The sequence below is a fragment of the Ruegeria sp. BG9 genome, assembly GCF_056538305.1.
This window is the reverse complement of sequence record NZ_JBQFSY010000003.1, coordinates 281,795-396,365: the sequence shown is the minus strand read 5'-3', so window position 1 is coordinate 396,365 and position 114,571 is coordinate 281,795. Positions and strand designations below refer to the sequence as shown.

Genomic DNA, 114,571 nt, shown 5'->3' with positions numbered 1-114,571 from the left:
AGACGGCCCTCGACGAAGTGTTTGCCCCGCAAACTGCGCCCGAAGGCTATGCCGAGCATTTCGGCCCCGCCCTGACGATGCGCCGTGCCTCCATGCACGCCAACGCAAAACAACGGGTTCGGCTGCTGGAAGAGGTTGAGCGCCTGCAGCCCCGATACGGTGAAATCTCTGTGCCCACCGAGATCATTCACGGCACGGCAGACACGACGGTTAAGCTGGATTGGCACTCGACCCGCTTGATCGAACAAATCCCCGGTGCCGAGCTGATCGAGCTGCCGGGCATCGGCCATATGCCTCAGGTCGTTGCCGCCGATGAAGTTGCCGCCGCCATCGACCGCGCCGCACAACGGGCGGGTTTGCGTTAGGCCAGCACCTAATCCATAGTAAGATATGGATTTTATCGCGAGGTAGCTCATGGCCCGGTCAGAAAAAGGTGCAATCGAGAAGTATTACCGCAAGAAAGCGCCCGGCGACGTGCGCAAAATGATCGAAAAGGCAAACAAGGGCGACATCCTGAACCCGAGCTACCCTTACGCCGAAAAAATGAAGACCAAAGACTACGAGCAGCAGATCGAGGCGCTGCAAATCGAACTGGTTAAAATGCAATCCTGGGTCAAAGAAACCGGCCAACGGGTCGCGATCATCTTTGAAGGCAGAGATGCGGCGGGAAAAGGTGGCACCATCAAGCGGTTCCGCGAGAACCTGAACCCACGCGGGGCTCGGAATGTTGCGCTCAGCAAGCCCTCGGATTCCGAGCGCAGCCAATGGTATTTCCAACGCTATATCCAGCACCTGCCCTCGGCCGGTGAGATAGTGTTTTTCGACCGCAGCTGGTACAACCGAGGTGTCGTGGAGAACGTCTTTGGGTTCTGTAACCAGGAGGAGCGCGAACGGTTCTTCCGTCAGGTCTTGCCGCTCGAAACCGGGTTCGTGAACGACGGGATCAGCCTGTTCAAGTTCTGGCTGAACGTCGGCCGGGCTGAACAGCTGAACCGCTTTCTGGCGCGTGAAACGGACCCTCTCAAACAGTGGAAACTCAGCCCGATTGATATCGCCGGTTTGGAAAAATGGGATGAATATACTCAGTCGATCTCTGAAACTCTGACCCGATCACATTCGGAAAACTGCCCATGGACGATCGTGCGTTCAGACGACAAGAAACGCGCGCGCATCGCAGCGATCCGGACGGTGCTGCTGGCTTTGGATTATGATGAGAAGGATGAAAATGCCATCGGCGAGAATGACCCGAAAATCTGTGGTGGGCCGGATGTCTGGGAGTCCTGACGTAAATAAAGGACTGGGCAATAATTGATCGCTTGGGCGTTGGACCCTGGGCTAAAATTGGACTATCTCTTGGCACCCGAACACGTGAAAAACCAATAACCTGAGGCCGGAATGACGAAGCGCGGGTATCACCATGGAAACCTGAAGCAGGCCCTGATCGAGGCCGCGCTGTCGTTGATCGAAGAGAAAGGCCCCACTGGTTTCACCCTGTCCGAGGCCGCCAAGACCGCAGGGGTTACTCCTGCTGCCGTCTACCGGCACTATCACGGGCGTGAGGACCTGATTGCCGAAGCCGCCCGGCAAGGGTTCGAGATGTTCGCCGACCTGATGCAATATGCCTATGACGAGGGCCAGCCATCCGCTCTGGCCGCGTTTGAGGCCACCGGGCGCGCCTATCTGGCCTTTGCCCGCAAGCATCCCGGCCACTACATCGCCATGTTCGAAAGTGGGATTTCCCCGAACCGCACGCCCGAACTGTCTTTGGCGTCAAACCGGGCGAAGACAGTTCTAGAGAAGGCAGCTGCGGACCTGTCGCAACATATCCCACCGGAAAAGCGGCCTCCCGCGTCCATGTTCTCGGCCCATATCTGGGCGATGAGTCACGGTGTGGTCGAACTCTATGCGCGCAACGCAACCGGATCGACCTCGCCCTTTTCGCCCGAGGACCTTCTGGAAAGCGGGATTGGGATTTACCTGCGCGGGCTGGGTCTGGTGCCACAGGACGACTGACACTCAGAACAATCGGCTTCCTTGATTGGCACTGAGGCCCGATGAGACGTTGATCAGGTCCATCTCTCCCATCCCCTTGATCTCGACCCGCCCCAGATCCGAGACCTGAAACTCGTCGATCAACGCGTATTTCATCTCCTCTGGCGCGACGATATTCATCGGGTTTGCAAAGACCTGCAGGCGCGCGGCGATGTTCACGGCTGGGCCAAACACGTCATAGACATATTTCTGAATGCCCACGACCGACCCGACAGCAGGCCCCATACCTAGACCGATCCGGGCCTTCCATTTATGCGGATGGCTTTCGTTTCGACGTTCCAAATACCGCAAGAAGCGCACCGCGCAATGGGCGACAGCCGTGGCATGGTCGGGCGTCGCATCCGGCATGCCAGAGACGGCCAGATAGGCGTCCCCTATCGTTTTGATCCGCTCGCAACCGTATTGCTCGACGATCCGGTCGAAGGCCGTGAAGATATCATTCAACTCGCTCAACGTGACCGTCGGGTCGGTTTTGGCAGCAAAATCCGTGAACCCGACGAAATCCAACATCACCACCGAGACTTGATCGAACAACTGAGGGGTCACGACGCCAAAAGTCTTGAACTCTTCATACACCGCGCGGGGCATCACGTTCAGCAAGAGGCGTTCAACCCTCTCCTTCTCGCGCTCTAGTTCACGCGTGTTGCGCTCGACCATGGTAGAGTAGCTGTCGATCATGCTCTCAAGCTCGCGAATGCGCGTGATGTTCTGGCATTCCACGATCAGCACCTGTTCCGACAACCCACTGGCCAGTGAGACAGTGACTGCAAAGATCAGAGTCCGGCGCTTGGGTTTGATCTGAAGCTCGACCGAATACCGGAGGCCGGATTGCTTGACGTCTTCCAGCTCTCTCGCATCGAGGTCCGGCAGAATATCTAACAGAGACTGCTTTTTCTCGGGCTTGCCAAACCATTCGGCGAAGGGGCTGTTATGAAAGACGAATTTCAGATCCGACGCCCGCACAACGGCAACACCAACGCCGATGGCACGCAGCAGCTGTTCGTTGATGGCAAGGATGCTCATGCCGCGTCACGGCTGACGATGATCGAGCGTTTGCCTTCAATCGCGCCAAGGGCCGTTTTGATATCGCGCTCGGACATGCCATGCATCTCAAGCGCTTCGCCGAATAGCTCCGCCATGACATCAAAATGGTCATGAGAAATGCCAAGGTGGCGATGCACAGCCTCGATCCTATCGTCGCTGAACGCAGCAGGACCACCGACCAGGGAAGAGACGAACTTGGTCTGATGGTCAATCAGGCGCGGCATGTCGATATCTTCGAAGAAATGCCCGATTTCGTCGGACTCAAGCGCTATTTCGTAGAAACTCATCACCACACGGCTGATGGTTTTGAAGCCGCCGTATTTCTCGTAAAGCGTTTGTGACACCCCAACACCCAGTCAATAACTAGAAATAACGTCACAAGCTTATATCAAATTGGTATTTTTGTTAATGCTTTTGAAAACTTGAAGTCTGAGGCGTCGGTTTGCCTCTGCGCCGGTTAGACAGGCCTCAGACCCGAAGGTCTGTATCAACCGGAATGAACCCAACAAACCCACCTTGATCGAGTAGCTTTTTCTGCCCTCCAAACCGCCAGCCAAGCTTGCGTTTTGCCGCCAACAGCTCGCGACGAGCCCGGAACCAGAACGGGCCCTTGTCCAAGCCGGTATTGGTGGATTGATCACCTTCCCGCTCGCTGGTCTTGACCTGTTCAAGATCCTGCTGTTGCTTCGACCAGATCATCTGCACACCGACGGCCGGGAACACCTGATACATCCGCCAATCTGGCCGGGGGATCGATACAAAATCATCCAGATGGTCGGAATACTGCTGAGACCAGGCCAGCAGTTTGCGACACCCCTCCTGCGATAAGATATAGGCGGCAGCACTTGGGGCCATTTCCAGCAGAGGACGAACTGTGGCGCCGCCTATCTCCGTCTCGGCCCCAAAGCGCAGGCTGCGCGGCGAGTAGTCCATCTTTGCGAAATCGAACCTGTCCGCGTTCTCGATAAGGCTGTCGATCACCTGCCCAAGTCGGGACGCCATCTCGACATCATCCTCGAAAATCGCAGCGGCCTTTAGGTTTTGATCAACCACTTGCTTCCAGACCGCGCGATGGCTTTCAAAGCAGGCGATCTCGCTTTGCTTCAAACCCCAGCGAGAGCCGACACCAGGCACATACCCATTCCCCTCCAGAGCATCCGCCTGACGTGCATCAACTGCGCTGAAACGGATCGGGTCGCTCACGCCAGCTCTTGCGAACTGCGCCTCCATGAACGCGCGGCGTTCGGGAACGCGGTCAAGGTTTATGTAGAATACGGCCGTACTAAGCTGCTCATCCGCTTGCATCACGCGCTGTCCTTTCGCTGCCCTTTATTTGCCATGCGACCGGTCATAAGCTGAGACACTAGGCTGAACATGCGACTGCCGCACGGTCTCACCCGGATCAAAGACCTCGATCAGCAACGGATAACATGCGGCAGTGTCCGAGGAATGCTCAGAGGAACAGTCCCCACCCGGACAGGCTGAGAGGCCGACAATCAGGTCGATCTCGGCGTGGAATTCAAGGTAGTCACCCGGGCACACCGGGCTGGCCTTCATGAAATACTGGCCGGTATCACGCGTGAACCCGGTACACATGAAGACGTTCAGAACGTCATGCACATGGGTCTCCGCCTCGTGCAGAGACAGATCGCAATGCTGCGCTAAGGCCCGGGTCAGGTTCGAATGACAGCAATAGTGGTAGTCATCCCCGGACAGCAACCGGCCGGTATATGGGTCGCAGCGGGTACCGATCACGTCATGAACGGAGCCCCCAAAGGCGTCAAAGCCGTACCAGTCCAACGTATCGGCGGTGATCGTCGCCATCGGCCGCATATTTGGGAAGGTCGACCACATGCGGTCTCCGGTCGAAAGATGCGTACCGTGCAGGGCGCGGGTTTTACCGGAGTAGAACCGTTCGGTCAGATCGTGTTTGTTCCACAGGTTCAGATCGCCTACCTGCGCGCCTTCTACGGATGTGATGCGGAAAAAAGCACCGGCTGGCACGTCAATACAAGAGGCGTCTCGCGGCGCGGCGGTGACCTCGGCAGTTTTCACGGACGCACCTCGCAAGCGATTCAGCCCGTCCAGGTCGGGGCTGGGCAGAGTCTCTGGCGGATAGCAGATTACTGGGCGGATGGCCTTGCGGTCCTCAGCATCAGTTGGGGCCGGGAAATTTGGGGTTGAGAGTTTCACTTAGCACCTCCGCCAATTTGGGCTGCCTTGCACCTAACATCGCCAGACATAAAGCAAATACAAGACGGCGGCCAATGCTCAAATCGGTCCATTCTGAAGTAGCTAGCCCACCATGCGCGCACGCCGCCGCGCCATGGATTTGCGAAACGCCCAATCGCTGAACAGTGTCAGAGGCAACAGGACCCTCTCACCCAACCCGTCAATGACAACTAGTCTGCCACCACGCTCCTGCGCGCGCACGATGTTTCCGATCCCCATGTCACCGACGATGATGCGTCCTCGCTCCAGATCGTCTAGCAACTCCATCAAGTCGGCCCGCAGCTTCTCAGCTACTTCCGGGTCACCATTTGCAGCCATCATCTCGGCATGTAGGGACGGGGCGAGATCCCCATCCGGGCCGGTCATCTTTTCCACCACGATTGCAGGCCCCCGAGAGGTTGGCGCATAGCCCATGAACTTCGCCAGACGCTCGATCTCGGGGCAGCCACGGTGCAGCGCGGCAAGGTATTCGTTTGCCTCGCGGTTCCACTGCCGCAAATTGCCGTAACGCCATTCCGCATAGCGCGGGATGAGGTGGTTTCGCTTCGGCTCATCCACGCGGACTTTCAACAGTGCGCCATCCATTTCGGGATGCTGGAAAATCTCATAATTCTGGCTTGTACGCAGAGGCACCTGCCCGGTCACGTCAATCATGTTCGTCCGTCTGTCCTGTGCAGAAAATTCGCGTCGAACGGCACTATATGGCTGTCATGGAACTGATACAATGCAACCAGATCTCGCCACACAAAAAGCTCGTATCTAGGTGCGACATAAACTGATCAGGGGGATTGTGGCGGAGAGACAGGCAGCCATTCTATGATCCGGGGTGATCCACTGAATTCTTATAAGTTAAACTTAAAAAACAATAATTTTCGTACTTAGCATCCAAAGTGGTCTTGCGCGTTCCAATTAAATCCAGCATCAAATGGGGGATAAAATGATGGACTAAAGCACGAAATGAGCAGAGAAATGACTGCGGGCAAACCCCTAACGGCAACCTTTGTCAAAACATCACCAAGCCTGGAAAATACTTCGACAACAGCCGCTATGGCTTGTTTCTAAGAATAGACAAAGTGGGTCGCAAGTATTGGGTGCAGCGGATCGTGATCTCTGGCAAGCGGCGCGAGATTGGCCTTGGCAACTTCCCCCTCGTCACACTGTCAATGGCACGGGAACAAGCGGTCGAGAATAAACGCAGGGCGTATATGGGCGGTGATCCTCTGGCAGACAAACGCAAAGCCAAGTTGGACACGGACTTTGCCAGCGTTGTCGAAAAGTACCTTGAGGCCAAGCTCGCGGAGTTCCGAAGCGATAAGCACAAGAAGCAATGGCGCTCCACACTGGACACCTATGCGATACCAGTGATTGGACACCGGGCCATGGAAACCATCGACGTTACGGATATCGTTTCGGTTCTCAAACCGATATGGGAAGAGAAGACCGAAACCGCCAGCCGCTTGCGCGGACGCATTGAAAAGGTCTTGTCCTGGGCGACGGTGAACGAATTGCGCTTTGGCGACAACCCGGCGCGGTGGAAAGGCAACTTGTCTGAAGTCCTGCCCAAGCCAAGCAAGGTCACGACCGTGAAACACCACCCTGCGCTAGCGCAGAATGACACTGGACGTTGGTGGGCTGACCTTTCAAGCCGGGACGGTATGTCGATCAAGGCGCTGCAATTTGCGGCCCTCACCGCGTCCCGTTCAGGCGAGATACGCGGAATGACCTGGGACGAGGTGGATTTTGAGGCGTGTCACTGGACCATACCAGCTGCGCGTATGAAAGCGCGACGACAACATCGCGTGCCGCTTACTCACACCATGATTGCTTTGCTGCAAGAGCTTCCCCGGCTTGAGGGCTCGCCATATGTGTTTTTTGGAGCCAAGGGCGGCGTGCTTTCAGATATGGCGTTGTCTTCCGTCATGCGGAAAATGCACAAGGCTGACCTCGCGAAAGACGGACCTGGCTACTTTGATGCCAAAAGTGGATCACCTGCCGTACCGCATGGGCTACGCTCCACCTTCCGCGATTGGGCGGCAGAAGAGGGTTATGATCACCACATGGCGGAACTGGCACTTGCGCATAATGTAGACAGTATGGTTGTGCGCGCATACCGCAGAACGGATGCCCTGGAGCGCCGCCGCAAGATGATGGTTGCTTGGGAAAAATTCTTGAAAAAAGAATAGAGGAAAAACAATCTCTTAGGATTTACGTCCAAAAAAAGCGCAATTCTTATGAATTCCCGTACATAATCCCCCAAATCGACCCGCAGCCTGTTGTAATATATAGGTTTTAGCCTGCCATCGGGAGCCCGTTGGCAGGTGTTTTTTCCTGTGCTTATTCGGACTTACGCGGCGCTTACTGGCAGTTAGCGCTTCGTGTCGGCCCCGATGCGCCAACATCGGAACCGACGGAAAGTTAGGAATTAGAGCAATCCCTGCCTTTCTCGATACTGCCGACAACGGTTCGCGTCAAAAGAAATGGCGCGGCGCTCGAAGGGGCATATTGAAATGCACGACAAAATCTATCGCAGGCCAGACGTAGAATCTCTGGTGGGTCTTTCCCGGTCTACCATCTACGCCATGATCGCAGACGGGACGTTCCCCAAACCGATCAAGCTTGGAAAACGCGCCGTCGGCTGGCGGCAGTCGGATGTTCTGACCTGGCTGGAAAGCCGGGCAAGCGAGGCGGTGTAAGCAATGATTGATACACTGCAAGAAACGACTATCGAGCAAAAAACCAATCACCGGGAAACCTCAGACGTCTATCGTGGCGAGTTGTTCCGTCGTGGTCGCTATCGTGTGGCCGCCTGCCGGGACGGGCTACAATGGCTGTTTCAACGCCAAAGGTTCGAGTTTACGGCTGGTGGGGCGGCCTGGGACACATTGGGCTACTGCACAACCCGAAAAGCTCTTATTCGGCTCCACCAGGCGTACAAGGCGCCTCAGCATGAAAGACTGCAGGACCTTCCCAAACGCTTCAAGCGGGAGGTGGTGTAATGCAAGACGCAGAAACCATCACGCGCGCCTTGGGTGGACGCTGGTCCGGGCGCTCGGGTATTGCCCGCTGTCCCGCACATGACGACCGCTCACCCAGCTTGAGCATTGCAAACGGACATTCAGGTCAGCTTCTGCTGACCTGTCATGCCGGGTGCACCTTTGTTCATGTTCTGGACGCGCTCGAGGGTCTGGGTCTGGTTGACGGTAAAGAGACGGCATTGCAACCCAGCCCGGAGACTTTACTCAAACGGCAGGAAGAAGAGCGCCGTCACTCTCAGCGGCGCGCAGAGATCGCTCAATCCGTTTGGAAAGAGGCTCAACCAGTTTGTAGCACATTAGGCGAAACCTACCTGCGCAATCGTGGGATTACATGCCCACTACCTGCCAGCCTACGTTACTTGGATACTTGCTGGCACCCGGAAGCGAAACGGATACCCGCTCTTATAGGATATGTAGGCGGAACCGACACATTTGCCGTGCATCGGACGTACCTACGTATAGACGGTAGCGGCAAAACGGACCTCTCGCCCAGCAAGGCCATGCTGGGAGCAACCAAACGCGGCGCGGTTCAACTCTCAGAGGCGTCAGGGCGGCTTGTAGTTACAGAAGGCATTGAAACCGGACTGTCGTTGCTGTCCGGTCTGTTGGATGGCCCTGCAACAGTGTGGGCCGCGTTGAGCGCCAGCGGAATGAAGTCCTTGCGCCTGCCGGATCAGCCTGGAGACCTGGTGATTGCGCCCGATGGCGACGCCGTTGGCCGGGAAGCCGCGCAAGAGCTGGCACATCGCGCTTATGCCTTGGGCTGGCGCGTCTCATTGCTGCCCGCGCCGGACGGCTATGACTGGAATGACGTACTGACGGGAAAGGCAAAAGCGCAATGACGATTCATCCCAAAGAAGAGAGCTTTGCACCGGATTGGCCGGAACCGGCATCCCGGTTCCTGCGGGATGAACGCGCTGCAGCGCCCAAGCTGCCATTACAAGAAGTCTTTGGACCGAATTGGGCGCAATGGATAACGGTTGCGGCTGAGGCAAAGTCGTCACCACCGGATTACATCGTGGCCGCTCTGTTGGCAGTGGCAGGATCGTTAATTGGAAACACCCGCTGGGTCTCGCCCTGGGCAGGCTGGTCGGAGCCACCAATCCTATGGACGATGGCAATTGGCCTGCCGTCCAGCGGCAAGTCTCCCGGTTTGGATGCGGTGCTGACGCCGCTGCGTAAGGCAGAGCGGGAGCTCCGCAAGAGTGCCGAGGGCGAACTCGCTCAATGGCGTGAGGCGGCAGAGATTGCCAAGATTGCGGAAAGCACTTGGAAGGAAGCGACCAAGGCCGCGATCAAAGACGGGTCTACGCCACCGGAGCGTCCCGACGCGGCCAATCCTGGTCAGGAGCCGTTTTTGCCGCGTTTGTGCGTTGCTGACGGCACCGTCGAGCGGTTGGCCGTGATCCTGGAAAAGCAGGCGCGAGGCACTTTGGCTGCGCGGGATGAGTTGGCCGGGTGGCTGCAAGGCATGACGCGCTACTCCGGTGGTGGCTCTGACCGACCTTTCTGGCTCGAAGCCTACGGCGGTCGCGCCTATACGGTCGAACGTATGGGCCGTGATCCCGTATACATAGACCGACTTTCCATTGGCGTTGTGGGTGGTATCCAGCCTGACAAGTTGAACGGGTTGCTGATCAACTCCGATGATGATGGCCTTTTGGCAAGGTTTATGCCGATCTGGCCCGAACCGGTTCCGATTAATCGCCCGCAATCAATTCCTGACGATGCTTTTATTGAACGGGCGCTCACCAGGCTGTTGTCCCTACATATGGTAACAGACGAACTCGATGTGACACGGCCCTGGCTCATATCCTTTACGGAAGAGGCCCGCGACCGGCTCGACGCTATACGTAGTCATGTAAGGGATTTGGAGGCCAAAGCAGACGGGTTGTTGCTCTCATATTTAGGTAAGATCCCCGGCATGATCATTCGGCTTGCTCTAGTGCTGTCTTACCTGGACTGGGCAGCAGGGATCGAAGACGAAGCGCATCAGATCACGGCAGCGGACTTTGAGCGGGCAGCGTTGTTTGTCACATCATACGCTTTGCCAATGGCGCAGCGCGCCTACGCTAGCGCGTCGCTGTCAAAGACTGAACGGGCGGCACGGCGTTAGGTAGCCGTGATCCGGGAGCAAGGTTGGGAGCGCTTCACATCCCGCGAGGTCTTGCGCTTGGACCGATCTGGGCTGGCAACTGCTAGTGATCTAAATCCGACCCTCAAGGCATTGGAAGAAGGCGATATTATCCGGTTGGTCGAGCAACCATCAGGTGCAACCGGCGGGCGGCGCTCTCGTCTCTACATGGTCAATCCGGCGGTCCATCAAGATCCACCGTGACCGATCCAATGACAAAACCGACAAAACTGACAGAACTCCCACTTGGACGGGTTTTGTCGGTTGTGTCGGTTTTGTCAGGCCTTGTTCTTACAGGTGGGCGGGAAGCGGACTTTCGCTGCGTCCGCGATGGTTCCTTTGTGGAAGTGAAAAGCGGACGTTCAAAACGTCGACGCAACGCGCACTCCTTCTGCCCGGAATTCCGGGCGTGGTTTCGATGCCATGATGTCTCTCCTTTGCGGCAAAATACCAAGTCAAAGGAGCGGAACAATTCCGCGACAGGTCCACTAAGGGGTCAAAATTGCACGCCTGTTCACACATAGCTGGGCTTCTGCAGGATTGGTTGAAGAAGGTCGGCATCCAGCCGATACAAATCTACCCCGGGAGCCCTTGGGAGAACGGATACAACGAGAGATTCAACGGAACGCTAAGACGAGAAGTCCTGAATGCCGAGTGGTTCCACAGCACCAGGCAGGCTCAGGTCGCCATCAATGTGTGGCTCAGGCAATACAACCGGGTCAGACCTCATCACGCATTATACATGCGCCCACCAGTACCTGAAACCTTCTTAGAGAAAACCAAAATCACTGGTACTGAAACTGGGGGCTGGACAGTCGGGGTCAATCAATGCGGCCGCGGCGTGACCAATAGGCCAAATTATGATATCGGTTTGTATGGGAACTTTGTACAATGCGGATAATAAAGGCGACATTACAATGAGAATTCTGATTTCGTGTATGCTTTTTGTGGTCTCTACGTTTTCGGTGGCAAATGCGGAAGACTTGATGGCTCGGCTAACCTTGGATGTTGGGAATGAATCACAGCAAGAACTCCCACAGTCGAAGGGCGACATACAACTTGCCTATGAGTCGTCGCCATATACGTCTTCTGCAACCGAAGGGATCAAAAGTGACTCAGGCTGCAAGTGCACCGTTGGGAAGGTTGTGGACGCAGGAAATTGCCTGTGTTGCTTGTCCGATTTGAGCTACAATCCAGCTGTGGGCTGTTACAGCTGTTTCGAAGGCGGTTCCTTGGTATTCAAAAATGGTCGATACATCTGTTCTGACGAATGAGCTAACTTCGAGCAACTCGACTACTCGATCAGGCTGGGGTCTGTTTCGCTACAACGCCACAGGCTCTCAAAGCCGTTGAATTTGTGGCTTACGTTTTCGGCCCCTAAGTTGATCATGCCGCTAACGAAATTACTTGCGGACAAAGTTGAACTCGACCTTATTTTGGATGCATCACAATAGAGGGTAACTGACGACTTCTGCCAGATGCTACTACACTCTCTGGGCATCGCATTTTCGAGGGCGGGGAGTCTAGGAAGTAACGGCTGATATTGAATCCAAGCCTCAAATTTGACCACTGATCTTGACTTACCTTCCACTACCTCGTCCTCAACGTTCAAATCATCGGGAAATTCTACATACTCGCTTCCATCGATGACTGGGCCAAATTCTATGCTTATGTCTTCAAGGCTCACTGTAGAAATGTTGTCTCCATCACATTCTCCTTCAATTTTGAAGCTTGCCCGGGACATGAAATCCCCAGCTTCGACGGTATCTGGAGATTGTGAGAATTCGCTATCGATTGATTGGGCAAATGCCAACAGAAGGAACCTATTGGTGTTACCAACAAATCCCAAACGCTTATCGCTTTCAATTGAAACTGATAGAGAGCCAAGCGTAGAATCTGACAGAATTTGCTCGATGAACGTTGCTTGATGTAGGGTAGACTCAAAATCTGTTAGATGAGCCACACGATCTCGGCGAGCATTGAATATGAATTCATTATCCGGCCTGTACTGATAGACGTGCTTGTCCAAGGTGGGAACCCAAGTTTCGAACCCATGCGGCACCATCACAATCCTTGGATGCTCAACTTCAATGCCCAGCACTTCGGTTACAATTCGCACGTCATCGAGAAGCTGAAAGCCTTGGAGTTGCCGACTCGTTTCTACATACGTGGCCACGATAGCCCCGTTTGACTCCTGTTCCCATTTTCCGTCCCGCCTTTGCACAAAAAAGTCTTCTTCGTTTTCTGTAGAACGCAGTACGACTTCTTCGTAGTTTTCAAAGGTAAGCCGAACCTGCCGAGGATCGTGGTTGGTGTTCCCAGAGCCAAATATCCCATCAAATATCCCATTTGGTTTACTTAGGTTCCAACCGACTGAAAGTTCACACTCTCTTGAATGCAAGCTGACCGCTAGGATACCACCCTGAGGCGGTGAGATTGAACCGATCCAATCTTTCACACTTGAATTGAGCTGAGCGTTGCCTTCCTCATCGAGGCTCGGCTTTAGGCGAAGAGTGAATGATCTGGTGATGGGCTCAGTTATGTCGAACCTTAGAACCCCATTCGCCTCGGAAACGTCGGCTTTGTAGACCCCATTGGGAACAGACGACACCGAACCGTTCCGAAACTCGAGGCCGTTGGCCCGAAAAACTCCATTAACTGCCAACTCAATTTTTGGGCAGGCAGAATCCGGGGCGCTTCTCAAGATGGTCACATCTGGAAGTTCCTCTGCGTGCAACGCTTGTGCCAGTTGGCATGTAAAAAGTACCGCTAGGAGTTTGGTAGTGCGCCGAAGAAGAGACATAATTTTTCCCCATGTCGCAAAGCATGGATATTGAATGACGGAATTGGCCGAATGTTGTTCATCGCAGATACTATAGCTCCATTACATACAGATCGCGAACTTCTTCAGTGCCCGTGGCTTTGTTGCACAAATCGGGTGATGGGCGGAGTTCCCTTTTCCTTGACGGGTTCAGCCTGCGACTTCGGTAACAGGTATGCCAAGAGCAGTGTACCGGTTTAGAACCGCGACACGGACCTGGATTTCCGCGACCTGCCGGTCGAAGTCGCGTGCCATGAGGCTTTGCCCCAGTAACTTCACGCAATGCATTTTGGTTTCGACTCGGCTTCGACGGTGGTACCCGCTCCACCGTCGCCAGATGGCGCGACCGAGGTATCGCGATGCATTGACGGCCTCGTTGAGGGCTATGGCCCCGGCGCTGGTGGGGTTCCAAGGTTTGGCGTTCTTTCGCGGGGGAACGACTGCATGAGCATTCCGGGCGGCAATTGCGTCGTGGCATCTGCGTGTATCGTAGGCCCCGTCGGCGGTCACTGATCTGATGGCGTGATCGGCTGGGATTTGATCAAGCAACTCCGGCAACATGGGAGCATCGCCCGCGTTGCTCGTCGTGACCTCCACGGCCCGGACCTCCAGCGTTTTCTCGTCGATCCCTGTGTGTATCTTGCGCCAAATCCGACGCTTCGGGCCGCCATGCTTTCGGGCATTCCACTCGCCTTCACCCTCGGCCTTGATGTCTGTGCTATCGATCAGAAGGTTCAGTGGGCCGGTGCCGCCACGATAGGGGAGGCTCACGTTCAGGGCCTTCTGGCGGCGGCAAAGCGTGCTGTAGTCGAGCACATCTCAATCCAAGCCGACCAACCGCAACAAGCTTTGGACAAAACCGGTTGTCTGCCGGAGCGGCATCCCGAACAGTACCTTCAAAGTCAAACAGGCCTGAATCGCGGCATCGCTGAAACGCTGCTGCATTCCTCGCTTGCCGTTCAGCGGCGGCACCCAAACCATCTCGGGATCAAACCAGATCGACAGCGATCTGCGTTGCTTCAGGCTGTCATTGTAAGCCGACCAGTTCGTGGTCTTGTACTTCGTAGGGGTCCAGTTGCTCATCCCGCTCAGCTATCATGCAGGATTCGCAAGATGAATCCCCAAACGCATTTGTGCAACAAAGCCGTCACGCGCTCTGACGCAAAAGCGGGATAAAAAAATTGTTACCAATCAAAATTTCTCAAGTGAAGCTTGCCACATTAGGGGGGGGTGACTGGGGGATAAATCAGCCGAAACTCAAAGTTAATTATTGAAAACAGTAAGTTAAAACAAAATAGTGGCGGAGAGACAGGGATTCGAACCCTGGAGACGGTTTCCCGCCTACACACTTTCCAGGCGTGCGCCTTCGACCACTCGGCCACCTCTCCGTGAGCGCGATATGTGACGCAATGCAAAAGGATTTGCAAGGCCCCAATTCCGTGAATTCACACCCGTTTGCACATTAGTTTGCGGACCATTCCCAACGCGAGCAATGGTCAGACTTCGTCCCCTCCGTCGCCGTCCAGATCTCCCTCGGTCATGGCTGCGGGTTCGGTGCTGGGTGCTCGTTGCTCCGGGGCTGGCGAGGTTGGGTCTTGTGATTCAGTGCGCAGGGCTTCGGGGTTGCGAAGCCAAACGTCGCGTTGTGCGAATGGAATCTCGATCCCTTCTTCCACGAACCGGCGATTGATTTCGTGGTTCATGTCGGATTTGACCGACAGAACCCAATTCACGTCCCGCAGAATACCGCGGATTTCAAAGTCCAGCGAATCCGCGCCGAACCCCTGAAACACCACGCTGGGGGCTGGATTCGCCAAGACCATAGGATGAGAATTCGCGATCTCGCCCAGAATGGTCTCGACCTTGCGCGTGTCGGTCCCATAGGCCACGCCCACAGGCACGATCACCCGGCCAATCGTGTTGCCACGCGTATAGTTGGTGACCACGCCGCTGATCAGATCCGAGTTCGGAACAATGACATCCGTCCGGTCAAACGTTTCAATCCGCGTGGACCGGACCGAGATATCGCGGACATAGCCCATCATCCCGTTCACATCGATCCAATCCCCTTTCGAGATCGGCCGCTCAACCAGCAGGATGATCCCGGAAACGAAGTTCGAAACGATGGTCTGAAGACCAAAACCAATACCAACAGACAGTGCACCGGCTACAATCGCCAGCGATGAGAGATCAAAGCCAGCCACCGTGATTGCAACCAGCGAAGCGAGGAAAATTCCGACGTAGCCAGTGCCCGATACGATCGCATTTTGCCCGCCTGGATCAATACTTGTCTTGGGCAGCAGCGAATTGCGCAAGCCTCCCTGTAGCAGTCGTGTCAGGCCATATCCGATGGCAAACACGGCAACAAAAGTCAGGAAATTGGACGGAGAGATCGTAACCCCACCCAAGCTGAACCCTTGAAGGATCTGCGACCAGATCTCGCTCAGATCCGCTTCGCGCGCGCCCCAGAAAAGGGCTAGGATAGGGATCGAAACCAAGGCCAGGAAGAAACCCACCAGAACCGCGAACAGAGAATCGCGGGCGTTATCCCCCTGCCCCGTAAACCAGCCGTATAGCGAGCTGATAAAGCGCTGCACGATCACAAGAATGGCGATCAAGATCAGCGTATTGACTGCAGGAAACACAATCGCTTCGGCCGCGTTGGTGTAGCCCAACAAGGCCAGAACAGGCGCGCTGACACCAAGCAAAAGCACGATGCGCCGGACAACCTCGACAACCTGCGAAAATCCACTGGCACGTGGGATCTCGCCGCCCTCGGTCGCTGGATCTGATTGTCTGATCTGACGGATGCGCAGCAGAAGAAGTGAGGTGACGACAATGACCGGAAAGATCACAACAGCGCGGGTGGACTCCGCTATGTTCTCAATCCTCTCGAACAGGCCAACCATGTCGTGCAGGATCAGCATCACTGCAAGAATATCGACATAGATACGTATTTCGGTGATCTGCCCCGCCGAGAATCTTCGGAAATTCTGTGCCGCGGCCATCAGGTAGACCTGCCGTCCCACCCAGTCGAAAACAAGCACGATTGCCGCCCAATACGGCACCTGCTGCAGCAAAAGCGTGCCGCGCAGCCCAAGTACACCAGTCAGGTCAATCGCAGCCGTCAGAGCTACCACGCCAATCCAGGGAAGGATGATGCGCAACAAGGAAATCACAAAGGTCCACGCACCGGTTCCGCGCCCACCGAAACGACGCAGATAGTCGCCTCCGCGTTCAGACCAACGGCGTCCATAAACCAGTAAGATGACGGCCAGCGCGACCAAAGCCAGTATCGCAGGGGCCTGATTCTGTACACGTTCTTTAGTGACGTCCGAGGTCAGATTGGCCGACGTCTCGTTGAACAGTCCGAACAGAGCCTCGCGGATATCGGACCACGCGGCGGGCCATGTCGACAGGTTCAGCGGTGATGGACCACGTTCCAAAAACTGCTTTCTCTGACGTTCTCGCAGGATGCGGTCAATTTCGCTGATCAGACCGTTGGCGCGGCTAAAGGCCTCCTCGGAGATAATCCGCGGCACCCGCAAGGCGTTGAGCTGTTCGTCCAGATGCTCGCGAAGTTGCGCGATATCCTCCGGCTCCGTGACCCCTTCTTCAGGTTTGGGACCCAGCGCATTTACCTGACTTTCCAGCGTCTGGATGCGGTCTGCATTGGCGTTGCGAGCCGTATTGAACGTGTTGCGATAGCCGTCGATCTCAGTTCGCAACTGCTCCATCGCGGCGTCCGACGCCCTGTCGGCTTCAACGACGCTTTCGGCACGGTCCGCAGTGCTGAGCCAGCCCTTGTAGAACTCGCTCTGCCGATCAGTCAGTTGCGCCGAGGCCGCCCCCGCCAATCCGACAAAGATCAGCGCAGCGAGTGTCAGAAACAGGCGGACCTGTCGCAGCATCAGACGTCCTCGAATACGCCCGGTATCTTGCGCGGGGCGTCTGTCATCCAATCCGGTACCGGCAGTTCTTTTTCGCGCAGGAACTCGGGATTGAACAGTTTGGACTGATAGCGTGTGCCATAGTCACACAGGATGGTCACAATCGTATGCCCCGGCCCAAGGTCCTTGGCCAAACGCACCGCACCAGCCATGTTGATCGCGGTCGAACCGCCCATGACCAGACCTTCTTCGCGCAGCAGATCAAAGATGTAAGGCAAGGCCTCATTGTCGGTCGCCTGATAGGTGTAGTCCGGCTTAAACCCTTCAAGGTTCTTGGTGATCCGCACCTGTCCGATACCTTCAGCGATCGAACCGCCTTCCATCGCGATTTCGCCAGTTGTGTAATAGGAATACAGCCCCGCGCCCATCGGATCGACCAGGCCAATCTTCACGCCCTTGGGCTGCAGCGCATCGGCCACGCCCGCCAGTGTTCCGCCCGAGCCGACCGCGCAGACGAAACCATCGACCTTGCCGCCCGTCTGTTCCCAAATCTCGGGGCCGGTAGTTTCCACATGTGCCTGACGGTTGGCAACATTGTCGAACTGGTTAGCCCAGATCGCGCCATTGGGTTCAGTTTGCGCCAGTTCCTCGGCTAGACGTCGCGAGTAGTGAACGAAGTTGTTGGGGTTGCGATAAGGTGCTGCAGGCACCTGCACCAGCTGCGCGCCCGCCAGACGCAGCATGTCTTTTTTTTCTTCGGACTGGGTTTCTGGGATCACGATCACCGTTTTAAAGCCCATCGACGCGCCGACCAAAGCCAGGCCGATACCGGTATTGCCTGCGGTCCCTTCCACAATGGTGCCACCGGGCTTCAACTCACCCCGCGCAACTGCATCGCGGATGATGTAGAGAGCAGCACGGTCCTTGACCGACTGACCGGGGTTCATGAATTCCGCCTTGCCGAGGATCTCGCACCCGGTTTCTTCACTGATGCGCTTCAACCGGATCAGCGGCGTTTTTCCGACTGCGTCGGCAAGATCTCGTGCAATGCGCATGGCACCCTCATTTCATTACGTAACACTGCAGATTTACAGCCGCTATGCGCCAACCACAAGCGCGATAGTCAACCACGCAGGCGGTCCCTATGGCGCGCCAGCCAATGGGCCAGAGTCAGCAGCGGTAAGTCCTTGAATTCACCGCGATCCACCATGGCGATAAACGTCTCAAACTGTAGAACACGAGAGCGTATATCCTCACCTTCGGTGGCCAGCCCCGCGACTATTGCAGGATCTGTCAAATCGCCAAGCCCGACATAGAGATAGACGTACTCGGTCGACGACCCGCTGGAGGAATAACCTCCGCCTGCGCTGTGCAGAGCATCGAAAGCGATGCCGGCCTCCTCCATCCCTTCACGATGTGCGGCCTGCTCTGGCGTTTCGCCAGGGTCGATCATGCCTGCAACTGGCTCCCACATCCAAGGTTCGGGATCATCGATCAGATGGATTGGGGCGCGGAACTGCTCTACAAGCAACACGGTGTCTCGCACGGGATCATAGGGGAGAACGATTACCGCGCTGCCTTGCAACAACGCGCTTCTGTTCAGCGTCGGCCCCATGGCTCCATCGTATTGACGGTGTTGCAGGTCGATCTCTTCCATTGCGAAGTAGTTGACATATGCGCGGTGATGGCGATGCACGATCACGTCCTTGGACACATCGCGCGCATCGCCCGTTTGCCGCTGCCGCGCGAAGAGTTTTGCCCAGGCCCGAGTCTGAATCGCTGGCATGCTGCGCGCCATATCCGACGGCGCAACCCGCCCGAAATAGCCCATCTCTTCTTCGGCGGCGAGCGCGGTGACGTCACCGAGGCGTTCAACCCACGCGTCCAGAGACCACGGCCCATCCGGCATCCAGGCCGCAGGTTCGGGAAAAAACACCTGAGCCTGCGCTTGGGTTTCATCTTCAAGCGTCACTGTCAAAGGCCTCAGATCATAGTCGAACCCGCCCTCGTAATAAGCCAGTCGATCCAGATCCGCTTGCGTGAGGCCTTGCACGAACAATCCCAAGGCCTGCTCACCGCTTGAGGGTTGAATCATTGGGAAGTCCTGCCCCTGAACCGCAGAAACGATGTGGTCTAGCAAGGTGGCAGGCGTCAGCGACAGCTCTGAAGAAGAGCGCCCCAGAACGGCCTCCAACAGCGGCACATGCCGCAGGGTTCCATAGAAGAACAAATCGGACACGAGAGGACTGGCTTTCGTTAAGTGTTCACATTCAGCGCCAGCGACGGCTTGCTATTTCCGTCAGCAAACCGGTGGCAACGGCCCCAACACCCAAGGTGATCAGAATTTCTGGCGCGAGCAACTGCTCACCGAATTCGACACCAATCTTGAAGATTGCAATAAGCGCCTCGAAAGGGCCATCATAGCGGTGGCGCATGGCCAGCCGGAACATTTCATAAGTGCCCTGAACGAAAAGGCCCCAAAACACTAGTGAAGCCACGCCAGTCAGGCCGTTGTTAATCCCGGCCGTCCAGCCTCGGCCAGCGCGCTTGCCCATGATTTTCCAACCGCAGATCCAACCCAAGGCGATGTTGACCACGGTAAAATACCCGTAGTCCTTCCCCTCTTCTCCGTTTGCTATAACCATGCTGGACACGATGAACGCCAACACCACAAGACAAGCGGCGGCGACAAGGCGACTGGCGGTGGGCATGTATGAATTCCGTTCGTTAACTAGGCTTTGCTATGGTGATCTGTGTCACATCGCAATTGCCCGTGTCAAAGGCTGCGCCGCAGGCCGTCAAATAATAATTCCACATGCGGCGGAAACGCTCATCAAATCCCATCTCCGAGATCTGGTCCCACTTGTCGTTGAACGTATCAAACCAACGACGCAGCGTTAGGTCATAGCTCTTGCCGAACTCCTTCGAGCGCACGACATTCAGCCCCGCCTGATCAATCTGCTGTCGCAAGATCGTAGGCGATGGCAGCATTCCCCCCGGAAAGATGTATTTCTGAATGAAATCAACGCCGTTCTTGTAGTACTCCCAGCGATGATCGCCCACGGTTATGATCTGCAACGTGGCCTGCGCCCCCGGTTTCAACCGATCCCGCACAGTATCGAAATAGACCGGCCAGTATTTCTGACCCACGGCCTCAAACATCTCGATCGAGGCAATGCCGTCGTATTGCCCTTGTTCGTCGCGATAGTCTTGAAGTTTCAGATCAACCAGATCAGATATACCAGCCTTTTCAATACGTTGCTGCGCAAACCTCAACTGCTCTTGGCTGATAGTCAGACCCGTCACACGCAGGCCACGCTCCTTTGCGGCATATTCGGCGAAGCCCCCCCAGCCACAGCCGATCTCAAGCACGTGATCGCCGGGTTTGACGCCCATCTCATCGACCATGCTAGCGTATTTGGCGGTCTGCGCCTTCTCGAGGCTTTCCTGTCCTGTCTCGAAAATGGCGCTGGAATACGTCATCGTATCGTCCAGCCAGAGCGCGTAAAAATCGTTCCCCAGATCGTAGTGATACGAGATATTCTTCTTGGCCTGTCTACGGTTGTTCCGATGCAGCCAGAACCGCAGACGCTCATAGGCCTGCACGAGAAACTTGCCGGTGAACCCATCGTAGGCCGTCTCACTGCCCATATGGACCAAATCCATGAAGGCGCGCAAATCGGGCGTGCTCCAATGGCCTTCCAGATAAGCGTCGGAAAAGCCAAGCTCACCTTCCCGAATCAAGCGGGCAAACACGTCGTGATCGTGAATTTCGACCTCGGCAACGGGACCCGGCTTTGCGCCCTCAACACGGAATGTTCTGCCGTCGGACAAAGTTATGTCTAAGCGCCCAGCTTCCATTTTGCTCAGCATCTTGAACACCTGCGCGAAATACCTGGGCAGACCTTTTTGGCCTTCGGTCTTTGTCAAGATCATCCGCTCTCCCCTCTGCGGTGGTTGATGCAGGCTAGGACGCAATTGTGTTTGTGGCAAGTTTTCAGTTCCTTACTGGTTTTTTCGGCGTTCATACGCAGCCAGCGCGCGGGCGCGCCCTGTTGGCAAATCGACCACTGGTGGCGGGTAATCCGCCTTGGGGTTCAACTCCCAAGAACGGGGCGTTGCCTCAAAGTAAGACAAGGCCGTCTCAGAAGGAATTGGACTGCCTTCGGCGATCCATTGCTTTAGGTACGCGCCCTTGGGGTCGAATTTTTCCTGCTGAGTAACGGGATTGAAAATGCGGAAGAACGGAGACGCATCCGGGCCGGACCCCGCGACCCATTGCCAGCCCATCGCATTGCAGGCCGGGTCCCAGTCGATCAGGCAATCCTCGAACCACTTCATACCGATTTTCCAATGGGTCATCAGATGCTTGGTCAGGTAACTTGCTACAATCATCCGGGCACGATTGTGCATACGCCCAGTTACATACATCTGCCTCAGACCCGCATCCACAACCGGGATGCCGGTTCTGGCTTGCAGCCAAGCTTGCACCTCGGGCGCATCTCGGGCCTCGTTCCACGGAAAAGCGTCCCATTCGGGCTTCCAGTTGCCCGACACCAGCTGAGGCGTGTGGTACATCAGATGATAGGCGAACTCGCGCCAGACAAGCTGTCGCAGAAATGAACCCGTGCCCTGGGTCCCTTCGAAAGCCGCACGTTGCACGCGAAGCCAAGCGGTACGTGGGCCGATTTCACCCAATGAGAGGTATTCGGACAAGTTCGAGGTCCCGTCCAAATCCAGCCTGTCACGGTCGGCGCCGTAATTCGCGATCCGGTTCAGGAACACCTCCAGATGATCAAGCGCCGCTTGTTCGCCCGGTTGCACATAGGGTCTGACGACCGCCGCCCCTCGTTTCATTGCCGCGCCAAGGCGCCAAGTCGCCAAATCGTCCGAGGCGGGCCAGTGCGCGGGGGCGGTTAATCGCGTCGTAGAGGCCTCGGGCAGAGGGACGTCACGCCCCTGCACCGCGCGCCACATCGGGGTGAAAACGCGAAACGGTTGACCGGCCTTGGTAGCAACCGTCCAGGGTTCAAACAGAAGATGACCGGCAAAGGATTTGGCCTCGATCCCCTGCTCTTTCAATGCTGATTTGATCTTTGTATCCCGCGCGATTGAGGCCGGATCGTAAGCGCGCGACCAATACACTTCCGTCGCGCCGGTTTCAGAGATCAGCCGCTGCAACTGTGCCAACGCTTCGCCCTGTCGCAGGATCAGACGGCTGCCAATGTCGTTCAGCGCGCGTTCAAAGACCTCAAGCCCCAGCCCAAGCCGCCATTTCGGGGCCGCGCTAAGGGTTTGCACCAGATCATCGCACAGGAATACCGGCACCACAGGGCGACCTGTCGCAGCCGCAGTAGCAAGCGCCGGATGATCGCTTAGCCGAAGGTCACGTCTGAACCACAAAATGATCGGAGGTTGCCCGTCTTCCATATTCGCCCCGCCGTTTTCTTTCCACTACGGAGCATATCGAAAACTGGATCACAAAACCCGGTCAAGTGCATTCAATAACTGATCAATTTCCTGTTGGGACGTGTAGTGCGTAAAGCTAACCCGCAGCACGCCTTGATCCGGATCGACCCCCATCGCCTGCAAGGCGCGCACGGCATAGAAATCACCGCCGCCGGCCATGACGCCATGCGCCGCCAGCTCAGCTGCCACAGCAGCGGCCGGTCGACCCAAAGCCAAGGCAACGGTGGGCGCGCGCCGAGTGGCATCAGACGGGCCAAGCAGTCGAACTGCGTTTCGGTTTTTGACGGTATCAAGCACCGGTTGCAGCAGCGCCACCTCGTGATTGCGCATCAGGTCATGGGCGAAAGCGCCTTGCGCGGCGGAACCCTCAGTTGGGCCGCCATGATGAGTGCTGAGCAGCGAGATGTAATCCGCCATTCCCGCGCTGGCAGCGATTTGCGCATGGTCCGGCCCTGCCGGGGTGAACCGTTTGTACAGAGTATCGCCATTGAAATAATGCGCCTGATTGGGCAGCAACTCACCCAATGCGCGCCGAATGACCATGCAGCCCTGATGCGGGCCGTAGGTTTTGTAGGCCGAGAATAGATAGATATCCGGCCCCAGATCACCCACATTCGGAAACCCGTGCGGTGCATAGGACACGCCATCCACGCAAACGAAGGCACCCGCTGCATGGGCAATGGCCGTGATCTCGGTCACCGGGTTGATCTCACCCACCACGTTCGAGCAATGCGGGAAGCAGACCAGCCGAACTTTTTCATCCAGCAGGTTTTCCAGATCCTGCGGGTTTAGCGATCCCGTTTCGGGATCGATCTTCCACTCGCGCACTTCGATCCCGGCCTCGACAAGGCGTCTCCAGGGGCCGGAATTGGCCTCATGATCCTGATTGGTGACGATGATTGCTTCGCCAGGGCTCATCCATTGCCGGAAGGCCTGTGCCAGAACGTAGGTGTTCTGGGTGGTCGAGGGACCAAAACTCAGTTCGTCAGTATCAACCCCAAGAATCGCAGCCATCCGGGCGCGGGCTTCATCCATTTCGGCACCCGCAAGACGGCTGGCCTCGTAGGGTGCATAGGGCTGCACCTTGCGTTGCGTGTAAAACCGCGTCAGCCGGTCGATCACTGGCTGGCAAGTATACGACCCACCCGCGTTCTCGAAAAAGGCCTGCCCCTGAAGGCTGGGTTCGGCAAAGGCCGGAAACTGAGCCCGAACGAAATCAATATCCAACGCTGACATGGACAGACCTTTCGATGAGTGAAGAGAACGGTAATAGCTGAGTGCGCGTCTTAGCCTTCAACCTTGGTATAGGTCCCCTCACCGGCCAGAATGCCCCGGAAACCGCCCGGTTCATCCAGACCGAACACGATCAGCGGCAGGTTGTTGTCACGCGCCAGCGCAATGGCCGAAGCATCCATGACCCGCAGCCGTTTTGCCAGTACGTCGTCGTAAGAAACCGTGTCATACCGCTTGGCGTCGGCATGTTCTTTCGGGTCCTTGTCATACACCCCGTCCACGCCGTTTTTGCCCATGAAGATCGCCTGACAGGCCATCTCATTCGCGCGCAGTGTCGCGGCCGTATCAGTGGTAAAATACGGGTTGCCCGTACCAGCGGCAAAGATACAAACCCGTTTCTTTTCAAGGTGGCGCACGGCGCGGCGGCGGATATACGGCTCGCAGACCTCATCCATACGGATGGCCGAGATCACGCGGGTAAATACCCCGATCTCTTCCAACGCCGACTGCATCCCGAGCGCGTTCATCACGGTCGCCAGCATCCCCATATAGTCGGCCGTGGTCCGCTCCATCCCCTGGGCCGAGCCGCTGAGGCCGCGGAAGATATTGCCGCCCCCAATCACCATGCAAATCTCGACGCCCAGATCATGGACCGATTTCACCTCCTGCGCGATGCGCTGGACGGTCGGCGGGTGCAGGCCGAATCCCTGATCACCCATCAACGCCTCGCCGGAAATCTTCAGCATCACGCGATCATACTTGGGTTTTTGGGAGTTGGGGGACGAGGTCAGGCTCATATTGCGCTCCGGGCTGGCACGGGTTTATTTTCCGGCGCAAAATGAAGCAAAACGACCGCAGGTTCAATGCGGATACTGAGGGACCATGACCAATCACCCCACCGCATCGATTTGGGACCGGCTCCCCGAGATACCGGATGACAAGCCGGTTCTGATCGCTGGCCCGACAGCCTCGGGCAAGTCCGAGCTGGCGCTGCGCATTGCCGAAAGGTTCGGAGGGGTGATCGTCAACGCCGATGCAAGTCAGGTTTACGACTGCTGGCAGGTGATCTCGGCGCGCCCCTCGCCGGACGAGGAAGCCCGCGCGCCGCATCGTCTTTATGGTCATGTCGTGTATGATCAGGAGTATTCCACCGGCCACTGGCTGCGTGAGGTCACACCGCTGCTGACGGGCAGCCAGCGCCCGATTGTCGTCGGTGGAACCGGGCTGTATTTCACCGCTTTGACGGAAGGAATGGCCGAGATCCCGCCGACACCCCCGCATTTGCGTAAAGGTGGCGATCAGATGGATCTGGCCGAACTGATGGCCGGTGTAGATGCTGAAACCCTGGCCCGGCTAGACACCCAAAACCGCGCCCGCGTTCAGCGCGCGTGGGAGGTTCAGCAGGCAACCGGGCGCAGTCTGGCCTCCTGGCAGGACGACACCCCGCCGCCTGTGCTGGCCCTGCAGGACGCGGTGCCCATTGTCTTTGACGTCGACAAATCATGGCTGCTGGACCGCATCGCCCGTCGGTTCGATCACATGTTGGAGAGCGGTGCTTTGGACGAGGTTGCAGCCATGCGCGACCGCTATGATCCGTCGCTACCCGCCTGCAAGGCCATCGGGGTACCGGAACTCATGGCCTATCTTGATGGCTCAATCACATTGGAGCAAGCACGCGAACGGGCCACGATCTCAACCCGTCAGTTTGCCAAACGCCAGCGCACATGGTTCCGGGCGCGCATGAAGGCATGGAATCACCTCGATTTATCAAACTGATACGAAACGCGGTTGATTCCCCGTATCCAATCTGGCTGCCAATCGGAATGAACCTATATTTCTAGTACTTACGGCGCTTGGCTTCCATGAGTTGGCGTCGCGCCCCGCGTCGAGAATAGGTAAGAAACACGGGGCAAGTGACGCGCAACAACCGCCCAGACATGTCGTTTTTTTGCTCTTCATGCCGCATTCGAACATTGACGTCCTTCGGATTCTGTTGCCGAATACCGACATGGGGAATTCCAACGTTCAAAAAACCGAACCCTTCGACCTTCGCCTTGGCCTGAAAAACGCCGGCTAGGTTCGTTCATTCCATGCAAAAAAACAAATATGTCACAGGGAGAGACATTCATGACTAACCATACAACAAAGGGAACGTCGGTGCACTGGGCCGCAGAGATGCACGCCCAGGAATACCGCGACGGCAATCTGAGCCGCCGTGAGTTTATGGCCCGCGTCACCGCACTGGGCGTTGCCGCTCCGGTCGCCTACGGCATGATCGGTCTGCAATCACCAGCAGCGGCAGCTGAGCCGCAGCAAGGCGGCACTATCCGTTATCAGATGGAAGTCCGCGCCCTCAAAGACCCACGCACCTATGACTGGACGCAGATTGCGACCTTCACGGCGGGCTGGTTGGAGTATCTTGTCGAGTACAACAACGACGGTACGTTCAAGCCCATGTTGCTGGAAAGCTGGGAAGCCAATGACGACGCCACTGAATACACGCTGAACGTCCGCAAGGGCGTCAAGTGGAATAACGGTGACGACTTCACCGCCGAAGACGTGGCTCGCAACATCGAAGGCTGGTGCGATGCGTCGCTGGAAGGCAACTCGATGGCCTCGCGCATGGCGTCGCTGGTCGATGAGAGCACCCAGAAAGCCGCTGATGGCGCAATTACCGTGGTCGATTCGCACACCGTGAAACTGAAGTGCAACGCGCCGGACATCACCATCATCCCCGGCATGGCGGACTATCCGGGTGCCATCGTCCACAGCAGCTTTGACGCAAATGACATGCTGTCGAACCCGGTTGGCACAGGCTTCATGATCCCCGAAAGCCACGAGGTTGGCGTAAAGGGCGTTCTGGTCCGCAACGAGGGCTTCGACTGGTGGGGCTATGAAGCGGGCAAAGGCGGTTATATCGACCGTATCGAATTCATCGATTATGGCACCGACCCTGCCGCCTTCCTGGCCGCTTATGAGGCCGAAGAGATCGACATGAACTGGGAGTCGGTCGGTGAGTTCGTCGACATCTTCGACGGCATCGGTCTTGTTCGCTCGGAAATCCCGTCGGGCTTTACCATCGTCATCCGCCCGAACCAGCTGGCTGAAGATGCGGACGGCAACAAAATCTACGGCGACAAGCGAGTCCGTCAGGCCCTCGCAATGGCCGTGGACAACGAGGTTTGTCTTGAACTCGGCATGTCCGGTTACGGCATCCCTGCCGAGAACTGCCATGTGGGCCCGATGCACCCCGAGTTTGACTCGGCTGTGACCCGCATACCTTACGATCCGGCCGGCGCGAAAGCGCTGATGGACGAAGCAGGTATGGGTGATTTCGAGCACGAAGTGCAGTCCATCGACGATGACTGGCGCCGAAATACCACTGCGGCGGTTGTCGCTCAGCTGAACGACGCGGGCATCAAGGCCAAGCACACGGTTCTACCGGGCTCGACCTTCTGGAATGACTGGACCAAGTACCCGTATTCCTCGACCAACTGGAACCACCGCCCGCTGGGCACTCAGGTTCTGGCGCTGGCTTACAAGTCGGGCGTTGCGTGGAACGAATCCGGCTTTGCCAACGAAGAGTTCGATAATCTGCTGGCCGAGGCGAACTCGCTCGCTGATGTCGACATGCGCCGCGAGGTAATGGCGAAGCTGCAGGCGATCATGATCGACGAAGGTGTTGTCATTCAGCCTTACTGGCGGACTGCAATGCGCCACCATCGCGACAACATGGTCGGCGTCGAAAAGCACATCGCGGACCTGCCGCAGCTTTACAAGTTCGGCCTGACCTCCTGACCCAAAACACAAGGGCCGCGCCACACTGACGCGGCCCTTCGTCCTCAATACGGCGACCATAAGAATAGCAACGCGTGAGGCGGAATGCCGTCCACGCCAGCCGACCAACAGGGGCTAACATGGGACTTTTCATTTTAAGGCGTGTGGGGATTATGCTGCTGACAGCATTGTGCCTGACATTCCTGGTTTTTTTCCTCACCAATCTCTACCCGAACCTGGAAAAGCTAGCGAAAACGCAGGGCAATTTCCGGATGTCGGATGAGCAGGTCGAGAGCTTTTTAGAAAAAGGCGGATACCTTCAGTCGACGCCCATAAAATACGGTGAATGGCTGGGCGTTCTGCCCTCATACCGGCACACGAATGAGGACGGCACAGTTCAGGGCCGATGCATTCTACCGGGCAAAACCGCCGAAGAGTCTCCTAATTTCTGCGGAATCCTTCAGGGCTACTGGGGGTATTCGACAGTCTTCAAAGAAGAAGTCGGAACCGTCGTCGGCACCCGGCTCGCTTTGACCGGCCGGCTGATGTTCTGGGTGATGCTGCTGATGGTCCCCTCGGCCCTGATCCTTGGCATTCTGGCTGGGATGAAAGAAGGGTCGGCTACGGACCGGACCCTGTCTACCTTTGCTATTACAACCACCGCGACGCCGGAATACGTCTCGGGCGTGATCTTCATAGCGATCTTCACGTCATCCGCTGTGGGCCTAAAGTGGTTCAAGGGCACGGCGACGCAGGCGATGGAGAACCCGACGTTTGAGAACTTCTTCTTACCCGTGCTGACCATTGCGCTCTATGGGATGGGCTATATCGCCCGCATGACCCGCGCCTCGATGACCGAGGTGATGACGGCGCAATATATACGCACTGCGCGCCTGAAGGGTGTCTCGTTCCCGAATATCGTCATGAAACACGCGCTGCGGAACGCTCTGATCGCGCCGTTCACCGTCATCATGTTGCAGTTCCCATGGCTGCTGAATGGCGTGGTGATCGTCGAGACCCTGTTCAACTACAAGGGTTTTGGCTGGGCGCTGGTGCAGGCGGCGGGGAACAATGACATCCAGCTGTTGTTGGCGATCTCGGTCGTGTCGGTCTTTGTTGTGCTGGTGACACAGCTGATCTCGGATATCGGCTATGTTTACCTCAACCCGCGCATTCGCATTTCTTAAGGGAGGGTCAGATCATGGAACCACTTACCTGGACCGGCTCTATCGCCTTCCTCAACCCGCTACTCGCGCTGGCATTGGGGGTCATGGCCTTGTCCATCGTCGTCTGGATGCTGGCCAGCATTGTGCTGCCCGAAGATCAGATGACGGTGAACCCTGATGGTACGTTAACCTCACGCTCGGGCCTTCGGAACATGATACAGGCCGCGCTGCGCTATAGCTTCATGGCCAGCGTGGCGATCGCGGTCGCCTATGTCGTGCTGGGCATCCTGATGGGTACCAGCGCCGGGATCATTGGTGCGATTTCGCAGCAGTTTCTGCCCGTCTGGCTGTCGCTTATCATCCTCTATGCGATGTCGATCGCGTTCAAACGAAAGCTGGGCCTGTACGGCAAGCTCTTCGACAGCCCCATCGGCATGATCGGCTTTGGCCTTGTGATGTTCTGGGTTTTCACCGGCATCTTCGGCGCGCTTGATTTGATCGTGACGCACGACCCGCTTGCGCAGGTCTCGGGCATGAAGAACAAGGTGCCCGGTACGCCGCTGCCAAATCTGGAGGACGGCCAATACGCCTGGTACCTTCTGGGCGGAGACAATCTGGCCCGCGACGTATTCAGCCGTATGGTCAAGGGCGCGTGGATCGTGGTTCAGATCGCGCCGCTTGCCACGATGTTTGCCTTTATGGTCGGGATCACGCTGGGCCTGCCTGCTGGGTACTATGGTGGTCGCCTGGATACGCTGTTGTCGTTCCTGGCAAACCTGATCCTCGCCTTCCCTGTGATCCTGCTGTTCTACCTGTTGGTGACACCCGAGATCGTGGCGACCGGTGTGCCGAACTATATGGCAGCGATCCTGTTTGTCTTCCCGATCATCTTCCTCGGTGTCCTGCTGAATTCGCGCTACTACACGCGTCCGAATTTTCGAACACCTCTGCTGATCGGGGTTCTGGGCGTGGCGCTGTGGTTCTATCTGTCGCTGATTTCGACCGGAGGCTACATCATCAGCACCGACAGCTACCGCGTCTGGGGTCTGCCGACCTATCTGGACTTGTTCGACATTCCGGGCGGTATTCTGGTGGTGTTCGTTTCGGTGGTCTTCGTGAACTCTCCCACGGTGTTCCGTATCGTGCGTGGGTTGGCGCTGGATATCAAAACCCGCGACTATGTGGCGGCGGCCCAGACGCGTGGTGAGGGCCCGTGGTACATCATGCTGTGGGAAATCCTGCCCAACGCGCGTGGTCCGCTGATCGTCGATTTCTGTCTGCGGATTGGCTACACAACCATCCTTCTGGGGACCTTGGGTTTCTTCGGTTTGGGCCTACCGCCCGAAAGCCCGGACTGGGGTTCGACGATCAACGAAGGGCGCAAGCTGCTCTCGATCTATCTGCACCCAGCCCTTCCGCCTGCTTTGGCCCTGTTGTCACTGGTTCTGGGTTTGAACCTGCTGGCGGACGGTCTGCGCGAAGAAAGTCTGAAGGACTGATGTGATCAAGGCCGGGGGCTCTGCCCCCGGACCCCCGAGATATTTTTAGCCAGATGAAGGGGATCCCCCGGACTCTCGCGAGGAGTAACAAGATGAACAAACTGGCGGACTATGACGGGCCTATTCTGGAGATCGACAAGCTTTCGATTTCGTTTTTCACCCGACTGAGGGAAATTCCCGCCGTTATGGATTTCTCGGTCAGTGTGCAGCCAGGTGAGGCTGTAGGATTGGTTGGTGAATCCGGCTGCGGTAAGTCTACGGTGGCGCTGGGTGTCATGCAGGATCTGGGCAAGAACGGGCGCATCGTTGGCGGCTCGATCAAGTTCAAGGGGCGCGATCTCGGTGAGATGACTACCGAGGAATTGCGCGACATTCGCGGCAATGAGATCGCAATGATCTACCAGGAGCCGATGGCCTCGCTGAACCCGGCAATGAAGATCGGCAAACAGTTGATGGAAGTGCCGATGATCCATGAGGGCGTCGGTCAGGAAGAAGCTTATGCCCGTGCTTTGGAGGTTGTCACAGACGTCCGCCTGCCCGACCCTGAACGGATGCTGAACTCATTCCCGCACCAGCTATCAGGCGGTCAGCAGCAACGGATTGTCATCGCGATGGCGTTGATGTCGAAGCCTGCCCTGCTGATTTTGGACGAACCCACCACGGCTCTGGACGTGACCGTTGAGGCCGCTGTGGTCGAACTAGTCAAGGATCTGGGCAAGAAATACGGCACCTCGATGCTGTTTATCTCGCACAACCTTGGGCTGGTTCTGGAAACCTGCGACCGCTTGTGCGTGATGTATTCGGGCGAAGCTGTCGAGCGCGGCTCGATCCACGATGTATTCGATGAGATGCAGCACCCTTACACACAGGCGCTGTTCCGGTCTATTCCCCTGCCTGGTGCCGACAAGAACGCGCGTCCGCTGGTAGCCATTCCAGGGAACTTCCCTCTGCCGCATGAACGCCCGCCGGGATGTAACTTTGGCCCGCGTTGCGACTATTTCGAAGAAGGCCGTTGCGACGCCCAGAACATCCTGATGGAGGCTGTGCCGGGCAATGATCGCCACCATACGCGCTGCCTGAAGTTCCAAGAGATTGACTGGAACGCGCCGATCACCGTTGGCGAGCAAAAGGAAAAGGGCGAGATCGGGCGGACCGTTCTGAAGATGGACAACCTCAAGAAGTACTATGAGGTGGCGGCCAACGCCCTGTTCGGAGGCGGGACGACCAAAGTGGTCAAAGCCAACGAAACCCTGAGTTTTGAGGCGCACGAATCCGAGACCCTGGCCATCGTGGGCGAATCTGGTTGCGGTAAATCCACCTTCGCCAAGGTTCTGATGGGGCTTGAAACGGCAACTGACGGGCAAATCCTGCTGGACAACCGCAATATTGAGGCAGTACCAATTGAGGAACGCGACGCCAAGACCGTTGGCGAAGTGCAGATGGTGTTCCAGAACCCGTTTGACACTCTGAACCCCTCCATGACCGTCGGGCGACAGATCATTCGCGCGCTCGAAATCTTCGGAGTCGGCAATTCCGAGGCTGAGCGCAAGAAGCGCATGCTGGAACTGCTGGATCTGGTGAAACTGCCCCGCGCCTTCGCGGACCGGATGCCGCGACAGCTCTCAGGTGGTCAGAAACAGCGTGTTGGTATCGCGCGCGCCTTTGCGGGTGATGCACGGATCGTGGTGGCGGATGAGCCGGTCTCGGCCTTGGATGTATCCGTTCAGGCGGCCGTGACCGATCTGCTGATGGAGATCCAGCGCGAACACAAGACGACGCTGCTATTCATCAGCCATGATCTGTCGATCGTGCGCTATCTGAGCGACCGGGTGATGGTGATGTATCTCGGCCACGTGGTCGAACTGGGCACGACCGATCAGGTCTTCTCGCCCCCGTATCACCCTTACACCGAAGCGCTTCTGAGCGCGGTTCCGATTGCAGATACCTCGATCGAGAAGCAGCATATCGTGCTGGAGGGTGATATTCCGTCGGCCATGAACCCGCCACCGGGTTGCCCGTTCCAGACGCGTTGTCGTTGGAAATCCGAGGTGCCGGACGGGCGTTGTGAATCAGATGTCCCGCCTGTGAAAACTCTGGCCGACGGCCATCAGGTCAAATGTCACCTGGCCGAAGATGTTCTGGCCCGTATGGAGCCTGTGATAAAAATCGCCGCAGAATAGGCGCTTGTACGAACTTGAAAGGCCGGTCACAGACCGGCCTTTTTCGTTGAATACTACTGTCAAATTTAACTGTTGTGCGCCTTAACCGCCCCAGATCACCTTCACGTAATTCTGGGTTTCCGCGTAAGGCGGAATTCCGCCGTGTTTCTCAACGGCCTTGGGACCTGCATTGTAAGCCGCCAGCGCCAAAGGCCACGACTTGAACTTGCGGTATTGCCACGACAGATACCGCGCGCCGCCTTCCAAGTTCTGCTTGGGGTCATGGGGGTTTACACCCAAAAGCTGGGCCGTCTGCGGCATCAGCTGCGCCAGACCAAGGGCCCCTTTGTGAGACTTCGCTGCGGGGTTCCAGCCACTTTCCTGCTGCACCAGACGCAAAAACAACTCTTCCGGGATGTTGTGTTGGCGGGCGGCTTGGCGGGCAAGCTTCAGGTATTCTCCACGGTACTTCCCAGTATAACGCTTGTCGAAACGCCCTTGCGCCACTTTCGGCTTAAGCCGCTCAGACCCGCGATACTGCGTCGCCGCGCGTGAGTCCAACACCTTGGATTGTTTGAGGAAAATGTCTTTTCTATTCTTGGTAGACAGTGTCTGGGCCTGCACCGGGGCCGTGGTCAGCAGCAGACACACACCGACAAAACCTAAAACCAAAGACCGCATAAATGCCTATCCTGCCCGATCCGAAAACAAGCGGAGTATATGGTCCCGCCGCCTGAATTAAAAGCGTGCAGAACGGGGCAAGCAGATTCTTGTCCGACACTGTGTCATCAACGTGTTTTCACCCTGATGCAGGCCGTATAGGGTCTCTGGCATATTCAGCGCCAGATTCGGCGCATGCAGATCAATACAGAACGGGGAACTACATGGCGGGTTCAGTTAACAAGGTCATTCTGATCGGCAATCTTGGTGCCGACCCTGAGGTGCGGTCGTTCCAGAATGGCGGGAAAGTGTGCAACCTGCGCGTTGCAACATCCGAGACATGGAAAGATCGCAACACCGGTGAACGCCGGGACCGCACGCAATGGCATCAGGTCGCCATCTTTTCTGAACCGCTGGTTCGGGTGGCAGAACAATACCTGCGCAAAGGCAGCAAGGTTTACATCGAAGGCCAGCTTGAAACCCGCAAGTGGCAGGATCAGTCGGGCCAGGATCGATACACGACCGAAGTTGCCCTGCGTCCCTATCGCAGCGAACTGACGATGCTGGACAGCCGCGGCGAAGGCAGTGGCGGCGGCTATGGTGGCGGTCAGTCGGGCGGCTATAGCGGTGGTCAGGCCGGTGGCGGCTATGGCGATCCTTATGGCGCACCGTCCAGCTCTCCTGCCCCCGCATCCGGCGGAATCGACGACGACGAGATTCCGTTCTAAACGAAACGGAGACACAATATGGCATGGTCCTTCGCTCTCGGCCGACTTCTCGGGTCCGAACTGAGGGTCCATGTCACCTTTTTCCTGTTGTTGGCCTGGGTCGGATTTGCGGCCTATTCCAGCGGAGGTTGGCACGCCGCGATCGAGAACCTGATCTTCGTGCTGGCCCTGTTTGCCTGCGTCGTGGCGCATGAGTTCGGCCACGCCCTGATGGCGCGCCGCTTTGGCATCAAAACCCCTGACATCACCCTTCTGCCTATCGGCGGTCTGGCCCGGCTAGAGCGTATGCCGGAAAAACCGATGCAAGAGGTCTGGGTTGCCCTCGCCGGTCCGGCCGTGAACGTCGTGATCTGGTTGGGTCTGGTGGGGTTTGGCGCCGGAATGCCCTTTGAGACGATCAGCCAGATCGATTCCGCAAATATCGGGATGCTGGACCGTCTCGCCTATATCAATCTTCTGCTAGCCGCGTTCAACATGATCCCCGCCTTCCCTATGGATGGAGGTCGCGTTTTCCGGGCCCTCCTCTGCCTTCGTCTGGACCGCGTTACAGCCACGCGCGTCGCGGCGCTGAGCGGTCAGATGCTTGCCGTTGGGCTTGGGTTTTATGGACTCAGCTCGGGCAATCCGATCCTCGTCGTGATTGCGGTTTTTGTGTTCTTCGCGGCCAATGCGGAAAGTCAGGATGTGGCGCTTCGCTCGGCCACGCGGCATGTTTTGGCGCGCGACGCAATGATTACAGAATTCCACGCGCTATCGCCTCAGGACACATTGAATACAGCCGCACAGGCCGTGATCCATACAACGCAACATGAGTTTCCGGTTCTGGACGACAAAGGCCACCTGCAGGGCTTCGTAACCCGAGATCACTTGTTCAAGGCGCTGGCGGGCGATCACCCACGCTCTGACCCCGCCGTTTCGATCATGGAGCGTAACATCCCGCAGGTCGGCTTGACCGCCGGATTGGCAAAGGTTCTGGACGGGTTGCACAAAGGCGCGCCGGCGGTCGCCGTGATCAATCGCACCGGGCTTATGATCGGCTATATCACCCGTGAAAACATCGGTGAGTTGATGGTTATCCGAGGGCGCTGATCGCCTTCGTCAGACGGATGCCAACGCGTCTTCCAGCACCGACAGAACGGCCTCACGCGGGACATCCGAGGTGACAAAGGCCTGACCGATCCCTCGCGCCAAAATGAAACGCAACTGACCGTCGATCACCTTTTTGTCCTGCGCCATCAGGTCTACCAAGGCCTCGGCTCCGGGAAGATCACCTGGAATATCAGCCAGATCGGTTTTCATCCCCATAGCCTTCAGATGCGCCCGCACTCGGCTTGGGTCTTCCTGCGAACACAGGCCCAGTCGTGCCGACAATTCAAAGGCCAGCGCGCAGCCGATGGCAACGCCTTCGCCATGCAGCAGCCGGTCGGAATACCCCGTCGCGGCCTCCAACGCGTGGCAGAACGTGTGCCCGAGGTTCAAAAGCGCGCGATCGCCCTGCTCGGTCTCGTCGCGTGCGACAATGTCAGCTTTCATCTGAACCGAGCGTGTCACGGCACGCACCCGCGCGGCCATATCGCCTGAGGAGACCTTGGTCCCATTACCTTCAAGCCATTCGAAGAAATCGGCGTCGCCCAGCAGCCCGTATTTGACCACCTCTCCGTAGCCCGACAGGAAATCGCGCTGGGTCATGTTGCCCAGAACCGAGGTATCGGCCAGCACCAAGGAGGGTTGATGAAACGCTCCGATCAGGTTTTTGCCCTGCGGCGCGTTGATCCCGGTTTTGCCACCAACCGAGCTGTCGACCTGCGCCAGCAACGAGGTCGGGATCTGAACAAAACGCACGCCACGGCGCAGCACAGCGGCAGCGAAACCTGCGAGGTCCCCGATCACTCCTCCACCAAGGGCAATGACGATGTCCCGCCGCTCGACCTTTTCGGCCAGAAGCCATTCAACCGCGCGCTCAAAATGCGGCCAGCTTTTGGTCGCCTCACCCGCGGGCAAGGCGAGTGAGGACATCTCGATCCCCGCGGTCGCAAGCCCGTCGCGCAAGGCCTCAAGATGCAAAGCCGCGACGTTCTCGTCAGTCAGAACCGCCACTTTCGGACGGTGCAGCATAGGCGCGATCCGACCGCCAGCTTGCGCCAGCAGGTCCGGGCCAATCTCGACGTCATACGAGCGTTCGCCCAATTCCACATGTACGGTTTGATGCATCTAATTTCGTTCCAAAACATCGGGTCGCGCCAACAGGGCGTCGACCACGCGGTCCACCATATTGTCGATCGAGGTCTCACCATCCGAGGCCACCGTCAGATCGGCCTCGGCATAGACCGGCACGCGCGCCTCGTACAGCGCCTTCAACGTCGCATAAGGGTCATCAGTCCTCAGCAACGGGCGCGTATCCTTGTGCCGCACCCGGTTCCACAACACATCCAGATCCGCCCGCAACCAGACCGAGGCACCCCGTTCGGTGATCATGTCGCGGTTGCCCTCCGACAAAAACGCACCGCCACCCGTCGATAGAATACCTTTCTGCTCATCCAGCAAGCGACCGATAACCTGTGTTTCCTTGGCGCGAAAAAACGGCTCTCCGTCCCGCTGGAAAATCTCAGGGATGGTCATGTTGGCGGCTGATTCGATCTCGGCGTCGCTATCGAGGAAAGGAACACCCAGCCGCGCGGCCAATGCGCGCCCCACAGCGGTCTTTCCGGCCCCCATCATGCCCACAAGAACAACGGTTTTGTGTAGATCAAACCCGCCATGTGTCGTTGCAACGTGAGTGTTATGCTTAATTTCGCTCATTTAACCGTGAATGACGTGATCTTAAGAAAAATGCCAGTTATAACTTGGTCAAAACCAAAAATTGAGGCAGCGTGGCGCCATGGGCCGTCTGATCAAGTTCCTGATATATATTGTTTGCCTGGCCTTCATCGGGCTGGTGGCCTACGCTTATGTAGGTCCATATTTCGGCGCCGATTTCTCGGCCCCGCAAAGCGAAATCCGCGAACCGGTCACGTTGGATGTCGATTAAGCATGTGTTGGTCGCGCTGTCTTTGGCCGGAGCAGCGCAGGCGCAGCAGCCGCTGACCGCTATTGATTGGCTGAACGACCCGCCCGAGAACCTGCCGGGCACGGTTCTGCTGGAGCCTCCGGTCGCGCAGAACGGAGGCCAACCCGCGGTTGAGGTCACGCCACTGGACGCGCTGTCGCAACCGATCGGTCTGGTGTCGTCGAGTGTAACCGGGCTGCCCGTCGACCTCTGGCATGGCAGTGACCCCGAGCGGATTTCCGAACTGATTGCTCGCATCCCGGTCAAGCACAACCCGGCCATGCAGCGCCTGCTGTTCACCCTTCTGCTGTCCGAAGCCCGCGCGCCCGGCGGTGCGTCTGGGGAGGAGACGCTTTTGCTGGCGCGTCTGGACCGACTGATGCAGCTCGGTGCGGCGGACCCGGCGCAGTCGCTGGTGCAACTCGCCGGTCCAACGGACACGCAGGCCAGATTTGAACGCTGGTTTGATGCAACGCTTTTGACTGGAGACGAAGATCGCAGCTGCACGGCGCTGATTGCCCAGCCAAACCTGTCCAAAGACTATGCGGCCCAGATCTTCTGCAAGGCCCGCCGGGGGGATTGGCCCTCTGCCGCTTTGACGCTTGAGGCCGCCCATGCGCTAGAGCTATTGCCGCCTGAGGAACTGGACCTGCTCGACCGTTTCCTCAACCCCGACATTTTTGAGGACGCGCCTTACCTGCCGCAGCCCGAGAAACCGGATCCGCTGAGCTTCAGGTTGTTTGAGGCCATTGGGGAGCGTTTGCCCTCGGCCCCTCTGCCGCGGGCCTTCGCCAATGCCGACCTGCGCGATGTGGCAGGCTGGAAGGCGCAGATCGAAGCCGCTGAACGCCTGACCCGCATTGGCGCGCTGACTCCGAACCAGTTGCTTGGTCTTTACACCGAGCGTTCTCCGGCAGCATCAGGTGCCGTTTGGGATCGGGTGGCCGCTGTGCAGCAGTTCGAGACCGCCCTTGAAACCGGCAATGTCGAGGCGATCAGCAAGACCCTCCCCCTCGTCTGGAAACAGATGCGTAGCGTCGGGCTTGAAGTGCCCTTTGCCGATCTCTTCGCCGAACGCCTCTATGGGGTCGAATTGCAGGGGGCCGATGTGGAAGCCCTGCGCTGGCGTATCCTGATGCTCTCGGATTTCTATGAACGCGCCGCGATGCAAGCGCCGGACACAGCGGTTGAGACGCAGTTCTTGGCAGCTTTGGCGCAGGGTGATCCGGGCCGCGCTGTTTCGCCGTCGCCCTTGGCTGATGCGGTCGCGCAAGGGTTCGCCTGGGCCGCGCCGGTACCGTCGGATATCAAGGCCTTTTTAGACAATGGCCAACTCGGCGAGGCGATTTTGGAGGCGATGCAGCTGTTTGCCCACGGTGCCCGCGGCAATCTGGTGGACATGACTGCAGCCATCGCCGCCTTCCGCCGTGTCGGGCTAGAGGAAACCGCCCGCCGCGCAGCACTTAACTTGCTGATCCTGAACGAGCGCGGATAATGAGCGGCCCGGCATCAGATGAGCTGTGGATTTCGACCTTTCTGCAGGCGCAGGCCGCCGAATTGGGCGCGGCCACTAACACTCTCTTGGCCTATGGTCGCGACCTGAAGGATTTCGCCACGTGGCTAGAGCATCGAAAAACAAGTTTCGAGCAAGCGGATCGTGATAGGATCGAAGCCTATCTGATCGACTGCGATGCGCAGGGCCTGTCCCGCGCGACCCGCGCACGGCGGTTGTCGGCGATCAAACAACTCTACCGGTTTGCGTTCGAAGAAGGCTGGCGCGAGGCCAACCCGGCCATTCAGATCAAAGGCCCGGGGCGCAAGAAGCAACTGCCCAAAACGCTGGACGTCCCCGAGGTCGACCGTCTGCTCGAGGCCGCTCGCCAGACTGGGCGCAGCCCGGCCGACCGTATCCGCAACACCTGCCTGATGGAGCTTCTTTACGCGACCGGTATGCGGGTGACTGAGCTGGTCTCCCTGCCCGTCTCATCCGCGCGCGGCGATCCCCGTATGTTGCTGGTTCTGGGCAAGGGCGGCAAGGAACGCATGGTCCCCTTGTCTCCTCCGGCCCGCGATGCGCTGGCCGTTTGGCTTGAAGAGCGGGACAAGGCCGAGGATGCAAGTGTTGAAAAAGGCGGTTCCCGTTCGAAGTTCCTGTTCCCGTCGCGCGGCAAATCCGGGCACTTGACCCGGCACAGGTTCTTTTTGCTGGTCAAAGAGCTGGCGGTTCAGGGCGGTGTCTCGCCCGAAAAGGTCACGCCGCACACGCTGCGCCATGCCTTCGCCACCCATCTGTTGGCAAACGGGGCCGACCTGCGATCAATCCAGACCCTACTGGGTCACGCAGACATCGCGACGACCGAGATCTACACCCACGTGCTGGATGAACGGCTGTCAGAACTGGTGCTGGAACATCACCCGTTGGCGAAAGGCAAGGGTAGCAAGGGCTAACCCCTTGATTGCAAGGGCGCGCATCCCCATAACGGGTGCAGAAACACGAACAACCAAGGACCGATGGAACCCACATCCTCTCTGATCGACGGCGCATTCTGGTTTACCACTGGCGCTATCCTGCTTTTGCTTGTCCTTTCGGGCTTTTTCTCAGGCTCAGAAACAGCGCTGACCGCATCGTCCCGAGGGAAGCTGAGGGCACAGGCTGACAAAGGCTCTCGCGGGGCGCAAAAGGCGCTCGATATCACCGATGACAATGAGAGGCTGATCGGCTCGGTCCTTCTAGGCAACAACTTGGTGAACATCCTCGCGGCCTCGTTGGCGACGGCCCTGTTCACCCGACTGTTCGGTGAAAGCGGCGTGGCGCTGGCCACGCTGGTCATGACCCTACTGGTTCTGATCTTTGCCGAGGTCCTTCCCAAGACCTACGCCATCACCAATTCGGAAAAAGCCGCCTCTGCCGTGGCCCCGATCATCAGCGTTGTCGTCACCGTGTTCTCGCCCATTGTGGCCGCGGTGCGCCTGTTGGTCCGCGGTGTGCTGCGTATTTTCGGAGTCCAGATCGACCCCGACAGCAACATCCTCGCCGTGCGCGAGGAAATCGCAGGCGCGTTGCAGCTGGGCCATTCCGAAGGCGTGGTCGAGAAAGAAGACCGCGACCGCATTCTGGGCGCGCTTGATCTGGGGGATCGCGCGGTTGAAGAGATCATGCTCCACCGCTCGAACATCGAAATGATCGACGCCGATGCGGAGCCGGATGCCATTCTGGAACAATGCCTGCAAAGCCGTCACACCCGCCTGCCCGTCTTCCGTGACGAGCCCGAGAACATCATAGGCGTGGTTCACGCCAAAGACCTGTTCCGCGCGATGTACGCGCAAGTCGGCGGATCCGAAAGCAACTCGGACCGTTTGGCAGGGTTCGACATCACCAAAGTCGCCAACGATCCCTATTTCGTGCCGGAAACCACCACTCTGGACGACCAGATGCGAGAGTTCTTGCGCATTCGCAGCCACTTTGCCCTTGTGGTCGACGAATACGGATCGCTGCGCGGCCTGATTACGCTCGAGGATATTCTCGAAGAAATCGTTGGTGAAATCGCCGACGAGTTCGACATCGAGGAAGAGGTTCCAGTCACCCGAACCGAGGACGGGCAGTTTCTGGTCGAAGGGGCCATGACCATCCGCGACGTCAACCGTGCCCTAGACTGGTCCCTGCCGGATGAAGAGGCGAACACCGTCGCTGGTCTTGTGATACATGAGGCGCAGATGATCCCCGTGGTCGGTCAGGTGTTTTCCTTCCACGGGTTCCGGTTCGAGGTTACCGCGCGCGAGGGCAACCGGGTGACGGAGCTGAAGATCAGACCTCTCTAAGCGCGGGGCGACATGCACGACATTTTTTGTCGTTTTTACACTTGCGCCCCCGGAGCCTCCGGTCAGACTTCCAGAAAATCTGGGAGTCTTTCATGAAACTGCAAACCCGCGTGGCGGTCATTGGGGGCGGCGTTGTTGGCTGCTCGGTTCTGTATCACCTGACCAAACTGGGGTGGTCCGACGTGATGCTGTTGGAACGGTCCGAGCTGACTTCGGGCTCGACCTGGCACGCGGCGGGCGGGTTTCACACGCTGAACGGCGACACCAACATGGCGGCGCTGCAGGGCTACACGATCCGCCTCTATAAGGAACTGGAAGAGATCACCGGCATGTCCTGCGGCTTGCACCATGTGGGGGGCGTGACGCTGGCGGACAACCAGGATCGGTTCGACATGCTGTTGGCCGAGCGCGCCAAGCACCGTTTCATGGGTTTGGAAACCGAAATCGTCGGCCCCGATGAGATCAAGAAGATTGCGCCCATCACCAACACCGACGGCATCATCGGTGCACTCTATGATCCGCTGGATGGGCACTTGGACCCATCGGGCACCACCCATGCCTATGCCAAGGCGGCCCGAATGGGTGGAGCCACGATCGAGAACCATTGCATGGTGCGCGAAACCAACCAACGCGCGGATGGCACCTGGGATGTGGTCACCGACAAGGGCACGATCCACGCCGAACATATCGTCAACGCGGGTGGTCTCTGGGCGCGTGAGGTCGGTGCAATGGCGGGTGTCTATTTCCCGCTACATCCGATGGAACATCAATATCTGGTCACCGACTCGATCCCTCAGATCGAGGCCATCATCGACGCGGGCGGAGAGCATCCGCATGTGATGGACCCTGCTGGAGAGAGCTATCTGCGGCAGGAAGGACGCGGGTTGTGCATCGGGTTCTACGAACAACCCTGCAAGCCTTGGGCCGTCGACGGAACGCCATGGGAGTTCGGGCATGAACTGCTGCCCGACGATTATGACAAGATCACCGACAGTATCGAGTTCGCCTATCGCCGCTTCCCGGTTCTGGCCGAGGCCGGGGTGAAATCGGTGATCCATGGCCCGTTCACATTTGCGCCGGACGGGAACCCTCTGGTCGGGCCGGTGCCCGGGATGCGCAACTATTGGTCTGCTTGCGGTGTCATGGCCGGATTCAGCCAGGGCGGCGGCGTTGGCCTGACGCTGGCGCAATGGATGATCGAAGGCGAGCCGGAGCGCGACGTCTTCGCCATGGACGTGGCCCGGTTCGGCGACTGGATCAGCCCGGGCTATACCCGCCCGAAGGTCATTGAGAACTATCAGAAACGGTTCAGCGTCGCCTACCCGAACGAGGAACTGCCCGCCGCGCGCCCCAATCGCACCACGCCAATGTATGACATCTTCAGCGATCTGGGCGCGGTGTGGGGTCAGCAATATGGGCTGGAGGTGCCGAATTATTTCGCGCAAGGCGACGAGCCGAGTTATGAAACCCCCTCGTTCCGGCGCTCGGACGCGTTTGACGCCACGGGGCGCGAAGTCCGCGCTGTCCGCGAAGGCGTAGGAATCAACGAGGTCCACAATTTCGGTAAGTATCGCATATCGGGCCCGAATGCCCGCGCGTGGCTGGATCGGATCATGGCGGGGCGCATCCCTCAGCCGGGCCGCGTCTCCCTGACCCCGATGCTGTCGCCCAAAGGTAAGCTGATCGGTGATTTTACCGTGTCTTGCCTGAGTGAGACTGACTTCCGCCTGACTGCCTCATACGGCAGCCAAGCCTACCACATGCGTTGGTTCCAGCAGAACGCAGCCGAGGGCGTCTCAATCAGCAATATCAGCGACCAGCTGAATGGCTTCCAAATTGCAGGCCCTAAGGCAACCGAGGTTCTGGTCGCTTGCACGCGCGAAGATGTCTCGACCCTCCGGTTCCTCGACGTGCGCCCGATGACGATCGGCATGACGGATTGCCTCGTGCAGCGGGTCAGTTACACCGGCGATCTGGGCTATGAGATCTATTGCGATCCGATGGCGCAACGACAGCTCTGGTGGACTTTGTGGGAGGCCGGACAGCCCCATGGAATGGTGCCTTTCGGCATGCGCGCCATGATGTCCCTGCGTCTGGACAAGTTCTTTGGCTCGTGGATGCGAGAGTTCTCTCCTGACTACACAGCGGCAGAAACGGGACTGGACCGGTTCATCTCTTTCGCCAAGTATACAGATTTCATTGGCCGCGCAACGGCCGAGGCCGAGCGGCATAGTGGTACGGCTCGCAAACTGGTCGCCTTCGAGGTCGAGGCTGAAGATGCGGATGTGAACGCTTACGAGCCGATCTGGCTGGACGGAGAGGTCGTCGGTTTTTGCACCTCAGGCGGCTATTCCCATTATGCCCAAACCTCCGTCGCGATAGGGTTCCTTCCGACGGACCGTATCAAGGACGGGCTGGAGGTTCAGATCGAAATTCTCGGCCAGATGCGGACCGCACGGGTGATCTCGACCCCCCTGTTTGATCCTGAGGGAGACCGAATGAGGGGCTGACAACGCTACAACCGGACGGCATGTTGCCCCTATGACAGAAATACCCACCATACTGCTTGCGGCAGGACAATCGCAGCGCATGCGCGGTGCAGATAAGCTGCTACAGGCGGTCGACGGCATGCCCCTTTTGCGGCGATCTACCATGACGGGCTTGGAGGTCGGACCGGTGATCGTTGCGCTTCCTCCCCGCCCTCATGCGCGCTACGACGCGCTGGACGGTTTGGATGTGCAGAAGGTCCCAATTGCGGATGCGGCAGAAGGCATGAACGCCAGCCTACGCGGTGCGCTGGCCCAGGTGGATGACGCTGCGCCGGCTGTCATGGTTTTGCTAGCGGATTTACCTGAGCTAACCTCGAACGACCTAAGAGCTGTGAAGGACGCGAGACGCGCCAATCCCGATAATCTGATCTGGCGCGGGGCCACGTCGGCTGGCAAACCCGGTCATCCAGTGATTTTTGATCGCCAGCTTTTTCCAGAACTTCGGAAGCTGACCGGAGATAAAGGCGCCCAATCCGTCATTCGCGCGCACAAGGACAAGGCTCACCTCACACGTCTTCCCGGCGACAATGCCCTGTTAGACCTCGACACACCCGAGGCATGGGCGGACTGGCTCAGAAAGCGAGGGTCGTAAACGAACACGACCCGGTCGTTAAAGACCGGGTCGTGTGCCCAAAACAGGACTACCACTTTCAGCAATCAATAAAGCTAAACCAAATCACCTATACAGGTGGTTAGGCGTACAGCAGCTAAAACCTAAACAAGACCCCCTCGTTAACATGCCACCAGCGCTTTAAGACTGAGCAAGCCACGGGCACCCCCTAGTGCCTTTGGCTCCCCCTCACTTGGGCATGTTTATATTTGCTGATCCGATCCTTCGAAACAACGTAAAATTAGAAGAAACGGTTAACTAGGGACGTCTCAGTTTGGTTTTTGGGCAACATTCCGTCGCGTCAAGATCAACCTTAAGGGGATTTCCGTTGGCAGAAGCATTGAAAACGGTCCGATTAAACGTGGTCTTATTCAATAATAACCATGTAATTGCAAGAATATAGTTTACATCGCCAGAATATTTTTCGGCTACCTTCTACTTTAGGTAGAGTGACTAAAAACGCCGCCAAACGATCCGCCGTTTGTTCATGCTCAATATTCAATTCAACCAAATTCAAAGTTTGACAGCCAATTCAGCAACAATCCTCCGATTCGCAGTGCGTCAGCAGGCCTGAATCCGCGAATCCCAACAGCGCTCCGCCGACACAGAACAATTGCTTTGTGGCAAAATTAAGTTTTCTTAATTCATCAGTCAGGAAAGACACAGATTGAAGGTTCATTTGCTGTTTCAACGCGCGCCTCAATTCGCGCGACGTGAACAGGAGACAAAAAATGAGCATCCGTAAATCCTCAGTACTTTTTCCGCGCAAATCCAGCTGGGTTGGCGCCAGTGCCTTAGGCGCAGCCCTTCTGGCCACAACGGCCCTGCCCTCGATGGCTGATGAAGCGCTGGCCGATCTGGTCGAGACGGTCTCGCCTTCGGTCGTGACCATTATTGCCGAACAGGACGCGGTCGCGACGCCTGCTCGGGGTCAGGACTTTGATCTGGAAAACCATCCCTTTGGTGAGTTCTTCAAAAGGTTCGGCGCGCCCGAAGGCTTCGACATGCCGAAGCGCGGTCCGTCCCAGGGTTTGGGCTCCGGCTTTGTACTGGATGCCGAGGGCTACATCGTCACCAATCATCACGTGGTCGACAATGCCTCGACCATCACAGTCCGTCTGAGCGACGACCGCACTTATGACGCCGAGGTCGTCGGCACCGACCCGTTAACCGATATCGCCGTCCTGAAGATCGAGCCTGAGGCTGAGCTGCAAGCGGTGACTCTGGGTGACAGCGACGTGATCCGTGTCGGTGAAGACGTCGTGGCCATCGGCAATCCCTTCGGTCTGAGTTCCACCGTCACCACCGGCATCGTGTCCGCCAAAGGGCGCAATATTTCGCAAGGACCATACGCCGAATTCATCCAAACCGATGCCGCCATCAACAAAGGCAATTCGGGTGGCCCACTTTTCAACATGGAGGGCGAGGTTATCGGCGTGAATTCAGCCATTTACTCGCCAAGCGGCGGTTCGGTCGGGTTGGGTTTCGCCGTCACCTCCAACATCGTGGATCACATCACGGCTGATCTGCGCGATGACGGGGAAATCAGCCGCGGTTGGCTGGGTGTTTCGATCCAGAATGTCAGCCCCGAGTTGGCGGCCGCACTGGGCATCGACGCTTCAACCGGCGCACTGGTGTCCGATGTCGTGACCGACAGCCCGGCGGATGGTGTGTTGCAGCAAGGCGATGTGATCCTGAGCTTCAACAATGAGCCCGTGGACAACAGCAGCGACCTGCCGATCCTTGTGGGCACCACCAAAGTGGGCACTGACAGCGTTCTGACCGTCCTTCGGGATGGCACCGAGCAGCAGATGGAGCTGACCATCGGCCAACACCAGACTGCATCTGCTCAGAACGACGCGCCCGTCGAGGCCAAGGTCTCGGGTACATCGCTCGGTGTCACCGTTGCCCCTCTGACCGAGGCCGCACGTGCCGAAATGGGTGTTGGCGAAGGGATCGATGGGGTTGTCGTGACCGATCTGAAGCCCGACAGCCCTGCCGCGAAGGCCGGACTGCAGCGCGGCGATGTGATCGTCAAGCTGGGCAGTCAGGAGACCGCATCGCCGGATGCCCTCAAGGCGGCTTTGGACAGCGAGAAGACCGACCCTGCCCTCGTGCTGATCAACCGCGGTGGCAACCAGATCTTCGTGGCGGTTGAAATCGTCTGACCTCAGGCCCGCGCGCGCCACATGATGGGGAGATCTGGTGCGCGCCTCCTGGCGGATTGGTTTGTCCGCAATTCGCCGGGCGTGCCGGGTGCGCAAGGACGCACCCGGCTCGTGTTTTCCTAAGGCCATGTGCTTTGGCCAAAAATTGTGTTTAAATTCGAATAGAAAGGAGCCTCCATCATGAGCAGACGCCTGCTGATCGTCGAAGATGACGCAGATACACGGGACTTCATCGCGAAGGGTTTCAGCGAAGAAGGCTATGTGGTCGAGGTTGCCGCAGATGGCCGCGAAGGTCTGTATCACGCCACTGACGGAGGTTTTGACGCCATTGTTCTGGATCGGATGCTGCCCGGATTGGATGGCTTGTCCCTGATCAAATCCATGCGCGCTGCCGGGCTGAAAACGCCTGTCCTTATGCTGACTGCCATGAGCGCCGTTGATGAACGCGTCAAAGGTCTACGCTCCGGTGCGGATGATTATCTGGTCAAGCCGTTCTCGTTCCAGGAGCTTCATGCACGGATCGAGGCGCTGTTGCGCCGCCCGCAGGACGCCGAAGAAACACCAACCCTGACCTGCAAGGACCTTGAGATGGATTTGCTGACCCGCAAGGTCACACGCGACGGGCACGAGATCTCGTTGACCCCGCGAGAGTTCCAGATCCTAGAATTCTTCCTGCGCCGCAAGAACCGCGTTGTCTCGCGGACCATGCTGCTTGAGGGCGTTTGGGACTATCATTTTGACCCGAACACAAATGTCGTGGACGTCCACATCTCGAAACTGCGGCGTCAACTGGACGAAGGCGGAGATGTACCGCTGATTGAAACCGTCCGGGGCGCGGGTTACATGATGTCTGATGGATAACCTTCGGCTTTCGGTAAACAATTCCAGAACAAGACTTGTCGTCGCCAGCATGGTTCTCAGCACCATTCTGACGGCGACAGTGCTGGCTTTGGTCTATGTGACGGCCAATCGCAGCATCGAATCTGAGACACGTTCGGTCGTCTCGGCGGAACTGACCGGGCTTGCCGATGAATATGAGCGGCGTGGTCTCATTGGCCTTATCACCGCCATCGAACGCCGCCTGCCCAGTGCCTCGGAACGTGACGCGCTTTATCTTTTGACAGACCGGTTCGGCAACAAACTGGCGGGCAATCTCAAGCAATGGCCCGAGGACATCACGGCGGGCAGTGGCTGGGTCGATCTTGAGGTCCGCCGAGCCGACAATGACGAGCTGGTGCCCGTTTCTGCCGCCTCGATCCGCCTGCCGGGCGGCGAGCGTCTTATCGTCGGGCGTGACGCCGTTGCCCGTCAGCAATTTGACCGCGTCCTGCTGCGCTCGGTCGCGCTGGCACTTGCGATTGCCCTGCTTCTCAGCCTATTGACCGGATGGCTGTTTACCCGGCTGGTCTTTTCGCGCCTGTCCGACATCGCCAGCACGGCGGAGAACATTGTCTCGGGTGATCTGTCTCGCCGGATGCCTATACGCGGCACCGGTGATGAGTTCGATCAGGTCGCCGGGACCTTGAACACCATGCTCGACCGGATAGAAGAGCTGATCAGCAACCTGCGTACTACCTCGAACTCGATTGCGCATGACCTGCGATCCCCTCTTTCCCGGTTGAAACAAAGGGTCGAGGCGCTGTCTGACCCGGACAAGAGCGATCAGGACCGCGAGATCGACATCGCCCGGGCCACCACCGAGGTCGATCATGTCTTGCGCGTGCTGGGGCAACTGACCGAAATCTCACGCGCCGAGGCCGGGCTGGGGCGCGAACAGTTTGAGGATGTCGATCTGCACCAACTGGTTGCGGATGTCGTAGACCTTTATGAGCCGGTCGCGGCGGATCAGAATGTCCGACTTGAGGTGACAGGACAGGCCAACCCCATTCAGGGCCACCGCCCCCTTCTGTCGCAAGCTTTGTCCAACCTGTTGGACAACGCGTTGCGCTACGCGCCAGAGGATTCGACCATCACCGTATCCCTTGCAGAGGACACCACCTGCACCCGCGTCAGCGTGCGCGATGAGGGACCCGGCGTTCCGGAACAGGACCTACCTCGCCTGCAGCAGCCCTTCGTGACGCTCGACCCAGCGCGGACTGAGCGCAATGCCGGGCTGGGCCTTGCCTTGGTTGCTGCAATTTCACGGATGCATGGCGGCGCGTTCGAGGCTCGCAACTGCGATCCCGGCCTCGAAACTACGCTGAAACTGGCGCGCTAACTCGGGCGTCCGTTGATCGCCATGTTCTTGTTTTTATAGCGCTTATCCTCGGTCACATCCGCACCGAACCACGCAGGCGGCGTGTAGCCTTTCGCATCTTGCTCTGAGGTGAATTCGACCTCAACCAGACACAGCGGCGCCAGATCGCCTTCGAACACATCCAATTCAAACACATGCCCATCCGGCAGCGTGCCTGTGTATCGCACCTTCTCCACCCGCCGGCCTTCGGTCTCGGGCCAGAAGGTTTCGAACTGATCGGCTGAAATCTCAGCCTCCCGCTCGACCCGAACCAGACCACCCGCGCCTTTGAGGGTCAGGAAAAAGCTGTCATTCTTCTGCCGCAGGCGCATCTCCACCGAGTCCTCAGTGGCCGTAAGATACCCCTGCCGCACCACGGCCTTTTGGGTTCCTTCTAAATCAGGCAGTTCAGCGACCAGAAATTTGCGTTCGATTTCGATGCTCATTTGGATGCAACCACCCCGTTCTCCAATTCATCATAGAGTGCCTGGTAAGCAGCGCTGGCCGCACTGCGTGCAGCATAAGTGCTGACCGGAGCGCGATGCTGGCCCATTTTCTCGATGTCCGCGGTGAAGGGAATCGAGGTTTGCAGAAACCGTTTGCGGTATAGCCCGCGCATCTTCTCCATCGTGTCCTGATGCAGAATCTTGCGCCTCTGCACCATCGAGAAAAACGCCCTCAGCTTCTTTTTCCGCAACTTGTGCTCGTCGAAAAAGCTAACCAACTGATCGAATGTGCGTTCCGAAAGCGTCGTCGGGATTACCGGTACGACGATCTCATCAGCAGCGCGGAAGATATTCTCTGACAGGGTCGAGAAGTTCGGCGGGCAATCCAGAATGATCACGTCATAGTCGCTGCCTGCCGCGACCAGAGCCTTCTTTAAACGCGAGCGCTTGTTGCGCATCCGGGATAGGAACACGTCGAAGTCACGGAATGTCAGGTTGGCGGGCAACACATCCAAACCTTCGAAGTCACTGGCCCGGATGGCCTTGGTAAACCGTTCAACATCCTCAAAAAACCGCGCGTCTGTCAGTTTTTTCGACGGCTTGACCCGGAAGTAGAACCCCGAGGCCCCCTGCGGATCAAGATCGCATAAAAGCACCTGCTGACCCGCCTGCGCGTAGGCATAGGCAAGGTTCACCGAGGTCGCGGTCTTCCCGACCCCGCCCTTGTTGCTGTAGCAGGCAATGATCTTCATTCCTCACTCCTTTGTGTGGTGAAACAGGCTGCGGAAAAGATGCCGAACCTCCGGGCTGTCGAAATGCTGAAAGTTTGAAATCACGCGCGCACGCTCGGCCTTTTGGCGTTGGTCGAGAACAGCGATCAGGCCACCGGCGGCCAAACCAAGCTGCGCGTCCACGCGGCCTTGGGCGGTGCTTTGGTCGGCAACAAACGCCAGCAACGCCTCTTGCTGGACCGAGTAATCGTTGAACAGGCCCAGGTTATCTTGCAGCTTTTTCAGAGGTTTGAGGATCGTTTTGAAGTCCTTCGCATCGAACAGAGGCCCGAAGAACTCCATCAGATAGCGCAGTTTCTTGCAGTCGATCCGCAGGTCGTGGACGGTTTGATCCGGCGTCTCTTCACTGATGCTTCGGGCGAGTTTGCAGGTCTTGCGATAGCGTTTCCAGATCAGCGCGCAGGCATAGCTATAGGCACCTCGCTCCGCACTTGGGCCGGGCATCAGGGTTTCAGGGCTTGAGAATTTCTGCGCCAGATCGGACATCGCGGTTTCATAGGTCGCGCTGCGCAAATGCCGGGACAGACGGGACAGTTCCTTGGCACGCTCCTGTTCGAACCGGTCGAACATGGCCTGAACACCCGCATGAAGATTTTCCGGTACCAGACTGAGATACATATTTTTTTCCAGAAGATAGACATCCAGATCCCGCAAGCGCCCGGTTGGGGCCATCAGGTCCGAAAAGACCCTTTTCAACTCTGCCGTCTGCTGGTCTGAAAACACCCCTTTGAACAGGCTCACGACCGAGCGGATGCGCCGAAAGGACACTCGGTAGTCATGCAGAAATTCGGTATCAATATCCGCCACGATGCCAGCTTCATTCTGACGCGCGACGCTGAGATAGGTGCGGATCAGGTCGGTCGCGACCTCCAAGGACGGTTCTTGCGTGCCAAGCGCAATCTCCGGCTTGGCACGGTAACGCATCATGTCTGGAAACAGAGCGTCGAACAAGTCGTCAATACCGCCCGAAGACATCCTCTCAATACTGTCACAGGCCGCAGCAAAAGCGCGATCATAACCGCGCAGTTTTTGCAGCCAGACAAACGCTACCTGCCCGCGATCCGTGCGCAAGGTCAGGATATGCCCCCGAACCTGCGTCTTTTGCAGATCGTCGAGAATCGCAAGCGTGCCTTCCTCAACCTCGCCCGTGCCAATCGTCGTCAGGGCGCGCAAAGTAGGAAAGCCGCTCAGCGCCGCCTTCACCAGACCATCAGGCAGGTTCTGAACGAATTGCCCCTTGCCGTTGGCGTGCTGCTCTGAGACCTGCCCCTGCATGGAGACAAGCCGCAAGCTCCCTCTGCTCTCGAACAGGACCCGGCCCAAGCTGCGCAGCGACTGATCGTGGCAATCAAGCATAAGGGCAGGCGCGGCGCTGCCCATCTGGATATCGACAGTGTGACTAGGCAAAGCGCTCTCGAGCGCGGCCTGATCAAGCCCGCCGGGGAAGATGAAGAATCCGTTTATTCCCTGCGACACGTCTTCCCCCTGCCAGATCCTTCTACATATCGTCATGAGACCGTGAATTGCGCGCTGCATCAAGAACAAGATCAACCAAACCGGGGATTTGTGCGGGTGACAGGTTAAAAGCGTCCGGCTAAAACCAAGACATGTCTGATCCGGTCTCCTCCATCCGCAACCTCGGCCCCGCCTTCGAACAGGCCTGCACCCGCGCGGGCATCCATTCGGCGCAGGAGCTGCGGGAGCTGGGCGCCGATGCCGCCTATGCCAAGCTGTTGGCTGCAGGCACAAGGCCGCATTTCATCGGCTACTATGTGTTGGTGATGGGGCTGCAGGGCCGCCCTTGGAACGACTGCAAGGGCGAGGAGAAAAAGGCGTTAAGACAACGGTTTGACACGATCAAATCCGGCACCAAGGCGGCCCCGGAAAGCCAAATGGTCTCAGACCTGGATGCCATCGGAGTGCGGGTTGCAGCCCGCGATCTGAAGCAAATCTGAAACGAAAAAGGCCGCTCCAATCAGGAGCGGCCCAATCTGTTCACCAAGGTGACGGCTTAGCCGACCAGTTCGATGCCCGAGAAGAAGTAGGCAATCTCCACGGCGGCGGTTTCCGGAGCGTCCGAACCGTGGACCGAGTTTTCGCCAACCGATTCAGCGAACTCGGCGCGGATGGTGCCGGCGGCTGCGTCTGCGGGGTTGGTTGCGCCCATGACTTCACGGTTCTTTGCAATGGCGCCTTCGCCTTCCAGAACCTGAACAACGACCGGAGCCGACGACATGAATTCGCACAGTTCGTCATAGAACGGACGCTCGGCGTGGACTTCGTAGAACTTGCCAGCCTGCTCTTTGGTCATGTGGATGCGCTTTTGCGCAACGATGCGCAGGCCAGCTTCTTCGAACTTGGCGTTGATTTTGCCAGTCAGGTTGCGGCGGGTTGCATCGGGTTTGATGATCGAGAATGTGCGTTCCAGTGCCATGTCGGCCTCTCCTTACAATGTGGCGCCAGATGTGCGCCGAAATCCATCGCGCGCCGCCTAACATGGTCTGTGGCTCATGAAAAGTCTTATGATGCCTTGCCCCGTGCTTTGCGGTTCAGATTGTGTCAGGCAAAGGCTCTAGACGGTCGACACGGCGGACATAGAGCACCGCAAGCAGGCCGATGAAACTGCTGGCGCTCATCATGCCCAGAACCAGATACGGGCCGTTTTCGGCGTTGACGAATGCTCCGGTGATAGAGGTCAGCACGGCCCCAAGCGCGACGATCATCGCGCCGGAAAGACCTGCGGCGCTGCCTGCCAGTTTCGGGCGCACCGACATGACGCCAGCCGAAGCATTGGCGTTGGTCAACCCGTTGCCAAACCCCACGCAGATGGCAGAGCCGAAAAACACCCAGACCGAACCCATCTCGCCCAGAAACAAAAGCAACCCCAGCAAAGGGCCCGTCGAGGCCACAATTCGCCCAATTAGGATCATCGTGGTCAGCCGGGTCCTTGCAGCAATACGTCCGGTGATGAAATTGCCCACCATAAAGCCGCCGGTGATGATGCCAATGCCTAGGCCCAGCATCGCGGGGCTCAGATCGAACCACGCTGCAGCGACCAGCGGCGCGCCAGTGATAAAGCTGTAGAACCCCCCAATCGAAAACGCCGCGCAAAGGGCATAGCCCCAGAACCTGCGGGCGCGGAACAGGTGCGGGTATTCTCTCAGCTGTGCAGCGAAAGTTGAGGAGCGATTGATGTTGGTTTCGCCCATGTCGAACCAAAGCAAGGTCAATAGTCCCGCCCCCAACAGCGAATACAAAACGAAGCCTGCCCGCCAGCCAAAGAGCATATCAAGCGCCCCTCCCAGCATCGGCCCCAGCATCGGCGCGAGGGCCATCGCCATAGCGACATAGCCAAGTTTGCTGGCGGCCTCATTCGGTGGGTATTGATCCCGGATCGACGCGCTGGACAAGACCGAGCCGGCCACCACAGCGGCTTGCAACAGGCGGAAGCCAAGGAATAGCCAGATCGACTCGGCAAAGGCGCAACCGATTGAAGCGCAGACAAAGATCGTCATGCAGATCAGCAAGACCGGCCTGCGTCCGTAGCGATCCGACAGCGGCCCCATGATCAGCTGAAGTATGGCTGAAACCGCCAGATATCCCGCGACTGAAAGGTTCACGAGGCCATAGTCGACCGCGAAATCCTCGCTCATATGCGCCAGCGAAGGTAGGAACATATTCAGCGAAAGAACCGACAGCGCCGTAGCAAAGATCAGCGTGATCAAAGTTGGAGGCGTCTGGGCGGCGCGCATGGTCAAAACCGTTTCAAATTGGCAAACGAGAAAGCGCTAACACATCGCTGGTCAGTTGAACATGCTTAGCCGCTGGCGGCGGCATCACGGCTCTGCTAAGAGCGCGTCATGTTACGGATCGAAGACATCACCTACGCCGTTGAAGGCCGTCCCCTTTTTGACGGGGCCAGCGCGACCATCCCCGATGGCCACAAGGTTGGCCTTGTGGGCCGCAATGGCACCGGTAAGACCACCCTCTTCCGCCTGATCCGGGGGGAGCTTGCAGTGGAATCGGGCAATATCTCGATCCCGAAACGCGCCCGGATTGGTGGCGTGGCGCAAGAGGTACCCTCGTCCGATGTGTCGCTGATCAATACCGTTCTGGCCGCCGATACCGAACGCAGCGCGCTGATGGCCGAGGCGGAAAGCGCCGAAGACCCCTCTCGCATCGCCGATATCCAGACCCGCCTTGCCGACATCGACGCCTGGTCGGCCGAGGCGCGCGCGGCCTCGATCCTCAAGGGCCTGGGCTTTGATGACGACGACCAGCTTCGCCCCTGCTCGGATTTCTCGGGCGGTTGGCGGATGCGCGTCGCTCTGGCGGCGGTGCTGTTTTCGCAGCCCGATCTGCTGCTGCTGGACGAACCGACCAACTACCTCGACCTCGAAGGCGCGTTGTGGCTGGAGAGCTATTTGGCGAAATATCCGCACACGGTCATCATCATCAGCCACGACCGTGGGCTTTTGAACCGGGCTGTTGGCTCGATCCTGCATTTGGAGGATCGCAAGCTCACCTATTACGCGGTTCCTTATGACAAGTTCGCCGAGCGCCGTGCCGAACGTCTGGCACAAGCGGAGTCGGAGAACGCCAAGGCCAAAGCCCGCATCGCCCATCTGCAAAGCTTCGTGGATCGCTTCCGCTACAAGGCGTCCAAAGCTGTTCAGGCCCAATCCCGCCTGAAGATGATTGAACGCATCCAGCTGGTCTCTACCCCGCAAGAGGCCGCTTTGCGCGCGTTTTCCTTCCCCGAGCCCGAGGAACTGTCGCCGCCCATCATTCAGATCGAAGGTGGTGTAACCGGCTATGGCGAGGTCGAGGTTCTGCGTCGCCTGAACCTGCGCATTGATCAAGACGACCGGATCGCGCTGCTGGGTAAGAACGGTCAGGGAAAATCGACTCTGTCCAAGCTCTTGTCAGACCGTCTGCCCCTGATGGCCGGCAGAATGGCCCGCAGTAACAAGCTGCGGATCGGTTACTTCGCGCAGCATCAGGTGGATGAACTGTATGTGGATGAAACGCCTCTGGACCACCTGCGCCGACTGCGCCCGGATGAGGCGCCGGGCAAGTGGCGGTCGCGTCTGGCCGGGTTTGGCCTGAACGCCGATCAGGCCGAGACAAAGGTTGGGCGCTTGTCTGGTGGGCAAAAAGCCCGCCTTTCGCTGCTGCTCGCCACCATCGACGCGCCGCATATGCTGATCCTCGACGAGCCGACCAACCACCTTGACATCGAAAGCCGAGAGGCATTGGTCGAGGCGCTCACTGCCTATTCCGGTGCGGTTGTTCTCGTCAGCCACGACATGCACCTGCTGTCGCTGGTGGCGGATCGGTTGTGGCTGGTCTCGGACGGGACGGTCAAGCCGTTCGACGACGACCTCGAGGCCTATCGCGCGATGCTGTTGGCCCGGGACAAGCCAGTCAAAACAAAGCCGCAGGCTGCAAAGCCCAAGCGCCCGTCTCGTGAAGCGATGCTGGCCCTGCGCGCCGATCTGCGCAAATGCGAGGACCGGATCGAAAAGCTAACGAATATGCATGAGAAACTCTCGGCCAAGCTGGCGGATCCGGCGCTGTACGAGGATGACAGGATCAACGATCTTGAGACCTGGAACCGCAAATTCGCCGAGGTGTCCGAAGCCATGACAAAAGCCGAAGCCCTATGGGTGGCCGCAGCGGAACGCCTTGAGCAAGCTGAGAATGCCGCATGATGGACCTGGCCTTTTTCATTACAGCATTCACCACCTTGTTCGTGGTGATCGACCCGTTTGGCACCACGCCGATTTTCGTAGCGCTGACGCAGGACATGGATGCGAAGACTCGGCGCAAGACTGCCTTTCGTAGCTGCCTGACCGCCGTCTTCATCCTGATCGCCTTTGCCGCTTTTGGCGAGGCACTGCTGGGCTTTGTCGGGATCTCGATGGCCGCCTTTCGCGTTGCAGGCGGAGCTTTGCTGTTCCTCACCGCGCTGGACATGCTGTTCGACCGCCGCACCAAACGCCGCGAAGACCGGGCCGAGGAAGAGGAACATCCTGACCCGTCTGTCTTCCCTCTGGCCATTCCGCTGATCGCGGGGCCGGGTTCGATCGCGACGATCATCCTGCTAGCCGGTCAGCATCCCGGCGTGCTGGGCATTGTCGAGGCCTGCATCGTCATGCTTGCGGTGATGTCCGTTGTCCTGATCTTCTTTCTGGCTGGCGGGTTGATCGGCCGCATTCTAGGCAAGACCGGGCTGAACGTCCTGACCCGACTGCTGGGTATGTTGCTGGCGGCTTTGTCGGTTCAGTTCATTCTGGATGGCCTCAAGGCCTTTGGATTTGCGGCCTGACCCCCCATATACTGCTGTGTAGCGAGTAAGGATTTCGGCATGGACACCGACAATGTAATGCGTTTGGTCTACCTTAGTGTGCTGGGCACAGCCGTTGTGTTCTGGTTCCTGGCGCAGAACCGCCAATCGCTGAATAAAACCCTGCAGCAAGTCATGGCCTGGGTGTTCATCTTTGTCGGCGTCGTGGCCGTTGTTGGCCTGTGGGAAGATATCCGCACAACGGTCGGCCCTGCTCCGCAGATGACGGTGACAGGTGAGTCGATCGAGGTCCCCCGTTCGGCGGACGGGCATTACTATCTGCCGGTTCAGGTGAACGGAGAACCGATCACCTTTCTGGTCGATACCGGTGCTAGCCAGATTGTTCTCAGCGACAAAGACGCCAGACGCGCGGGGATCGACCCGAACCAGTTGAACTACTTTGGCCGCGCCCTGACCGCCAATGGAGAGGTTCGGACCGCTCCGGTGCGGCTGGACACGCTGACGGTGGGGCCAATCACCGACCAGAATGTCTCGGCCTGGATCAACGAAGGTGAGTTGCACAAGTCGCTTCTGGGCATGGACTACCTGCATCGTTTTTCGAATATCCAGTTCACCGATGGACGTATGATCCTGTCGCGCTAGGCATGTGTGACGCTTGAGAACAAAATGGGAACATGATATGAGTTACTCATGTCTGTTCAGCTTCTTGGTCAAAAGCCCGCGCGCGCCGCGCCGGGGGTAACTCTACAGGATAGAATCACCCTGCAACTGGGGCGCGTGCATGAAGGCTGCGGCCCCGCGCGGCGCAGCTTTGCCATGTGGCTGGCCGGTCAGATGCAAGGGCCGGTCCTATGGATTTCCCCTGCGTGGGAACCCGGCCAGTTGAACCCAGACGGGATGATGCCCTTTGCCGATCCCGCCCGGTTCATCTTTGTCCGCCCCACCCGCGCCGAGGACCTGCTGTGGTGCATGGAAGAAGCGCTGCGCAGCGGGGCCATCCCGCTGATCGTTGGGGATCTGCCCGGCGCGCCGGGGCTGACGCCCGTGCGCCGGATGCATCTGGCCGCCGAACAGGGCGGCACCATGGGGCGGGCCCCGCTAGGCCTGCTGCTGACGCCCGGTGATGGAGGTGCGCAAGGGATCGAGACTCGCTGGCACATGGCCGCCGCGCATCAGGGCGAGGCGCGCCGCTGGACCCTGACCCGCCGCCGCGCCCGTGCCTTGCCTCCGGCCCGTTGGACGGCCACGCAGATCAAACCGCGCGCCGGATTACAGCTTGAAAAGATCGCCGCCGTGGACTGAGCGCAGCAGATCACGCATTTTTTTGTTGGCCCAAGGGGTCGCGCGCCCTAGCGTCCGGTCATGAGAGATTTGACCCGACGTACCGTTCTTGCGGGGCTGGCGACCCTACCCTTCGCCCAAACGCTGCATGCAGCGCTCAGCCCCTATGCCCTGTCGGAAAGCGATACGAAGGTTGGTTTCAGCTTCGATCTGTCCGGCGTCGCGCAAAGCGGTACCATGCCGATCCGGACAGCGGATGTTCAGGTGGATACAACCCGCCTGCAGAACAGCCGGGTTCAGGTGGCATTGGACGTGAGCAAAGCCAAAACCCGCCTACCCTTTGCGCGCGCGCCCATGCTCAGTCCCAGTGTACTGGACGCCGAAAGCCATCCGACCATCACCTTCGTCTCAACCGAGATCGAGCTTGGGCAGGATGGACGCATCTCGGACGGGGCCCGTATCACCGGGGACCTGACAGTTCGGGGTGTGACGCGTCCGATCACTTTGGAAGCCAGCCTCTACCGGCCACAGGGAACAGCGGCGGGTGATCTGGATCGCCTGTCGATCAGCCTGAAGGGAGCGCTGAACCGGCACGACTTTGGAGCCTCGGGCTATCCTGATCTGGTGAATGACACCGTCACACTGGACATTCGCGCCGAAATCAGCCGCCTCTGACCAAAGGCGAAAGTTCAAAAACGACTCCTTGACGTCGAATAGCTGCGCGCATTGTTTGAAAGCCTCGCCAAGGTGGACCCATCATGCGCACGATCATTTCCTTTGCCGCCCTGTTCCTTTCGGTCATTCTGCTGCAATTGTCGACCGGCGGCGTTGGGCCGCTTGATGCCATTTCCGGCATCACGCTGAATTTCACGACCGAGCAAATCGGTCTGCTAGGCTCGGCGCATTTCATCGGTTTCTTTGTCGGCTGCTGGTGGGCTCCGCGTCTGATGGGCAGCGTCGGGCATTCCCGCGCCTTTGCGGTCTGCACCGCACTGGGCGCGATGGGCCTGATTGGCCATACACTGACCGAAAATCCCTATGTCTGGGCGTTCCTGAGGATCGCATCCGGCACCTGTGTCGCCGGGTGTTACACGGTGATCGAGGCATGGCTGAACGCGAAAGTCACGAATGAGACTCGCGGGCGCGCCATGGGCACCTATCGCATCGCCGATATGGGTGCATCGCTGTGCGCGCAGTTGATCATCGCGGTCCTGCCGCCTGCCTCCTACGTCTCGTACAATCTGCTAGCGATCCTGTGCTGCGCCTCCTTGCTGCCGCTGACCCTGACACGCGCCAGCCAACCCGCAACCCCCGACGCGCCGCGCCTGCGCCCCAAACTGGCCTGGCGCAGCTCTCCTTTGGCGGTTGCCGGAGTCATCGTTGCTGCGCTCAGCTCTGCCTCATTCCGTATGGTCGGCCCCGTCTACGGACAAGAGGTTGGGCTGGGCATAGATCAGATCGCCTTCTTCCTCGCCTCGTTTGTTCTGGGTGGCGCGATGGCGCAGTATCCGATGGGGTGGCTTGCGGACAAATACGACCGGCGCTGGGTATTGATCTGGCTGTCTGCCGCTGCGGTGCTGAGTTGTGGAATAACCATGATGGCCAGCAACACAGGAACGCTCGGGGTGATGCTGGCGGCATGGGTTTTCGGCTTCACCACCTTCCCGATCTTTTCGGTCTCCTCGGCTCATGCCAACGACTTTGCCACCACTGAACAACGGGTCGAGCTGTCTGCGGCACTGATGTTCTGGTACGCGCTGGGCGCGATTGCCTCGCCCTACATCTCCTCCACTCTGATCGAGAAATTCGGCCCGGGTGCGCTGTTTGCCTTTGTCGCTGTTGGTCATTTGGGTCTGATAGCCTTTGGTCTGGCCCGGATGCGTTCACGCCCCACCCCAGAGGAGCGGACGAACTATGTCTATGCCCCCAGAACGTCCTTCACGATTGGGCGCTTGTTAAAACGCTCGCGCGAGGAATAGAGAAAGGGCCGGGACACCCTTGGTGCTATTGTTCTACGGATTGGAGATCTGTTCTATCGGACAGTCCGACCAGCACGAAACGGTCAAGGAGTCTGTCCCGCAGAACAAGAACGTCCGTGCCTTGCTCAAGCGTGTCTCGGTCCTGCAACGGCTCTGCTTGTATGTAATGGGGATTGCCGAACCGATCCATGACGCGCACTTCTGCCGGTCGTCCGCGAGAGGCAGCGCCTTGCGTCACCACACCAATGCGCTGTGCCAGCACCCGTTCAGGCACCCAGTCCGTTTTCGCTTTCGGCATCAGACGGGTAAAGGTCGGGCCAAACCGGCGCGCAAACCACAGGCCAAAAACACCCGCCGGGATAGTCGCCAACCCAACAGGCAAGTCGGAGCCCAAAAGGTCCTCCACGATCAGTTGAACGCCAATCCCGACAACAGCAAAACCGACCAGCAGGACCACCAGCCAAATCATGATCGGCACATCGCCAATCCCCAGCTGCGTCAGTGTTCCTTTCACAGAGGCAGCAGGAACCTCGGCCTCGATCTCGGCCAGTTCCAACGCACCCAGATCAATGCCGGCTTCGCTATCGAGATCAAAGTCCGCAACAGTAGGACCAGGGGCTTTCGGGTCAGCTAGACCTTCACTGGCCAGAAGACTTCCATCAAAAAGCGCGGCGATGAGCTCGGCCCCCAACAGGCCAAACAGCAGCGCAAGCGCCATCGTAAAAGGCGTGAATGCGCTTTGGAGGAGAAAATCGAACATAAACAAACACCATGAAATCGCAGTTCATTTGCATGCAACAGGCGCAGAACGTCGTACAATAAGATCAAAAGGCCGGAAATCCATTGGCCACCTGAACGGTAGCGCCCTCCCGTGCCGGAATACAATCGACAATTTAGTCGCGGGGCTTTTTTTCCACCGCAACCATGGTTTTCGTGTCTTCCATGACAAACCCGGTCTTTTGCTGATCGGTTACATAAGGTAGACGGGCGCGCAGACAGTTACGTGGACACGCAAAATGGCTCGGATTCTCATCACCTCGGCGATCCCCTACATCAACGGGATCAAGCACCTCGGCAACCTGATCGGCTCGCAATTGCCTGCCGATCTGTACGCACGTTACCAGCGTGGCCGGGGGAACGAGGTCATGTTCCTCTGCGCCACTGACGAACACGGCACCCCGGCCGAACTGGCCGCGGCCAAGGCAGGCAAGCCCGTCGCGGAGTACTGCGCCGATATGTATTCGGTACAGGCCGATATCGCCAATCGCTTTGGCCTGAGCTTTGATCACTTTGGACGCTCGTCCAGCGAACAGAACCGCCACCTGACGCAGCACTTCGCAGGCAAGCTGGATGAGGCCGGTCTGATCCGTGAGGTCAGTGAAAAGCAGGTCTACTCGAACGCCGATGGCCGGTTCCTGCCGGATCGCTATATCGAAGGCACCTGCCCCAACTGCGGCTACGACCGTGCGCGCGGTGACCAGTGCGAGAACTGCACCAAGCAGTTGGACCCAACCGATCTGATCGAGCCGCGCAGCGCAATCAGCGGCTCGACCGACCTTGAAGTGCGTGAAACCAAACACCTGTATCTACGCCAATCGGCGATGAAGGATCAGCTCGATGCGTGGATCGACAGCAAGACGGACTGGCCGATCCTGACCACATCCATTGCAAAGAAATGGCTGCATGACGGAGACGGGTTGCAGGATCGCGGCATCACCCGCGATCTGGACTGGGGTGTTCCGGTCAAGAAAGGCGATCAGGACTGGCCGGGTATGGAGGGCAAAGTCTTCTATGTCTGGTTCGACGCACCGATCGAATACATCGCCTGCGCCAAGGAATGGGCCGACGCGAATGGCAAGACGGATGCGGATTGGGAACGCTGGTGGCGCACCGACAAAGGTGCGGACGACGTGCGTTACGTGCAGTTCATGGGCAAGGACAACGTCCCCTTCCACACGCTGTCTTTCCCAGCCACCATTCTGGGTTCAGGCGAGCCGTGGAAGATGGTCGATCACCTTAAGTCCTTCAACTACCTGAACTATGACGGCGGTCAGTTCTCGACCTCGCAGGGCCGCGGCGTGTTCATGGATCAGGCGCTGGCCATTCTGCCCGCCGATTACTGGCGCTGGTGGCTGCTGAGCCATGCGCCGGAAAGCAGCGACAGTGAGTTCACGTGGGAGAATTTCCAGCAATCGGTAAACAAAGACCTCGCCGACGTTTTGGGCAACTTCGTCAGCCGGATCACCAAATTCTGCCGCTCGAAATTCGGCGAAGCCGTGCCCGAAGGCGGGACATTCGGCGCGCGCGAACAGGAACTTATCGCCGACATCACCCGCCGCGTCCGCGCCTATGAAGGCCACATGGAGGCCATGGAAGTCCGCAAATCCGCGCAAGAGCTTCGGGCGATCTGGGTGGCCGGTAACGAATATCTGCAATCCGCAGCCCCGTGGTCGACCTTTAAGGAAGACCCCGAACAGGCGGCAGCACAGGTGCGCCTTGGCCTCAATCTGATCCGCCTCTATGCGGTTCTGAGCGCGCCCTTTATTCCCGACGCTTCAGCCAAGATGCTGAGTGCAATGAATACGCTGGATACAAGCTGGCCCGAAGATGTCGAGGCCGCGCTGAACGCCCTGCCCGCAGGTCATGCGTTCTCGGTACCTGATGTCCTGTTCGCCAAGATCGCCGACGAGGACCGTGAAGAGTGGCAGGAGAAATTTGCGGGTACGCGCGACTGACACAAGCTGCATGAAGTTCTGAAACGGGGGCCTCGACGGCCCCCTTTCTTTTGGGCCCTTCAAATAGCACGAACCCCGTAAACCGGTCTGGTTGCACGGGATTTTCGCAACCCACCAACCATCCCAACCTTTCAATCACCTTGAGATATGTTTGCAAAACGGCCATCCTGCCCTCAAGTTCTGCCGACTCGTCGCTTTTTAAGGCTGCGAATAGGCTCAGTTTTTTGAAATGTATGAGGCTTTTGACATGTCCGTCGCTCTGAAGCAGCCCCGCAACCGGTCTCGTGGTGCTGTCACCGCACTGTGCCGCCCTCTAGTCATTTTGTCATGCATCGGTTTTGGCTATCCGGCACTTGCGCAAGACGAAAGTGAAGCGCCCGCCGCAAAAGTGTCGATCGCCGCAGCCTACACCGAAGAGATCACCGACGAGGCAAGCTTTATCGGCCGTGCAGAAGCCATCAATAAGGTCGACATCGTCGCGCGCGTCAGCGGATTTCTTGATAGTCAGGAGGTCGAAGATGGCGCCCTGGTGACCGAGGGCGATCTGCTGTTCAAGATCGAACCGGACCTCTATGAGGCGACGCTTGAGGCGCGGAAAGCAGATCTTGACCGCGCCGAAGCCAATTTGGAGCTGGCCAAGGTCGATCTCGCGCGGAAAGAGGAACTCTTTAGACGCGACGCAACCCCAGAGTCAGAACGTGACATCGCGCGTGCCAACGAACTGGTCGCCGAGGCCGAGGTCAAAGCCGCAAACGCCGCTATTCAGCAAGCTGAGCTGGACCTCAGCTATACCGAGATCCACGCGCCCTTTACCGGTCGCCTAGGCCGGGTCACCACGAGTGTAGGCGATGTGGTTGGCCCCACGAACCCACCGCTGGTTAACTTGGTCAGCGAAGCGCCGATATATGTAAACTTTTCCTTGAATGAGAAACAGTTTACCTCGGTTCTTCAACAGGTTGGTGAAAGTGCTGCCTCTCTGGCGGAAAGCAACAAAAGCCCCAATGTGCATGTCATTCTGCCGAACGGAACCGAGCTGGATGAAACCGGTGAGATCGTCTTTGTCGACAACCGCATCGATCCGCTGACCGGCGCCATTACGGTGCGGGCCGAGTTTGACAATACAGATCGCCTGATCATCGACGGCGCGTTTGTCAATGTGCAGATCGAGGCACTGGAGCCGACCCTTCAGGTCCTGATCCCTCAGGCAGCATTGCAGCGTGACCAGCGCGGCGAGTTCGTACTGGTTGTCAATGACCAGCAGATGGTCGAACAGCGCTATATCACGACTGGCGACTCCGTGGGCACGGCCATCATCGTCTCGGAAGGTCTGCGCGAAGGTGAAAGCGTGATTGTCGAGGGCCTGCAACGCGTGCGCCCCGGCGTGGCGGTGGACGCGGTTGTCGCGTCCGAGCAGCCGGGAGAATAAGGCATGTTCTCAGCCCTGTTCATCAGCCGGCCCAAGCTGGCGCTTGTCATTTCTCTCGTCCTGACGATCATGGGCAGTATCGGTTATATGGTTCTGCCGGTCGCCCAGTTCCCGGACATTACACCTCCGGTGGTCAGCGTCTCGACCACCTATACCGGCGCCAATGCCGAGACCGTAGAAAACACCGTCGCCGCGCCAATCGAGGCGCAGGTCAATGGTGTGGACGACATGATCTATATGACGTCGACCTCTTCCGACAACGGCTCCTATTCGTTGAACGTTACCTTTGAGGTCGGCACTGACCCCGATATCGCCTCGGTCAACGTGCAGAACCGCGTTGCCCAGGCCATGTCATCACTTCCGTCCGAGGTAACCTCATCCGGCGTGGTGACGCAGAAGGCATCGACCAACATGCTGTTGCTGGTCACTCTGACCTCGCCCAATGGCACTTATGACAGCGTGTTTCTGTCCAACTATGCCTCGATCAACCTGAAAGACGCTCTGGCGCGGGTTCAAGGTGTGGGTAAAGCGGATGTTCTGACCAATCTGGAATACGCCATGCGGATCTGGATGGATCCCGACCAGATGGCTGCTCTGTCGATCACGCCCGGCGATGTGATCAATGCCATTCGCGAACAGAATATCGAAGTCTCCGCAGGCTCCATCGGTGCCCCTCCGGTGCCCGAGGGACAGACCTTTCAATACACGATCAAAACCAAAGGGCGCCTGACATCGGCAGAAGAATTTGGTGACATCGTAATTCGAACGGGTGACGCCGGTTCCATTGTGCGCGTACGTGACATTGGACGCGTTGAATTGGGTGCCGAATACTATGCGGCGTCAGGCTATTTCGATGCGGTGCCTGCGACCGTGATCGGCATTTACCAGGCTCCCGGCGCTAACGCGCTTGCTGTATCCGAGCGTGTGCAGGCCGAGCTTGACCGCCTGTCCCGGTCCTTCCCCACAGACGTGGAATACAGTGTTCCCTTCAACACCACCGACTTCGTTGAAGCTTCGCTGAACGATGTGGTCTCGACCCTGATCCTGACGTTCATTCTGGTGATCTCGGTCGTGTTCGTTTTCCTAGGCAGTTGGCGAGCGACGATCATTCCAGCGGTGGCGATCCCGGTCTCGTTGATCGGGACATTCGCCTTCCTACTGGCCTTCGGAATGTCACTGAACACGATTTCGCTTTTCGCCTTGGTTCTGGCCATCGGGATCGTGGTGGATGACGCCATCGTGGTTGTAGAAAACGTCGAGCGGATCATTGCGGATGAGGGGCTGCCCCCAGCCGAAGCGACCCGAAAAGCGATGGGCCAGATCACTGGCCCTGTTATCGCGACGACGCTAGTTCTGCTGGCCGTTTTCGTACCGGTAACCTTTATGCCTGGTATCTCGGGCAGGCTGTACTCGCAGTTTGCCGTGACCATTTCGACGGCGGTTGTGATCTCGTCCATCAACGCTCTGACGCTTTCGCCAGCCCTGTGTGGCCTGGTTCTTCGCGCACGCTCTGGCCCGCCAAAAGGGCTGCTGGCGCTGTTTGAAGGTCTGATCGGAACCGTCCGAAACGGCTATGTCGCCATCGTGCGTAAACTGCTGATCCTGCCGATTGTCGCGCTGGGTGTGATTGTCGCCTTGGGGATGGGAACCGGGACGATCATGTCCAACACCTCCAGCGGATTTATCCCGCTTGAGGACAATGGCTATCTGTTCGTGGATATCCAACTGCCCGATGCCGCCACGCTGGAGCGGACCGAGACGATCTCGGCCCGTGTGGACGAACAGATCCGCGAAATTCCGGGCGTTGCCAGCACCGTTCTGATCAATGGCTTCTCGCTGCTGAACGGCACCACGACCAACGGTGCGGCGATTTTCGTCAACCTCGAAAACTGGGCCGACCGGCAGGAAGAAGACCTGAGTGCCGACGCCATCCTCGCCAAGGTGCTTGCGATTGCGAACGGTGAATCCGCGGCTTCGATCGTGGCCTTCAACCCGCCGCCCATTCAGGGCCTCGGCATGTCGGCCGGTGTCGAGATGGAGGTGCAACAGACAGGTGGTGGCTCGCCTCAGGATCTGGCTTCGGCTGTTGGCTCATTCGTTTACGCGGCGAACCAGCGGCCCGAGATCGGCCAATCATACACGACCTTCCGCGCCAACGTTCCGCAGCTTTTTGTTGATCTGGATCGGGAAAAGGCCAAGACCCTGCAGGTCTCGGTCGCCGAGATTTTCCAGACGATGCAGGCGCAGCTGGGGTCCTACTACGTGAACGACTTCAACCTGTTCGGTCGTGTCTACCGCGTGATGATTCAGGCTGATGGCACCTATCGCGACAATGTCGAAGATATCTCGAACCTCTATGTCCGCTCGCAACAGGGTGAGATGGTTCCACTGGGCACATTGATTGACGTGGAAAACGTGTTGGGACCGGTCTTGCTGAAGCGGCACAACCTGTTCCGGTCGGCCACGGTGACGGCGGTGCCCGCTCCGGGCCTGTCCACCGGTGACGCGATCAATGTGATGACCGAGGAATCGGCCACTGCCCTGCCCCCCGGTTACGCCTTCGAATGGACCGGCACAGCACAGCAGCAGCTGGCCTCGGGCGGTCTGGTCATCGTGATCCTTGGGCTGGCGATCCTGTTTGGCTACCTGTTCTTGGTGGGCCAATATGAAAGTTGGACCTTGCCGGTGTCGATCCTGCTGTCGGTGATTGTCGCCCTGTTCGGTGCGGTCGCGGCCGTGGCGATCGTGGGCAGTGACATCAACCTCTATACGCAGATCGGGATGATCATGCTGGTGGGGCTTGCCTCAAAGAACGGCATTCTGATCGTCGAGTTCGCGATGGAGCAACGCGCCAAAGGCCTTTCGATCAAGGACGCCGCAGCCGAGGCCGCCTATCAGCGTTTCCGAGCTGTGATGATGACGGCGCTGTCCTTCCTATTGGGGGTTGTCCCGCTATTAGCCGCCAATGGCGCGGGGGCGGCAAGCCAGAAGGCCATCGGTGTCGCCGTGTTCGGCGGCATGCTGGCCGCCACATTGGTCGGCGTGATCCTCGTGCCTGTCCTCTACGCCCTGATGCAGGGGCTGCGGGAATGGATCAAGGGCAGCAAGAATGATCCCGGCCCGTCCGAGGAAACCGCCTAAGAAAAAGCCCCGCCAAATCGGCGGGGCTTTTTGTTATTAAGCTGCGTCGTCCTTTTTCAACCGCTCTGACATCCACTGGTCAATGCGCGCGATCTGGTCAGCACTCAAACGCAGCCCCAGCTTGTTGCGACGCCAGACCACGTCCTCGGCGCTGAGGGCGTATTCTTTGTCCATCAGCCATTCGAGTTCTCGCGCGGTGAGGGTTGCACCGAAGTCTTCACCCAAATCAGCATCGTCTTGTGCTTCCCCCAACACGGCACGCGCCTCTGTCCCGTATGCGCGGATCAAACGGGCCGCCCATTTCTCAGTGAGGAACGGATAGTCCCGGATCAACGTCTGCTTGAGGTCCTGCACGCCATCGACGGGAAAGTCTCCACCAGGCAAAGACACGCCCGCTGTCCAAGGGCCCGGCAGGTTTGGGAAATGCTCGGCGACTTTCTCAAGCGCGCTCTCCGCCAGGCGACGGTAGGTCGTGATCTTGCCTCCGAACACGTTCAAAACAGGCGCCCCGCCCTGAGCATCAACCTTCAAGGTATAGTCTCGCGTCGCCGCCGTCGCGCTGCTGGCCCCATCATCATAGAGCGGCCGTACGCCGGAATAGGTCCAGACGATATCGTCCTGCGTCACCGGTTTCTTGAAATACTTGGTTGCGAACTCGCACAGGTAGGTCTGTTCGGCCTCGGTGCAGACCGGAGGCTCAGAGGGGTCAGAATGATCCTGATCCGTCGTACCGATCAGGGTAAAATCCTGCTCATAGGGAATGGCAAAGATGATGCGGCCATCTTCGCCTTGGAAGAAGTAACACTTGTCGTGATCGTAGAGCTTCTTTGTGACGATATGACTGCCGCGCACTAGACGAACCCCCTCGCGTGAGTTCACCCGGATCTTGGTCTGGATGATGTCCCCTACCCACGGGCCGCCCGCATTGATCAGCATTCTCGCCCGGACCACTTGGCTTTCCCCGGTCGCCCGGTCGCGGATGGTGACATGCCACAACTCGTCAACTCGTTCGGCCGAGACAACTTCGGTCTGCACCATGATCCGCGCACCCCGGGATTCGGCGTCGCGCGCGTTTAGCACCACCAGCCGCGCATCTTCGATCCAGCAGTCCGAATACTCATAGGCAGTCTCGAATTTGCCCTGTAATGGACCACCTTCCGAAGCGCTTCGCAGATCCAGCGACTTCGTCCCCGGCAAAATTTTACGCCCCCCAAGGTTGTCGTACATGAACAGACCCAGTCGGATCAGCCACGCCGGACGACGTCCGCGCATCCAAGGCATGACGGTGCTGAGCAGCTTCGATGTAGGCGTCTCGGAATCAAAGCGCATGTCCTTGTGATAGGGCAGCACAAAGCGCATCGGCCAGCTGATATGGGGCATGGCGCGCAACAGCGTCTCGCGCTCGATCAGCGCCTCGCGCACCAGCCGGATCTCAAAATACTCCAGATAGCGCAGTCCGCCATGAAACAGCTTGGTCGAGGCTGACGATGTTGCCGATGCGAGATCATTCATCTCAACCAAGGTGACAGACAGACCCCTCCCCGCCGCATCCCGCGCGATCCCGCATCCGTTGATCCCACCGCCGATGATGAACAGGTCGCTGATCTGATCGTCCGTCGCTTGCATGGCTTGTGATTCCCTATCCAATCTGGTTGCGCGCATTAATCAGAACTACATTCGCGTAATCAATGTTTATGTTCGTTTATTTTCGCTTTGCAACGCACCTATGAAAATTCTGCATGGCCGCTTGCTAATCTTGACCAAAAGAAGAAAAACGAAAGCAACTTACCTGAATGGGATCCCACATGTCGCTCTCTTTCCGCCAATCCGACATTCTTGAGATCGCCAGCACCGAGGGCCGCGTTACGGTTGATGGTCTGGCCGAGCGGTTTGGCGTGACGGTCCAGACTATCCGCCGGGACCTGTCCGAGCTGGCCGATGCCGGCAAGCTGGACCGCGTTCATGGGGGGGCTGTCCTGCGCTCCGGCGTCTCCAACATCGGGTATGAGGATCGCCGGACCCTGAATGCAGACGCCAAGGTCAGAATGGCGAAGGCCTGCGCCAATGACATTCCGGACGGCGCGTCGGTCTTCATGAATATCGGCACCTCAACCGAGGCCGTGGCGCGGCAGTTGCTGAACCACAAGGACCTGATGGTGGTGACGAACAACGCGAATGTCGCCAATATTCTCGTCGAAAACCCCGATTGTGAGATTGTGGTGGCCGGTGGTGTCTTGCGCCGCTCGGACGGAGGGTTGGTGGGCAATCTTACCGTCTCGACCATCCGTCAGTTCAAGTTCGACTATGCGGTGATCGGATGCTCCGCACTGGACCCCGATGGTGATCTACTGGATTTCGACTTTCAGGAAGTCCATGTCAGCCAGACGATTATCACGCAGGCCCGGCGCACTCTGCTGGTGGCCGATCACTCTAAATTCCAGCGGCTTGCCCCTGCCCGCATCACCTCGCTGGCCGAAATTAATGGCTTCTACACCGATCAGCCGCTGACCCCCGACCTCGCGGCGAAATGTGCCGAATGGGGCACGGGGCTAATTGTCTGTCCTGACTGATCCGCTCTGCCTCGGGTTCGGAAACGCTTGGTCCCAAAACAAAGTCATTGACGAGACAGGGGCCTACGTCTGAGGATGAGACAACCTTCCCGACAGGAGGCATCGAGCATGGGACTTTTGGGGCAGCCGCTAGGCTACTACGACTATCTGACATTCGTGGCACTGATCCTGCTTCTGGCAGCGGTGATGGCGCTGTTTCTCTTCCTCATGGGGCTGCCCGGACGGATCGCGATCAAGCGCAATCATCCACATGCCGAGGCCGTCAAGATCATGGGATGGATGGGTTTTTTGGCTGTTGTGCCATGGGTTCATGCCTTCATGTGGGCGTTCCACGATGGCGTGACGGTCGACATGCGCCGCGGTCCGGAAGAGGAGAAAGACGCCATCCGCAAGGATATCGAACGCCTCGGTGGTACGGTTAAAGAAGAATACCAGGCTGCGCCCGACGAGACGCAGAAAAGCTAAGGCCAAAGGAAACACTCAGACATGTTCGTCGCCCTCGGCATTACGCTGTTCTACATCATTTTCGTCTGGTTCATCTTCTTCAAGATGGAGTGGCTCAAGTTCAACATTGCCTGGGGGATTGTGTCCTTCTGGGTAGGGGCGCATTTGCTGCTGATCTTCCTCGTCGCGCTGCGCTTCTTTCAACCCTTCTCGGTCGACAGCCATGTGGTGCGCTCCACGATTCAGATCGTACCAAAACTGACGCAGCCGACTATTCTGACCGAAGTCTTGGTCGAGCCGAACACGCAAATCACCAAGGGCGACCCGCTCTATCGTTTTGACGACACCGTCTTTTCGTTGGCCGTCGACAATGCCAAGGCACAACTGGTTGCCGCCGAGCAGAATGCCAAGATTCTGGAGCAGGACGTTATCGCCTCGACCGAAGCTGTGGAACGCGCCAACGCGCAGCTTGCCTATGCGCTCACCCAGCAGGCCCGGTATGAGAACCTCGTCCCCGCAGGCGGCGCGCGTCAGGATGAGTTGGATCGCTGGAACGAACAGGTGACCGAGGACACCGCCTCGGTCAAACAGGCCGAGGCCAATCTTGAGAAAGCAAAGCTGGCGCAGGCGTCACAGATTGACGGCGTAAACACAGGCATCCTGCAAGCACAGGCGCAGCTGTCCGAGGCCCAGTATTTTCTGGACAACACCACGATCTACGCCCCCGAGAATGGCATGATCGTCTCACAACAGGCCCGTCCGGGTTTGGTAGTGGGTGACATTCGTTTGGGAGCGATAGCCAGTTTCGTCACCGAAGACAGCCCCTATCTTCTGGCAACCTTCCGGCAGCAAAATCTGAAATTTGTTGAGGTAGGGCAAGAAGTTGAGGTGGCACTAGACCTCTATCCCGGTGAAATCCTGACCGGCAAAGTCGAGGCGATCTGGTGGGCCACCCGTCAAGGCCAGTACCTGCCCTCGGGCCGCCTGCCCGGCTTTGAGCTGCCCAAGCTGCCCGGACGAATTGCGGTACAGATCACCGTCGATCTGCCGGAAGAGCACATCCTGCCCGCTGGCGGCCACGCGGCGGTGGCGATCTACACCGGTCAGGGCAAAAGCTTTGAGTTTCTGCGGCGCATCAACATCCGCCTGTATTCCTTCGCCAATTTCATTCGACCGCTGGACATTTGAGGACGCGCATCATGACACGGGCAACCCCCTTTCGACACTTGATGGGAACAGCCCTATGCGCCGCGTTTCTGACGGCTTGCGCGCCGGTTGGTCCGGATTTCGTGCGCCCGAACTCTCCGGTCGTGAAACAGTGGATCGAGGTGAACAGCCCCAGCACCGGGCAAAGCGGCCTGACATCGCGCAGCGCGCCGGTCGTGAAATGGTGGGAGACATTCAATGACCCAACCCTCAACAAGCTGATCGCCGAAGCCTATGCCCAGAACCTGTCTCTGCAGGTCGCTGGCGCGCGGGTCCTGCAGGCGCGGGCGCAGTTGGGCATCGCCTTTGGCGAGTTGTATCCGCAATCGCAGGTCCTAGGGGCCTCAACCGAGCGGCGACAGATCAGCGACAATCTCGGACCCATCGCCGATATCAACCGGATCATTCCGCTAGATACCGAATTCTCGACCTCTCAGGCCGGGTTTGATGCGCAGTGGGAGTTGGACGTCTGGGGCGCGCAACGGCGTGGTGTTCAGGCGGCACGCTCGAACTTGGCGTTGCAGGTGGCGAACTACGATGACGCGCTCGTGACTCTGACGGGCGATGTCGCCGCGCTTTATGTCAACATCCGCGCCTTGCAGGAGTCGCTGGGCGTCGCCCGTGAGAACATCAAACTACAGCAGGAATCGGCAGACCTGACCCAGTTGCGGTTCAACAACGGCATCACCACCGAGTTGGACGTGCAAGAATCCACCGCTCTACTGAACAACACCAAGGCCCTGGTGCCCGAACTTGAGAGCGATCTTCAGCAAACCAAGAACGCTCTGGCCGTGTTGCTGGGAACCACCCCGTCGCGCATGTCCAGCCTTCTGGGCAATTCCGGTCGCATCCCCTCGGCCCGATCCAATGTGGCCGTCGGTGTCCCGGCTGAGCTGCTGCGTCGTCGACCGGACGTGAGAGCCGCCGAATTGGCCGCAGCCACGCAATCGGCCGAGGTTGGCATTGCCATGGCGGATCTCTATCCGCAGTTCATTCTGTCCGGCTCGGTTGGGTTGCAGGCCTCGGGCGGGCGGAACCTGTTCAGCTCGAACAGCACTACGGGCCTCGCCAGCGCTGGAGTCGTTTGGAACGTACTGAACTATGGCCGCATCAAGAACAACGTCCGGGCGCAGGATGCCGCCTATCAGGCGCTCATCGCCAACTATCAGAACACCGTTCTGACCGCCTATTCCGAGGTCGAAAGCGCCATGGTTGCCTATGCGCAGGCGCGCAAGCAGGTCGGGTTCTATAAGCAAAGCGTCGATGCCTCGCGCAAGGCGGCAGAGATCGCCGTCAATCAGTACTCCGACGGGATCGCCGACTACTCCCGCATATTGAACACGCAGACGGCCCTGCTGCGGTCTCAGGCCAATCTGATCGAGGCGCGTCAACAGGTCTCCAGCAATCTCGTCGCTGTCTACAAAGGTCTCGGAGGCGGCTGGCAGATTCGCGAGAACAGAGAGTTCCTGCCAGATACCGTTCTGGCCGAGATGGCTTACCGCACCGATTGGGGCGACCTGCTGCAGGAAACGCCAACCCGCGCCAGCCTGAACTAGAGCGTTTCGGGTTTCACTTAAATCAATGGGCGACGCCAATGTCCCGAGAATGCCGGAGGCATGGCAGGATATTGGCGTCTCAAACTAAACCCGAAACGCTCACGCTATTTGGTCAGGCCCCGCAGGCCCCCTGAGATCAGGATATTCACCTCATACAGGATACGCGGCGCGGCAAGCCCTCCGGGGCTGGCGAGGTAGTTCGGGCTCCACTCCGGATCGAACTTCTGTTTGAACGCGCGCAGCCCTTCGAAGTGATAGAATTGCTCACCATGTTCGTAGACGAACCCGCCGATCCGATTCCAAAGGGAGGCAAGCTGACGGTTCTCAATCCCTGAAAACGGCGCCGCGCCAAGTGAGAACCAGTGGAACCCCTGCTCGGCCCCCCAAGACATCATCTCGGCGAACAGGGCATCCATGACGAAGCTGGGGCTTTCCGGCTCGTAGCGCATCAGGTCCAGCGAAAGCTCGGACTTATGGCCACCTTGAAACAGGTTGGCAAAGGCCATGATCTGACCGGTTTCTCCGTTCCGCAACACGGCGTGGTCGAAGTAGGACAGGTAGTCATCGTCAAACCCCCCCAAGGCGAACCCTTTCTCGGCACCTGCTTTTTGCTCAAGCCAGTGATCGGAAATCGCCCTTAGTTCCGGCAGAACGGGCGCAATTTTTTCTTTTGGAATGATCTCGAACACATAGCCTTCCCGCTCGGCCCGGTTCTTGGCCTGACGGAAGCGTTTGCGGGATTTGCCGTCCAGCGAGAAGTCTTTCAGCGGTACGCGCGCAACCTCTCCGATCTTAAGGATCGACAAGCCGAGGTCCAGAAACGTCGGCAAGTACTTGGTCGAAACGCTGTAGAAGGCGCAGAGCTTGCCCTCTCGATCCGCCATTTCGCGCAGTTGCCAGACCAACTGCTTGCCAGCCGCTTCATCGCCCACAGGTTCACCTTTTGAGATGATAGCATTGCCCGTGTCGGCATAGGCGATGAACGCAGACTCATCAGGTGCAATTAAGAATTGCTTGTCACCTGTCAGGGAGATCTGGGCTTCGGTATCTTCGCTTTCCATCACCAGTCTTTCGACGCATTCTGGGATTTCCGTCCGCACAGGCGCCGGGATCTCGCGCCCGAACAACGACGTCAGGGCCACAATCCCGAGGATGACTGCTACAACAAGGCTGGAGCGCAGGAATCGTGAGGCATCGCCGTTCCACGCGAACTCCCACCACAAGGCATTCTGGTATTGCACATGGGAATAGGCGAAGAGGCCGATCCAGAAAATGACAGCGAGCAGCGCCACAACGCTGACCAGCCAAGGGATATTCAACCGGAAGATCGACGCACCGCTGACGCGGTAGAACGCACCACGGAACAGCGCCAAAACGGCGATCGTGGCCAACATCCCAAACGCCTCATGCGTATCCAACCCTTTGGCCAGTGACGCCGCGAAGCCCGCGACCATCAGCAACATCGCGACCACCCACGCGCGATAGAGCTTGCGGAACAACCCGCGCGACACAAGCAGCAGCAGCACACCCACGGCGCTGCCAGCCAGATGCGAGGCCTCGACAAAGGACAATGGCAAAACCTCGCGCAAAGCACCTAGGCTTTTGCTGTCCGTCGGCAACGCGCCCGAGACCAACAGGATGGTTCCGGCAACAGCCGTCACCCCAGCCGCAACCATCGGCACGATAGGGCGAATGGCGCGATACACCCATGTCCCCGCCCCGATGATCCTGTGGCGCTGCGTCAGCGCCGAGGCAACGGCGATGGACAGGCTGGCTATGGCGAAAGGAAGGAACGTGTATACGACGCGATAAAGCAGCAGCGCCGCAATGACATCTGATCGCCCCGAGGCCCCCAGCCCCGCGATCAGCGTCGCTTCAAACACGCCGATACCGCCCGGCGCATGGCTGACAATCCCAACGGCAATCGCGGCGATGAAGATGGTAAAGAAATACGGATACCCAACCCCAAGGTCGTCCGGCATCAGCACGTAAAGGACCATGGAGGCCCCGACCAGATCGCCAATCGCCGCCAGCGTCAGGCATGAGGCCAGCTTGCCACCCGGCAGTTGGAAGCCGATCCCCAGAACCTCTAACCGACGCCCACCGGTAGAGAGCCAGACAAAAACGACTATCAGCGCGCCAAGCAGCCCCAACCCGATGACGGTTTCAACCGTCGCGCTGATCGGCAGCGCGTTCGAGATACCGTCAGGATGAAAGGTCAAAAGCAGACCGAGAACCAAAACCAGCCCCGTCCAGAACGCTATCCAGGACGTGGCGATGACGCCGGCAACGCGGCTTAGATCAAGGCCCAGAGACGCATATATCCGATATCGGATGGCCGTTCCGGTTATGTAGGAAAAGCCCAAACAGTTGGACACCGCATAGCCACTGGCTCCGGCCATCCCGGCGACCGGCAGAGGGACCTCGCCATCTGCCACGCTTTGCACCGCGAAGACATCGTATAGAGACAGCGAAAAGAAACTGACCGCCGTCCAACACAGAGCATAAAACATCACGCGCCAAGACGTTTCCGAGATATCCGCCTGAACGTCTGCCCATTTCACATGAGAAGACAGCTCATGCAGAACCGTCAATGCAATCAGGGTGACAAAGATCGGGATGGCGATGCGGACCCATGGCTTCTCAAGGAATGCGGTGATCTTTTCGGCCAATTGCACGGCCCGTGGTTCGTGCTGCTGAGTGGTCATATTCGATCAATCCTGCCTGTATCTCCGTCGACTGTGGCATAATTTCCTTGGCCGACAAAGCGCAACGGCCTGTTTCACGCAGCGTTTTCAGAACCTTCCCTTGCGCGTGGACAACAGAAGATTCGTCTCAGACCGAGTGATCCCTTCCATGCGGCGGATCTGGAACAAGACCTCATCCAGTTCGGCCAGCGTGTCCGTACCGATCTCAGCGATCAGGTCCCAGCTTCCATTTGTGGAATGCACGGCTCGCACCTGCCGTAGTGCTCCGATCCGGGCCATTGTGCGTTCGGTCCCGCGCCCCTCGATCTCAAGCATCATCAGGCCCCGGACCGGGCTTTGCGCCACATCGCGCCTGGTCTGAACGGTAAAGCCCACGATCTCGCCCGATTGTTTGAGGCGTTGCAGCCGACTACGAACGGTCGTGCGCGTGACGCCAAGCGTCTCGGCCAGTTCAGACAGCGACGCCCTCGCATCCCGGTGTAGAGCGCTGAGCAGCCTGTTATCCAAATCGTCCATGAATAGCTTCCTTTTCGGATATTCACCTTTCTTATTGAGCAATTTGCTCTCTTCACGCAAGACAGACTGTCACGTTACATGAAGCATATGGATACAAAGAACATAGTTTTGGTTGGCGCCCCCATGGACGCTGGTAAGCGTCGACAGGGTTGCCGAATGGGCCCTGATGCCTACCGTGTGGCCGGGCTGGATCGCGCTCTTGCGGATCTTGGTCATACGGTGACCGACTACGGAGACGTCGCCCCGGATGCGGTCGAGACCCCGGACCACCCGCATCTTTTCGCCCTGCCCGAGTGCATCGGCTGGACGCAGGCTCTGGCCCGGGTCGCGACTGAGGTTTCGCCCCAAGGTGTGCCAATTTTCATGGGCGGCGATCATGCCTTGTCGATGGGAACCGTGGCCGGAATGGCGGATCATGCACAGCGCATCGACCGGCCTCTGTTCGTCCTTTGGCTGGACGCCCATAGCGATTTTCACACACCCGGCAGCACAGACAGCGGCAACCTGCATGGAACACCTGTCGCCTACTTCACCGGCCAGCCCGGCTTCGAAGATTTTCCACCCTTGCCTGCCGTAGTTCCAACCAATCGCGTTGGTATGATCGGATTGCGTTCGGTCGACCCCGCTGAACGCGCCTCGCTTGAGAAGAACCACGCGATGCTGGCCGATATGCGCAGCATTGACGAGCATGGGATCAAAGCGCCCCTCATGGCCTTTCTGGACCGCGTAAGGGCTGAGAACGGCATCCTTCATGTCTCACTAGATGTCGACTTCCTCGACCCTGCGATTGCGCCCGCTGTTGGAACCACCGTGCCCGGAGGCGCCACAGAACGCGAAGCCCATCTGGTCATGGAGCTTCTGCATGAAAGCGGGCTGGTCTGCTCCCTCGATCTGGTCGAATTGAACCCCTTTCTGGATGAACGCGGACGCACCGCAAAACTCATGGTCGATCTGGCCGCATCCCTGATGGGACGCCGGATCTTTGACCGCCCCACTCGGAGTTTCTGATGACTGCACCTTCTGACAAGGCCCTGGTGCCCTTTGTTTCCGTCGACAACATGATGCGGCTGGTTCACCATGTCGGCGTCGAAAAGATGATCATAAGGATCGCTGAGCAGATCGAGGCCGATTTCAAACGCTGGGAAAGCTTCGACAAGACCCCTCGGATTCCGGCCCATTCCCCGCATGGTGTAATCGAACTCATGCCTACTTCAGATGGTGAGGCCTACGGGTTCAAATACGTCAATGGCCATCCGAAGAACACCTCTGAAGGTCTGCAAACAGTAACGGCCTTTGGACTGCTCGCGGATGTCTACACGGGCTACCCGACCCTTCTGACCGAGATGACTATCCTGACCGCCTTACGGACGGCGGCGACATCAGCTCTGGTCGGTCGGTATCTGGCCCCCAAGGGTGCCACCACCATGGCGATGATCGGCAATGGCGCGCAGTCTGAATTCCAATGCCTGGCCTTCAAAGCCATGTGCGGCATCGACACCGTGCAGCTCTATGATACCGACCCGAACGCCACCGCCAAATGCGCTGCCAACCTGCAAGGCAAAGGCCTGAACGTAGTGCCCTGCAAAACCGCCGAAGAAGCGATTGAGGGCGCGCAGATCATCACCACCTGTACGGCCGACAAGAAATACGCCACGATTTTGACCGACAACATGGTCGGCCCCGGCGTCCATATCAACGCGATTGGCGGCGACTGCCCCGGCAAAACCGAATTGCATCGAGATATCCTTATGCGCTCTGAGATATTCGTGGAATACCCCGAGCAAACCCGGATCGAAGGCGAAATTCAGGCATTGGAGGATGACCATCCCGTCACCGAATTGTGGCAGGTCATGACCGGTCAGGCGCGCGGTCGGACAGACGATAAACAGATCACTCTGTTCGACAGTGTCGGCTTCGCCATTGAGGACTTCTCGGCTCTGCGCGTCATCAAGAGTGCAGTCGCGGAGACTGACTTCTTTGAGCCACTGGACATGCTGGCCGACCCCGACGATCCCCGCGATCTGTTCGGGATGCTCATGCGCGCGGGCTAATTTTCTCTCGATCCTGCGCCGGGTCAGTGTCGAAAAGGGGGCTCTGCCCCCCGCCGCCCGTGCCGGGCGACTCCCCCGGGATACTTCTAGCCAGATGAAGAAACGGATCGTTAACCTAAACTCGGTATTCGTCTTATGCGGTACAGGCGGGGACGCCGATGACCGCGCCAGGTGAAGCTCTCCGACGTTGATGTTGGAGAGCGGATCCCTGCTTCATCTGGCTAAAAATATCCCGGAGCGCGAGGCAGAGCCTCGCAAAATCCTAGCCAGCCAATGATGGCAAGTAGAGAACGATGCCCGGAAATGCCACAAGAAGTGCAATGGTGGCCGCGTCTGCCAGGAAGAACGGAGTGACGCCTTTAAAGACATCCTGAACGCTAAGGTCTGGCCGGACCCCTGCCACCACAAAGCAGTTCAGACCAATGGGTGGCGTGATCAGACAGAATTCGGCCATCTTCACCACCAGAATCCCAAACCAGATCGCGCACATCGGGCCGGACATGCCAAAAGCGCTGTCCGCGGCGCTGACGGTTTCCCCTCCGTTCAGGGCCATGACGGCGGGGTAGACAACAGGTAAGGTCAACAGCAACATCCCGATGGCATCCATGAACATGCCCAACACCGCATAGGCCAGAAGGATGCAGATCAGGATCAGCATCGGTGACATCTCAAGCGAGGTGATCCAATCCGAGAATGCGCCCGGAAGGTCTGCAAAGCCCAGGAACCGCACATAGATCAGTACGCCCCAAATGATCGAGAAGATCATGGCCGTCAGCTTGGCTGTCTCTAACAGAGCCGATTTGAACTCGGGCCAGCGCATGCCATGAACCAGGGCGAAACAGAAGACGATGAACGCGCCTATGGCCCCGCCTTCGGTTGGGGTGCCCCATGCCTGTTCGCCGAATGGGTTGTAAACGAAACAGATGATGATCAGGATGACGGCAACAATCGGGATCGCCCCGGGAAGTGCTTGGAACCGTTGTTTCCAAGTGAAACCGGTGACCGGAGGGCCAACGGATTTGAACACAACCGCGATTCCAACAATGAGCAAGCCATAGATCACGGCAGAAAACGCTCCGGGAATGAAGCCGGCCAGCAGTAGTTTGCCGACGTCCTGTTCGACGATGATGGCATAGATCACAAGGATGGCTGACGGCGGGATCAGGGAGGCCAGCGTACCTCCAGCGGCAACGACGCCCGCGGCGAAGCGCTTGTTGTAGCCAACGCTCAACATCTCGGGAATCGCGATCCGGGCAAACACAGCCGAGGTGGCGACCGAAGCGCCAGAGACGGCCGCAAACCCTGCCGTAGCGAATATGGTAGAGACCGCGAGGCCTCCGGGAACCCAAGCGATCCAGCGTTTGGCCGCTTCGAACAGCGCGCGCGTCAGGCCCGCATAGTAGGCAAGGTAGCCGATCAGGATGAAGGTAGGGATCAGGCTGAGCGTATGGGCGGCAACCTTAGAATGCGGCACCTGCCCCGCCGTTTTGACGGCGACGGTGAGAGCCTTGCCAAACCTGTCGGGATCGTAACCGAACTTGGCCCAGAAAATCCAAACCAAGCCGAACAAACCGGCCAGACCTGCCGCAAAAGCCACTCGCATGCCTGTGACCACAAGGACCAGCAGGCCCGCAGTCACCCAAAGGCCGATGTCAATCGTGTCCATCTGTTAGTCCTGCCCTTCGAACTGCTCTGCCTCTGCGGCAGCCTGTGCGGCGGCGTCTTGGATCAAGGGCACCGCCACGGGTGCCTCAAGCCCCAGAACGAACGCGCGGCCATAGCCCCAGATCTGCAAAACCAGCCGGAGTGACAAGACCGAGAACGCCACCGGGGCCAGCAGTTTCGCGGGCCAAAGCGGAATGCCTATGTCAATTGAGCTGTCGCGGCTCCACATCGGCGCGCCGAAATCAAAGGATCGGTCGAAATGGGACCAGCTGCCCCAGACCAATGCCAGCATCAGGACAAGGATCAGGATTACCGAGATCAGCTCGAACAACCACAGCGCCCGTCCGTGCAGACGCGAGATCACAATGTCCATCCGGATATGGCCGCCATCGCGCTGCACGTAAGAGATGCCGAGAAAGGCGATCAGTGGCATCGCCTGTTCGATCCAGTCCACATAGCCCGGCAACGGCGCGTTTATCGCGTTGCGGCCGCTGACCGAGACGACGGCCAGGACCATCAGTCCAAAGACGGCTATTCCGCTGATCAAGGCGAGAGCCCGCTCTAACTTCAGCAAGTGCTGATCGATCTGGCTGAGGCGACTGCCATCCTCCAGCACCGTGGCCTGTCCCGCCATTCCGGTGATCCCTTTTGTCAAGAAAGGCCGGGCGCTAGGACGCGCCCGGCGTATGCGATCAGTTGCCGCCGCGCTGTTGCGTCAGCGTAGTCTGAACTAAATCGTAGAGGTCCTGCGCTGGTAGGCCCTGCGCGCTCATATCTGCAATCCACTGTTCGCGGATCGGATCGGCGGCCTTGGCGCGGAACTCTTCAATGACCGCGTCGTCGATCATTACCTTCTGCACACCCTTTTCTTCCAGGACGCTATCCCATTGCTCCAGAAGCCCAGCATAGTTAGCCAGATAATGCTCAATGGCCTCATCAATCGAGCTATCAAGCGCTTCGCGGTGCTCAGGCGACAGCGCTTCATACGCGTCGATATTCGCAACCACCGGGCAATTCACGGTGCCGGGGTTGAGGTTCGCAGTCCACCAGTCCGCCTCATTGATCGTACCGAAGGACAGGTGCGCGTGCTGCGCGAAGGCGACCGTATCGACCACACCGGATTCCATGGCGTTAAACGCCTCAGTCGCAGGGACAGAGGTTGGGACACCGCCCACGGCCTCAAACGCTTTGCCCAGACCACCTGTTGCGCGAACACGCATGCCCTCGAACGCCGCCAGGTTATCGCGCGGATCGCCGGTGCCGACCAAATTGTACTGCGGCATGGGCGAGGTCATCAGAATTCGCGCATTCCATTGCGCCATTTCTTCGGCCACCGCTGGGTGATCATAAACCGCATGGCTGACGGCAACCTCTTCTTCCAGATTGTTCACGCCCAGAAACGGCAGCTCGAGCACGGTAATCGCGCGGTTCTTGTCGCGGTGATAACCGGCACAGAACTGCGCAATCTCGAATGCGCCGATCTCGATGCCATCCAGGTTCTCGCGCGGCTTCGACAGGCCGCCATAGCTGACATTGATCGTGAACTCTCCACCGGTTTTTTCCGAGACCAACTCGGCCAGTTTTTCGACATGTTCGGTAAAGGCGCGGCGCTTGCCCCAGACCGAGGCGTTCCATTCGGTGGCTGCGGCCTCGGACACGAAGGCAACGCCAAGGGCAGCGACGGCGGCACCGCTCAGCATCTTTTTCATAATATCTTCTCCCTTTGATGCGCCCCCTCCCGAGGCGCTTGAAAAGATGCTAGCGCCAACATGTATATGTGCCAACCCCTGCTTCCTGATAGGTGATTTTCAAGCACATCTTTTGACTCTTGTTGTTCGACGACATAGCTGCGGATCACCACGGAAACGCCCCTCATGGGCCGATCAAATAAATTACACCTTTAATGTTGTTTTTTCACATTAATTTTCAGAGTATCGAATATTTTTGACTAATTTACTTCGTTCGGAGAAATTTCTTTACAAACAAATCCAAAGAATACGGCAATTTATTTCATTATTTTCTGAACCCGGCCATACTTCGATTGGGGAGGAACGGGATCGACAATGCTCAAATAACGAGCAAGAGACGTCCCATAGTTATCCAGCCTAGAGGGAGGAGCCTCAACATGACCACCGCTGCCCAGGCAGATGCCAAGACCTATCCGCCAACCGCAGAGACCGTTGAGCGGGCGCATGTCGATGCCGCGAAATATGAAGAGATGTACGCCGCATCGGTTAACGACCCGGACGCGTTCTGGGGCGAACACGGCAAGCGGATCGACTGGATCAAGCCCTTTACGCAGGTCAAAGATGTCAACTACGATTTCGGCTCGGTTAAGATCAACTGGTATGCCGATGGTACTCTGAACGTCTCGGCCAACTGCCTGGATCGCCATCTGGAAACGCGCGGCAATCAGACCGCAATCATCTGGGAACCGGATGATCCAAATGACGCGGCCCAGCACATCACCTATGCCGAGTTGCACCGCCGCACCTGCCGCATGGCCAATATTCTGGAATCGATGGGCGTTCGTAAAGGTGATCGCGTCATCATCTACCTTCCGATGATCCCCGAGGCCGCCTATGCCATGCTGGCCTGCGCGCGCATCGGTGCGATTCACTCGATCGTTTTTGCAGGCTTCTCGCCTGACGCTCTGGCGGCCCGTGTCAACGGTTGCGACGCCAAAGTCGTCATCACCGCAGATGAAGCCCCTCGAGGCGGCCGCAAGACGCCGCTGAAATCAAACGCAGATGCGGCGCTGCTGCACTGCAAGGACAGCGTAAAATGCCTGGTCGTCAAACGCACGGGTGGTCAGACCACTTGGATCGATGGGCGTGACTACGACTACAACGAAATGGCGCTTGAGGCCGATGACTATTGCGCCCCAGCCGAGATGAGCGCGGAAGACCCACTGTTTATTCTTTACACGTCGGGTTCGACCGGCCAGCCCAAGGGTGTGGTTCACACTACCGGCGGCTATCTGGTCTATGCCGCAATGACCCATGAGATCACCTTCGACTATCATGAAGGCGACGTGTACTGGTGTACGGCAGACGTGGGTTGGGTCACTGGACACAGCTATATCGTTTATGGTCCGCTGGCCAATGGTGCCACAACACTGATGTTCGAAGGCGTACCGACCTACCCGGATGCAGGTCGTTTCTGGGAAGTTTGTGCCAAGCACAAGGTCAACCAGTTCTACACGGCTCCAACCGCGATCCGCGCCCTGATGGGACAAGGAAGTGAGTGGGTCGAAAAGCACGATCTCAGCGACCTCAAAGTTTTGGGTACCGTGGGTGAGCCAATCAATCCGGAAGCCTGGAACTGGTACAACGAAGTTGTCGGCAAGGGCAAATGCCCGATCGTCGATACATGGTGGCAGACTGAAACCGGTGGTCACCTGATGACCCCCCTGCCCGGCGCGCATGCGATGAAGCCCGGCTCGGCGATGAAACCGTTCTTTGGCATCGAGCCGGTGGTTTTGGACCCGCAATCGGGCGTCGAGATTGAAGGAAACGGTGTAGAAGGTGTTCTGTGCATCAAAGACAGCTGGCCCGGCCAGATGCGCACCGTCTGGGGTGATCACGAGCGGTTCGAGAAGACCTACTTCTCGGACTACAAAGGCTACTACTTCACCGGCGACGGCTGCCGTCGTGACGAAGATGGCGACTACTGGATCACTGGCCGCGTCGATGACGTGATCAACGTCTCGGGCCACCGCATGGGCACCGCCGAGGTCGAAAGCGCGCTGGTCGCGCATGCCGCAGTGGCCGAGGCCGCCGTCGTGGGCTATCCCCATGAAATCAAAGGACAAGGCATCTATTGCTATGTCACTCTGATGAATGATCGTGAGCCTTCGGATGAGCTACTCAAAGAGCTGCGCACCTGGGTTCGGACCGAGATTGGCCCGATCGCCTCACCTGACGTTATTCAGTGGGCCCCCGGTCTGCCCAAAACACGCTCCGGCAAGATCATGCGCCGTATCCTGCGCAAGATCGCCGAAAACGACTTTGGCTCGCTGGGCGATACGTCCACTCTGGCCGATCCGTCGGTTGTCGACGACCTGATTGCAAACCGAGCGAATAAGTGAGGGCATGATGGACGCTGCGACCATGACAACTCCTGCTGTTCTCATCCTTCTCGGCCCTCCGGGCGCCGGGAAGGGCACTCAGGCGCGCATGCTGGAAGACAAGTTCGGGCTGGTGCAACTCAGCACCGGTGACCTTCTGCGTGCGGCCGTTGCCGCAGGCACCGACGCCGGAGAGGCAGCGAAAGCCGTGATGGAGGCCGGTGAACTGGTCAGCGACCAGATCGTCATCGACATCCTGCGCGATCGCATGGCGGAACCCGACTGTGCCAAAGGAGTCATTCTCGATGGCTTCCCCCGCACCACCGTTCAGGCCGAGGCGCTGGATGGTCTTCTGGCGGAAAAGGACCAGAAGATCAGCGCCGCGATCAGCCTTGAGGTTGAGGATGCGGAAATGGTGATCCGGATCTCGGGCCGCTACACCTGCGCCGGTTGCGGTGAAGGCTACCATGACACGTTCAAGAAACCGTCGGTCGACGGCACTTGCGACAATTGCGGTGGGACCGAGTTCAAGCGCCGGGCGGATGACAACGCGGAAACCGTTGCCTCACGCCTGAGTGCCTATCACGCACAGACAGCCCCACTGATCACCTATTACGACGGTCAGAGCGTTCTGAAGCGGACGAACGCCATGGGCAAGATTGAAGACATCGCGCGCGACCTGGAGGACATCGTCGCCAGCGCGGTGAACTAAGGGAGGGAGACAGGTCGTAAGGCCTTGATCCTTAAACAGAATACTTCGATGCACCGCCTTGGCGGAACAGAGGAGTTTTGTCAGATGCCACGGGGTATCTGTCACATTCGAGAAGCGGTCCGGCGCGCTGGAGGAACGAAGCAAAGGACCGCCCAACGAGGAAGCGAAGGAGGAACCCGCAATGGCGGATCAATCTACCAACTCCGCGCAGACTGCCGAAGCCGATAAGGGCTATTGGCAGGCCAACCTGCGCCTCATCTACATCAGCCTCGCGATCTGGGCGCTGGTGTCGTTTGGATTCGGCATCCTGCTGCGTCCGCTGCTGTCCGGCATCTCTGTTGGCGGTACCGATCTGGGCTTTTGGTTCGCTCAGCAGGGATCAATCTTGGTCTTTCTGGTGCTGATCTTCAACTACGCCTGGCGCATGAACAAGCTAGACGCCGAACACGGCGTAGACGAAGAGTAAGGGAGAGCGGGGACAATGGATCAGTTTACCATCAACCTGCTGTTTGTTGGCGCGAGTTTTGCGCTATACATCGGCATCGCGATCTGGGCCCGTGCGGGTTCCACATCTGAATTCTACGCTGCTGGTCGCGGCGTTCACCCGGTCACCAACGGTATGGCGACAGCGGCGGACTGGATGTCTGCGGCCTCGTTCATCTCGATGGCGGGCCTCATCGCCTTTACCGGCTATGACAACTCGACCTTCCTGATGGGTTGGACCGGTGGCTACGTGCTGCTGGCTTTGCTGCTTGCGCCCTACCTGCGTAAGTTCGGCAAATACACCGTCTCGGAATTCATCGGCGACCGTTTCTACAGCCAGACTGCACGCGTCGTTGCCGTGATCTGTCTGATCGTTGCGTCGGTGACCTACGTGATCGGTCAGATGACCGGCGTTGGCGTGGCCTTTGGCCGATTCCTTGAGGTTTCGAACACTTCCGGTCTGCTGATCGGTGCCTGTGTCGTGTTTGCATACGCGGTGTTTGGCGGGATGAAGGGTGTGACCTACACCCAGGTTGCTCAGTACTGCGTGCTGATCACAGCCTACACCATCCCGGCGATCTTCATCTCGCTGCAGCTGACCGGCACGCCGATCCCCGCACTGGGTCTGTTCGGTGACACCGCAAGCGGTGAGCCTCTGCTGACCAAGCTGGACGCCATCGTGACCGAGCTGGGCTTCAACGAATACACAGCCCACCACTCGAACACGCTGAACATGGTTCTGTTCACGCTGTCGCTGATGATCGGTACTGCGGGTCTGCCGCATGTCATCATGCGCTTCTTCACCGTTCCCAAAGTGTCTGACGCACGTTGGTCGGCGGGTTGGACGCTGGTCTTCATCGCGCTGCTGTACCTGACCGCTCCTGCGGTTGGCGCAATGGCCCGTCTGAACATCACCGACATGATGTGGCCCAATGGTGGCATTGAAGGTGGCGCTGTCTCGGTCGAGGAAATCGACAACGATCCGCGCTATGACTGGATGCAGACGTGGCAGAAAACCGGTCTTCTGGATTGGGAAGACAAGAACGGCGACGGCAAGATCCAGTACTATAACGACAAGTCCGAAGCGATGACTGCTATCGCGGAAGAAAAAGGCTGGGTCGGAAACGAGCTGACAAAGTTCAACCGTGACATCCTGGTTCTGGCCAACCCCGAGATTGCCAACCTGCCGGGTTGGGTGATCGGTCTGGTCGCTGCCGGTGGTCTTGCGGCTGCTCTGTCGACCGCTGCGGGCCTGTTGCTGGCGATCTCGTCGGCGGTGTCCCACGACCTTGTCAAAGGTGCGATCAATCCGCAGATCTCGGAAAAAGGTGAACTGCTGGCCGCGCGTATCGCAATGGCCGTAGCCATCCTGGTTGCAACCTATCTGGGTCTGAACCCACCGGGCTTTGCGGCACAGACCGTGGCCTTGGCCTTTGGTCTGGCGGCTGCCTCGATCTTCCCGGCGCTGATGATGGGGATCTTCTCGACCCGCATCAACAACACCGGCGCGGTTGCCGGTATGCTGGCTGGTCTGGTTGTCACTCTGGTCTATATCTTCCTGCACAAGGGCTGGTTGTTCATTCCAGGCACCAACTCGTTCACCGATGCTGATCCGCTTCTGGGTCCGATCAAGTCGACCTCGTTCGGCGCCATCGGTGCAATGATCAACTTCGCAGTTGCGTATGTTGTTGCCGGCATGACCAAAGAGACTCCGCAGGAGATCAAAGATCTGGTCGAAAGCGTACGCATTCCCCGTGGTGCGGGCGCAGCTCAGAACAAATGAGCCTGATGCGGCCTGAGGTTCTTGCCAATGGCCGCGTCTTTCGATCCACTACTCCCGTCCGGCACACCACCGGGCGGGATTTTTGTTCCACGGAGTATTTAGATGCCCCTGTCCCATGACCAGATCACCCGGTTTCTGGAATCCGTACATCCTTATGACGCCCTACCCGCCGACGTTCTGGATGAGGTCGCAAAACAGATCGAGGTCTGGGAAGTTGACGAGGACTACCCAGTTTACGATCTGGGCCACAAACTGCCCGGCGTATTCGTGATCTATGAAGGACAGGTTGAAATCACGGATGAGAACGATGAGGTCGTTTCGCATCTGGGCTTGCGCAATTCCTTTGGTGAACGCGGGCTGCTTAAAGACGGCAAAGCCGCGACCAAGGCACGCGCCCATACCCCATCTGTGCTGATCGTACTGCCACCTGAACTGGTGCGAGAGTTGATCGACAACCATGATGTGGTCTCGAAGTTCTTCGATCGCTCTCGCGGAGGCCGAAGCGGTCCGCAGAGTCTTGCGACCAGCGCCATTGATGTCCTGATGGCGCACAATCCGGCCACCTGCCCGCCTGCGACCCCGGTTCGCGACGCCGCGCGCCTGATGCGCGACAAGGGGATTTCGTCGCTATGCGTGACAGAGGCCGACGATCTGGTAGGCATCACCACCTTGCGTGATATCTCGGGCAAGTTTGTGGCCGATGCAATGCCGGCGGATACTCCGATCTCTCAGATCATGACGCCGAACCCAACAACCCTATCGCCATCGGATATCGGCTCGGATGTGCTGCACGTGATGATGGAGCGCGGTATCGGCCACATCCCAATTTGCGAGGGCGGACGTCTGGTCGGGGTCGTTACGCAGACAGACCTGACCCACTATCAGGCCGTGAACTCGGCCGAGCTTGTTCGCCGAATTGCCCATGCCGACACTGCCGAGGAAATGGCCAAGGTCACGGCAGAAATACCTCAGCTGCTGGTGCAGCTGGTCGCTGGCGGCAACCGGCATGAAATCGTAACACGGCTGATCACGGATATCGCCGACACTGCCACGCGTCGGCTGCTAAACCTTGCTGAAGCCGAACTGGGGCCGCCGCCGGTGCCCTATTTGTGGTTGGCGTGCGGCTCGCAAGGAAGACAAGAACAGACAGGCGTATCAGATCAAGACAACTGCCTGATACTGGACGATGCGGTGACCGAAGACGACATGGCCTATTTCACGCAACTGGCCAAATATGTCTCGGACGGGCTGGATACCTGCGGCTATTTCTACTGCCCCGGTGACATGATGGCGACCAATCCGCGCTGGTGTCAGCCGTTGCATGTCTGGCGCGACTATTTCAAGGGGTGGATTGCCAAACCGAATCCCGAAGCGCAGATGTTGGCCTCGGTCATGTTTGACCTGCGTCCTATCGGCGGCTCATTCGAGCTGTTTGCCGATCTTCAGGCCGACACTCTGAATGCCGCCAATGCGAATTCGATTTTTGTCGCGCATATGATCTCGAATTCGCTGAAACACACGCCGCCCTTGGGTCTGTTGCGGGGGTTTGCCACCATCCGCTCGGGCGAGCATCGCAATACGCTGGATCTGAAACACAACGGCGTGGTGCCCGTGGTCGATCTGGCGCGGATTTACAGCCTGCAGGGCAAACTGCCCGAGGCCAACACCCGCGCCCGCCTAAAAGCCGCCGAGGCCGCAGGTGTCCTAAGCCCGTCAGGTGCGCGCGATTTGTTGGATGCCTATGATCTGATTGCGGAGACCCGGCTGGAACATCAGGTCGCGCTGGTCAAATCCGGGGAAAAACCCGACAATTACCTGCCACCTACGAACCTGTCGGACTTTGAGCGCAGCCACCTGAGGGACGCATTTGTTGTGGTGAAAACCATGCAATCCGCCGTTGGTCACGGCAAAGGAATGCTGGGTTAAAAATGAGAGATCAGGGTCGTCCTCGGCGACCGTATTTGAACTAAAACGACTGGGCGAGTAACGCCCGAAGGGTGGAGAATACCAATGTTTTTGGAATTGATCGGTACGATATTTGCGGGCTTTGCCTTTGCCGGGATCGTGCTGGTGCTAAACAAGCTGACCGGCGGACGGTTGCCCCGGTGGGCCACGCCGGTTGCAGCAGGGTTGGGCATGATCGGAATGACGATTGCCAGCGAATACTCGTGGTACGACCGCACCCGCGAAACGCTGCCGGACAGTGTCAGCATTATCCAAGAGGTCGAAAGCCGCGCGATTTACCGCCCCTGGACCTATGCCGTGCCTTTCGTGGACAGGTTCGCGGCCATCGACACAGACTCGGTACGCAAGAATGAACAAGTGCCGGATGAACGGCTGGTTGAGCTCTATTTCTTTGGTCGCTGGGCACCGGTCTCGAAGGTGCCGGTGGTCGTAAACTGCGCCGAAAACCTGCGGGCCAATCTGGCCGACGGGGCCGAATTTGGCGACGATGGCCGCGTTCTGAATGCCGACTGGATCAAGGCCGGGACCGGCGATCCGATCATCGAGGCCACTTGCGGAGTTTGATCATGCTGACCAAGTTGAGCCTGCGTCTGAGAATCTTTCTGTTCTTCTGCTTGTTGGCAGCGGGTGGGCTGGCGGTCAGCGCTCTGGCGCTTTGGTTCAGCTATGCCCGCGAGGGCAACCCCGCCCTTTTCGACCCGTTCCTTTTTGCCGGGATCGTGATTGCCTTTGGGCTGTTGGCTCTGATCGCCGGTGTCTGGTTGCTGTTTGACGACAACGTGGCAAAACCGATTGAGCGTCTGTCAGCCGAATTGCGCGCGCGCGCGCATGCCGGAGTCAGCAGCAACATGGATGTCCAAACGGCGAAATACTTGGGCGACCTTGCCCCGGCCGCCGCTGGGCTGGCAGATCAGCTATCGCACAAGACGCTCAGCGTGGCCGAGGCAGTCGCATCCGAGACCGCCCAACTGGCGGCCGAAAAGAACAGGCTCACTGCCCTATTGACCGAAATCCCGGTTGCGATGCTACTCGCAAGCCCGAACCACAAGATCGTCCTCTATGATGCGCAAGCGGCCGAGGTTCTGGCCCAGATCGCACATCCGCGCCTGAACGCCGCGCTTGAGGACTATCTACAGCCAGACGCGCTGTATGCCGCCTATTCGAAACTGGTCAAAACCGGTCAGGACGTTACCTGCACGTTGACCAGCATCGACGGAGCGCAGACTTACGCCGCGCGCGTGAAACCGTTGGGAGATGCGCCCGGATACATGCTGATTTTCGACGACAGCGCGGCGCAGATCGCCCCGGACGCGGCGCGCCCGCTGGTCTATGATTTCGATCTGTTGAACGTGTCCGCTTCGGGTAGTTTCGAGGCCCAAACGATTGAAGATCTATGCTTTGTGGTATTCGACACCGAAACCACCGGCCTGTTGCCGCACAAGGATGAGATCGTCCAGATCGGCGCTGTCCGGGTCGTGAAAGGTCGCATCGTCGAGGGCGAGCGGATCGACATGTTGGTCAATCCTGGTATCCCCATCCCAGCGGCCTCGACCAAGGTTCACAAGGTCAGCGACCAGATGGTTCAAGGCGCGCCTGACATTAGTGAGGCTGGTCGCATCTTTCACCAATTCGCACGGGACGCCGTGATTGTTGCCCATAATGCGCCATTCGACATGGCATTCCTGCGCCGTCACGCCAAGCGGATGGGTGTTGAATGGGATCACCCAATTCTGGACACCGTGCTTCTGTCTGCTGTCCTGTTTGGCGCCAGCGAGACGCATACGCTGGATGCGCTATGTGACCGTTTGGACGTAGAAATTCCCGAAGCGCTCCGCCACACGGCGCTGGGGGATGCGGTGGCCACGGCTGAGGCGCTTGTGCGGATGCTGCCCATGCTGAAAGCGCGTGATATCACCACCTTCGGCGCAATCATCACCGAAACCCGCAAACATGGTCGCTTGTTGGAGGACCTGAACTGACCTAGTTTTTCAACGTGATGAACCAAAGTTACCATGGACAATACGGAACGGTCATGGCACCTGACGATCGGGCAGAGAACAGATGCGCAATGACCGAGAAGACTTTTATCCCGACCCCTGATCAAAGCACCGCGTTTCGTGAAGCGCTGGGGTGTTTCGGGACAGGAGTAACGGTCGTCACAACGCAGACGGCACTTGGGCCGCGCGCGATCACCGTGAACTCCTTCACCTCGGTTTCACTGGACCCTCCGCTGGTCCTGTGGTGTCTGGCCAAGGAATCCAACCGGTTCGGCGCATTTTCGGACTGCCAGCACTATTCCATCCATGTCATGGCACAAGAGCAGCAGGACCAAAGCCTGCGGTTCGCGCGGGACGGAGAAGATTTCTCTCATGCAGACTGGAGCGCAGATGATATGGGCCGGCCGCAACTTGCCGATTGCCTCGCGCGGTTTGACTGCCATCTGCATGCCTGCCACGAAGCGGGCGACCACCTGATCATGGTCGGCCATGTGGATCAGGTCATGTACCGCACGGGTCAGGGCCTGATCTTCAAACGCGGTCAGTTCGGTGGATTTGTCGACCTTATCTGACGATCCTCAGTCGTCAAGCGAGCCATGAACCGCCAGCGCCTCGAGCTGCGTTTCTTGCGGGGTGATCACGCGGAACGCTTCGTGCACGCCGCTTTCGGTCAATTCACGCGCTACGGTCAACAGCGTATTGGCAGGGTGTTCGTCGCATAGATCGGACATATGATCTATCTCCGCTTGCGCCACGCCCATCGCGGCCTCGACCGATGGTGCACCGTAGAATTTCACGAAATGCTCAGCCAGATATTCGACGATCTGATCTTTCTCAGCCGGTTCGATCTGAGTGACGGCCACAAAGGTCACACGGCCAAAGGTCTCTAACCCCAGCCAGCCATTGGCGAAGGCCTGACGGGCTTTCCCTTCCAGATCGCCCTGCCCCCAGTTGGAAAACTCAAACCCGCCCGAGATGCACCATTCCCCCGTGCGCGCGGGCGAGTGGAAAACGTTCATGTCGCTTTCATCGAAATGTATCGCGCGGGCCAGTTTCATCAGGTCGCCTCCAATAGGTTTGTAAGCGGGCGCAGGTGAGTCTCATCCTTGTCGCGGATCAGCATGCCGAACCGCTCATCCGTGCCAAGGAACACGCCCTGCCCCGCGATCGGTTCTCCGACGCCGCGCAGAAGACCCAACCATTCGCCGTGTAGCGGCGCGTTGCCGTCCTCGGACCAGCGGTTGAGCCATGTCAGCATATGACGCGACCAGCTTTCCACCAGTTGGGTTGCCGAAACCTCGGCGCAGCCCTCATCATAAAGCGCGGTGACGTCCGGCGTATGGCCGGGCGCGTCGCTGGTTTGCAGGAGTACCAACTCCCACCCGACGACCAGCCAGTCGGGTAACTGATCGGGATCGCTGGTCGACGCGGCAACATGGAACTGCCCGCATTTCGCACCGTTCACGCAGATCAGGCCATCCCAACCCAGATGCACCGCCACTTCTGGCGGTGCCAAGGCGCCTAGTGCGTTCTGAAACCCGACAGCACAGAGCGGCAGCATCGCCATGGCGTCCTGCAAGGCGACCTCGGGTGCAAATACGATGGCCGCACGCAGGCGATCGGCCTGAATATTGTACACGACCGAACCGGAATCGCAGCCCAGCGCCGCCATGGCCTGGGCCTTTTCGAACGGGTCTTCCCCACCCTTGGCGGGGTGACCTGTTAGCAAGGGGGGAAAGACCGGCTCGCTCATGCGTTGCCTTTGGCGATCAGGTCGCGCGCGATCTTGCGGAACGCGTCGGCCTGTGGGCTGTCGGGCTTGCTGACCACGATGGGCGCACCCCCGTCCGCGGCCATCCGGATATCCAGATGCAGCGGGATTTCACCCAAGAGCGGCACACCTAGAGCCTCGGCCTCGGAGGCGACACCGCCATGGCCAAAGATATGTTCCTCGTGCCCGCAGTTGGAACAGATATGGGTCGACATGTTTTCGATCATACCGAAGATCGGCGTCTTGAGCTGGTTGAACATGTCGATCCCCTTGCGGGCGTCGATCAGCGCCACGTCCTGCGGGGTTGAGACTACGATGGCCCCATCCACCTGGAACTTCTGGCTAAGCGTCAGTTGCACGTCGCCAGTGCCCGGCGGCAAGTCAACGATCAGCACGTCCAGAGCACCCCACTGCACTTGGTTCATCATCTGCTGCAGCGCACCCATCAACATGGGGCCGCGCCAAACAACCGCCTGCCCTTCGTTGGTCATCAGGCCCATCGACATCATTGTGACGCCGTGATTGCGCAGAGGCAGAATGGTCTTGCCATCCGGGCTGGCCGGGCGTCCCGAGACACCCAGCATCCGAGGCTGTGACGGCCCGTAGACATCCGCGTCCAGAAGACCCACACGTCGCCCCTCGGCCGCCAAGGCACAGGCGAGGTTTGCGGATACGGTCGATTTCCCAACACCGCCCTTGCCCGAGGCAACGGCGATAATACGATCCACACCAGGCACAGCCTGCGGACCGGTCTGAGAGGGCTTTGGTTTTGGCTTGAGATCCGGTGGAGCCTTGTCGGAATGCGCGGTCATCATCGCCGACACTTTCGAAACCCCTTCGACCATCTGCGCGGCCTGCTCAGCGGCGGCGCGAACCGGCTCCATCCGCTCGGCCTGTTTGGGGTCGATCTCAAGTACGAAGCGCACGGTATCGCCTTCGACATTGAGGGCGCGCACAACGCCAGCGCTGACGATATCCTGACCGGAAACCGGGTCAGTGATCTTTTTCAAGTTTGCAAGAACCGCGTCACGGACACTCATGCCATCATCCCCATAACCTGCCCCATCGCATGGTTGCTTTTCATTGCATGTGTCTCCGTTTCTTTTCGTTCATTTGACGCATTTGCCTTTTGGCGATTAGGCTTGGGCATGCGCTTTTTCCTTTTGTGCCTCAGCCTGACGCTCTCCGCCACCCCTTCCGGGGCGCAAGACGCGATTGGCTTGGCCAGCCCGACCGAAGTTTCGAACTCGGGCCTTTTGCAACATATTCTTCCGCGCTTTTCACTCAAGACCGGGATACGGGTAATCAGCGATGCTGAGGGCGTTATGGCGTTGAATACCGGTGCCGAGGGCGATCCGGTCTTTGCACGTGGCGAGATCGTCTATCACCTGCGCATTCAGGACGATCCGAAACAGGAGCGGTTTCGTGACTGGCTGCTGTCGGATATCGGCAAACGCACGATCGAAAGCTTTGCTCCGGATCAAGGCCCGCCCTTTAGCGCCAGTTTCGAGGTTGCCAGCGCCGAGGCATCCGAAGTCATTGATGGCAATACCGCGTTGGGTGAGGAGCTCTCGATGACCCATTGCGGACGCTGCCATGTGATCGGCCCACAGAACCGCCTGAATGGGCTCGGCTCGACCCCGTCTTTCGCTGTGTTGCGCACATTGCCGGATTGGGATGAGAGGTTCCAGGCCTTCTTCGCGCTGAACCCCCACCCGGCCTTCACGCAGATCGAAGGCCTGACGCCCCCTTTCGATCCTTCGCGTCCGTCGCCGATACACCCTGTTGAGATGACGCTGGACGATCTGGACGCCATTCTGGCCTTTGTCTCGGTCATCAGCGCAGCGGATCTGGGCGCGCCGCTGCAGCATCAATGATCCTTCCGTTTTGAGAAATAGTCATCCGTCGTCACAACCTTGGGCCGCGGCTTGGACTGGAACGGATTGTCCTGCATGTTGAACTGCGCGCCCACCCGGCAATTGTCGCACATTTGGATCATCCGCGCCTGCTCGGACGAGGCAAACATCGGGTGTATCCCCGACAGCTTCTCCATGACCCGCTCAACCGTAGACTTCACACCGAACGGGGCACCGCATTCTACGCATTCAAAGGGCTCTTCCTCGTTCAACACCTGCTGAGACAACGCGGCATCGCTCAGGTCCAGTTGGGGAACCAGCGCAATGGCATCTTCGGGGCAGATGTTTCGGCACAGACCACATTGCAGACAGGCGTCCTGCTGGAAGTTAAGCTGAGGTTTATCCGGGTTGTCGATCAGGGCCCCAGATGGGCAAAGCGACACACAGCTGAGGCACAACGTACACGCATCCGTATCCACAGCGACGGCCCCATAGGGTGCGCCTTGGGGCAAGGCCAGAGGCTCTTCGGCCTTGGGGTTCAGAGCCTGCGCCGCCAACCGGGCGATTTGCCTGCGGTTGCCCAACGGCAGAACCGGATCGGTCAGTGCCGCCGGTACATCTTGCGCATAGAGCAGATCGCTCATCGCATCCGGGTCGGCCTCATCAATCAGTCCAAGCCCTGCATCCGGCGCGATCGCCTGTGCAAGCTCCAGCTCGCGGTCCATCGCATCCCGCTCGGTCGCGGGGGCCAGAAGGATGTCGACCCGCGCAAAGCCGTGGGCCAAAGCGGCCAGCATTTCGGCATGGCCGAAACCGGAAATGACACTCAACTCCATCGGAATGACATCGGCAGGAAGTCCACGTCCGAACCGCGCGGCAAGGCGGATCATCTCAGCCCCGTGGGCGTTATGCACCAGAAGACGCGGCGCGGAGCCTCCGGCCCGGCGATAGGTCCGGGCCAGGACATGCATGCGCGACAGAACTGCTGATACAGGCGGGTCCTCATAGGTAATCGCGGTCGAGGGGCACAGCGCCGCACACGCCCCACAGCCCGCGCAGATCATGGGATCTATGGCAACATGCTCTCCGGCGGGCGTGATTGCTCCGGTCGGGCAGATATCGAGGCAATTGGTGCAGGCCACCTGCTCGGCCCGCGAATGGGCACACAGAGTTTCCTCAAGACGCACATAGAGGGGTTTTTCGAACGTCCCCACAAGCTGCGCTGCATCAAACGCCAGTCTGGAGACAGCCAGCGGGTCCCGCGGGTCAGCCCGCAAATAGCCTTCGCGCTTGGCCGGAGCTTGAACCAGAGGCGTCTCTCCGGTCACATCAATCAGGATGTCACAGGCCGACTGCGCCCCGTCGCGCGGATCGGTCCAGCCAAACGCCCCACGACCACCCGGGGCAATTTGCTGCAACCCGTCGATCCGCAGGGCAAACCCACCTAAAGCGCCCGAAACCGAACGCACCTGCCCCCGTACCACGTCAAAGCTGCGGCTGATGGGCGAGGTCTCATCTCCCGTCACAACAGTCACCGCCAGCGTGGTCGCCAAACGCTCGGCCAGATCAAAGGCGACCTCGGCCGGACCAACGATGCAACAGGTCCCCTCGCTGATGACATCAACACTGGGCGAGATAGGCATCGGCAGCAACGCCTCAGCCGCCAGGGCCGCCATCTTGGGGGCCGCGTCACCGGATTGGTCCGACCAGCCAGCGCGGTCCCTCAGATCAACAAAGGCGGGTGGTTCAACCTCAAGATCCTCGGCCAGATCGCGAAACACTTCCTGCTCCTGCCCGCAGGCGATCAGCAGTTGGTCATCCCCTGTCATAAACTCCGCAACGACACCCAGCTCTCGCGTGCAAAGGGCGGTGTGTGTTTTACTGCACTCCAGCTCGGTGGCCGCGCCGATACTGTCGGCATCCACCTGCTGCGAGCCTTCGCAGTTACATAGAATAAGTTTGGTGGCCATGTCCCTCCCCCGGACAGCTTCCTGACTTGTTACCTTAGATGGTATCGCTCGGCTGGCAATCCAGTCTTTGTCAAACACCAAGGATCGCAAACTAAATTCTTTGGGAGCGCCTGTTTTTCCCGACACAAACGCTCGGAATTTCACTTGTTAAACTTTAGTCGTACAAGAGGGTTTTCACGCGATTGAGACTTGGCAGAGCCGCCCTATGTGTACCATAGTAGACTTAGGGTAAGGCAGGGGAGAGCCTTACGGGGAGGAGCCAGTGGCCAAGGCCGCAAGCCGTATTGAAATGCCTGTTGGCGTCATCGTGCGCAAGACACCCGGGGTAACTCGCTGGGCGAAATGGAACTGGCGTGCGGTTGCCGTGCTGCCCGGTGCTGGCCCTGCTGATTGGGTCGAGCTTCGGCGCGAAGGCGATGCCGTGGAATACCACGCCGCCACCCTGCCCCTGACCCTCTGGGCCGATGAGACCGAAGCTTACATGGTCAATCTCTCCGATGGGCAGCCTTCCGTTTATCTGGTTCTGCGCAACGATCTGGACGGCAACCGCCCGATGGATGCGGCGTTGATCACCGCCTCTCCGTTCGAGGGGCAGGATTATGCAGATACTGGCGAGGAGATCGTTGAGAAAATCCCAATGACCGAAGGCCTGATCGCCTGGGTTCGGGATTTCACCTTGGAACACCACCGGGATGAGGTTTTCATCAAACGCCGCCGTGACAAGAAACGCACGGACCTTGTAGAGGATGGCAAGGGGGATGCGCGAATTCGGCAAACCTCGGACGTCTACCGCGCACCGAGGAAGGTGCTGCAATGACCCAACCCCGCGATTTCTGGTCCCGCCGCAAGGCAGCCGTTCAGGCAGAAACCGAGGCCGAAGCGATCGCGGCGGAACAACAAACCATCGTGACGCAACAGGCCGAGTTGGAAGAAAAGAGCGACGCCGAAATTCTGGCCGAGTTCAATCTGCCCGACCCCGATCAGTTACAAGCTGGCGATGATGTGTCGGGCTTCATGGCTAAGGCAGTCCCCGACCGCTTGCGCCGCCGCGCCCTGCGTCGGCTATGGCGACTGAATCCTGTATTGGCCAATGTGGACGGGCTGGTTGACTATGGTGAAGACTACACCGATGCCGCCTGTGTAATCGAAAACCTCCAAACCGCCTATCAGGTCGGCAAAGGGATGTTGGCGCATATCGAGGCTTTGGCAGCCGAAGAGGATGAGCCTGAAATCGACGCCCCCGAGCCTGTCGAGGAAGAAGAACCCGCCGCGCTCGCCGAACCTGAACCAGCTCCGGAACCGATGGTTCTGGCCGAAGTGGAAGAGCCCGAGGACGAGCCCAATACCCCGGCCCCGCGCCGTATGAGATTTGATTTCGAAGGATAACGGATGACCGCAAGCAACGCGCAACACATGGATATCTCGGCCGAGGATCGGCTGCGCGCTGATTTCTACAACTTTCTGGGCCTGCTGCTGGCTGGCCCGCCGGATCAATTGCTATTGGATCAGATGGCGGGGCTAAGCGGCGATGACACCGATCTGGGTCAGGCTATTCAAGCCATGGCGCGGGTGGCCAAAGTGACCAAACCCGCCGCCGCAGAACGTGAGTTCAACGCGCTGTTTATCGGATTGGGTCGTGGTGAGCTGCTGCCCTATGCCAGCTTTTACCTGACCGGGTTCCTAAACGAAAAACCTCTGGCTCAGTTGCGCAACGATATGGCCGTGCGTGGCATAACCCGCGCCAAGAACGTGTTCGAGCCCGAGGATAACATCGCATCACTGATGGAGATTATGGCTGGTATGATCGTGGGCCGGTTTGGAACCGCTGCCCCGCTCGACGATCAAAAAGCGTTCTGGAACAAACATATCGGCCCTTGGGCCGCACATTTCTATTCGGATTTGGAAGCTGCCGAAGCTTCGGTTCTCTATGCCTCGGTCGGGACGGCCGGTCGGGTGTTCATGGAGATCGAGCGTGAGGCCTTCCGAATGACGGCGGCATAACCCGCCACTCACCGGCGCCCAAGAAGGCGCTAGATCGCAAATGGGAGAGGAGACACCCATGAGCAAGACCAAGGAAGAAGGTGCAACCCGCCGCGACTTCCTCAAACTGGCCGGAACCGCAGCGCCCGCTGCTGTCGCCGCCGCCAGCCTGAGCGGTCAAGCCGAAGCAGCCGAGCTGCCGACGGACGAGACCCGCATGCAGGACACCGCGCATACCCGCGCGTATCTGGAAAGCGCGCGCTTCTAAGCCGCCTCGACTGCGCCCGGCCTAGCCGCCGGACGATGTCATCTACCCGACAGACGGTTGCGATTGGTCCTGATGTCGGTTCGCGAAGTACCAAGCCAGCCGTGGCTGACACGGCGCGCAAGGGAGGAAAACAATGCTTAGGAAAAAGACCAACGGGGTTGCGAGACGCCCCCAGCGGACAAGTATCCTGTCCCAGGTCGGCGAGAAAACCGTCGATCGCCGCGCATTCCTGCGTGGCTCGGGCCTGACGATCGGCGGCCTTGCCGCGATCAGCGCCACGGGTGGAACCGTGACGCAAGCCAGTGCCCAGACAGCGGCAAACCAAGCCGTTGAGAATATCAAATCCGTCTGCACTCACTGCTCGGTCGGCTGCACAGTCGTTGCCGAGGTGCAAAATGGTGTCTGGGTCGGTCAGGAACCCGGTTGGGACAGCCCGTTCAACCTCGGTGCACACTGCGCCAAGGGGGCCGCGGTCCGCGAACACGCCCATGGCGAACGCCGCTTGAAGTATCCGATGAAAAAGGAAGGCGGAGAGTGGAAGCGCATCAGCTGGGACGAGGCGATCAAGGAGATCGGCGACGGCATGATGAACATCCGTCAGGAATCCGGGCCGGACAGTGTGTACTGGCTGGGTTCTGCGAAGCACAATAACGAACAGGCCTATCTGTTCCGCAAGTTCGCCGCCTACTGGGGCACGAACAACGTGGACCATCAGGCCCGTATCTGCCATTCGACCACTGTTGCGGGCGTTGCGAATACATGGGGCTACGGCGCCATGACCAACTCGTATAACGACATGCACAACAGCCGGGCCATCTTTATCATTGGTGGTAACCCGGCCGAGGCGCACCCCGTCTCGCTGCTGCATATCCTGCGTGCGAAAGAGCAGAACAACGCGCCTCTGATCGTCTGCGACCCGCGCTTTACGCGCACTGCGGCGCATGCGGATGAATATGTCCGCTTCCGTCCCGGCACCGACGTCGCATTGGTCTGGGGTATTCTGTGGCACATCTTCGACAACGGTTGGGAAGACAAAGAGTTCATCCGCACCCGTGTCTGGGGGATGGACCAGATCAAGGAAGAGGTTGCCAAGTGGACCCCGGATGAGGTCGAGCGCGTCACCGGCACACCCGGCTCGCAGCTGCGCCGCGTCGCTCGGACCATGGTGAACAACCGTCCCGGCACCGTTGTCTGGTGTATGGGTGGTACTCAGCACACCAACGGCAACAACAACACCCGCGCCTACTGTGTGCTTCAGCTTGCGCTCGGCAACATGGGCACCACGGGCGGTGGCACCAACATCTTCCGCGGGCATGACAACGTGCAGGGCGCGACAGACCTTGGTGTTCTGTCCCACACACTGCCCGGCTACTATGGTCTGTCGAAAGGGGCATGGGGTCACTGGGCCCGCGTCTGGGGTGAAGATCCTGAATGGCTGGCCGGTCAGTTCGCCACGATCAAGGACAAGGAAGGCAAGGATAAACCGCTCCAGAACGAGCGCGGCATCCCGGTCTCACGCTGGATCGACGGTGTTCTGGAAGATCCCGCCAACATGGATCAGGACAACAACGTCCGCGCCATGGTTCTGTGGGGCCACGCGCCCAACTCGCAGACCCGGATGACGGAAATGAAGACGGCGATGGAGAAGCTGGACATGCTGGTCGTGATCGACCCGTATCCCACCGTCTCGGCCGTTCTGCAGGACCGCACTGATGGCGTCTACCTGTTGCCAGCCTGTACCCAGTTCGAAACACGTGGCTCGGTCACGGCCTCGAACCGCTCGCTGCAATGGCGCGACAAGGTGGTGGATCCCCTGTTCGAAAGCTTGCCGGACGAGGTCATCATGGCCAAATTCGCCAATAAGTTCGGCTGGGCGGATCGTCTGTTCCGCAACATCGAGATGGACGACCCGGAAACCCCGAATGTTGAAAGCATCACGCGTGAGTTCAACTCGGGCCTCTGGACCATCGGCTATACCGGTCAGTCGCCAGAACGTCTGAAAAGCCACATGGCCAACCAGCACACGTTCGACAGAACCACGCTGCAAGCCATTGGTGGACCCAACGACGGCGAGTATTATGGTCTGCCCTGGCCTTGCTGGGGAACGCCTGAGATGGGTCATACGGGGACACCGAACCTCTATGACATGTCCAAACCGGTGGCCGAAGGTGGCCTGACCTTCCGCGCCCGTTTCGGGGTGGAACGCGATGGTGAAAACCTGTTGGCCGAAGGGGTCTATAGCGTCGGATCGGAAATTCAGGATGGATACCCTGAATTCACGATGCAAATGCTCATGGACCTTGGCTGGGATGGAGACCTCACGGCGGAGGAACGCGCAGCGATCGACGCTGTTGCGGGACCAGAGACCAACTGGAAGACCGACCTCAGCGGCGGTATCCAGCGCGTCGCGATCGCTCATGGCTGTGCGCCCTTCGGGAACGCAAAGGCACGCGCGGTTGTCTGGACCTTCCCGGATCCGATCCCACTGCACCGCGAGCCGCTCTACACGAACCGGCGCGATCTGGTGGAGGACTATCCAACCTACGAGGACCGTCAGGCCTATCGCCTACCGACCCTTTATGCTTCGATCCAAAAGAACGACTTTTCAAAGGATTACCCGATAATCCTCACGTCAGGTCGCTTGGTCGAATATGAAGGCGGTGGCGATGAGACACGGTCTAACCCGTGGCTGGCCGAGCTTCAGCAGGACATGTTCGTCGAGATCAATCCGCGCGATGCCAACAACCTTGGTATCCGTGACGGATCGCAGGTCTGGGTCGAAGGTCCTGAGGGCGGCAAGGTCAAGGTGATGGCGATGCTGACCAACAGGGTCGGTGCCGGCGTGGCCTTCATGCCATTCCACTTTGGCGGCCATTTCCAGGGCGAGGACCTGAGGGAGAAATATCCCAAAGGTGCCGATCCCTATGTGCTGGGTGAAAGTACCAACACCGCCCAGACCTATGGCTATGATTCAGTGACCCAGATGCAGGAGACCAAAGCGACTCTCTGCAAGATCTGGTCAGCGTAAGGAGGAGAAGAGAAAAATGGCAGCAAGAGCAAAATTTCTCTGCGACGCTGAACGCTGTATCGAGTGCAACGCCTGTGTCACCGCGTGTAAGAACGAACACGAGGTGCCATGGGGCATCAACCGCCGCAGGGTGGTAACGATCAATGACGGCAACCCGGGCGAACGCTCGATCTCGGTGGCCTGTATGCATTGTTCGGATGCGCCTTGCATGGCGGTGTGCCCGGTCGACTGCTTCTATCAAAACGAAGAAGGCGTCGTCCTGCACTCCAAGGACCTGTGCATTGGCTGCGGCTATTGCTTCTACGCGTGCCCCTTCGGCGCGCCGCAATATCCGCAGGCGGGCAACTTCGGATCGCGCGGCAAGATGGACAAATGTACCTTCTGTGCTGGCGGCCCCGAAGAAACGCACTCGACCGCAGAGTTCGCCAAATATGGTCGCAACCGGATCGCCGAGGGCAAACTGCCCATCTGCGCCGAGATGTGCTCCACCAAGGCCCTGCTTGCTGGTGACGGCGATGTGGTCTCGGCCATCTACCGCGAGCGCGTTGTCGCGCGCGGGTTTGGTTCGGGCGCATGGGGTTGGGGCACGGCCTACGACCAGAAAGACGGCTGATCCGTCTGCATAAGAAACAGGTGACCCGCAAAAGTGGGTCACCTGCATTGGAATTTTGACCGAGGTCCAGATGTTCCGTCTACTCTTCGCCCTTCTGTTCACCCTTGGGCTGACCCAATTCGCCCTTGCCCAAAGCACCGAAACCGAGGCCCCCGCCGCGGACGCGCGCGCCTCGACCGGCGGTGCCACGACGCTCGAAGATATTCTGGCGCGACAGCGGGGTGAGAAAGTAGACAACGCCTATCGCTCGGAAAACACCGGTCAGGGCAATGTCGAAGGGCTGCTAGGCCAGTTCGGAACAAACGGCGTTGCTTCGGACAGCGATGTGTATCGGGCCATTCGTTTCGGTTCGGCCGATACGACGGTATCTTCGCAAGGGCCTGCCGCCGGTGTCCTGATTCAGGATGGCGGCATGTGGTGGTGGAACTTCCGCACCGGCCCGCTGCGTGAATATGGCGGCTATATCATTGCCGGGATGGCCGCCGTCATCCTGCTGTTCTTCCTGATCCGCGGGAAAATCCGCATTGATGGCGAAAAGACAGGTCGCACGGTTCTGCGCTTCAACAGTTTTGAAAGGTTCGGGCACTGGCTGTTTGCCGGATCGTTCCTGATCCTTGGTCTCACTGGCCTGCTGACACTCTATGGCCGCGACTTTCTGATCCCGATCTTCGGCAAGGAAGGTTTCGCCACCATCGCGCAAGGCTGCAAATGGCTGCACAACAACCTCGCCTGGGCCTTTATGCTGGGCTTGATCATCGTCACCGTGAACTGGATCGCCCATAACATTCCCAACAAAACCGACCTGAAATGGCTGGCCGCCGGAGGGGGATTGTTCACCAAAGGCAGCCATCCGCCCGCCAAAAAGTTCAACGCAGGCCAGAAAATCATCTTCTGGGCCTGTATCCTGCTGGGTATCTCGATCAGCTTGTCCGGCCTGTCGCTGCTGTTCCCGTTCGAGCTGCCGATGTTCGCCAAGACCTTCTCGATCGCCAATTCAACCGGCATTCCACAGGCTTTGGGCCTGAGCCTGCCCGTCCAGATGTCCCCGCAGGAGGAAATGCAATACGCCCAAGTCTGGCACGTCATGGTGGCCTATGTCTTCATCGCCATCATCATTGCCCATATCTACCTCGGCTCGGTCGGGATGGAGGGCGCGTTCGACGCCATGGGCACCGGCGAGGTGGAAGAACAGTGGGCGCGTGAGCATCACTCGCTCTGGCTGGAAGAGGTGCAGGAAAAAGAGGCAGGTAAAGCAGCGGCCTCTCCGGCTGAATAGATGCGCTGGCTCGCCGTTGCGCTGGCCCTGATCCCCCTGCCCGCATGGTCCGAGTTCTTTACGCTCAAGGGCCATGGCGGGCCGATCATGGGCATCGCAACCGCACCTGACGGGCGGATCGCCACGGCCAGTTTCGACAATTCGGTTGGTCTGTGGTCCGATCAAATGCCCGAATGGTTGGAGGGCCATGAAGCCGCCGTCAACTCTGTTGTGTTCAACGGCACTGCCATCTACTCCGCCGGAGACGATTTCACCCTGCGCCGCTGGCCGGGTGGAGAGGTCGTGGGCCAGCACAAGGGCAAAATCGTGGGCCTTGCAGCCTCAAAAACCCATGTGGCAACAGCCAGTTGGGACGGAACAATTGGGTTGTGGCCGGTGGACGGCTCCGCCCCGCAGATGCTGGGTCCGGCCGGTGGCGGTGTGAACGCGGTGGTGTTTTCAGAGGATGGAACCCGGTTGTTCTCAGCGGGCGTGGACGGCAGCTTGCGCGAATGGGACGTGGCCAGCGGCCAGGAAAACCGGCGCGTGGTCGAACATGGTTTCGGCATCAATGAGCTTGCCCTGAACGAACAAGACGGCTGGATCGCCTATGGCGCTGTGGATGGCGGGACCCGTATCCGCGACCTCAGCACGGATGAAGAGAGAGATTTCACGCTGGACCGACGCCCTATTCTGGCGCTGGCCCTCAGCCCCGATCGCAGCCTATTGGCAGTCGGGGATGGCGAAGGTTACATAATGGTGATCGACACGGTGGACTGGCGTATTGCCCAAGATTTTCGCGCCACGTTGCGGGGGCCGGTCTGGGCGCTGGCGTTCTCGACTGACGGCCAGAACATCCACGCGGGGGGAATTGATGAGGCCATGTATAGTTGGCCCGTCGCTGCACTGCGGGAACAGGAGCAGATGGCTGCGTCTGAACCCAGCTTCTTGAAAGACCCCGACCAGATGAGCAACGGCGAACGGCAATTCGCCCGAAAATGCTCGATCTGTCACAGCTTGACTCCGGACGGGCAACGCCGTGCAGGTCCGACACTTTACGAAGTGTTCGGACGGCAAGCCGGAACCCTGCCCGGTTATTTCTACTCGGAAACGTTGCAAGACTCTGATATCATTTGGAATGACGAGACGATAAATGCCCTTTTCGATGAGGGGCCGGATCACTACATTCCAGGATCAAAGATGCCGATGCAGCGGATCACGCAAGAACAGGACCGGAACGACCTGATCGCATTTCTGCGCCGCGCAACGGTTGATCCGAACTGAACCGGAGGAAAAGATGAAAGCCTTTCTTGCCGCCGCAACTGCAATGGTCGTCATCACTGTTGCCGCCCCCTTTGCGCTGAACCAAATCGGCTTCAGCGCGGAACAGGCGACCTCTGGCCCTGCTGTGCGCCTCGACTGAATGTCCGAATACCTGACGACGAAAGAGCTGGCCGACCTGTTGCGGATCGGCGAGCGGAAAGCCTATGATCTCGCTTCCTCGGGCGAGGTGCCTTGCGTCCGCGCCATGGGCAAGCTGCTGTTTCCCCGGATCGAGGTGATTGCATGGCTCAACGCGTCCCGCTCCGGTCCACAGGTAGCGGAACCGCCCCTGCCTCCGATCGTCGCGGGCAGCCATGATCCACTGTTGGACTGGGCACTGCGGGAGAGCGGATCTGGTCTCGCGACGTATTACGATGGCTCATTCGACGGGCTCAGCCGCCTAGGTAGTCGAAGCGCGCAGGCAGCGGCGCTGCATATCCATGAAGACGAAGGCTTCAACACCCAATCCCTGCGCGATGCTTTGGGTGAGGCCCCTGTGGTCCTGATCGAGATTGCGCAGCGACAACGCGGGCTTTTGCTGTCTCCGGAGACCTCGGACATTGCAGGTTTTGCCGACCTCAGAGGTCGCCGCGTCGTCTTGCGCCAAAATAGCGCCGCCAGCCAACGTCTCTTCGATGCCGAGCTCACAACCCATGGACTGACCCGAGACGACCTGACTGCTCTACCCACCTGCGCCCGCACCGAGGAAGAGCTGGCCATCACTCTGCACGACAACAAAGCCGAGGCCGGGTTTGGTCTGGGCGCATTGGCCAGCCTTTACAGCCTACGCTTCGTGCCGACCCACTCGGAACGGCTGGATCTGGCAATCTGGCGGCGGGCGTATTTCGACGAGCCGATGCAGAAACTACTGCGCTTCATATGGTCGGAACAGTTCCGCATCCGCGCTTCGGAGTTTGGGGGGTACGACCTGAGCAGTTTGGGCCAGGTCCACCACAATGGCGCCAGCGGCTAACACGCCCTCTTTTCGAGAATTCGTTCGCCGCAAGCAAACTTACTGTGCATTAGGGAAAAACACCTGCTGCCCTTCCAGCCGGAAATCCGCAATCGCCGCCTGACCGTCCGGCCCAGTCAGCCAATCAATGAACCTCTGCCCCGCATTGGCGCGCGTTTTCGGATGCCGCTCGGGATTCACCAGGATCACACCATATTGGTTGAATAACCGCGGATCGCCTTCGACCAGAATCTCAAGATCCCCTCTGTTTCCAAAGGAAAGCCATGTCGCGCGGTCGGTCAGCGTATAGGCCCCCATGCCGCTGGCTATGTTCAGCGTGGCCCCCATGCCAGATCCAGTCTCGCGATACCATTCGCCCGACGCTTCGGTCGGATCCAAACCAGCATCCGCCCAATGGCCCATCTCGGCCTTATGCGTTCCGCTGTCATCCCCGCGCGAGGTGAAGACGGCCTCTGCCGCCTCAATGGCAGAAAGCGCGGAGAGGATATCCGCCCCTCCTTTGACGCCAGCCGGGTCTGATTTTGGCCCGACCAGAACAAAGTCATTGTACATCAGATCCAAGCGCTCAACGCCCCAACCATCCGCAACAAACTTCTCTTCCGCAGGCTTGGAATGGACCAACAGCACGTCCCCATCGCCGTTCACCGCATTGCGAATGGCCTGACCGGTGCCAACGGCTACGACACGGACATCAATACCGCTTTCCGCCTCAAAGCCCGGCAACAGATAGTCCAGCAACCCCGAATTCTGCGTCGAGGTCGTGGATTGCACCACGATAAACGGCTCCTCCGCTGTGGCTATGCCAGCCATCATCCCAAGCCCAAGCGCCGCTGCGCGCAAAATTGCCCGTCTCATCACATGCTCCAATGTTTTTGTTATGTAACCAATGCGCCCGAGAGATAGCGACGTGATGCGTCGCTTTCAGGGGCATCCAGAACCTGTTTGGCCGGTCCGTGTTCCACCACACGCCCGCCCTGCATCATGACAATATCCGCAGCCAATCGCCGCGCCTGTCCGATATCATGTGTCACCATGACGATCCGCACCCCACGCGCTGAGGCTCGCAGGATCAAGCGCTCAATCATCTGCACAGCGCTTGGGTCCAGTGCGCTGGTCGGCTCATCCAGAAACAGGGTCTCAGGAGTCATCGCCAAAGCCCGCAAGATCGCCAGCCGTTGCGCCTCCCCCCCGGACAAAGACCGCGCAGGCTGGCGGGCTTTGCTCTCAAGGCCACCTTCGGCCAACAGCTCGGCGATCCGAAGTTTGCGCGCGCGACGCGCCAGCCCCTGCCGTTTCAGCACGAAATCCAGATTGGCAGACACTGATCGGCGCAGAAGAACGGGCTGTTGAAACACCATTGCTTGCCGCGCTGTATGAGAGGCATTCAGCGGAGCACCATCCTGCACAACCTGTCCCTGATCTGGTGAGATCAACCCATGCAGACACCGCAAGAGCAGGCTTTTGCCCGCCCCGTTTGGACCCAGCAACAGTGTTGGCCCCGGCCCGTCCAGCGTCAGCTCGGCCACATCCAACAAGGCCTGCCCATTGCGCCGGATGACCAGATCACGAACCTGCAGGGACCGCGTCATCTCAAAGGTCAGATCACGCATGACGCAACCCCTCCTGTTCGGCGCGGAGGCTGGCGGCACTGACCATGGCGTTCACAGCCACCGCGATCCCGATCAGGATCGCCCCCAGCGCTAGCGCCAAAGCCAGATTGCCTTTCGAGGTCTCGAGCGCGATTGTCGTCGTCATCACCCGCGTGACGTGATTGATGTTGCCGCCAACGATGATCACGGCGCCCACTTCGGCAATGGCACGTCCGAACCCGGCCAGAAGCGCGGTGATCAAAGCCAAGCGCGCATCCCACAACAACACCGGAACCGAGGCCAAACGCGACACTCCAAGTGAACGGAGTTGTTCTGAATACTCCTCGGCCAGCATCTCGACCACTTGCCGGGTCAGTGCGGCGATGATGGGCGTGACCAAAACCACCTGCGCGATGATCATGGCGGTGGGCGTATAGAGCAGCTCCAATACCCCCAAAGGCCCCGAACGGGACAGCATAAGATAGACCAACAGGCCGACCACCACCGGTGGAAAGCCCATCAAAGCATTCATCAGTACGATCAACGCGCGGCGACCGGGAAAGCGCGCCACGGCAAGCGCCGCACCAACGGGCATCCCGATCAGGGCCGAGATCAGCACCGCGAACACGGATACTTTCAGAGACAGAAAGACAATCGCCCACAGCTCTGCATCTCCATTGAGGATGAGAGAGAGGGCGTGACTGAATTCCTCTGCAAATCCTTGCATTTTATCCTTTTAAGCGAAACCAGATGGATGATTTGCGTTAATTTACAAGGAAATACTACTATAGATTCACCAAAAGTACATACACGAAACCGACAGTCAGAATAGAAAACGCGGCCCCGTTTTGGGACCGCGTCTTTGCGTCAGAAATGCCTAGCTGGTTTAGTTCAGCGCTGCGTCGGTCACCTGATGTGTCCATGCACCTTCCGGCTTCGCGGTGATGACCGGATCGGATCCACCTGCCAACAGTGTACTTACCGTACGCTCAAAATCAGCCGGGTCCAGCGCCCCGTTCGATCCTGCAGTCAGTTTAGCAATCTCGCCCATCATGCGTTTCTGATGCTCTTCGGTCTGCGCACCAGTAGCGTCATTGTCGAGAACGATCAGAGCGGCCTCATCCGGGTTCTCTTCGGCATATTTCCAACCTTTCATCGAGGCCCGCACAAAGCGCTGCATTTTCTCAACAAAGGCTTCGTCGCTCAGGTTCTCTTCCAGCACGTAAAGACCATCTTCCAGCGTTGCCACGCCCTGATCTTCGTACTTGAAGGTCACCAGCTCATCCGGATTCACGCCTGCATCAATGACCTGCCAGTATTCATTGTAGGTCATAGTGCTGATGCAATCAGCCTGACGCTGCAGCAGAGGATCCACGTTGAAGCCTTGCTTCAGCACCTCTACACCGTTTTCAGCCTTACCGCCTGTGTCGATGCCCAGCTGGCTCATCCAGCTCATGAACGGGAATTCGTTTCCAAAGAACCAAACGCCGAGAGTGCGGTTCTTCAGATCTTCGGGCGAGGAAATCCCCGCATCCTTCCAGCAGGTCAGCATCATGCCTGAGCTTTTGAAAGGCTGAGCGATATTGACCAGCGGCAAGCCTTTTTCCCGTGCGGCCAGTGCGGCCGGCATCCATTCGACGGTCACATCCGCACCGCCACCCGCGATCACCTGAGTGGGCGCGATATCGGGACCGCCCGGCAGGATAGTGACGTCCAGATCTTCTTCCTCGTAGAACCCCTTGTCCTTCGCGACGTAGTAGCCTGCAAACTGCGCCTGCGTGACCCATTTGAGCTGCAACGTTACCTCATCGGCGGCCAGTGATGCACTGGCGGCCAGGCTAAAGGCGGCAACCGCCCCGCTGAGTAGCTTTTTCATCTTCATCTTCTCCTTGTTACGAATTGCGCCCCGTTTTCGGGGTCTGGTTAGTCTTGTTATCTGCGTTGTGAGGGGTGCCAAAAGGTTACCATTTTTTCGATCCCTGCCACCAAAGCATAGAACACTGTTCCGGCGACTGCCGCCACTGCGATTTCTGCCCAGACGAGGTCGATCGACAGGCTGCCCACCCCGGTTGAAATCCGAAAGCCCATGCCGCGCGTGGGGGAGCCGAAATATTCGGCGACAATCGCCCCGATCAGCGCAAGTGTGGTGGCAATTTTGAGGCCATTGAATATGAACGGCATGGCCGCAGGCAGGCGTAACTTGATCAGCGTTTGCGTGTAGCTGGCCGCATAGGTCCGCATCAGGTCACGTTGCATCGCATCCGCCTCACGCAGGCCTTGCACCGTATTCACAAGGATCGGGAAGAACACCATCACCACAACCACAGCTGCTTTGGAGTGCCAATCGAACCCGAACCAGCTGACCAGAATAGGCGCGATTCCAACGATAGGCAGCGCGGCCACAAAGTTACCGATGGGCAGCAACCCTCGGGTCAGAAAGACGGACCGGTCGATCAGAACGGCCGTCAGAAAGGCAGCAGAGGCACCGATTGCAAACCCGGTGAATGCCCCTTTGAACACGGTCTGTTTGAAGTCCTGCCACAGAATATCTGTCGAGTTCACAAAGGTCTGCGCCACCATCGACGGCGGCGGCAAGATTACGGGCGAGACGCCCAGCCCTTGCACCAGCCCCTCCCACAGGATCAGCAGCGTGACACCAAAAAGTACGGGCACAAAGACACGCACGCCTTTGGAGTCCCGGTAGATCGACCGTGCCAGCCACGCGTTCAGCCACCAGGCACCAGCCCAGAAGAGGAGGGAAAAGATCAACCAGCTCATGCGCTCATCCCCATACGTTTCAGGGTCACTCGCTGCAGTATGTCCAGTAAGGTCACCAGAATGCCCGCCAGAATGGCCGCTGCGAACAAGGCCGCCCAAATGGCCAAAGGCGTGCCGAATTGATCTCCGATCAGAATGCGCGCGCCGAGGCCCGAAATTGCACCGGTCGGCAGCTCGCCCACAATTGTCCCAACCAAGGCCGCCGCGATTCCAACCTTCAGCGAAGTGAACAGGTAGGGCACCGAAGATGGCAGGCGCAGTTTCAGGAACGCCTGCAAGCCAGTCGCGTTGTAGGTCTGAAGCAAATCCAGCTGCGAAACAGCCGGAGAGCGCAGTCCTTTAACCATCCCGACCAGCACGGGGAAATAGCATAGGTAAGCCGAGATAATCGCCTTGGGCACCCCGCGCCCTTCGATCCCCAGCTGAGAACTCAGGACGATAATCATCGGAGCCAGTGCCACAATCGGCACCGTTTGGCTAATGATGGCCCATGGCATCAAGCTCATATCCACAACGCGGGAATAGACAATGGCCACGGCCCCCAGAATGCCAACGGCCGTGCCCAGCACAAATCCCCAGAGCGTGGATTGCAACGTGATCCACCCGTGATAGATCAACGAGCGTTTCGACATCGCCCGGCCCCTCATCACCATTTCGCCGGTGGTTTTCCAAAGCTCCTGCCCGACTTGCACGGGCGTTGGCAGGCGCGGCCGGTCCAGTTCGTAGCCACCTGCGATATGCGCCGGGTTCTGCACCATCAGAACCCAAACCGAGATCTGCTGACGATCCCTCGACGCCTCGGGCGTCACGGTTTCCCCTGCACGTTCCGCCTGATCGAGCGAGACACGAACATTCATTGGCGCGACCGCCAGATACCACAGGACCGCAATGGCCAGCAGCACAGTCAGAACCGATAAGACCTGCTTCATGCGTGCCACTCCATCCGGTAGACCGGCACGTTGTCCGGGGGCACGGGCGGTTCTTCGCTTGTAACCTCGAACCCTTCGCGTTGATAGAACCGTTGCGCCGCGATGTTCGGCGTGTGTGTCGTCAGCCAAAGAAACGCGTGGCCCTCTTTGGCCTTGTCGACAAAGCGCTTGCCGATGCCCTGACCGGTCCGTCTGCAATAAAGCGCACCGATCTTCCGCTCACTCGGGTCCACAGACATGTAGCAATCGACCGGGTTGCCCGTGACCCAGATCTCACGATGATCGAATGCCTCTTCGATCATGGCCGTCAGTTGTTCAACTGGCAGCTCTTCCGGCATCCAATCCGTCTGGCAAGCCCAATCATGGATCACTTGGGCACAGGCCGGCACGTCCTGCAACGTTGCGCGCCTGATCATATCCGAGGCCTTGTCAGTCATCATAGGAATGCCCCGCCCGCAGGCCGTCCCGCACCCGGTGTGCAACCTCAATAAACTCCGGCGTATCGCGGATATCCAAGGGCCGCTCCTTGGGCAGAGGGCTGTCGATCACATCCGTAATCCGCCCGGGCCGAGGGCTCATCACCACGATCTTAGTGCTGAGATACACCGCCTCGGGGATCGAGTGCGTCACAAAGCCAATCGTCTTCTCCGTACGCGCCCAGAGCGCCAGAAGCTGCTCGTTGAGGTGATCGCGCACGATCTCGTCCAACGCGCCAAACGGCTCATCCATCAGCAAGATGTCCGCGTCAAAAGCCAAAGCCCGCGCGATACTGGCCCGCTGCTGCATACCGCCCGAAAGCTGCCAAGGGAATTTCCCACCAAACCCAGCAAGATCAACAAGTTCAAGAACTTTGTTCACGCGCTCTTCCTGCTCGGACGCGGAATAACCCATGATCTCCAGCGGAAGTTTGATATTCTTGGAGATGGTCCGCCACGGATACAGACCCGCCGCTTGAAACACATACCCATAGGCCCGCTTGCGCCGCGCCTCATCCGGGGTCATGCCGTTGACGGTCAGAGTGCCGCCGGTTGGCGTCTCCAAAGCCGCGATGCAGCGCAGAAAGGTGGTCTTGCCACAGCCCGAAGGGCCGATAAAGCTGACAAAGTCGCCTTTGTCGATCGTCAGGTTCACATCTTTCAGCGCGTGAACCGGGCCGTCATTCGTCTGGAAGGTGAGATCCAGCTGCCTTGCCTCGATCACAGGCTGGGTCGTAGAGTCAGTGTTCATTCCATAGCCTTGAAAAATTGGATTGCGGGCCGCCCGACTAGCGGCCCGAATGCGTCAGACGCCCGTCGCTGGAATACCCGTCCGCTCCACCGGGCGCGGGGCGGTCAGTTCTTTCCAGGTGCTCAGCGCCTTGTTTACATGGGTGTTGGCCTCACGCGCCACGAACTTCCCGTGCCCTTCCTGTGTCTGGATCTCACCATCATGCACGGCAACCGAACCACGGGTCAGCGTGAATCGCGGCAACCCGCGCACTTCTTTACCCTCGAACACGTTGTAGTCGATCGAAGACTGCTGCGTTTCGGCCGAAATCACCTTGGCCTTGTCCGGATCCCACACCACCAGGTCAGCATCTGCGCCAACCAAAACCGCGCCCTTTTTCGGATAGCAATTCAATATCTTGGCGATGTTTGTTGAAGTAACAGCTACGAACTCATTCGGCGTTAAACGCCCTGTATTCACCCCATAGGTCCAGAGCATCGGCATCCGATCCTCCAACCCTCCGGTCCCGTTCGGGATCTTGGTGAAATCGCCCACGCCATAGCGTTTCTGTTCGGTCGTAAAGGCGCAATGGTCGGTCGCGACAACGCTCAAAGTGCCAGATTGCAGACCGTTCCACAGGCTATCCTGATGCTGCTTGTTCCGGAACGGAGGGCTCATGACACGCCGCGCCGCATGTTCCCAATCGTGGTGGAAATACTCGCTCTCATCCAAGGTCAGGTGCTGGATCAAAGGTTCTCCCCACACTCGCTTGCCCTGCATCTTCGCGCGCCGAATGGCCTCATGCGCCTCTTCGCAGGAGGTATGCACCACGTACAGAGGCACACCGGCCATGTCCGCAATCATGATCGCGCGGTTGGTCGCTTCGCCTTCGACCTGGGGCGGACGGGAATAGGCGTGTGCCTCGGGGCCGGTATTGCCCTCGGCCAGCAGCTTGGCGCTCAGTTCGGCCACAACGTCACCGTTCTCAGCATGAACCATCGCGGTGCCGCCCAACTCGGCCAGGCGTTTGAACGAGGCAAACAACTCATCGTCATTCACCATCAAAGCGCCTTTATAGGCCATGAAATGCTTGAACGTGTTGATGCCACGCGTCTCGATGACAGTCTTGATGTCATCAAACACCTGCTCACCCCACCAGGTCACCGCCATGTGGAATGAGTAGTCACAGTTCGCCCGCGTCGATTTGTTGTCCCAACGCTTGAGCGCGTCCAGCAGGCTCTCGCCCGGATTGGGCAGCGCGAAATCCACAACCATCGTGGTGCCACCTGCCAGGGCCGCGCGCGTGCCGCTTTCGAAATCGTCGCTGGAATAGGTGCCCATAAACGGCATCTCGAGATGCGTGTGCGGGTCGATCCCACCGGGCATCACGTAGCACCCCGAGGCGTCCAGCTCTTTGTCGCCGCGCAGGTCCGGCCCAATCTCGGTGATCACGCCGCCCTCAACTTTCACATCCGCCTTATAGGTCAGATCAGCGGTTACGATGGTCCCGTTCTTGATGACAGTACTCATTTCAAACTCCCTGTTGCGGTCTGCGCCGCTTGCTTCATCTGGCTAAAAATATCCCGGGGCAGTCGCCCTTTGGGCGACGGGGGCAGCGCCCCCTATTCCACGATCTCCGCCATCTCAACGACCGCATGCAGCAAAACATCCGCCCCGGCAGCCGCCCAATCCTTGCTGATCTCTTCAGCCTCGTTGTGGCTCAGGCCATCTACGCAAGGGCACATCACCATCGCGGTCGGCGCGACCCGGTTGATCCAGCAGGCATCGTGCCCGGCCCCCGAAATGATATCCGTATGGGAATACCCCAGACGCTCTGCCGCGTCGCGCACGGCGGCGACACAACCCTCATCGAATTTGACCGGATCGAATCCACCGACCTTTTCGAATTCAATCTGCAGGCCCATTTCGTTCACGATATCCTCAGCCGCCACACGAAGGCGATTTTCCATATCAGTGATCACATCCAATTCGGGCGAGCGGAAATCGACCGTGAACACCACCTTGCCCGGAAGCACATTGCGTGAGTTCGGATACACATCAATATGCCCCGCTGCCCCAACCGCATGCGGCGCATGTGACCACGCAATCTCATCCACTTTTTCAAGAATACGCGCCATCGCCAGACCCGCATTCTTGCGCATCGGCATCGGGGTCGAGCCGGTATGGGCATCCTTGCCGGTCACCGTGATCTGGGTCCAACTTAGCCCCTGACCGTGGGTGACGACGCCGATGTCCTTACTCTCGGCCTCCAGTATCGGCCCTTGTTCGATATGCAGCTCAAAGAAGGCATGCATTTTGCGCGCGCCGACCTCTTCCTCGCCGCGCCAGCCGATACGCTGCAATTCATCGCCGAATTTTTTACCCTCGGCATCCTCGCGGTCATAGGCCCAATCCTGCGTGTGCATCCCGGCAAACACGCCCGAAGACAACATCGCAGGGGCGTAGCGCGTGCCCTCTTCATTCGTCCAGTTGGTCGCCACGATCGGATGTTTGGTTTTGATTCCCAGATCGTTCAGCGTGCGGATGATCTCCAAACCGCCAAGCACCCCTAGAACCCCGTCATACTTCCCGCCCGTCGGCTGTGTATCCAGATGAGAACCAACATAGACCGGCAGCGCCTCCGGGTCCGTGCCCTCTCGCCGCGCGAACATGTTGCCCATCTGATCCAAACCCATGGAACAGCCCGCGTCCTCGCACCAGCTTTGGAACAGCGCGCGCCCTTCGGCGTCTTCATCGGTCAGCGTCTGGCGGTTGTTGCCGCCCGCAACGCCGGGGCCGATCTTGGCCATCTCCATCAGGCTGTCCCACAACCTGTCGCCATTGATCCTGAGATTCTGCGCCGGAGCTGCC

103 protein-coding genes, 1 tRNA gene and 1 pseudogene (2 of these 105 cut by a window edge) are annotated in these 114,571 nt (G+C 58.5%); 60 read left to right on the top strand and 45 right to left on the bottom strand.

Annotated features, from left to right (window positions below):
* From ACR0I8_RS07780 to ACR0I8_RS07770, 3 genes are all read left to right on the top strand, one after another.
* Nucleotides 1-365: the final stretch of an alpha/beta fold hydrolase gene (locus tag ACR0I8_RS07780; RefSeq protein WP_480702972.1), read on the top strand. Its footprint begins 589 nt before the window's first position; 365 of the gene's 954 nt are visible here — the last part of the coding sequence; the start codon falls outside the window, past its left edge; it ends in the stop codon at nucleotides 363-365.
* 49 nt (nucleotides 366-414) lie between these two features.
* Nucleotides 415-1,284: a polyphosphate kinase 2 gene (ppk2, locus tag ACR0I8_RS07775; protein ID WP_170690078.1), complete on the top strand. Its 870-nt coding sequence runs from the start codon at nucleotides 415-417 to the stop codon at nucleotides 1,282-1,284.
* Between the two features lie 111 nt (nucleotides 1,285-1,395).
* Nucleotides 1,396-2,013 carry a TetR/AcrR family transcriptional regulator gene (locus tag ACR0I8_RS07770; RefSeq protein WP_170376782.1) on the top strand — a complete coding sequence of 206 codons (618 nt, stop codon included), beginning with the start codon at nucleotides 1,396-1,398 and terminating at the stop codon, nucleotides 2,011-2,013.
* Nucleotides 2,014-2,016: 3 nt separating this feature from the next.
* On the opposite strand, the gene ACR0I8_RS07765 is transcribed toward ACR0I8_RS07770, so the two are convergent.
* From ACR0I8_RS07765 to ACR0I8_RS07745, 5 genes are all read right to left on the bottom strand, one after another.
* The gene (locus tag ACR0I8_RS07765; RefSeq protein ID WP_170690076.1) at nucleotides 2,017-3,075 is read right to left on the bottom strand and encodes an adenylate/guanylate cyclase domain-containing protein; all 1,059 of its coding nucleotides are present in this window, start codon (nucleotides 3,073-3,075) and stop codon (nucleotides 2,017-2,019) included.
* The gene (locus ACR0I8_RS07760) at nucleotides 3,072-3,440 is read right to left on the bottom strand and encodes a group I truncated hemoglobin (protein WP_170376778.1); all 369 of its coding nucleotides are present in this window, start codon (nucleotides 3,438-3,440) and stop codon (nucleotides 3,072-3,074) included. Before ACR0I8_RS07760 ends, ACR0I8_RS07765 begins: the two co-directional genes overlap by 4 nt.
* 124 nt (nucleotides 3,441-3,564) lie before the next feature.
* Nucleotides 3,565-4,401, bottom strand: a complete 837-nt coding sequence (locus ACR0I8_RS07755; protein ID WP_170690074.1) for a glycosyltransferase family 25 protein — start codon at nucleotides 4,399-4,401, stop codon at nucleotides 3,565-3,567.
* A 24-nt stretch (nucleotides 4,402-4,425) separates the two neighbouring features.
* The gene (locus ACR0I8_RS07750) at nucleotides 4,426-5,289 is read right to left on the bottom strand and encodes a DUF1989 domain-containing protein (RefSeq protein WP_170690072.1); all 864 of its coding nucleotides are present in this window, start codon (nucleotides 5,287-5,289) and stop codon (nucleotides 4,426-4,428) included.
* Between the two features lie 102 nt (nucleotides 5,290-5,391).
* Nucleotides 5,392-5,982, bottom strand: a complete 591-nt coding sequence (locus ACR0I8_RS07745; RefSeq protein ID WP_170690070.1) for a YrbL family protein — start codon at nucleotides 5,980-5,982, stop codon at nucleotides 5,392-5,394.
* Between the two features lie 419 nt (nucleotides 5,983-6,401).
* Between ACR0I8_RS07745 and ACR0I8_RS07740 the strand changes: the two genes are divergently transcribed.
* From ACR0I8_RS07740 to ACR0I8_RS07715, 6 genes are all read left to right on the top strand, one after another.
* Nucleotides 6,402-7,511 carry a tyrosine-type recombinase/integrase gene (locus tag ACR0I8_RS07740; RefSeq protein WP_480702968.1) on the top strand — a complete coding sequence of 370 codons (1,110 nt, stop codon included), beginning with the start codon at nucleotides 6,402-6,404 and terminating at the stop codon, nucleotides 7,509-7,511.
* Nucleotides 7,512-7,835: 324 nt separating this feature from the next.
* Entirely contained in the window at nucleotides 7,836-8,021 is a 186-nt protein-coding gene (locus tag ACR0I8_RS07735) for a helix-turn-helix transcriptional regulator (RefSeq protein ID WP_170690068.1), read from the top strand.
* A 3-nt stretch (nucleotides 8,022-8,024) separates the two neighbouring features.
* Nucleotides 8,025-8,324, top strand: coding sequence for a hypothetical protein (locus ACR0I8_RS07730; RefSeq protein ID WP_170690066.1), 300 nt, complete (start codon nucleotides 8,025-8,027; stop codon nucleotides 8,322-8,324).
* Nucleotides 8,324-9,205, top strand: a complete 882-nt coding sequence (locus ACR0I8_RS07725; RefSeq protein WP_170690065.1) for a toprim domain-containing protein — start codon at nucleotides 8,324-8,326, stop codon at nucleotides 9,203-9,205. Before ACR0I8_RS07730 ends, ACR0I8_RS07725 begins: the two co-directional genes overlap by 1 nt.
* Entirely contained in the window at nucleotides 9,202-10,479 is a 1,278-nt protein-coding gene (locus tag ACR0I8_RS07720) for a YfjI family protein (protein ID WP_170690063.1), read from the top strand. The genes ACR0I8_RS07725 and ACR0I8_RS07720 overlap by 4 nt, the downstream gene beginning before the upstream one ends.
* A 520-nt stretch (nucleotides 10,480-10,999) precedes the next feature.
* Nucleotides 11,000-11,398, top strand: coding sequence for an integrase core domain-containing protein (locus ACR0I8_RS07715; protein ID WP_480702965.1), 399 nt, complete (start codon nucleotides 11,000-11,002; stop codon nucleotides 11,396-11,398).
* A 393-nt stretch (nucleotides 11,399-11,791) separates the two neighbouring features.
* On the opposite strand, the gene ACR0I8_RS07710 is transcribed toward ACR0I8_RS07715, so the two are convergent.
* From ACR0I8_RS07710 to pyrH, 11 genes and pseudogenes are all read right to left on the bottom strand, one after another.
* Nucleotides 11,792-13,300 carry a hypothetical protein gene (locus ACR0I8_RS07710; protein WP_170690059.1) on the bottom strand — a complete coding sequence of 503 codons (1,509 nt, stop codon included), beginning with the start codon at nucleotides 13,298-13,300 and terminating at the stop codon, nucleotides 11,792-11,794.
* A 168-nt stretch (nucleotides 13,301-13,468) separates the two neighbouring features.
* A pseudogene (locus ACR0I8_RS07705) lies at nucleotides 13,469-14,401 on the bottom strand (IS5 family transposase).
* Nucleotides 14,402-14,616: 215 nt separating this feature from the next.
* Nucleotides 14,617-14,706, bottom strand: a tRNA-Ser gene (locus ACR0I8_RS07700).
* Between the two features lie 108 nt (nucleotides 14,707-14,814).
* Nucleotides 14,815-17,229, bottom strand: coding sequence for a DUF3772 domain-containing protein (locus tag ACR0I8_RS07695; RefSeq protein WP_170690057.1), 2,415 nt, complete (start codon nucleotides 17,227-17,229; stop codon nucleotides 14,815-14,817).
* Nucleotides 17,229-18,263, bottom strand: coding sequence for a cysteine synthase A (locus ACR0I8_RS07690; protein WP_170376768.1), 1,035 nt, complete (start codon nucleotides 18,261-18,263; stop codon nucleotides 17,229-17,231). The genes ACR0I8_RS07695 and ACR0I8_RS07690 overlap by 1 nt, the downstream gene beginning before the upstream one ends.
* Before the next feature lie 68 nt (nucleotides 18,264-18,331).
* Nucleotides 18,332-19,447: an NUDIX domain-containing protein gene (locus ACR0I8_RS07685; RefSeq protein WP_170690056.1), complete on the bottom strand. Its 1,116-nt coding sequence runs from the start codon at nucleotides 19,445-19,447 to the stop codon at nucleotides 18,332-18,334.
* A 31-nt stretch (nucleotides 19,448-19,478) separates the two neighbouring features.
* Nucleotides 19,479-19,919 carry a TrgA family protein gene (locus ACR0I8_RS07680; RefSeq protein ID WP_170469704.1) on the bottom strand — a complete coding sequence of 147 codons (441 nt, stop codon included), beginning with the start codon at nucleotides 19,917-19,919 and terminating at the stop codon, nucleotides 19,479-19,481.
* A 16-nt stretch (nucleotides 19,920-19,935) separates the two neighbouring features.
* On the bottom strand, nucleotides 19,936-21,144 hold the full coding sequence (locus ACR0I8_RS07675) for an SAM-dependent methyltransferase (RefSeq protein WP_170690054.1): 1,209 nt from the start codon (nucleotides 21,142-21,144) through the stop codon (nucleotides 19,936-19,938).
* Between the two features lie 69 nt (nucleotides 21,145-21,213).
* Nucleotides 21,214-22,638, bottom strand: coding sequence for a cryptochrome/photolyase family protein (locus ACR0I8_RS07670; RefSeq protein WP_170690052.1), 1,425 nt, complete (start codon nucleotides 22,636-22,638; stop codon nucleotides 21,214-21,216).
* 48 nt (nucleotides 22,639-22,686) lie between these two features.
* Nucleotides 22,687-23,913, bottom strand: coding sequence for an aminotransferase class V-fold PLP-dependent enzyme (locus ACR0I8_RS07665; RefSeq protein WP_170690051.1), 1,227 nt, complete (start codon nucleotides 23,911-23,913; stop codon nucleotides 22,687-22,689).
* Between the two features lie 50 nt (nucleotides 23,914-23,963).
* Entirely contained in the window at nucleotides 23,964-24,707 is a 744-nt protein-coding gene (gene pyrH / locus ACR0I8_RS07660) for a UMP kinase (RefSeq protein ID WP_170690049.1), read from the bottom strand.
* A gap of 85 nt (nucleotides 24,708-24,792) precedes the next feature.
* On the opposite strand from pyrH, the gene miaA reads away from it, so the two are divergent.
* From miaA to ACR0I8_RS07635, 5 genes are all read left to right on the top strand, one after another.
* Nucleotides 24,793-25,686, top strand: coding sequence for a tRNA (adenosine(37)-N6)-dimethylallyltransferase MiaA (gene miaA, locus ACR0I8_RS07655; protein WP_170690047.1), 894 nt, complete (start codon nucleotides 24,793-24,795; stop codon nucleotides 25,684-25,686).
* A 351-nt stretch (nucleotides 25,687-26,037) separates the two neighbouring features.
* Entirely contained in the window at nucleotides 26,038-27,708 is a 1,671-nt protein-coding gene (locus tag ACR0I8_RS07650; RefSeq protein WP_170376752.1) for an ABC transporter substrate-binding protein, read from the top strand.
* 119 nt (nucleotides 27,709-27,827) lie between these two features.
* Entirely contained in the window at nucleotides 27,828-28,874 is a 1,047-nt protein-coding gene (locus ACR0I8_RS07645; protein ID WP_170376750.1) for an ABC transporter permease, read from the top strand.
* A 14-nt stretch (nucleotides 28,875-28,888) separates the two neighbouring features.
* Nucleotides 28,889-30,352 carry an ABC transporter permease gene (locus ACR0I8_RS07640; RefSeq protein WP_480702961.1) on the top strand — a complete coding sequence of 488 codons (1,464 nt, stop codon included), beginning with the start codon at nucleotides 28,889-28,891 and terminating at the stop codon, nucleotides 30,350-30,352.
* Nucleotides 30,353-30,444: 92 nt separating this feature from the next.
* On the top strand, nucleotides 30,445-32,532 hold the full coding sequence (locus tag ACR0I8_RS07635; RefSeq protein WP_170551194.1) for a dipeptide ABC transporter ATP-binding protein: 2,088 nt from the start codon (nucleotides 30,445-30,447) through the stop codon (nucleotides 32,530-32,532).
* Between the two features lie 81 nt (nucleotides 32,533-32,613).
* Here the strand turns inward: ACR0I8_RS07635 and ACR0I8_RS07630 are convergent, their stop codons facing one another.
* Nucleotides 32,614-33,192 (bottom strand): lytic transglycosylase domain-containing protein, encoded by a 579-nt coding sequence (locus ACR0I8_RS07630; RefSeq protein WP_170660343.1) that lies wholly within the window; start codon nucleotides 33,190-33,192, stop codon nucleotides 32,614-32,616.
* 203 nt (nucleotides 33,193-33,395) lie between these two features.
* Here ACR0I8_RS07630 and ssb point away from each other — a divergent pair, with 203 nt between their 5' ends.
* Both ssb and ACR0I8_RS07620 read left to right on the top strand, forming a co-directional pair.
* The gene (gene ssb, locus ACR0I8_RS07625) at nucleotides 33,396-33,899 is read left to right on the top strand and encodes a single-stranded DNA-binding protein (protein ID WP_170677777.1); all 504 of its coding nucleotides are present in this window, start codon (nucleotides 33,396-33,398) and stop codon (nucleotides 33,897-33,899) included.
* Nucleotides 33,900-33,917: 18 nt separating this feature from the next.
* Nucleotides 33,918-34,988: a site-2 protease family protein gene (locus ACR0I8_RS07620; RefSeq protein ID WP_170690044.1), complete on the top strand. Its 1,071-nt coding sequence runs from the start codon at nucleotides 33,918-33,920 to the stop codon at nucleotides 34,986-34,988.
* Nucleotides 34,989-34,997: 9 nt separating this feature from the next.
* Here the strand turns inward: ACR0I8_RS07620 and aroB are convergent, their stop codons facing one another.
* Both aroB and ACR0I8_RS07610 read right to left on the bottom strand, forming a co-directional pair.
* Nucleotides 34,998-36,110: a 3-dehydroquinate synthase gene (gene aroB / locus ACR0I8_RS07615; RefSeq protein WP_170690042.1), complete on the bottom strand. Its 1,113-nt coding sequence runs from the start codon at nucleotides 36,108-36,110 to the stop codon at nucleotides 34,998-35,000.
* Nucleotides 36,111-36,698: a shikimate kinase gene (locus ACR0I8_RS07610; RefSeq protein ID WP_170665268.1), complete on the bottom strand. Its 588-nt coding sequence runs from the start codon at nucleotides 36,696-36,698 to the stop codon at nucleotides 36,111-36,113.
* Between the two features lie 79 nt (nucleotides 36,699-36,777).
* Between ACR0I8_RS07610 and ACR0I8_RS07605 the strand changes: the two genes are divergently transcribed.
* From ACR0I8_RS07605 to ACR0I8_RS07565, 9 genes are all read left to right on the top strand, one after another.
* Entirely contained in the window at nucleotides 36,778-36,927 is a 150-nt protein-coding gene (locus ACR0I8_RS07605; protein ID WP_170376734.1) for a hypothetical protein, read from the top strand.
* A complete protein-coding gene (locus ACR0I8_RS07600) occupies nucleotides 36,917-38,440 on the top strand; it encodes a hypothetical protein (protein ID WP_170690040.1) in 1,524 nt (507 codons plus the stop codon). The genes ACR0I8_RS07605 and ACR0I8_RS07600 overlap by 11 nt, the downstream gene beginning before the upstream one ends.
* Complete coding sequence (locus ACR0I8_RS07595; protein ID WP_170690038.1) at nucleotides 38,440-39,393, top strand: tyrosine recombinase; 954 nt, start codon at nucleotides 38,440-38,442, stop codon at nucleotides 39,391-39,393. The genes ACR0I8_RS07600 and ACR0I8_RS07595 overlap by 1 nt, the downstream gene beginning before the upstream one ends.
* Before the next feature lie 63 nt (nucleotides 39,394-39,456).
* Complete coding sequence (locus ACR0I8_RS07590) at nucleotides 39,457-40,764, top strand: HlyC/CorC family transporter (protein WP_170376728.1); 1,308 nt, start codon at nucleotides 39,457-39,459, stop codon at nucleotides 40,762-40,764.
* A gap of 92 nt (nucleotides 40,765-40,856) precedes the next feature.
* Nucleotides 40,857-43,274 carry a GcvT family protein gene (locus tag ACR0I8_RS07585; protein ID WP_170690036.1) on the top strand — a complete coding sequence of 806 codons (2,418 nt, stop codon included), beginning with the start codon at nucleotides 40,857-40,859 and terminating at the stop codon, nucleotides 43,272-43,274.
* 31 nt (nucleotides 43,275-43,305) lie between these two features.
* Nucleotides 43,306-43,905, top strand: a complete 600-nt coding sequence (locus tag ACR0I8_RS07580) for a nucleotidyltransferase family protein (RefSeq protein ID WP_170690035.1) — start codon at nucleotides 43,306-43,308, stop codon at nucleotides 43,903-43,905.
* Nucleotides 43,906-44,654: 749 nt separating this feature from the next.
* A complete protein-coding gene (locus ACR0I8_RS07575; RefSeq protein WP_170690033.1) occupies nucleotides 44,655-46,091 on the top strand; it encodes a Do family serine endopeptidase in 1,437 nt (478 codons plus the stop codon).
* Nucleotides 46,092-46,271: 180 nt separating this feature from the next.
* Complete coding sequence (locus ACR0I8_RS07570; RefSeq protein WP_170376721.1) at nucleotides 46,272-46,952, top strand: response regulator transcription factor; 681 nt, start codon at nucleotides 46,272-46,274, stop codon at nucleotides 46,950-46,952.
* Entirely contained in the window at nucleotides 46,945-48,309 is a 1,365-nt protein-coding gene (locus tag ACR0I8_RS07565) for a sensor histidine kinase (protein ID WP_170690031.1), read from the top strand. Before ACR0I8_RS07570 ends, ACR0I8_RS07565 begins: the two co-directional genes overlap by 8 nt.
* On the opposite strand, the gene ACR0I8_RS07560 is transcribed toward ACR0I8_RS07565, so the two are convergent.
* From ACR0I8_RS07560 to ACR0I8_RS07550, 3 genes are read right to left on the bottom strand one after another with little or no spacing between them, the layout of a single operon-like run.
* Nucleotides 48,306-48,773, bottom strand: coding sequence for a CYTH domain-containing protein (locus ACR0I8_RS07560; protein WP_170690029.1), 468 nt, complete (start codon nucleotides 48,771-48,773; stop codon nucleotides 48,306-48,308). The genes ACR0I8_RS07565 and ACR0I8_RS07560 overlap by 4 nt on opposite strands.
* Nucleotides 48,770-49,525 carry an AAA family ATPase gene (locus ACR0I8_RS07555; protein ID WP_170690027.1) on the bottom strand — a complete coding sequence of 252 codons (756 nt, stop codon included), beginning with the start codon at nucleotides 49,523-49,525 and terminating at the stop codon, nucleotides 48,770-48,772. The genes ACR0I8_RS07560 and ACR0I8_RS07555 overlap by 4 nt, the downstream gene beginning before the upstream one ends.
* 3 nt (nucleotides 49,526-49,528) lie before the next feature.
* A complete protein-coding gene (locus ACR0I8_RS07550; protein WP_170690026.1) occupies nucleotides 49,529-51,040 on the bottom strand; it encodes a CHAD domain-containing protein in 1,512 nt (503 codons plus the stop codon).
* Between the two features lie 131 nt (nucleotides 51,041-51,171).
* On the opposite strand from ACR0I8_RS07550, the gene ACR0I8_RS07545 reads away from it, so the two are divergent.
* Nucleotides 51,172-51,519 (top strand): TfoX/Sxy family protein, encoded by a 348-nt coding sequence (locus ACR0I8_RS07545; RefSeq protein WP_170690024.1) that lies wholly within the window; start codon nucleotides 51,172-51,174, stop codon nucleotides 51,517-51,519.
* 56 nt (nucleotides 51,520-51,575) lie between these two features.
* On the opposite strand, the gene ndk is transcribed toward ACR0I8_RS07545, so the two are convergent.
* The gene (ndk, locus tag ACR0I8_RS07540; protein WP_155143779.1) at nucleotides 51,576-51,998 is read right to left on the bottom strand and encodes a nucleoside-diphosphate kinase; all 423 of its coding nucleotides are present in this window, start codon (nucleotides 51,996-51,998) and stop codon (nucleotides 51,576-51,578) included.
* A gap of 115 nt (nucleotides 51,999-52,113) precedes the next feature.
* On the bottom strand, nucleotides 52,114-53,316 hold the full coding sequence (locus tag ACR0I8_RS07535; RefSeq protein ID WP_170690023.1) for a multidrug effflux MFS transporter: 1,203 nt from the start codon (nucleotides 53,314-53,316) through the stop codon (nucleotides 52,114-52,116).
* Between the two features lie 108 nt (nucleotides 53,317-53,424).
* Here ACR0I8_RS07535 and ACR0I8_RS07530 point away from each other — a divergent pair, with 108 nt between their 5' ends.
* The 6 genes from ACR0I8_RS07530 to ACR0I8_RS07505 all read left to right on the top strand — a co-directional run bounded on the left by ACR0I8_RS07530 (nucleotide 53,425) and on the right by ACR0I8_RS07505 (nucleotide 59,134).
* Nucleotides 53,425-55,278: an ABC-F family ATP-binding cassette domain-containing protein gene (locus ACR0I8_RS07530; protein WP_170690021.1), complete on the top strand. Its 1,854-nt coding sequence runs from the start codon at nucleotides 53,425-53,427 to the stop codon at nucleotides 55,276-55,278.
* Entirely contained in the window at nucleotides 55,275-55,895 is a 621-nt protein-coding gene (locus ACR0I8_RS07525; protein WP_170690020.1) for a MarC family protein, read from the top strand. Before ACR0I8_RS07530 ends, ACR0I8_RS07525 begins: the two co-directional genes overlap by 4 nt.
* A gap of 39 nt (nucleotides 55,896-55,934) precedes the next feature.
* Nucleotides 55,935-56,516, top strand: a complete 582-nt coding sequence (locus ACR0I8_RS07520) for a TIGR02281 family clan AA aspartic protease (protein WP_170458005.1) — start codon at nucleotides 55,935-55,937, stop codon at nucleotides 56,514-56,516.
* A 48-nt stretch (nucleotides 56,517-56,564) separates the two neighbouring features.
* Nucleotides 56,565-57,176 (top strand): hypothetical protein, encoded by a 612-nt coding sequence (locus ACR0I8_RS07515; protein ID WP_170690018.1) that lies wholly within the window; start codon nucleotides 56,565-56,567, stop codon nucleotides 57,174-57,176.
* A 60-nt stretch (nucleotides 57,177-57,236) separates the two neighbouring features.
* Nucleotides 57,237-57,830, top strand: coding sequence for a YceI family protein (locus ACR0I8_RS07510; protein WP_170690016.1), 594 nt, complete (start codon nucleotides 57,237-57,239; stop codon nucleotides 57,828-57,830).
* 83 nt (nucleotides 57,831-57,913) lie between these two features.
* On the top strand, nucleotides 57,914-59,134 hold the full coding sequence (locus ACR0I8_RS07505; protein WP_170660363.1) for an MFS transporter: 1,221 nt from the start codon (nucleotides 57,914-57,916) through the stop codon (nucleotides 59,132-59,134).
* 25 nt (nucleotides 59,135-59,159) lie between these two features.
* Here the strand turns inward: ACR0I8_RS07505 and ACR0I8_RS07500 are convergent, their stop codons facing one another.
* Entirely contained in the window at nucleotides 59,160-59,894 is a 735-nt protein-coding gene (locus ACR0I8_RS07500; protein ID WP_170690014.1) for an OB-fold-containig protein, read from the bottom strand.
* 256 nt (nucleotides 59,895-60,150) lie between these two features.
* Between ACR0I8_RS07500 and metG the strand changes: the two genes are divergently transcribed.
* From metG to ACR0I8_RS07485, 3 genes are all read left to right on the top strand, one after another.
* Nucleotides 60,151-61,869, top strand: coding sequence for a methionine--tRNA ligase (gene metG, locus ACR0I8_RS07495; RefSeq protein ID WP_170690012.1), 1,719 nt, complete (start codon nucleotides 60,151-60,153; stop codon nucleotides 61,867-61,869).
* A 247-nt stretch (nucleotides 61,870-62,116) separates the two neighbouring features.
* Nucleotides 62,117-63,295: an efflux RND transporter periplasmic adaptor subunit gene (locus ACR0I8_RS07490; RefSeq protein ID WP_170690010.1), complete on the top strand. Its 1,179-nt coding sequence runs from the start codon at nucleotides 62,117-62,119 to the stop codon at nucleotides 63,293-63,295.
* A 3-nt stretch (nucleotides 63,296-63,298) separates the two neighbouring features.
* Nucleotides 63,299-66,436 carry an efflux RND transporter permease subunit gene (locus tag ACR0I8_RS07485; protein ID WP_170690009.1) on the top strand — a complete coding sequence of 1,046 codons (3,138 nt, stop codon included), beginning with the start codon at nucleotides 63,299-63,301 and terminating at the stop codon, nucleotides 66,434-66,436.
* A gap of 36 nt (nucleotides 66,437-66,472) precedes the next feature.
* On the opposite strand, the gene glpD is transcribed toward ACR0I8_RS07485, so the two are convergent.
* The gene (glpD, locus tag ACR0I8_RS07480) at nucleotides 66,473-68,062 is read right to left on the bottom strand and encodes a glycerol-3-phosphate dehydrogenase (protein WP_170690007.1); all 1,590 of its coding nucleotides are present in this window, start codon (nucleotides 68,060-68,062) and stop codon (nucleotides 66,473-66,475) included.
* A 179-nt stretch (nucleotides 68,063-68,241) separates the two neighbouring features.
* On the opposite strand from glpD, the gene ACR0I8_RS07475 reads away from it, so the two are divergent.
* From ACR0I8_RS07475 to ACR0I8_RS07460, 4 genes are all read left to right on the top strand, one after another.
* The gene (locus tag ACR0I8_RS07475) at nucleotides 68,242-69,006 is read left to right on the top strand and encodes a DeoR/GlpR family DNA-binding transcription regulator (protein ID WP_170690005.1); all 765 of its coding nucleotides are present in this window, start codon (nucleotides 68,242-68,244) and stop codon (nucleotides 69,004-69,006) included.
* A 108-nt stretch (nucleotides 69,007-69,114) separates the two neighbouring features.
* Nucleotides 69,115-69,471, top strand: a complete 357-nt coding sequence (locus tag ACR0I8_RS07470; protein WP_170690003.1) for a DUF3302 domain-containing protein — start codon at nucleotides 69,115-69,117, stop codon at nucleotides 69,469-69,471.
* A 21-nt stretch (nucleotides 69,472-69,492) separates the two neighbouring features.
* The gene (locus ACR0I8_RS07465; RefSeq protein ID WP_170457995.1) at nucleotides 69,493-70,638 is read left to right on the top strand and encodes an HlyD family secretion protein; all 1,146 of its coding nucleotides are present in this window, start codon (nucleotides 69,493-69,495) and stop codon (nucleotides 70,636-70,638) included.
* Nucleotides 70,639-70,649: 11 nt separating this feature from the next.
* Nucleotides 70,650-72,212, top strand: a complete 1,563-nt coding sequence (locus tag ACR0I8_RS07460; RefSeq protein WP_480702952.1) for an efflux transporter outer membrane subunit — start codon at nucleotides 70,650-70,652, stop codon at nucleotides 72,210-72,212.
* A 104-nt stretch (nucleotides 72,213-72,316) separates the two neighbouring features.
* Here ACR0I8_RS07460 and mprF read toward each other — a convergent pair whose 3' ends face one another.
* Together mprF and ACR0I8_RS07450 are read right to left on the bottom strand one after the other, a co-directional pair.
* A complete protein-coding gene (mprF, locus tag ACR0I8_RS07455; RefSeq protein WP_170689999.1) occupies nucleotides 72,317-74,920 on the bottom strand; it encodes a bifunctional lysylphosphatidylglycerol flippase/synthetase MprF in 2,604 nt (867 codons plus the stop codon).
* Between the two features lie 87 nt (nucleotides 74,921-75,007).
* Complete coding sequence (locus ACR0I8_RS07450) at nucleotides 75,008-75,436, bottom strand: Lrp/AsnC family transcriptional regulator (RefSeq protein ID WP_170376662.1); 429 nt, start codon at nucleotides 75,434-75,436, stop codon at nucleotides 75,008-75,010.
* An 87-nt stretch (nucleotides 75,437-75,523) separates the two neighbouring features.
* On the opposite strand from ACR0I8_RS07450, the gene rocF reads away from it, so the two are divergent.
* Together rocF and ACR0I8_RS07440 are read left to right on the top strand one after the other, a co-directional pair.
* Nucleotides 75,524-76,444: an arginase gene (gene rocF, locus ACR0I8_RS07445; RefSeq protein WP_170376659.1), complete on the top strand. Its 921-nt coding sequence runs from the start codon at nucleotides 75,524-75,526 to the stop codon at nucleotides 76,442-76,444.
* Nucleotides 76,444-77,487, top strand: a complete 1,044-nt coding sequence (locus tag ACR0I8_RS07440; RefSeq protein WP_170551292.1) for an ornithine cyclodeaminase — start codon at nucleotides 76,444-76,446, stop codon at nucleotides 77,485-77,487. The genes rocF and ACR0I8_RS07440 overlap by 1 nt, the downstream gene beginning before the upstream one ends.
* Nucleotides 77,488-77,749: 262 nt before the next feature.
* Here ACR0I8_RS07440 and ACR0I8_RS07435 read toward each other — a convergent pair whose 3' ends face one another.
* The 3 genes from ACR0I8_RS07435 to dctP are packed head-to-tail and all read right to left on the bottom strand — an operon-like array spanning nucleotide 77,750 to nucleotide 80,861.
* On the bottom strand, nucleotides 77,750-79,153 hold the full coding sequence (locus ACR0I8_RS07435; RefSeq protein ID WP_170376654.1) for a TRAP transporter large permease: 1,404 nt from the start codon (nucleotides 79,151-79,153) through the stop codon (nucleotides 77,750-77,752).
* Between the two features lie 3 nt (nucleotides 79,154-79,156).
* A complete protein-coding gene (locus ACR0I8_RS07430; RefSeq protein ID WP_170376651.1) occupies nucleotides 79,157-79,786 on the bottom strand; it encodes a TRAP transporter small permease subunit in 630 nt (209 codons plus the stop codon).
* Nucleotides 79,787-79,844: 58 nt separating this feature from the next.
* On the bottom strand, nucleotides 79,845-80,861 hold the full coding sequence (gene dctP / locus ACR0I8_RS07425; protein ID WP_170689997.1) for a TRAP transporter substrate-binding protein DctP: 1,017 nt from the start codon (nucleotides 80,859-80,861) through the stop codon (nucleotides 79,845-79,847).
* Nucleotides 80,862-81,277: 416 nt separating this feature from the next.
* Between dctP and acs the strand changes: the two genes are divergently transcribed.
* The 8 genes from acs (at nucleotide 81,278) to ACR0I8_RS07385 (ending at nucleotide 90,733) form a co-directional block, all read left to right on the top strand.
* Nucleotides 81,278-83,242, top strand: a complete 1,965-nt coding sequence (gene acs / locus ACR0I8_RS07420; RefSeq protein WP_170689996.1) for an acetate--CoA ligase — start codon at nucleotides 81,278-81,280, stop codon at nucleotides 83,240-83,242.
* A gap of 7 nt (nucleotides 83,243-83,249) precedes the next feature.
* Nucleotides 83,250-83,933 carry an adenylate kinase gene (locus ACR0I8_RS07415; RefSeq protein ID WP_170690139.1) on the top strand — a complete coding sequence of 228 codons (684 nt, stop codon included), beginning with the start codon at nucleotides 83,250-83,252 and terminating at the stop codon, nucleotides 83,931-83,933.
* 181 nt (nucleotides 83,934-84,114) lie between these two features.
* Nucleotides 84,115-84,399 (top strand): DUF4212 domain-containing protein, encoded by a 285-nt coding sequence (locus ACR0I8_RS07410; protein ID WP_170376639.1) that lies wholly within the window; start codon nucleotides 84,115-84,117, stop codon nucleotides 84,397-84,399.
* A 15-nt stretch (nucleotides 84,400-84,414) separates the two neighbouring features.
* Nucleotides 84,415-86,199, top strand: coding sequence for a sodium:solute symporter family protein (locus tag ACR0I8_RS07405; protein ID WP_170551306.1), 1,785 nt, complete (start codon nucleotides 84,415-84,417; stop codon nucleotides 86,197-86,199).
* A 102-nt stretch (nucleotides 86,200-86,301) separates the two neighbouring features.
* A complete protein-coding gene (locus ACR0I8_RS07400) occupies nucleotides 86,302-88,125 on the top strand; it encodes a DUF294 nucleotidyltransferase-like domain-containing protein (protein WP_170689994.1) in 1,824 nt (607 codons plus the stop codon).
* 84 nt (nucleotides 88,126-88,209) lie between these two features.
* Nucleotides 88,210-88,728 (top strand): hypothetical protein, encoded by a 519-nt coding sequence (locus ACR0I8_RS07395; RefSeq protein ID WP_170376630.1) that lies wholly within the window; start codon nucleotides 88,210-88,212, stop codon nucleotides 88,726-88,728.
* Nucleotides 88,729-88,730: 2 nt separating this feature from the next.
* Complete coding sequence (locus ACR0I8_RS07390) at nucleotides 88,731-90,143, top strand: exonuclease domain-containing protein (RefSeq protein WP_170689992.1); 1,413 nt, start codon at nucleotides 88,731-88,733, stop codon at nucleotides 90,141-90,143.
* An 89-nt stretch (nucleotides 90,144-90,232) separates the two neighbouring features.
* Nucleotides 90,233-90,733, top strand: coding sequence for a flavin reductase family protein (locus tag ACR0I8_RS07385; RefSeq protein WP_170376612.1), 501 nt, complete (start codon nucleotides 90,233-90,235; stop codon nucleotides 90,731-90,733).
* Nucleotides 90,734-90,739: 6 nt separating this feature from the next.
* Here ACR0I8_RS07385 and ACR0I8_RS07380 read toward each other — a convergent pair whose 3' ends face one another.
* The 3 genes from ACR0I8_RS07380 to ACR0I8_RS07370 are packed head-to-tail and all read right to left on the bottom strand — an operon-like array spanning nucleotide 90,740 to nucleotide 92,972.
* On the bottom strand, nucleotides 90,740-91,219 hold the full coding sequence (locus ACR0I8_RS07380; RefSeq protein ID WP_170689990.1) for a DUF6505 family protein: 480 nt from the start codon (nucleotides 91,217-91,219) through the stop codon (nucleotides 90,740-90,742).
* Nucleotides 91,219-91,914, bottom strand: a complete 696-nt coding sequence (locus ACR0I8_RS07375) for a biotin/lipoate--protein ligase family protein (RefSeq protein WP_480524449.1) — start codon at nucleotides 91,912-91,914, stop codon at nucleotides 91,219-91,221. Before ACR0I8_RS07375 ends, ACR0I8_RS07380 begins: the two co-directional genes overlap by 1 nt.
* Nucleotides 91,911-92,972, bottom strand: a complete 1,062-nt coding sequence (locus ACR0I8_RS07370) for an Mrp/NBP35 family ATP-binding protein (RefSeq protein WP_170526484.1) — start codon at nucleotides 92,970-92,972, stop codon at nucleotides 91,911-91,913. The genes ACR0I8_RS07375 and ACR0I8_RS07370 overlap by 4 nt, the downstream gene beginning before the upstream one ends.
* Before the next feature lie 108 nt (nucleotides 92,973-93,080).
* On the opposite strand from ACR0I8_RS07370, the gene ACR0I8_RS07365 reads away from it, so the two are divergent.
* A complete protein-coding gene (locus ACR0I8_RS07365) occupies nucleotides 93,081-93,809 on the top strand; it encodes a hypothetical protein (RefSeq protein ID WP_170642128.1) in 729 nt (242 codons plus the stop codon).
* Here ACR0I8_RS07365 and ACR0I8_RS07360 read toward each other — a convergent pair.
* Nucleotides 93,803-95,758, bottom strand: a complete 1,956-nt coding sequence (locus ACR0I8_RS07360) for a 4Fe-4S binding protein (protein WP_480702947.1) — start codon at nucleotides 95,756-95,758, stop codon at nucleotides 93,803-93,805. The genes ACR0I8_RS07365 and ACR0I8_RS07360 overlap by 7 nt on opposite strands.
* Before the next feature lie 262 nt (nucleotides 95,759-96,020).
* Between ACR0I8_RS07360 and ACR0I8_RS07355 the strand changes: the two genes are divergently transcribed.
* From ACR0I8_RS07355 to ACR0I8_RS07310, 10 genes are all read left to right on the top strand, one after another.
* The gene (locus tag ACR0I8_RS07355) at nucleotides 96,021-96,575 is read left to right on the top strand and encodes a DUF3305 domain-containing protein (RefSeq protein ID WP_170469868.1); all 555 of its coding nucleotides are present in this window, start codon (nucleotides 96,021-96,023) and stop codon (nucleotides 96,573-96,575) included.
* Nucleotides 96,572-97,144 carry a DUF3306 domain-containing protein gene (locus ACR0I8_RS07350; protein ID WP_170689985.1) on the top strand — a complete coding sequence of 191 codons (573 nt, stop codon included), beginning with the start codon at nucleotides 96,572-96,574 and terminating at the stop codon, nucleotides 97,142-97,144. Before ACR0I8_RS07355 ends, ACR0I8_RS07350 begins: the two co-directional genes overlap by 4 nt.
* A 3-nt stretch (nucleotides 97,145-97,147) precedes the next feature.
* Nucleotides 97,148-97,759 carry a TorD/DmsD family molecular chaperone gene (locus ACR0I8_RS07345; RefSeq protein WP_170551332.1) on the top strand — a complete coding sequence of 204 codons (612 nt, stop codon included), beginning with the start codon at nucleotides 97,148-97,150 and terminating at the stop codon, nucleotides 97,757-97,759.
* 58 nt (nucleotides 97,760-97,817) lie between these two features.
* On the top strand, nucleotides 97,818-98,006 hold the full coding sequence (locus ACR0I8_RS07340) for a ubiquinol-cytochrome c reductase iron-sulfur subunit N-terminal domain-containing protein (RefSeq protein ID WP_170376587.1): 189 nt from the start codon (nucleotides 97,818-97,820) through the stop codon (nucleotides 98,004-98,006).
* A gap of 133 nt (nucleotides 98,007-98,139) precedes the next feature.
* On the top strand, nucleotides 98,140-101,034 hold the full coding sequence (locus ACR0I8_RS07335; RefSeq protein ID WP_170689983.1) for a formate dehydrogenase subunit alpha: 2,895 nt from the start codon (nucleotides 98,140-98,142) through the stop codon (nucleotides 101,032-101,034).
* 16 nt (nucleotides 101,035-101,050) lie between these two features.
* Nucleotides 101,051-101,647 carry a formate dehydrogenase FDH3 subunit beta gene (gene fdh3B, locus ACR0I8_RS07330; protein WP_170376582.1) on the top strand — a complete coding sequence of 199 codons (597 nt, stop codon included), beginning with the start codon at nucleotides 101,051-101,053 and terminating at the stop codon, nucleotides 101,645-101,647.
* 70 nt (nucleotides 101,648-101,717) lie between these two features.
* Nucleotides 101,718-102,923 carry a formate dehydrogenase subunit gamma gene (locus ACR0I8_RS07325; RefSeq protein WP_480702945.1) on the top strand — a complete coding sequence of 402 codons (1,206 nt, stop codon included), beginning with the start codon at nucleotides 101,718-101,720 and terminating at the stop codon, nucleotides 102,921-102,923.
* Entirely contained in the window at nucleotides 102,924-104,186 is a 1,263-nt protein-coding gene (locus ACR0I8_RS07320; protein ID WP_170689980.1) for a c-type cytochrome, read from the top strand.
* A 13-nt stretch (nucleotides 104,187-104,199) separates the two neighbouring features.
* Complete coding sequence (locus ACR0I8_RS07315) at nucleotides 104,200-104,325, top strand: hypothetical protein (protein ID WP_256439764.1); 126 nt, start codon at nucleotides 104,200-104,202, stop codon at nucleotides 104,323-104,325.
* Nucleotides 104,326-105,198 carry a helix-turn-helix transcriptional regulator gene (locus ACR0I8_RS07310; RefSeq protein ID WP_170689978.1) on the top strand — a complete coding sequence of 291 codons (873 nt, stop codon included), beginning with the start codon at nucleotides 104,326-104,328 and terminating at the stop codon, nucleotides 105,196-105,198.
* Between the two features lie 39 nt (nucleotides 105,199-105,237).
* On the opposite strand, the gene ACR0I8_RS07305 is transcribed toward ACR0I8_RS07310, so the two are convergent.
* The 10 genes from ACR0I8_RS07305 to ACR0I8_RS07260 form a co-directional block, all read right to left on the bottom strand.
* Nucleotides 105,238-106,053 (bottom strand): ABC transporter substrate-binding protein, encoded by an 816-nt coding sequence (locus ACR0I8_RS07305; RefSeq protein ID WP_170665302.1) that lies wholly within the window; start codon nucleotides 106,051-106,053, stop codon nucleotides 105,238-105,240.
* 20 nt (nucleotides 106,054-106,073) lie between these two features.
* Entirely contained in the window at nucleotides 106,074-106,808 is a 735-nt protein-coding gene (locus tag ACR0I8_RS07300; RefSeq protein ID WP_170689977.1) for an ATP-binding cassette domain-containing protein, read from the bottom strand.
* The gene (locus tag ACR0I8_RS07295) at nucleotides 106,801-107,514 is read right to left on the bottom strand and encodes an ABC transporter permease (protein WP_170689975.1); all 714 of its coding nucleotides are present in this window, start codon (nucleotides 107,512-107,514) and stop codon (nucleotides 106,801-106,803) included. Before ACR0I8_RS07295 ends, ACR0I8_RS07300 begins: the two co-directional genes overlap by 8 nt.
* Before the next feature lie 159 nt (nucleotides 107,515-107,673).
* Complete coding sequence (locus ACR0I8_RS07290; protein ID WP_170376562.1) at nucleotides 107,674-108,663, bottom strand: ABC transporter substrate-binding protein; 990 nt, start codon at nucleotides 108,661-108,663, stop codon at nucleotides 107,674-107,676.
* A 56-nt stretch (nucleotides 108,664-108,719) separates the two neighbouring features.
* Nucleotides 108,720-109,565: an ABC transporter permease gene (locus tag ACR0I8_RS07285; protein WP_170689974.1), complete on the bottom strand. Its 846-nt coding sequence runs from the start codon at nucleotides 109,563-109,565 to the stop codon at nucleotides 108,720-108,722.
* A complete protein-coding gene (locus ACR0I8_RS07280; protein WP_170689972.1) occupies nucleotides 109,562-110,494 on the bottom strand; it encodes an ABC transporter permease subunit in 933 nt (310 codons plus the stop codon). The genes ACR0I8_RS07285 and ACR0I8_RS07280 overlap by 4 nt, the downstream gene beginning before the upstream one ends.
* Entirely contained in the window at nucleotides 110,491-110,934 is a 444-nt protein-coding gene (locus ACR0I8_RS07275; protein ID WP_480702941.1) for a GNAT family N-acetyltransferase, read from the bottom strand. The genes ACR0I8_RS07280 and ACR0I8_RS07275 overlap by 4 nt, the downstream gene beginning before the upstream one ends.
* Nucleotides 110,924-111,721 (bottom strand): ABC transporter ATP-binding protein, encoded by a 798-nt coding sequence (locus ACR0I8_RS07270; protein ID WP_170376555.1) that lies wholly within the window; start codon nucleotides 111,719-111,721, stop codon nucleotides 110,924-110,926. Before ACR0I8_RS07270 ends, ACR0I8_RS07275 begins: the two co-directional genes overlap by 11 nt.
* Before the next feature lie 54 nt (nucleotides 111,722-111,775).
* Nucleotides 111,776-113,230: a dihydropyrimidinase gene (gene hydA / locus ACR0I8_RS07265; RefSeq protein WP_170689969.1), complete on the bottom strand. Its 1,455-nt coding sequence runs from the start codon at nucleotides 113,228-113,230 to the stop codon at nucleotides 111,776-111,778.
* 92 nt (nucleotides 113,231-113,322) lie between these two features.
* Nucleotides 113,323-114,571, bottom strand: partial view of a Zn-dependent hydrolase gene (locus ACR0I8_RS07260; RefSeq protein WP_170689968.1) — the 3' portion only. The gene runs 2 nt beyond the window's last position; only the last 1,249 of its 1,251 coding nucleotides appear in the window; its start codon straddles the right edge of the window (only 1 of its three bases is visible, at nucleotide 114,571); it ends in the stop codon at nucleotides 113,323-113,325.

Excerpts from the sequence above, each read along its gene's own strand:
- ppk2 (WP_170690078.1), top strand. The coding sequence starts at position 415 with ATGGCCCGGTCAGAAAAAGGTGCAATCGAGAAGTATTACCGCAAGAAA.
- ACR0I8_RS07770 (WP_170376782.1), top strand. The coding sequence starts at position 1,396 with ATGACGAAGCGCGGGTATCACCATGGAAACCTGAAGCAGGCCCTGATC.
- ACR0I8_RS07765 (WP_170690076.1), bottom strand. The coding sequence starts at position 3,075 with ATGAGCATCCTTGCCATCAACGAACAGCTGCTGCGTGCCATCGGCGTT.
- ACR0I8_RS07755 (WP_170690074.1), bottom strand. The coding sequence starts at position 4,401 with ATGCAAGCGGATGAGCAGCTTAGTACGGCCGTATTCTACATAAACCTT.
- ACR0I8_RS07745 (WP_170690070.1), bottom strand. The coding sequence starts at position 5,982 with ATGATTGACGTGACCGGGCAGGTGCCTCTGCGTACAAGCCAGAATTAT.
- ACR0I8_RS07735 (WP_170690068.1), top strand. The coding sequence starts at position 7,836 with ATGCACGACAAAATCTATCGCAGGCCAGACGTAGAATCTCTGGTGGGT.
- ACR0I8_RS07730 (WP_170690066.1), top strand. The coding sequence starts at position 8,025 with ATGATTGATACACTGCAAGAAACGACTATCGAGCAAAAAACCAATCAC.
- ACR0I8_RS07725 (WP_170690065.1), top strand. The coding sequence starts at position 8,324 with ATGCAAGACGCAGAAACCATCACGCGCGCCTTGGGTGGACGCTGGTCC.
- ACR0I8_RS07720 (WP_170690063.1), top strand. The coding sequence starts at position 9,202 with ATGACGATTCATCCCAAAGAAGAGAGCTTTGCACCGGATTGGCCGGAA.
- ACR0I8_RS07710 (WP_170690059.1), bottom strand. The coding sequence starts at position 13,300 with ATGTCTCTTCTTCGGCGCACTACCAAACTCCTAGCGGTACTTTTTACA.
- ACR0I8_RS07695 (WP_170690057.1), bottom strand. The coding sequence starts at position 17,229 with ATGCTGCGACAGGTCCGCCTGTTTCTGACACTCGCTGCGCTGATCTTT.
- ACR0I8_RS07690 (WP_170376768.1), bottom strand. The coding sequence starts at position 18,263 with ATGCGCATTGCACGAGATCTTGCCGACGCAGTCGGAAAAACGCCGCTG.
- ACR0I8_RS07680 (WP_170469704.1), bottom strand. The coding sequence starts at position 19,919 with ATGCCCACCGCCAGTCGCCTTGTCGCCGCCGCTTGTCTTGTGGTGTTG.
- ACR0I8_RS07675 (WP_170690054.1), bottom strand. The coding sequence starts at position 21,144 with ATGATCTTGACAAAGACCGAAGGCCAAAAAGGTCTGCCCAGGTATTTC.
- ACR0I8_RS07670 (WP_170690052.1), bottom strand. The coding sequence starts at position 22,638 with ATGGAAGACGGGCAACCTCCGATCATTTTGTGGTTCAGACGTGACCTT.
- ACR0I8_RS07665 (WP_170690051.1), bottom strand. The coding sequence starts at position 23,913 with ATGTCAGCGTTGGATATTGATTTCGTTCGGGCTCAGTTTCCGGCCTTT.
- pyrH (WP_170690049.1), bottom strand. The coding sequence starts at position 24,707 with ATGAGCCTGACCTCGTCCCCCAACTCCCAAAAACCCAAGTATGATCGC.
- miaA (WP_170690047.1), top strand. The coding sequence starts at position 24,793 with ATGACCAATCACCCCACCGCATCGATTTGGGACCGGCTCCCCGAGATA.
- ACR0I8_RS07650 (WP_170376752.1), top strand. The coding sequence starts at position 26,038 with ATGACTAACCATACAACAAAGGGAACGTCGGTGCACTGGGCCGCAGAG.
- ACR0I8_RS07645 (WP_170376750.1), top strand. The coding sequence starts at position 27,828 with ATGGGACTTTTCATTTTAAGGCGTGTGGGGATTATGCTGCTGACAGCA.
- ACR0I8_RS07640 (WP_480702961.1), top strand. The coding sequence starts at position 28,889 with ATGGAACCACTTACCTGGACCGGCTCTATCGCCTTCCTCAACCCGCTA.
- ACR0I8_RS07635 (WP_170551194.1), top strand. The coding sequence starts at position 30,445 with ATGAACAAACTGGCGGACTATGACGGGCCTATTCTGGAGATCGACAAG.
- ACR0I8_RS07630 (WP_170660343.1), bottom strand. The coding sequence starts at position 33,192 with ATGCGGTCTTTGGTTTTAGGTTTTGTCGGTGTGTGTCTGCTGCTGACC.
- ssb (WP_170677777.1), top strand. The coding sequence starts at position 33,396 with ATGGCGGGTTCAGTTAACAAGGTCATTCTGATCGGCAATCTTGGTGCC.
- ACR0I8_RS07620 (WP_170690044.1), top strand. The coding sequence starts at position 33,918 with ATGGCATGGTCCTTCGCTCTCGGCCGACTTCTCGGGTCCGAACTGAGG.
- aroB (WP_170690042.1), bottom strand. The coding sequence starts at position 36,110 with ATGCATCAAACCGTACATGTGGAATTGGGCGAACGCTCGTATGACGTC.
- ACR0I8_RS07610 (WP_170665268.1), bottom strand. The coding sequence starts at position 36,698 with ATGAGCGAAATTAAGCATAACACTCACGTTGCAACGACACATGGCGGG.
- ACR0I8_RS07605 (WP_170376734.1), top strand. The coding sequence starts at position 36,778 with ATGGGCCGTCTGATCAAGTTCCTGATATATATTGTTTGCCTGGCCTTC.
- ACR0I8_RS07600 (WP_170690040.1), top strand. The coding sequence starts at position 36,917 with ATGTCGATTAAGCATGTGTTGGTCGCGCTGTCTTTGGCCGGAGCAGCG.
- ACR0I8_RS07595 (WP_170690038.1), top strand. The coding sequence starts at position 38,440 with ATGAGCGGCCCGGCATCAGATGAGCTGTGGATTTCGACCTTTCTGCAG.
- ACR0I8_RS07590 (WP_170376728.1), top strand. The coding sequence starts at position 39,457 with ATGGAACCCACATCCTCTCTGATCGACGGCGCATTCTGGTTTACCACT.
- ACR0I8_RS07585 (WP_170690036.1), top strand. The coding sequence starts at position 40,857 with ATGAAACTGCAAACCCGCGTGGCGGTCATTGGGGGCGGCGTTGTTGGC.
- ACR0I8_RS07580 (WP_170690035.1), top strand. The coding sequence starts at position 43,306 with ATGACAGAAATACCCACCATACTGCTTGCGGCAGGACAATCGCAGCGC.
- ACR0I8_RS07575 (WP_170690033.1), top strand. The coding sequence starts at position 44,655 with ATGAGCATCCGTAAATCCTCAGTACTTTTTCCGCGCAAATCCAGCTGG.
- ACR0I8_RS07570 (WP_170376721.1), top strand. The coding sequence starts at position 46,272 with ATGAGCAGACGCCTGCTGATCGTCGAAGATGACGCAGATACACGGGAC.
- ACR0I8_RS07565 (WP_170690031.1), top strand. The coding sequence starts at position 46,945 with ATGGATAACCTTCGGCTTTCGGTAAACAATTCCAGAACAAGACTTGTC.
- ACR0I8_RS07560 (WP_170690029.1), bottom strand. The coding sequence starts at position 48,773 with ATGAGCATCGAAATCGAACGCAAATTTCTGGTCGCTGAACTGCCTGAT.
- ACR0I8_RS07555 (WP_170690027.1), bottom strand. The coding sequence starts at position 49,525 with ATGAAGATCATTGCCTGCTACAGCAACAAGGGCGGGGTCGGGAAGACC.
- ACR0I8_RS07545 (WP_170690024.1), top strand. The coding sequence starts at position 51,172 with ATGTCTGATCCGGTCTCCTCCATCCGCAACCTCGGCCCCGCCTTCGAA.
- ndk (WP_155143779.1), bottom strand. The coding sequence starts at position 51,998 with ATGGCACTGGAACGCACATTCTCGATCATCAAACCCGATGCAACCCGC.
- ACR0I8_RS07535 (WP_170690023.1), bottom strand. The coding sequence starts at position 53,316 with ATGCGCGCCGCCCAGACGCCTCCAACTTTGATCACGCTGATCTTTGCT.
- ACR0I8_RS07530 (WP_170690021.1), top strand. The coding sequence starts at position 53,425 with ATGTTACGGATCGAAGACATCACCTACGCCGTTGAAGGCCGTCCCCTT.
- ACR0I8_RS07525 (WP_170690020.1), top strand. The coding sequence starts at position 55,275 with ATGATGGACCTGGCCTTTTTCATTACAGCATTCACCACCTTGTTCGTG.
- ACR0I8_RS07520 (WP_170458005.1), top strand. The coding sequence starts at position 55,935 with ATGGACACCGACAATGTAATGCGTTTGGTCTACCTTAGTGTGCTGGGC.
- ACR0I8_RS07515 (WP_170690018.1), top strand. The coding sequence starts at position 56,565 with ATGTCTGTTCAGCTTCTTGGTCAAAAGCCCGCGCGCGCCGCGCCGGGG.
- ACR0I8_RS07510 (WP_170690016.1), top strand. The coding sequence starts at position 57,237 with ATGAGAGATTTGACCCGACGTACCGTTCTTGCGGGGCTGGCGACCCTA.
- ACR0I8_RS07505 (WP_170660363.1), top strand. The coding sequence starts at position 57,914 with ATGCGCACGATCATTTCCTTTGCCGCCCTGTTCCTTTCGGTCATTCTG.
- ACR0I8_RS07500 (WP_170690014.1), bottom strand. The coding sequence starts at position 59,894 with ATGTTCGATTTTCTCCTCCAAAGCGCATTCACGCCTTTTACGATGGCG.
- metG (WP_170690012.1), top strand. The coding sequence starts at position 60,151 with ATGGCTCGGATTCTCATCACCTCGGCGATCCCCTACATCAACGGGATC.
- ACR0I8_RS07490 (WP_170690010.1), top strand. The coding sequence starts at position 62,117 with ATGTCCGTCGCTCTGAAGCAGCCCCGCAACCGGTCTCGTGGTGCTGTC.
- ACR0I8_RS07485 (WP_170690009.1), top strand. The coding sequence starts at position 63,299 with ATGTTCTCAGCCCTGTTCATCAGCCGGCCCAAGCTGGCGCTTGTCATT.
- glpD (WP_170690007.1), bottom strand. The coding sequence starts at position 68,062 with ATGCAAGCGACGGACGATCAGATCAGCGACCTGTTCATCATCGGCGGT.
- ACR0I8_RS07475 (WP_170690005.1), top strand. The coding sequence starts at position 68,242 with ATGTCGCTCTCTTTCCGCCAATCCGACATTCTTGAGATCGCCAGCACC.
- ACR0I8_RS07470 (WP_170690003.1), top strand. The coding sequence starts at position 69,115 with ATGGGACTTTTGGGGCAGCCGCTAGGCTACTACGACTATCTGACATTC.
- ACR0I8_RS07465 (WP_170457995.1), top strand. The coding sequence starts at position 69,493 with ATGTTCGTCGCCCTCGGCATTACGCTGTTCTACATCATTTTCGTCTGG.
- ACR0I8_RS07460 (WP_480702952.1), top strand. The coding sequence starts at position 70,650 with ATGACACGGGCAACCCCCTTTCGACACTTGATGGGAACAGCCCTATGC.
- mprF (WP_170689999.1), bottom strand. The coding sequence starts at position 74,920 with ATGACCACTCAGCAGCACGAACCACGGGCCGTGCAATTGGCCGAAAAG.
- ACR0I8_RS07450 (WP_170376662.1), bottom strand. The coding sequence starts at position 75,436 with ATGGACGATTTGGATAACAGGCTGCTCAGCGCTCTACACCGGGATGCG.
- rocF (WP_170376659.1), top strand. The coding sequence starts at position 75,524 with ATGGATACAAAGAACATAGTTTTGGTTGGCGCCCCCATGGACGCTGGT.
- ACR0I8_RS07440 (WP_170551292.1), top strand. The coding sequence starts at position 76,444 with ATGACTGCACCTTCTGACAAGGCCCTGGTGCCCTTTGTTTCCGTCGAC.
- ACR0I8_RS07435 (WP_170376654.1), bottom strand. The coding sequence starts at position 79,153 with ATGGACACGATTGACATCGGCCTTTGGGTGACTGCGGGCCTGCTGGTC.
- ACR0I8_RS07430 (WP_170376651.1), bottom strand. The coding sequence starts at position 79,786 with ATGGCGGGACAGGCCACGGTGCTGGAGGATGGCAGTCGCCTCAGCCAG.
- dctP (WP_170689997.1), bottom strand. The coding sequence starts at position 80,861 with ATGAAAAAGATGCTGAGCGGTGCCGCCGTCGCTGCCCTTGGCGTTGCC.
- acs (WP_170689996.1), top strand. The coding sequence starts at position 81,278 with ATGACCACCGCTGCCCAGGCAGATGCCAAGACCTATCCGCCAACCGCA.
- ACR0I8_RS07415 (WP_170690139.1), top strand. The coding sequence starts at position 83,250 with ATGGACGCTGCGACCATGACAACTCCTGCTGTTCTCATCCTTCTCGGC.
- ACR0I8_RS07410 (WP_170376639.1), top strand. The coding sequence starts at position 84,115 with ATGGCGGATCAATCTACCAACTCCGCGCAGACTGCCGAAGCCGATAAG.
- ACR0I8_RS07405 (WP_170551306.1), top strand. The coding sequence starts at position 84,415 with ATGGATCAGTTTACCATCAACCTGCTGTTTGTTGGCGCGAGTTTTGCG.
- ACR0I8_RS07400 (WP_170689994.1), top strand. The coding sequence starts at position 86,302 with ATGCCCCTGTCCCATGACCAGATCACCCGGTTTCTGGAATCCGTACAT.
- ACR0I8_RS07395 (WP_170376630.1), top strand. The coding sequence starts at position 88,210 with ATGTTTTTGGAATTGATCGGTACGATATTTGCGGGCTTTGCCTTTGCC.
- ACR0I8_RS07390 (WP_170689992.1), top strand. The coding sequence starts at position 88,731 with ATGCTGACCAAGTTGAGCCTGCGTCTGAGAATCTTTCTGTTCTTCTGC.
- ACR0I8_RS07385 (WP_170376612.1), top strand. The coding sequence starts at position 90,233 with ATGACCGAGAAGACTTTTATCCCGACCCCTGATCAAAGCACCGCGTTT.
- ACR0I8_RS07380 (WP_170689990.1), bottom strand. The coding sequence starts at position 91,219 with ATGAAACTGGCCCGCGCGATACATTTCGATGAAAGCGACATGAACGTT.
- ACR0I8_RS07375 (WP_480524449.1), bottom strand. The coding sequence starts at position 91,914 with ATGAGCGAGCCGGTCTTTCCCCCCTTGCTAACAGGTCACCCCGCCAAG.
- ACR0I8_RS07370 (WP_170526484.1), bottom strand. The coding sequence starts at position 92,972 with ATGAGTGTCCGTGACGCGGTTCTTGCAAACTTGAAAAAGATCACTGAC.
- ACR0I8_RS07365 (WP_170642128.1), top strand. The coding sequence starts at position 93,081 with ATGCGCTTTTTCCTTTTGTGCCTCAGCCTGACGCTCTCCGCCACCCCT.
- ACR0I8_RS07360 (WP_480702947.1), bottom strand. The coding sequence starts at position 95,758 with ATGGCCACCAAACTTATTCTATGTAACTGCGAAGGCTCGCAGCAGGTG.
- ACR0I8_RS07350 (WP_170689985.1), top strand. The coding sequence starts at position 96,572 with ATGACCCAACCCCGCGATTTCTGGTCCCGCCGCAAGGCAGCCGTTCAG.
- ACR0I8_RS07345 (WP_170551332.1), top strand. The coding sequence starts at position 97,148 with ATGACCGCAAGCAACGCGCAACACATGGATATCTCGGCCGAGGATCGG.
- ACR0I8_RS07340 (WP_170376587.1), top strand. The coding sequence starts at position 97,818 with ATGAGCAAGACCAAGGAAGAAGGTGCAACCCGCCGCGACTTCCTCAAA.
- ACR0I8_RS07335 (WP_170689983.1), top strand. The coding sequence starts at position 98,140 with ATGCTTAGGAAAAAGACCAACGGGGTTGCGAGACGCCCCCAGCGGACA.
- fdh3B (WP_170376582.1), top strand. The coding sequence starts at position 101,051 with ATGGCAGCAAGAGCAAAATTTCTCTGCGACGCTGAACGCTGTATCGAG.
- ACR0I8_RS07325 (WP_480702945.1), top strand. The coding sequence starts at position 101,718 with ATGTTCCGTCTACTCTTCGCCCTTCTGTTCACCCTTGGGCTGACCCAA.
- ACR0I8_RS07320 (WP_170689980.1), top strand. The coding sequence starts at position 102,924 with ATGCGCTGGCTCGCCGTTGCGCTGGCCCTGATCCCCCTGCCCGCATGG.
- ACR0I8_RS07315 (WP_256439764.1), top strand. The coding sequence starts at position 104,200 with ATGAAAGCCTTTCTTGCCGCCGCAACTGCAATGGTCGTCATCACTGTT.
- ACR0I8_RS07310 (WP_170689978.1), top strand. The coding sequence starts at position 104,326 with ATGTCCGAATACCTGACGACGAAAGAGCTGGCCGACCTGTTGCGGATC.
- ACR0I8_RS07305 (WP_170665302.1), bottom strand. The coding sequence starts at position 106,053 with ATGAGACGGGCAATTTTGCGCGCAGCGGCGCTTGGGCTTGGGATGATG.
- ACR0I8_RS07300 (WP_170689977.1), bottom strand. The coding sequence starts at position 106,808 with ATGCGTGATCTGACCTTTGAGATGACGCGGTCCCTGCAGGTTCGTGAT.
- ACR0I8_RS07295 (WP_170689975.1), bottom strand. The coding sequence starts at position 107,514 with ATGCAAGGATTTGCAGAGGAATTCAGTCACGCCCTCTCTCTCATCCTC.
- ACR0I8_RS07290 (WP_170376562.1), bottom strand. The coding sequence starts at position 108,663 with ATGAAAAAGCTACTCAGCGGGGCGGTTGCCGCCTTTAGCCTGGCCGCC.
- ACR0I8_RS07285 (WP_170689974.1), bottom strand. The coding sequence starts at position 109,565 with ATGAGCTGGTTGATCTTTTCCCTCCTCTTCTGGGCTGGTGCCTGGTGG.
- ACR0I8_RS07280 (WP_170689972.1), bottom strand. The coding sequence starts at position 110,494 with ATGAAGCAGGTCTTATCGGTTCTGACTGTGCTGCTGGCCATTGCGGTC.
- ACR0I8_RS07275 (WP_480702941.1), bottom strand. The coding sequence starts at position 110,934 with ATGATGACTGACAAGGCCTCGGATATGATCAGGCGCGCAACGTTGCAG.
- ACR0I8_RS07270 (WP_170376555.1), bottom strand. The coding sequence starts at position 111,721 with ATGAACACTGACTCTACGACCCAGCCTGTGATCGAGGCAAGGCAGCTG.
- hydA (WP_170689969.1), bottom strand. The coding sequence starts at position 113,230 with ATGAGTACTGTCATCAAGAACGGGACCATCGTAACCGCTGATCTGACC.